This window comes from Meridianimarinicoccus marinus (genome assembly GCF_040689105.1).
Taxonomy (GTDB): Bacteria; Pseudomonadota; Alphaproteobacteria; order Rhodobacterales; family Rhodobacteraceae; genus Meridianimarinicoccus; species Meridianimarinicoccus marinus.
The window spans coordinates 1-102,941 of record NZ_JBFBVU010000014.1 but is presented as its reverse complement, the minus strand read 5'-3'; the positions used below and the strand labels follow the sequence as shown (position 1 = coordinate 102,941).

The 102,941-nt window shown below is 64.0% G+C and carries 90 protein-coding genes and 3 pseudogenes; 43 read left to right on the top strand and 50 right to left on the bottom strand.

Annotated elements, in window-relative coordinates:
• On the top strand, positions 1 to 787 hold a 787-nt coding region (locus tag AB0T83_RS12405; RefSeq protein WP_366193445.1), incomplete at its 5' end, for an IS3 family transposase.
• A gap of 214 nt (positions 788 to 1,001) precedes the next feature.
• Here AB0T83_RS12405 and AB0T83_RS12400 read toward each other — a convergent pair.
• On the bottom strand, positions 1,002 to 1,784 hold the full coding sequence (locus AB0T83_RS12400; RefSeq protein WP_366193443.1) for a DeoR/GlpR family DNA-binding transcription regulator: 783 nt from the start codon (positions 1,782 to 1,784) through the stop codon (positions 1,002 to 1,004).
• A 249-nt stretch (positions 1,785 to 2,033) separates the two neighbouring features.
• Between AB0T83_RS12400 and glpD the strand changes: the two genes are divergently transcribed.
• The 9 genes from glpD (at position 2,034) to AB0T83_RS12355 (ending at position 12,470) form a co-directional block, all read left to right on the top strand.
• Positions 2,034 to 3,638, top strand: coding sequence for a glycerol-3-phosphate dehydrogenase (gene glpD / locus AB0T83_RS12395; RefSeq protein ID WP_366193441.1), 1,605 nt, complete (start codon positions 2,034 to 2,036; stop codon positions 3,636 to 3,638).
• A gap of 13 nt (positions 3,639 to 3,651) precedes the next feature.
• Positions 3,652 to 4,740, top strand: a complete 1,089-nt coding sequence (locus AB0T83_RS12390; RefSeq protein WP_366193439.1) for an ABC transporter ATP-binding protein — start codon at positions 3,652 to 3,654, stop codon at positions 4,738 to 4,740.
• 11 nt (positions 4,741 to 4,751) lie between these two features.
• A complete protein-coding gene (locus AB0T83_RS12385) occupies positions 4,752 to 5,828 on the top strand; it encodes an ABC transporter ATP-binding protein (RefSeq protein ID WP_366193437.1) in 1,077 nt (358 codons plus the stop codon).
• Between the two features lie 94 nt (positions 5,829 to 5,922).
• Positions 5,923 to 6,792 (top strand): carbohydrate ABC transporter permease, encoded by an 870-nt coding sequence (locus AB0T83_RS12380; protein ID WP_366193435.1) that lies wholly within the window; start codon positions 5,923 to 5,925, stop codon positions 6,790 to 6,792.
• 12 nt (positions 6,793 to 6,804) lie between these two features.
• The gene (locus AB0T83_RS12375) at positions 6,805 to 7,647 is read left to right on the top strand and encodes a carbohydrate ABC transporter permease (RefSeq protein ID WP_435891166.1); all 843 of its coding nucleotides are present in this window, start codon (positions 6,805 to 6,807) and stop codon (positions 7,645 to 7,647) included.
• Between the two features lie 22 nt (positions 7,648 to 7,669).
• Positions 7,670 to 7,942, top strand: a complete 273-nt coding sequence (locus tag AB0T83_RS12370) for a DUF2160 domain-containing protein (protein WP_193141373.1) — start codon at positions 7,670 to 7,672, stop codon at positions 7,940 to 7,942.
• Positions 7,943 to 8,024: 82 nt separating this feature from the next.
• Complete coding sequence (locus tag AB0T83_RS12365) at positions 8,025 to 9,734, top strand: ABC transporter substrate-binding protein (RefSeq protein ID WP_366193431.1); 1,710 nt, start codon at positions 8,025 to 8,027, stop codon at positions 9,732 to 9,734.
• A gap of 99 nt (positions 9,735 to 9,833) precedes the next feature.
• Complete coding sequence (glpK, locus tag AB0T83_RS12360; protein ID WP_366193430.1) at positions 9,834 to 11,318, top strand: glycerol kinase GlpK; 1,485 nt, start codon at positions 9,834 to 9,836, stop codon at positions 11,316 to 11,318.
• A 3-nt stretch (positions 11,319 to 11,321) separates the two neighbouring features.
• Positions 11,322 to 12,470 carry an iron-containing alcohol dehydrogenase gene (locus AB0T83_RS12355; RefSeq protein ID WP_366193429.1) on the top strand — a complete coding sequence of 383 codons (1,149 nt, stop codon included), beginning with the start codon at positions 11,322 to 11,324 and terminating at the stop codon, positions 12,468 to 12,470.
• 25 nt (positions 12,471 to 12,495) lie between these two features.
• Here AB0T83_RS12355 and AB0T83_RS12350 read toward each other — a convergent pair whose 3' ends face one another.
• The 19 genes and pseudogenes from AB0T83_RS12350 to AB0T83_RS12260 form a co-directional block, all read right to left on the bottom strand.
• Positions 12,496 to 13,989 carry a serine hydrolase gene (locus AB0T83_RS12350; protein ID WP_366193427.1) on the bottom strand — a complete coding sequence of 498 codons (1,494 nt, stop codon included), beginning with the start codon at positions 13,987 to 13,989 and terminating at the stop codon, positions 12,496 to 12,498.
• A gap of 426 nt (positions 13,990 to 14,415) precedes the next feature.
• Positions 14,416 to 16,296, bottom strand: a complete 1,881-nt coding sequence (locus tag AB0T83_RS12345; RefSeq protein WP_366193426.1) for a DUF2264 domain-containing protein — start codon at positions 16,294 to 16,296, stop codon at positions 14,416 to 14,418.
• Between the two features lie 17 nt (positions 16,297 to 16,313).
• Positions 16,314 to 17,996 (bottom strand): ABC transporter ATP-binding protein, encoded by a 1,683-nt coding sequence (locus AB0T83_RS12340; protein WP_366193425.1) that lies wholly within the window; start codon positions 17,994 to 17,996, stop codon positions 16,314 to 16,316.
• Between the two features lie 10 nt (positions 17,997 to 18,006).
• Positions 18,007 to 19,197, bottom strand: coding sequence for an ABC transporter permease (locus AB0T83_RS12335; protein WP_366193424.1), 1,191 nt, complete (start codon positions 19,195 to 19,197; stop codon positions 18,007 to 18,009).
• Complete coding sequence (locus AB0T83_RS12330) at positions 19,197 to 20,195, bottom strand: ABC transporter permease (RefSeq protein ID WP_193141365.1); 999 nt, start codon at positions 20,193 to 20,195, stop codon at positions 19,197 to 19,199. Before AB0T83_RS12330 ends, AB0T83_RS12335 begins: the two co-directional genes overlap by 1 nt.
• A 66-nt stretch (positions 20,196 to 20,261) precedes the next feature.
• The gene (locus AB0T83_RS12325; RefSeq protein ID WP_366193423.1) at positions 20,262 to 22,151 is read right to left on the bottom strand and encodes an ABC transporter substrate-binding protein; all 1,890 of its coding nucleotides are present in this window, start codon (positions 22,149 to 22,151) and stop codon (positions 20,262 to 20,264) included.
• Between the two features lie 29 nt (positions 22,152 to 22,180).
• Positions 22,181 to 22,966, bottom strand: a complete 786-nt coding sequence (locus AB0T83_RS12320; protein ID WP_366193422.1) for a sugar phosphate isomerase/epimerase family protein — start codon at positions 22,964 to 22,966, stop codon at positions 22,181 to 22,183.
• Positions 22,963 to 23,985: a hydroxyacid dehydrogenase gene (locus AB0T83_RS12315; RefSeq protein ID WP_366193421.1), complete on the bottom strand. Its 1,023-nt coding sequence runs from the start codon at positions 23,983 to 23,985 to the stop codon at positions 22,963 to 22,965. The genes AB0T83_RS12320 and AB0T83_RS12315 overlap by 4 nt, the downstream gene beginning before the upstream one ends.
• A 134-nt stretch (positions 23,986 to 24,119) precedes the next feature.
• The gene (locus AB0T83_RS12310) at positions 24,120 to 24,953 is read right to left on the bottom strand and encodes a LacI family DNA-binding transcriptional regulator (protein WP_366193449.1); all 834 of its coding nucleotides are present in this window, start codon (positions 24,951 to 24,953) and stop codon (positions 24,120 to 24,122) included.
• Positions 24,954 to 25,016: 63 nt separating this feature from the next.
• Positions 25,017 to 25,148: pseudogene (locus tag AB0T83_RS12305) on the bottom strand (LacI family DNA-binding transcriptional regulator); the annotation flags it as partial.
• Between the two features lie 138 nt (positions 25,149 to 25,286).
• Positions 25,287 to 26,111 carry a sugar phosphate isomerase/epimerase family protein gene (locus AB0T83_RS12300; RefSeq protein WP_366193420.1) on the bottom strand — a complete coding sequence of 275 codons (825 nt, stop codon included), beginning with the start codon at positions 26,109 to 26,111 and terminating at the stop codon, positions 25,287 to 25,289.
• Entirely contained in the window at positions 26,108 to 27,262 is a 1,155-nt protein-coding gene (locus tag AB0T83_RS12295) for a dihydrodipicolinate synthase family protein (RefSeq protein ID WP_366193419.1), read from the bottom strand. Before AB0T83_RS12295 ends, AB0T83_RS12300 begins: the two co-directional genes overlap by 4 nt.
• Before the next feature lie 12 nt (positions 27,263 to 27,274).
• Positions 27,275 to 28,426, bottom strand: a complete 1,152-nt coding sequence (locus AB0T83_RS12290; protein ID WP_366193418.1) for a Gfo/Idh/MocA family protein — start codon at positions 28,424 to 28,426, stop codon at positions 27,275 to 27,277.
• A 377-nt stretch (positions 28,427 to 28,803) separates the two neighbouring features.
• Positions 28,804 to 29,466: a TetR/AcrR family transcriptional regulator gene (locus AB0T83_RS12285; protein ID WP_366193416.1), complete on the bottom strand. Its 663-nt coding sequence runs from the start codon at positions 29,464 to 29,466 to the stop codon at positions 28,804 to 28,806.
• Between the two features lie 63 nt (positions 29,467 to 29,529).
• On the bottom strand, positions 29,530 to 30,849 hold the full coding sequence (locus AB0T83_RS12280; RefSeq protein ID WP_366193415.1) for an enolase C-terminal domain-like protein: 1,320 nt from the start codon (positions 30,847 to 30,849) through the stop codon (positions 29,530 to 29,532).
• Complete coding sequence (locus AB0T83_RS12275; protein ID WP_366193413.1) at positions 30,846 to 31,676, bottom strand: sugar phosphate isomerase/epimerase family protein; 831 nt, start codon at positions 31,674 to 31,676, stop codon at positions 30,846 to 30,848. The genes AB0T83_RS12280 and AB0T83_RS12275 overlap by 4 nt, the downstream gene beginning before the upstream one ends.
• Positions 31,669 to 33,192, bottom strand: coding sequence for a tripartite tricarboxylate transporter permease (locus AB0T83_RS12270; protein WP_366193411.1), 1,524 nt, complete (start codon positions 33,190 to 33,192; stop codon positions 31,669 to 31,671). The genes AB0T83_RS12275 and AB0T83_RS12270 overlap by 8 nt, the downstream gene beginning before the upstream one ends.
• Positions 33,189 to 33,641, bottom strand: coding sequence for a tripartite tricarboxylate transporter TctB family protein (locus AB0T83_RS12265; protein ID WP_366193409.1), 453 nt, complete (start codon positions 33,639 to 33,641; stop codon positions 33,189 to 33,191). The genes AB0T83_RS12270 and AB0T83_RS12265 overlap by 4 nt, the downstream gene beginning before the upstream one ends.
• 117 nt (positions 33,642 to 33,758) lie before the next feature.
• Complete coding sequence (locus tag AB0T83_RS12260; RefSeq protein WP_366193407.1) at positions 33,759 to 34,781, bottom strand: Bug family tripartite tricarboxylate transporter substrate binding protein; 1,023 nt, start codon at positions 34,779 to 34,781, stop codon at positions 33,759 to 33,761.
• Positions 34,782 to 35,107: 326 nt separating this feature from the next.
• Between AB0T83_RS12260 and AB0T83_RS12255 the strand changes: the two genes are divergently transcribed.
• From AB0T83_RS12255 to AB0T83_RS12200, 12 genes are all read left to right on the top strand, one after another.
• Positions 35,108 to 35,896, top strand: a complete 789-nt coding sequence (locus tag AB0T83_RS12255; protein WP_366193405.1) for a transporter substrate-binding domain-containing protein — start codon at positions 35,108 to 35,110, stop codon at positions 35,894 to 35,896.
• A gap of 59 nt (positions 35,897 to 35,955) precedes the next feature.
• Positions 35,956 to 36,618, top strand: a complete 663-nt coding sequence (locus AB0T83_RS12250; protein WP_366193403.1) for an amino acid ABC transporter permease — start codon at positions 35,956 to 35,958, stop codon at positions 36,616 to 36,618.
• Between the two features lie 9 nt (positions 36,619 to 36,627).
• Positions 36,628 to 37,290, top strand: coding sequence for an amino acid ABC transporter permease (locus AB0T83_RS12245; RefSeq protein WP_366193401.1), 663 nt, complete (start codon positions 36,628 to 36,630; stop codon positions 37,288 to 37,290).
• Positions 37,287 to 38,009, top strand: coding sequence for an amino acid ABC transporter ATP-binding protein (locus tag AB0T83_RS12240; RefSeq protein WP_366193399.1), 723 nt, complete (start codon positions 37,287 to 37,289; stop codon positions 38,007 to 38,009). The genes AB0T83_RS12245 and AB0T83_RS12240 overlap by 4 nt, the downstream gene beginning before the upstream one ends.
• Before the next feature lie 62 nt (positions 38,010 to 38,071).
• Positions 38,072 to 39,031 carry a dihydrodipicolinate synthase family protein gene (locus AB0T83_RS12235; RefSeq protein ID WP_366193397.1) on the top strand — a complete coding sequence of 320 codons (960 nt, stop codon included), beginning with the start codon at positions 38,072 to 38,074 and terminating at the stop codon, positions 39,029 to 39,031.
• A complete protein-coding gene (locus tag AB0T83_RS12230) occupies positions 39,022 to 39,972 on the top strand; it encodes a 4-hydroxyproline epimerase (RefSeq protein WP_366193395.1) in 951 nt (316 codons plus the stop codon). The genes AB0T83_RS12235 and AB0T83_RS12230 overlap by 10 nt, the downstream gene beginning before the upstream one ends.
• Positions 39,973 to 40,024: 52 nt before the next feature.
• On the top strand, positions 40,025 to 41,080 hold the full coding sequence (gene dctP / locus AB0T83_RS12225; protein ID WP_366193393.1) for a TRAP transporter substrate-binding protein DctP: 1,056 nt from the start codon (positions 40,025 to 40,027) through the stop codon (positions 41,078 to 41,080).
• Between the two features lie 64 nt (positions 41,081 to 41,144).
• Positions 41,145 to 41,693, top strand: a complete 549-nt coding sequence (locus tag AB0T83_RS12220) for a TRAP transporter small permease subunit (RefSeq protein ID WP_366193391.1) — start codon at positions 41,145 to 41,147, stop codon at positions 41,691 to 41,693.
• Between the two features lie 3 nt (positions 41,694 to 41,696).
• A complete protein-coding gene (locus AB0T83_RS12215) occupies positions 41,697 to 43,007 on the top strand; it encodes a TRAP transporter large permease (RefSeq protein WP_366193389.1) in 1,311 nt (436 codons plus the stop codon).
• Between the two features lie 18 nt (positions 43,008 to 43,025).
• Positions 43,026 to 44,270, top strand: a complete 1,245-nt coding sequence (locus AB0T83_RS12210) for an NAD(P)/FAD-dependent oxidoreductase (RefSeq protein WP_366193447.1) — start codon at positions 43,026 to 43,028, stop codon at positions 44,268 to 44,270.
• Between the two features lie 13 nt (positions 44,271 to 44,283).
• Entirely contained in the window at positions 44,284 to 45,387 is a 1,104-nt protein-coding gene (locus AB0T83_RS12205; RefSeq protein ID WP_366193387.1) for a cis-3-hydroxy-L-proline dehydratase, read from the top strand.
• A gap of 11 nt (positions 45,388 to 45,398) precedes the next feature.
• Positions 45,399 to 46,424 (top strand): trans-3-hydroxy-L-proline dehydratase, encoded by a 1,026-nt coding sequence (locus AB0T83_RS12200; protein ID WP_366193385.1) that lies wholly within the window; start codon positions 45,399 to 45,401, stop codon positions 46,422 to 46,424.
• A gap of 47 nt (positions 46,425 to 46,471) precedes the next feature.
• Here AB0T83_RS12200 and AB0T83_RS12195 read toward each other — a convergent pair whose 3' ends face one another.
• Complete coding sequence (locus AB0T83_RS12195; RefSeq protein ID WP_366193383.1) at positions 46,472 to 47,488, bottom strand: Ldh family oxidoreductase; 1,017 nt, start codon at positions 47,486 to 47,488, stop codon at positions 46,472 to 46,474.
• A 157-nt stretch (positions 47,489 to 47,645) separates the two neighbouring features.
• On the opposite strand from AB0T83_RS12195, the gene AB0T83_RS12190 reads away from it, so the two are divergent.
• From AB0T83_RS12190 to AB0T83_RS12155, 8 genes are all read left to right on the top strand, one after another.
• The gene (locus AB0T83_RS12190; protein WP_366193381.1) at positions 47,646 to 48,338 is read left to right on the top strand and encodes a GntR family transcriptional regulator; all 693 of its coding nucleotides are present in this window, start codon (positions 47,646 to 47,648) and stop codon (positions 48,336 to 48,338) included.
• 110 nt (positions 48,339 to 48,448) lie between these two features.
• On the top strand, positions 48,449 to 49,960 hold the full coding sequence (locus tag AB0T83_RS12185) for an aldehyde dehydrogenase (NADP(+)) (protein WP_366193379.1): 1,512 nt from the start codon (positions 48,449 to 48,451) through the stop codon (positions 49,958 to 49,960).
• Positions 49,961 to 50,325: 365 nt separating this feature from the next.
• On the top strand, positions 50,326 to 51,276 hold the full coding sequence (locus AB0T83_RS12180) for a sugar ABC transporter substrate-binding protein (RefSeq protein ID WP_366193377.1): 951 nt from the start codon (positions 50,326 to 50,328) through the stop codon (positions 51,274 to 51,276).
• 75 nt (positions 51,277 to 51,351) lie between these two features.
• A complete protein-coding gene (locus tag AB0T83_RS12175) occupies positions 51,352 to 52,296 on the top strand; it encodes an ABC transporter permease (protein ID WP_366193375.1) in 945 nt (314 codons plus the stop codon).
• The gene (locus AB0T83_RS12170; protein ID WP_366193373.1) at positions 52,293 to 53,813 is read left to right on the top strand and encodes a sugar ABC transporter ATP-binding protein; all 1,521 of its coding nucleotides are present in this window, start codon (positions 52,293 to 52,295) and stop codon (positions 53,811 to 53,813) included. The genes AB0T83_RS12175 and AB0T83_RS12170 overlap by 4 nt, the downstream gene beginning before the upstream one ends.
• The gene (locus AB0T83_RS12165; RefSeq protein WP_366193371.1) at positions 53,806 to 54,807 is read left to right on the top strand and encodes an ABC transporter permease; all 1,002 of its coding nucleotides are present in this window, start codon (positions 53,806 to 53,808) and stop codon (positions 54,805 to 54,807) included. Before AB0T83_RS12170 ends, AB0T83_RS12165 begins: the two co-directional genes overlap by 8 nt.
• A 31-nt stretch (positions 54,808 to 54,838) precedes the next feature.
• A complete protein-coding gene (locus AB0T83_RS12160; RefSeq protein ID WP_366193369.1) occupies positions 54,839 to 56,275 on the top strand; it encodes an aldehyde dehydrogenase family protein in 1,437 nt (478 codons plus the stop codon).
• 44 nt (positions 56,276 to 56,319) lie between these two features.
• A complete protein-coding gene (locus AB0T83_RS12155; RefSeq protein ID WP_366193367.1) occupies positions 56,320 to 56,715 on the top strand; it encodes a cupin domain-containing protein in 396 nt (131 codons plus the stop codon).
• Positions 56,716 to 56,790: 75 nt separating this feature from the next.
• Here the strand turns inward: AB0T83_RS12155 and AB0T83_RS12150 are convergent, their stop codons facing one another.
• From AB0T83_RS12150 to AB0T83_RS12140, 3 genes are read right to left on the bottom strand one after another with little or no spacing between them, the layout of a single operon-like run.
• Complete coding sequence (locus AB0T83_RS12150; protein WP_366193366.1) at positions 56,791 to 57,819, bottom strand: zinc-dependent alcohol dehydrogenase; 1,029 nt, start codon at positions 57,817 to 57,819, stop codon at positions 56,791 to 56,793.
• An 11-nt stretch (positions 57,820 to 57,830) separates the two neighbouring features.
• Positions 57,831 to 58,547, bottom strand: a complete 717-nt coding sequence (locus tag AB0T83_RS12145) for an SDR family NAD(P)-dependent oxidoreductase (protein ID WP_366193365.1) — start codon at positions 58,545 to 58,547, stop codon at positions 57,831 to 57,833.
• On the bottom strand, positions 58,544 to 59,665 hold the full coding sequence (locus tag AB0T83_RS12140) for a hypothetical protein (protein ID WP_366193364.1): 1,122 nt from the start codon (positions 59,663 to 59,665) through the stop codon (positions 58,544 to 58,546). The genes AB0T83_RS12145 and AB0T83_RS12140 overlap by 4 nt, the downstream gene beginning before the upstream one ends.
• Before the next feature lie 164 nt (positions 59,666 to 59,829).
• Between AB0T83_RS12140 and AB0T83_RS12135 the strand changes: the two genes are divergently transcribed.
• From AB0T83_RS12135 to AB0T83_RS12105, 7 genes are all read left to right on the top strand, one after another.
• Positions 59,830 to 60,828, top strand: coding sequence for a C4-dicarboxylate TRAP transporter substrate-binding protein (locus tag AB0T83_RS12135; RefSeq protein WP_366193363.1), 999 nt, complete (start codon positions 59,830 to 59,832; stop codon positions 60,826 to 60,828).
• A gap of 63 nt (positions 60,829 to 60,891) precedes the next feature.
• The gene (locus tag AB0T83_RS12130; RefSeq protein ID WP_366193362.1) at positions 60,892 to 61,386 is read left to right on the top strand and encodes a TRAP transporter small permease; all 495 of its coding nucleotides are present in this window, start codon (positions 60,892 to 60,894) and stop codon (positions 61,384 to 61,386) included.
• On the top strand, positions 61,386 to 62,666 hold the full coding sequence (locus AB0T83_RS12125; RefSeq protein ID WP_366193361.1) for a TRAP transporter large permease: 1,281 nt from the start codon (positions 61,386 to 61,388) through the stop codon (positions 62,664 to 62,666). Before AB0T83_RS12130 ends, AB0T83_RS12125 begins: the two co-directional genes overlap by 1 nt.
• Before the next feature lie 13 nt (positions 62,667 to 62,679).
• Positions 62,680 to 63,426, top strand: coding sequence for an enoyl-CoA hydratase/isomerase family protein (locus AB0T83_RS12120; protein WP_366193359.1), 747 nt, complete (start codon positions 62,680 to 62,682; stop codon positions 63,424 to 63,426).
• A gap of 17 nt (positions 63,427 to 63,443) precedes the next feature.
• Positions 63,444 to 64,244, top strand: coding sequence for an IclR family transcriptional regulator (locus AB0T83_RS12115; protein WP_366193358.1), 801 nt, complete (start codon positions 63,444 to 63,446; stop codon positions 64,242 to 64,244).
• 113 nt (positions 64,245 to 64,357) lie between these two features.
• Positions 64,358 to 65,527, top strand: coding sequence for a CaiB/BaiF CoA transferase family protein (locus AB0T83_RS12110; protein WP_366193357.1), 1,170 nt, complete (start codon positions 64,358 to 64,360; stop codon positions 65,525 to 65,527).
• A 21-nt stretch (positions 65,528 to 65,548) separates the two neighbouring features.
• On the top strand, positions 65,549 to 66,706 hold the full coding sequence (locus AB0T83_RS12105; protein WP_366193356.1) for a CaiB/BaiF CoA transferase family protein: 1,158 nt from the start codon (positions 65,549 to 65,551) through the stop codon (positions 66,704 to 66,706).
• 73 nt (positions 66,707 to 66,779) lie between these two features.
• Here the strand turns inward: AB0T83_RS12105 and AB0T83_RS12100 are convergent, their stop codons facing one another.
• The 8 genes from AB0T83_RS12100 to AB0T83_RS12065 form a co-directional block, all read right to left on the bottom strand.
• Positions 66,780 to 68,282, bottom strand: a complete 1,503-nt coding sequence (locus tag AB0T83_RS12100; RefSeq protein WP_366193355.1) for a sugar ABC transporter ATP-binding protein — start codon at positions 68,280 to 68,282, stop codon at positions 66,780 to 66,782.
• Positions 68,279 to 69,259: an ABC transporter permease gene (locus AB0T83_RS12095; protein WP_366193353.1), complete on the bottom strand. Its 981-nt coding sequence runs from the start codon at positions 69,257 to 69,259 to the stop codon at positions 68,279 to 68,281. Before AB0T83_RS12095 ends, AB0T83_RS12100 begins: the two co-directional genes overlap by 4 nt.
• Before the next feature lie 59 nt (positions 69,260 to 69,318).
• Positions 69,319 to 70,356, bottom strand: coding sequence for a sugar ABC transporter substrate-binding protein (locus tag AB0T83_RS12090; protein ID WP_366193352.1), 1,038 nt, complete (start codon positions 70,354 to 70,356; stop codon positions 69,319 to 69,321).
• Between the two features lie 65 nt (positions 70,357 to 70,421).
• Complete coding sequence (locus AB0T83_RS12085) at positions 70,422 to 71,378, bottom strand: ABC transporter permease (RefSeq protein WP_366193351.1); 957 nt, start codon at positions 71,376 to 71,378, stop codon at positions 70,422 to 70,424.
• Between the two features lie 57 nt (positions 71,379 to 71,435).
• The gene (locus AB0T83_RS12080; protein ID WP_366193350.1) at positions 71,436 to 73,052 is read right to left on the bottom strand and encodes a GMC family oxidoreductase; all 1,617 of its coding nucleotides are present in this window, start codon (positions 73,050 to 73,052) and stop codon (positions 71,436 to 71,438) included.
• A 253-nt stretch (positions 73,053 to 73,305) separates the two neighbouring features.
• Positions 73,306 to 74,076: an SDR family oxidoreductase gene (locus AB0T83_RS12075; RefSeq protein WP_366193349.1), complete on the bottom strand. Its 771-nt coding sequence runs from the start codon at positions 74,074 to 74,076 to the stop codon at positions 73,306 to 73,308.
• 4 nt (positions 74,077 to 74,080) lie between these two features.
• Entirely contained in the window at positions 74,081 to 75,106 is a 1,026-nt protein-coding gene (locus AB0T83_RS12070) for a zinc-dependent alcohol dehydrogenase (RefSeq protein ID WP_366193347.1), read from the bottom strand.
• A gap of 13 nt (positions 75,107 to 75,119) precedes the next feature.
• Positions 75,120 to 76,217 carry a mandelate racemase/muconate lactonizing enzyme family protein gene (locus AB0T83_RS12065; protein WP_366193346.1) on the bottom strand — a complete coding sequence of 366 codons (1,098 nt, stop codon included), beginning with the start codon at positions 76,215 to 76,217 and terminating at the stop codon, positions 75,120 to 75,122.
• Between the two features lie 190 nt (positions 76,218 to 76,407).
• Here AB0T83_RS12065 and AB0T83_RS12060 point away from each other — a divergent pair, with 190 nt between their 5' ends.
• Entirely contained in the window at positions 76,408 to 77,166 is a 759-nt protein-coding gene (locus AB0T83_RS12060) for an FCD domain-containing protein (protein WP_366193345.1), read from the top strand.
• Positions 77,167 to 77,265: 99 nt separating this feature from the next.
• Here the strand turns inward: AB0T83_RS12060 and AB0T83_RS12055 are convergent, their stop codons facing one another.
• The 10 genes from AB0T83_RS12055 to hemA form a co-directional block, all read right to left on the bottom strand.
• Complete coding sequence (locus AB0T83_RS12055) at positions 77,266 to 77,649, bottom strand: c-type cytochrome (RefSeq protein WP_366193343.1); 384 nt, start codon at positions 77,647 to 77,649, stop codon at positions 77,266 to 77,268.
• A gap of 16 nt (positions 77,650 to 77,665) precedes the next feature.
• Positions 77,666 to 78,601, bottom strand: a complete 936-nt coding sequence (locus AB0T83_RS12050) for an FAD:protein FMN transferase (RefSeq protein ID WP_366193341.1) — start codon at positions 78,599 to 78,601, stop codon at positions 77,666 to 77,668.
• Positions 78,598 to 79,116 (bottom strand): nitrous oxide reductase accessory protein NosL, encoded by a 519-nt coding sequence (locus tag AB0T83_RS12045; RefSeq protein WP_366193339.1) that lies wholly within the window; start codon positions 79,114 to 79,116, stop codon positions 78,598 to 78,600. The genes AB0T83_RS12050 and AB0T83_RS12045 overlap by 4 nt, the downstream gene beginning before the upstream one ends.
• Positions 79,113 to 79,937, bottom strand: coding sequence for an ABC transporter permease (locus AB0T83_RS12040; RefSeq protein WP_366193338.1), 825 nt, complete (start codon positions 79,935 to 79,937; stop codon positions 79,113 to 79,115). The genes AB0T83_RS12045 and AB0T83_RS12040 overlap by 4 nt, the downstream gene beginning before the upstream one ends.
• Positions 79,934 to 80,833 carry an ABC transporter ATP-binding protein gene (locus tag AB0T83_RS12035; protein WP_366193336.1) on the bottom strand — a complete coding sequence of 300 codons (900 nt, stop codon included), beginning with the start codon at positions 80,831 to 80,833 and terminating at the stop codon, positions 79,934 to 79,936. Before AB0T83_RS12035 ends, AB0T83_RS12040 begins: the two co-directional genes overlap by 4 nt.
• Complete coding sequence (locus tag AB0T83_RS12030; RefSeq protein WP_366193335.1) at positions 80,823 to 82,082, bottom strand: nitrous oxide reductase family maturation protein NosD; 1,260 nt, start codon at positions 82,080 to 82,082, stop codon at positions 80,823 to 80,825. The genes AB0T83_RS12035 and AB0T83_RS12030 overlap by 11 nt, the downstream gene beginning before the upstream one ends.
• A gap of 3 nt (positions 82,083 to 82,085) precedes the next feature.
• Complete coding sequence (gene nosZ, locus AB0T83_RS12025; protein WP_366193334.1) at positions 82,086 to 83,996, bottom strand: TAT-dependent nitrous-oxide reductase; 1,911 nt, start codon at positions 83,994 to 83,996, stop codon at positions 82,086 to 82,088.
• Positions 83,989 to 86,181 (bottom strand): 4Fe-4S binding protein, encoded by a 2,193-nt coding sequence (locus tag AB0T83_RS12020; protein ID WP_366193332.1) that lies wholly within the window; start codon positions 86,179 to 86,181, stop codon positions 83,989 to 83,991. The genes nosZ and AB0T83_RS12020 overlap by 8 nt, the downstream gene beginning before the upstream one ends.
• On the bottom strand, positions 86,172 to 86,639 hold the full coding sequence (locus AB0T83_RS12015; RefSeq protein ID WP_366193330.1) for a hypothetical protein: 468 nt from the start codon (positions 86,637 to 86,639) through the stop codon (positions 86,172 to 86,174). Before AB0T83_RS12015 ends, AB0T83_RS12020 begins: the two co-directional genes overlap by 10 nt.
• Before the next feature lie 107 nt (positions 86,640 to 86,746).
• Positions 86,747 to 87,970 (bottom strand): 5-aminolevulinate synthase, encoded by a 1,224-nt coding sequence (hemA, locus tag AB0T83_RS12010; RefSeq protein ID WP_366193328.1) that lies wholly within the window; start codon positions 87,968 to 87,970, stop codon positions 86,747 to 86,749.
• Positions 87,971 to 88,154: 184 nt separating this feature from the next.
• On the opposite strand from hemA, the gene AB0T83_RS12005 reads away from it, so the two are divergent.
• Both AB0T83_RS12005 and AB0T83_RS12000 read left to right on the top strand, forming a co-directional pair.
• Positions 88,155 to 88,862 (top strand): Crp/Fnr family transcriptional regulator, encoded by a 708-nt coding sequence (locus tag AB0T83_RS12005; RefSeq protein ID WP_366193327.1) that lies wholly within the window; start codon positions 88,155 to 88,157, stop codon positions 88,860 to 88,862.
• A 45-nt stretch (positions 88,863 to 88,907) separates the two neighbouring features.
• Positions 88,908 to 89,131 (top strand): annotated as a pseudogene (locus tag AB0T83_RS12000) (IS481 family transposase); the annotation flags it as partial.
• Positions 89,132 to 89,159: 28 nt separating this feature from the next.
• Here the strand turns inward: AB0T83_RS12000 and AB0T83_RS11995 are convergent.
• From AB0T83_RS11995 to AB0T83_RS11960, 8 genes and pseudogenes are all read right to left on the bottom strand, one after another.
• Positions 89,160 to 90,023 (bottom strand): annotated as a pseudogene (locus tag AB0T83_RS11995) (IS3 family transposase); the annotation flags it as partial.
• A 63-nt stretch (positions 90,024 to 90,086) separates the two neighbouring features.
• Positions 90,087 to 91,163 (bottom strand): transposase, encoded by a 1,077-nt coding sequence (locus AB0T83_RS11990; protein ID WP_366193325.1) that lies wholly within the window; start codon positions 91,161 to 91,163, stop codon positions 90,087 to 90,089.
• A 180-nt stretch (positions 91,164 to 91,343) separates the two neighbouring features.
• A complete protein-coding gene (locus AB0T83_RS11985) occupies positions 91,344 to 92,036 on the bottom strand; it encodes a FadR/GntR family transcriptional regulator (RefSeq protein ID WP_366193323.1) in 693 nt (230 codons plus the stop codon).
• 213 nt (positions 92,037 to 92,249) lie between these two features.
• Entirely contained in the window at positions 92,250 to 93,776 is a 1,527-nt protein-coding gene (locus AB0T83_RS11980) for a tripartite tricarboxylate transporter permease (protein WP_366193321.1), read from the bottom strand.
• Between the two features lie 3 nt (positions 93,777 to 93,779).
• Entirely contained in the window at positions 93,780 to 94,271 is a 492-nt protein-coding gene (locus AB0T83_RS11975) for a tripartite tricarboxylate transporter TctB family protein (protein ID WP_366193319.1), read from the bottom strand.
• A 179-nt stretch (positions 94,272 to 94,450) separates the two neighbouring features.
• The gene (locus tag AB0T83_RS11970; protein WP_366193318.1) at positions 94,451 to 95,386 is read right to left on the bottom strand and encodes a Bug family tripartite tricarboxylate transporter substrate binding protein; all 936 of its coding nucleotides are present in this window, start codon (positions 95,384 to 95,386) and stop codon (positions 94,451 to 94,453) included.
• 647 nt (positions 95,387 to 96,033) lie between these two features.
• Positions 96,034 to 97,554 carry an aldehyde dehydrogenase (NADP(+)) gene (locus AB0T83_RS11965; RefSeq protein WP_366193317.1) on the bottom strand — a complete coding sequence of 507 codons (1,521 nt, stop codon included), beginning with the start codon at positions 97,552 to 97,554 and terminating at the stop codon, positions 96,034 to 96,036.
• Between the two features lies 1 nt (position 97,555).
• Complete coding sequence (locus AB0T83_RS11960; protein ID WP_366193315.1) at positions 97,556 to 98,281, bottom strand: ribonuclease activity regulator RraA; 726 nt, start codon at positions 98,279 to 98,281, stop codon at positions 97,556 to 97,558.
• A 703-nt stretch (positions 98,282 to 98,984) separates the two neighbouring features.
• Here AB0T83_RS11960 and AB0T83_RS11955 point away from each other — a divergent pair.
• From AB0T83_RS11955 to AB0T83_RS11945, 3 genes are all read left to right on the top strand, one after another.
• Positions 98,985 to 99,965 (top strand): tripartite tricarboxylate transporter substrate binding protein, encoded by a 981-nt coding sequence (locus tag AB0T83_RS11955; RefSeq protein ID WP_366193314.1) that lies wholly within the window; start codon positions 98,985 to 98,987, stop codon positions 99,963 to 99,965.
• 146 nt (positions 99,966 to 100,111) lie between these two features.
• Positions 100,112 to 100,585 (top strand): tripartite tricarboxylate transporter TctB family protein, encoded by a 474-nt coding sequence (locus tag AB0T83_RS11950; RefSeq protein WP_366193312.1) that lies wholly within the window; start codon positions 100,112 to 100,114, stop codon positions 100,583 to 100,585.
• Between the two features lie 18 nt (positions 100,586 to 100,603).
• The gene (locus tag AB0T83_RS11945; protein WP_366193310.1) at positions 100,604 to 102,106 is read left to right on the top strand and encodes a tripartite tricarboxylate transporter permease; all 1,503 of its coding nucleotides are present in this window, start codon (positions 100,604 to 100,606) and stop codon (positions 102,104 to 102,106) included.
• Positions 102,107 to 102,941: the final 835 nt, after the last annotated feature.

The window sequence follows — 102,941 nt, the reverse complement described above, 5'->3', positions numbered from 1 at the left end:
GCGCCTTTCGGATCGCGCCAAGCGTGATGAGGCATTGAAGCCCGAGATTGAGCGTGTCTTCGAGGAAAACCTAAGCGTCTATGGCGTTCGCAAAGTGTGGCATCAAATGCGCCGGGAAGGATTTGATATAGCGCGCTGCACTGTCGCCCGATTGATGAAGGACATCGGCATTGAAGGTGTTGTCCGAGGCAAGAAACCGAAGACCACGATCCCTGATAAGGCGCTTCCGTGTCCATTGGACAAGGTGAACCGCCAGTTCCATGCACCAGCGCCAAACGTGCTGTGGGTGAGCGACTTCACCTATGTCGCGACATGGCAGGGGTTTGTGTATGTGGCGTTCGTCATTGACGTCTTCGCCCGTCGTATCGTTGGCTGGCGTGTCAGTCGCACGGCCACTGCCGGATTTGTCCTCGATGCTTTGGAGCAAGCCATTCATCAACGCAGACCAGTTCAGGGCCAACTGGTGCATCACTCGGATCGCGGGTCGCAATATTTGTCGATCAAGTACACCGAACGACTGGCCGAGGCGAAGATCGCCCCGTCTGTCGGCAGTGTTGGGGATTCCTACGACAATGCCCTGGCGGAAACGATCAACGGCCTGTTCAAAGCAGAGGTCATTCACCGGCGTGGCCCATGGCGCAGCTTCGACGCCGTCGAATACGCCACCTTGGAATGGGTCGATTGGTTCAACAACCGACGCCTGCTGGAGCCTATCGGGAACATCCCACCAGCAGAGGCCGAGGCCAACTTCTACGCTGCACTGCAAAGATCAGACATGGCCGCGTAACTAAGACAAATCAGCCTCCGGCAAACCCGGTGCGGTTCACAAAGCGGCCTGACACAAACCGCCCCGTTACCGAAGTCCAGAGCCTAGTTTTCGCCATGATGCCTCCACGTTGGTTGTCGCATCATTCGCAAAAAAGTGAATCGCAGACAAACGTATGCTGAGGGGATACGCCCCATTTACCGGGGGTGCCGCGCTCCGGCCTGCATCGGCGGTCTTAAAGTCGGTCGGGATCTTCCTGGTCCGCCACCACCACCTCGGTGCGCCAGTCCTTGCAGGAGGCCGTTAGATCCACCGACAAGCGCCGGTCGGTAAAGAAGGCATCCACATCGGCGATCGAGGCGATCCGGGCCGGGGCGCTGCGTGCGAACTTGGTGTGGTCGGCCACCAGGTAGGTCTTGCGCGACTGGCGCAGGATGGTCTTGCTGACGCTGACCTCCTGAATGTCGAAATCCAGAAGATCCCCGTCCTGATCCAGCGCCGAGCAACCGATCACCGCCAGGTCGAACTTGAACTGGCGGATGGTTTCGGCGGCCAGATTGCCGACCAGCCCGCCATCGGCGCGGCGCAGCTGGCCCCCGGTCACCAGGATTTCGCAAGACGGGTTGGCGACCAGCATGTTGGCTACGTTCATGTTGTTGGTCACCACCATCAGGTTTTCATGATGCCGCAATTCCTGCGCCACGGCCTCGGTCGAGGTGCCGATGTTCAGAAACAGGGAAATGCCGTTGGGGATCCGTGCGGCGCAGGCCCGCGCGATGGCCTGTTTGGCGGTCGGGTTGAGCGACCGCCGTTCCTCGTACCCGATGTTGGTGGTGCCCGAGGTCAGAACGGCGCCGCCATGGACACGCTCCAGCCGCCCGTCTTCGGCCAGATCGGTCAGGTCGCGCCGGATGGTTTGCAGGGTGACACCGAAATGCGCCGCCAGACCTTCGACAGTCACCTTGCCTTCGCGACGCGCGATTTCAAGGATTTCCGGATGGCGAAAGGTCTGCGACATGGGTCTGGCGTGGTCCTGAAAGGTGTTCGCATATCTGGTGGCTGCCTCTCATCAGGGAGCACTGCACGCGAAAAAGCAACCAATGGCAGATAGATTTTCGATTTTGTTGTGTTTTGTGGTACAATTTGGGGAGATCAGCCGAGTATTTTCCGTTTAGCCCCGAAAAACGATCAAAAACGAACAATGTTCTTGCTCGAAGTGTCATCGTTTGCGATAACGCCTTCGAAGACGCGCAAGGGGGAGATTCGCGTGACTCAACCGACCGAAGACCAGACAACGGACCTGTTCATCATTGGCGGTGGCATCAATGGCTGTGGCATTGCCCGCGATGCGGCGGGGCGCGGTCTGACGGTGGCTCTGGCGGAAATGAACGATCTGGCTTCGGCCACATCCTCGGCCTCGACCAAGCTGTTTCACGGTGGGCTGCGCTATCTGGAATACTTTGAATTCCGTCTCGTGCGCGAGGCGTTGATCGAGCGCGAAGTGCTGTTGCGCGCCATGCCGCACATCAGCTGGCCCATGCGATTTGTTCTGCCGTATCATGAAGATATGCGTTTCGAATCCGACACGCCCACCTCGAAGCTTCTGGGCATCTTCATGCCGTGGATGAAGGGGCGCCGGCCCGCCTGGCTGATACGGCTTGGGCTGTTCATGTACGACAATCTTGGTGGCCGGAAGATCCTGCCCGGAACCTCGACCGTGGCGCTGACCGGCACGCCCGAAGGCGCCCCGTTACAGGACCGGTTTACAACGGCATATGAATATTCCGATTGCTGGGTCGAGGACTCGCGCCTCGTGGTGTTGAACGCCCGCGACGCCGAGGCGCGCGGCGCCCGCATCATGACCCGCACGCAGGTTGTCAGTGCCGAAAAGGATGGCACCCTGTGGCGGATAAAAACGCGCAATAGCGAAACCGGCGCGGACCACACTCATTTCGCCCGGATGCTGGTCAATGCCGGCGGGCCCTGGGTCGGCGATATCATCCAGACCAAGGTGCGGCTGAACTCGCGCGAAGGTGTGCGGCTGGTGCGCGGCAGTCATATCGTGACCCGCAAACTGTTTGACCACGGCAAATGCTATTTCTTTCAGGGCACCGACGGGCGGATCATCTTCGCCATTCCTTATGAGACCGACTTCACCCTGATCGGCACCACCGATGCCGAACATCCGACCCCCTCGGCCAAGCCCGAATGCACCCCCGAGGAGCAACGCTATCTGCTGAAGTTCGCCAATCAGTACTTCAAGCAGGACCTGGACGACACCGACGTGGTCTGGACCTATTCCGGCGTCCGCCCGCTGTACGACGACGGCGCCAGCAGCGCCACCGCGGCGACGCGAGACTATACGCTGAAGGTGGATACCAGCAGCGGTGTGCCGATGCTGAACATCTTCGGCGGCAAGATCACCACCTATCGCCGTCTGGCCGAAGGCGCCCTGGAAAAGATCGCGCAGCACCTGGGCAGCGATGCCAAGCCCTGGACTGCGGGCGTGCCCCTGCCCGGCGGAGACTTCCCGGTGGACGGGTTTGACGCCCTGGTCGCGGGTCTGCGCCGGGACTTTGCGTTCCTGGATGGCTTCTGGGCGCGCCGCCTTGTGCGCGCCTACGGCACACAAGCGCGTGACATTCTGGGCAATGCAGCCCAGGCTGACGATCTGGGCCGCGACTTCGGTGCCACTCTGACCGAGACCGAGGTCTCCTGGCTGATGGCGCATGAATTTGCCTGCACAGCCGAGGACGTGGTCTGGCGCCGCAACAAGCTGGGCCTGCGTCTGACGCGCGACGAGATTACTGCATTGAACACCTGGATGGCCGAACGCCGCCACGCCACGGCCGACACAACGGCCGCGGGATAAGGAGGAGGACCTGATGACGCTGGAACTGAAAGGCGTATCAAAGATCGTGGACGGGCAAACCCATGTCCATCCCACGGATCTGTCGCTTGAAAACGGCACTATGAACGTGCTTCTCGGCCCAACGCTGTCGGGAAAGACCTCGCTGATGCGCCTGATGGCCGGGCTGGATGCGCCCGCTGCGGGCCAGATCCTGTGGAACGGAGAGGACGTCACCGGCCAGCGCGTGCAGGACCGCAAGGTGGCCATGGTCTATCAGCAGTTCATCAACTACCCGTCGATGAGCGTCTACGACAACATCGCCTCGCCCATGAAATTGCTGGGGATCGACAGCGCCGAGGTGGATCGCCGGGTGCGTGAAACCGCCGAGATGATGCAACTGACACCGATGCTGGACCGCAAACCGCTGGAATTGTCCGGCGGGCAGCAGCAGCGCTGCGCGCTGGCCCGCGCGCTGGTCAAGAACGCCGGTCTGGTGCTCCTGGACGAACCGCTGGCCAACCTGGACTACAAGCTGCGCGAGGAGATGCGCGTCGAGATTCCGAAGATCTTCGAGGCGTCCGGTGCGATCTTTGTCTATGCCACCACGGAGCCCGAAGAGGCGCTGCTGCTGGGCGGCAATACCGTCGCCCTGTGGGAGGGTCGTGTCACCCAGTTCGGGCCGACGCCCAGCGTCTACCGCCAGCCGGTGGATGCCACCACGGCGCGGGTGTTCAGCGATCCGCCGATGAACTTCCTGCAGATCTCGAAAACCGGCGACCGCATCATGTTCGGCGACGGCCAGAGCACTCCGGCGGCCGGCAAGCTGGGCGAACTGGCGGATGGCCGCTATACCGCCGGGTTCCGCCCCAACCATCTGGAAATCGGCAAGCACGTCAGCGACGCGATGGAATTCAAGACCACGCTCAGTGTCACCGAGCTGACCGGCTCCGAGACCTTCATTCACCTCGATCATCACGGCGACCGCTGGGTCGGGCTGGTGCACGGCATCCATGACCTGCCGATCGGCGAGGCGCTGTCGGTCTGGCTGGATCCGCGGCACGTCTACATCTTCGCCGAAGATGGAAAGCTGGTTGCGCCCGCCGCTTATGCGCTGGCGGCCTGAGGGAGAAACAGATGGCCAAGATCACACTCGACAACCTCGCCCATTCCTACCTGCCGAACCCGACCAGCGAGGATGACTACGCGCTGAAAGAGTTGAACCACGACTGGGACGACGGCGCGGCCTATGCCCTGCTGGGGTCGTCCGGTTGCGGCAAGTCTACCCTGCTCAACATCATTTCGGGGCTGTTGCATCCGTCGCAGGGGCGCATCCTGTTCGACGGCAAGGACGTGACCGCCGCCCCCACGGCGGAACGCAACATAGCGCAGGTTTTCCAGTTCCCGGTGGTCTATGACACCATGACGGTGCACGACAACCTGGCCTTCCCGCTGCGCAACCGGGGCCGCGACGAGGCCTATGTGGCCGAGCGCGTGCAGGAAATCGCGCGCATGATCGGCATGGAGGACATGCTGAACAAGAAGGCGCGCGGCCTGACCGCCGATGCCAAGCAGAAGATCAGCCTGGGCCGGGGCATGGTGCGCAAGGACGTCAACGCCCTGCTGTTCGACGAGCCGCTGACCGTCATCGACCCGCACATGAAGTGGGAATTGCGGACCCAGCTGAAGAAGCTGCACCACGATTTCGGACACACGATGATCTATGTGACCCACGACCAGACCGAGGCGCTGACCTTCGCCGATAAGGTGGTGGTGATGTACGACGGTCGCGTGGTGCAGATCGGCACGCCGGACGAATTGTTCGAACGGCCCGAGCACACCTTCGTGGGCTATTTCATCGGCTCGCCGGGCATGAATGTGATCCCGGTGCGGATCGACGGCAACAAGGCCCATCTGAACGGCGCCCATGTGGATCTGGCGCAGGGTTACAAGCCATTGTCGGGCAAGGTCGAGATCGGCGTGCGCCCCGAGTTCGCGCGGCTGTCGCAGACCGAGGGCCTGCCGGTCAAGGTGCGCCGGGTCGAGGACGTGGGCCGCCACAAGATCATCCGGGCCGAGTTCTTCGGCACCGACATCAACATCATCGCCGGCGAGGACGAACACGTCAGCGCCGACATGAACCGCGTCAGCTTCGATGCGGCCCATGTCAACGTCTACGCCAACGACTGGCGCGTGCAGGGAGAGGCCGGATGACGCCGCCGCGCGGCAATCCGGGTCGCGGCTTTGGCCGGGCATCTGCTGTGACAGCGCGCCATGCGGCGCAATCGTCCGAGGAGGGGGCGAGCTAATGGAAAAGACAGTCAACCAAAAGGCATGGTTTCTGGTTCTGCCGGTGCTGCTGCTGGTGGCCTTCTCGGCGGTGATCCCGCTGATGACCGTGGTCAACTATTCCGTGCAGGACACTTTCGGCAACAACCAGTTCTTCTGGGCCGGTCTTGAGTGGTTCGAGGAGATGCTGGACTCCGAACGCATGTGGGACGCGCTGGGGCGTCAGCTGATGTTCTCGGCGATCATTCTGGCGATCGAGGTTCCGCTGGGCGTCTTCGTGGCGCTCAACATGCCGAAATCGGGATTCTGGGCCAGCTTCTGCCTGGTCATGATGTCCCTGCCCCTGCTGATCCCGTGGAACGTGGTGGGCACCATCTGGCAGATTTTCGGACGCGTCGACATCGGCCTTCTGGGCTACACGCTGGATGCACTGGGCATCAACTACAACTACACGCAGGACACGCTCGCGGCCTGGATCACCGTGGTGGTCATGGATGTGTGGCACTGGACCTCGCTGGTGGCGCTGCTGGCCTATGCCGGGCTGAAGTCGATCCCGGATGCCTATTACCAGGCGGCCAAGATCGACCAGGCCTCGCGCTGGAAGGTGTTCCGCTTCATCGAGCTGCCCAAGATCACCGGCGTTCTGATGATCGCGATTCTGCTGCGGTTCATGGACAGCTTCATGATCTACACCGAACCCTTCGTCGTCACCGGCGGTGGCCCCGGCAACGCCACGACCCTGCTGTCGATCGACCTTGTGAAGATGGCGCTGGGACAGTTCGACCTTGGACCCGCGGCGGCGTTCTCGCTGATGTATTTCCTTGTGATCCTTCTGGTCAGCTGGGTGTTCTACACCGTCATGACCAACCTTGAAAAACGGGAGGGCTGAGGCATGGCCGACATGACCGTCAACCAATCGAAGCCCCGCCGCCTGGCGCTGCCCAAGGTCAACAGCCGCGCCGTGGTGATGGGTCTGTACCTGCTGTTCCTGATGCTGCCGATCTACTGGCTGCTGAACATGAGCCTGAAGACCAACACCGAGATCCTGAACGAGTTCACCCTGTTCCCGCGCAACCTGACCTTTGCCAATTACGCCACCATCCTGACCGATCCGGCGTGGTACATGGGCTATGTGAACTCGCTGATCTATGTGGTGATGAACACCGTCATCAGCCTGGCGGTGGCCCTGCCCGCGGCCTATGCCTTCAGCCGCTATTCCTTCATGGGCGACAAGCATCTGTTCTTCTGGCTGCTGACCAACCGGATGGCGCCGCCGGCGGTCTTTGCCCTGCCCTTCTTCCAGCTTTACAGCTCGGTCGGGCTGTTTGACACGCATATCGCGGTGGCGCTGGCGCATTGCCTGTTCAACGTGCCACTGGCGGTCTGGATCCTGGAAGGCTTCATGCGCGGTGTCCCGAAAGAGATCGACGAGACCGCCTATATCGACGGCTACAGCTTCGGGCGGTTCTTCGTGAAGATCTTCATGCCGCTGATCGCATCGGGCATCGGGGTCGCGGCCTTCTTCTGCTTCATGTTTTCATGGGTGGAACTGCTGCTCAGCCGCACGCTGACCACCGTGGATGCCAAACCCATCGCTGCCATCATGACCCGAACGCAGGGCGCCGCCGGTATCGACTGGGGCGTGCTGGCCGCCGCCGGTGTGCTGACCATCGTTCCCGGCGCGCTGGTGATCTGGTTTGTCCGCAACTACATCGCCAAGGGCTTTGCCCTGGGGCGCGTGTAAGACAGAAAAGGGAGGATTCACAATGGCATGGATGGCATGGACCTGGCCGACCGCGATCTTCTTCATGGTTATTGCATCATTGCTGGTGACCTTTACGGTGCTTGCAATCAAGTTCCCGGAATCGCCCCGGACGGGCATTCTGCGGATCGAAACCACGCGGGGCGACCGGCTCTTCATCACTCTTCTGGGCTCGGCCTTCATCAATCTGGCCTGGCTCGGGATCGTCGGGGCGCATCAACCATACGCCCTGATCGTCTGCCTGATCTACGCTGCCGCGGTGTTCCGCTGGGTGTAGGGACAGGCCCCGTGGCCGGGGAAGGAGGAGACCCGGCTGCGCATAAGACATCCTCAACTATGGTTCAAACGGGAGGACTCACATGAACCTCAACCTTAAATCCACCACGGCAGCCTTGCTGGTGCTGGCGGGTCCGGCATTCGCCGACATGAACGCGGCGACCGCGTTCCTGGATGCGGAAATCGGCGATCAGTCGTCGCTGTCCCGCGCCGAGCAGGAAGCCGAGATGCAGTTCTTCGTGGATGCGGCCAAGCCCTATGAAGGGATGGAAATCAAGGTCGTTTCCGAAACCATCGACACCCACAGCTATGAAAGCCAGGTTCTGGCCCCGGCCTTCACCGCCATCACCGGTATCAAAGTCACCCATGACCTGATCGGCGAGGGCGATGTGGTCGAAAAGCTGCAAACCCAGATGCAGTCGGGCGAGAACATCTATGATGCCTACGTCAACGACTCCGACCTGATTGGCACCCATTGGCGCTATCAGCAGGTGCGCAACCTGACAGACTGGATGGCGGGCGAAGGCGCGGATGTAACCAACCCTGGACTGGACCTGGACGATTTCATCGGCACCCAGTTCACGACGGCACCGGATGGCAAGTTGTACCAACTGCCCGACCAGCAGTTCGCCAACCTGTACTGGTTCCGCTATGACTGGTTCAACGATCCCAAGAACCAGGAAGATTTCAAGGCGGCCTTCGGCTATGATCTGGGCGTTCCGGTCAACTGGTCGGCCTATGAGGATATTGCCGAATTCTTCACTGGCCGCGACCTGTCGCACATGGGTATCGAAGGCGACGTCTATGGCAACATGGACTATGGCAAGAAAGATCCCTCGCTGGGCTGGCGTTATACCGACGCGTGGATGTCGATGGCCGGCATGGGCGACGTGGGCGAGCCGAACGGCCTGCCCGTGGACGAATGGGGCGTTCGCGTGAACGAGAACTCGCAGCCCACCGGGTCCTGCGTGGCGCGCGGCGGGGCAACCAATGCGCCGGCGGCGGTCTATGCGGTGACCAAAGCCATTGAATGGTTGCAGAAGTATTCGCCGCCCGCATCCATGGGGATGACCTTCTCCGAGGCGGGCCCGATCCCCGCGCAGGGCCAGATTGCCCAGCAGATGTTCATGTACACCACCTTCGTGCCGCCGCTGGTGGCCTCCGAGACGGTCATGAACGAAGACGGCACGCCGAAATGGCGCCTGGCCCCTTCGCCGCATGGGGTCTATTGGAAGGATGGCCAGAAGGTCGGCTATCAGGACGTGGGTTCCTGGACGCTGATGAAATCGACCCCGGTCGATCGGGCGCAGGCGGCCTGGCTTTATGCCCAGTTCGTGACCTCGAAGACCGTGGACGTGAAGAAATCCCACGTCGGTCTGACTTTCATCCGCGAATCCACCGTGCAGCATGACAGCTTCACCGAACGTGCCGACAAGCTGGGCGGTCTGGTCGAGTTCTACCGCTCGCCGGCCCGGGTTGCCTGGTCGCCGACCGGCACCAACATCCCGGACTATCCGAAGCTGGCGCAGCTGTGGTGGCAGAACATCGGCGACGCCATGTCGGGTGCCAAGACCCCGCAGGAAGCGCTGGATGGGCTGTGCGCCGATCAGGAACGCGTGCTGGAGCGGCTCGAGCGGGCCGGCATCCAAGGCGACATCGGTCCGAAGCTGAACGAGGAGCGTGACGCGGAATACTGGCTCGCCCAGCCCGGTGCACCCTATGCCAAGCTGGAAAACGAGGACGAAGAGCCCCAGACCGTCAGCTATGACGAGCTGATCAAGTCCTGGCAGTAACCTCCCCCCGGCCGGGGCCTTTCGGGGCCTCGGCCATCTGCTTTCAAGACCCGGAGGCGCCGCCAACGCGCCCCGAAGACCCTTTGAGGAGAGGCGGTCATGTCCCATATTCTGGCCATCGATCAGGGCACCACGTCGACCCGCGCGATCCTGTTCGACACCTCGTTGTCGGCGGTCGCCTCGGCGCAGGAGGAATTTGCCCAGCACTACCCGGCCTCCGGTTGGGTCGAACACGATGCGGGCGATCTGTGGTCCACCACCGCCGCCACCTGCCGCGCGGCCATCGACAAAGCCGGCATCGGCGCGGATGGCATCGCCGCCATCGGCATCACCAACCAGCGCGAAACCACGCTGGTCTGGGATCGCAAGACCGGCAAACCAGTTCACAACGCCATCGTCTGGCAGGACCGCCGCACCGCGGCCCAATGCAAGGCGCTGAAGGATGACGGTTTCGAGGCGGCGGTGACCTCCCGCACCGGTCTGCTGCTGGATCCCTATTTCTCGGGTACCAAGCTGGCCTGGCTGCTGGACAACGTCGAAGGCGCCCGTACCCGTGCCGAGGCCGGAGAGTTGATCTTCGGCACCGTCGATACCTGGCTGGTCTGGAACCTGACCGGCGGCAAGGTGCATGTCACCGATGCCACCAATGCCGCCCGCACCATGCTGTACGACATTCGCAAGGGCCGCTGGTCGCAGACGATCTGTGACCGGCTGAACATCCCCATGTCGATGCTGCCCGAGGTGCGCGACTGCGCCGCCGACTTCGGCGAAACCCGCGCCGACCTGTTCGGCCGCCCGATCCCGATCTGCGGCATCGCCGGTGATCAGCAGGCCGCCACCGTGGGTCAGGCCTGTTTCGAACCCGGCATGTTGAAATCCACCTATGGCACCGGCTGTTTCGCGCTTCTGAACACCGGCGATACGCCGGTGACCTCGAACAACCGGCTGCTGACCACCATTGCCTACCAGTTGGACGGCAAACCGACCTATGCGCTGGAAGGCTCGATCTTCATCGCGGGCGCGGTGGTGCAATGGCTGCGCGACGGGCTGAAGATCATCGGCGATGCGGGCGAGACCCAGCCGCTGGCGCAAAGCGCCGATCCCGGACAGGACGTCATCCTGGTGCCTGCCTTCACCGGGCTGGGCGCGCCCTATTGGCGGCCCGATTGCCGGGGTGCGATCTTCGGGCTGACCCGCAACACGGGGCCTGCCGAATTGGCCCGCGCCGCGCTGGAAAGCGTCGGCTACCAGACCCGCGACCTGCTGGAGGCGATGCATGCCGACATGGGCGGGGCGGGCGGCGCCATCCTGCGCGTCGATGGCGGCATGAGCGCCTCAGACTGGGCAATGCAGTTTCTGGCCGACATTCTGGGCGCCCGCGTCGACCGGCCCAAGGTGCTGGAAACCACTGCCATGGGCGCGGCCTGGCTGGCCGGGCAGCGGGCTGGGCTTTATCCGACACAGGCGGAGTTCGCGGCCCAATGGGCGCTGGAACGCAGCTTCGAGCCGGCCATGCCCGACGACACCCGCGAGGCAAAATACGCCGCATGGCGCCGCGCCGTCGACGCGACAACACGGGCCTGAGCCTTGGTCGCCTTTGCGCTCACCGCCCCGGCCCGGACGATCTTTGGTAGAGGCTGCCGGAACCAGACGGTTGCCGAAGTCGGCGCGTTGGGGAGCCGTGTGCTTCTGGTGCGCGGTCGATCCGTGGCCTGGGTGGCCGGGCTGGAAACGGCCCTCGCCACCGCCGGGGTCGCTGTCGAAAGCCTGTTGTCACGGGGCGAGCCGAGCCTGAGCGAGGTGCGGCAAGGGGTCGAAAGGGCGCGGGACTTCCGTGCGGATTGCATCCTGGCAGTCGGCGGCGGCGCGGTCATCGACCTGGGCAAAGCCATCTCGGGCCTGTGTCCCAGCGACGGGGATCCGGCGGATTATCTGGAACTGGGCACAGCCACACCGTGCCGCCTTGCCGATCCCCTGCCCTTCGTCGCGCTGCCCACCACCGCCGGCACCGGGGCCGAGGCCACGCGCAACGCGGTCATCGGCGTACCGGACCGGCAGATGAAGATCAGCCTGCGCGACCCGCGCCTGTTGCCCGATCTGGCCATTGTCGATCCGGCGTTGACGGACGACGCGCCCCCGGCCCTGACCATGGCCACCGGTCTGGATGCGGTCACGCAACTGATCGAAAGCTACCTGTGCATCCGCGCCAACCCGGTCACCGATGCCCTGTGCAGCGCCACCATTCCCGACGCGATCCGGGCCCTGCGCCATCTGGCTGAGGCAGAAGACCCCTCGGCACGGGACACCATGGCGCGGGCCAGTCATCTCAGCGGTCTTGCACTGGCCAATGCGGGTCTGGGCGTGGTGCATGGTCTGGCCTCGGTCATCGGCGGGCGGGGCGGAGCGCATGGCGCCATCTGCGGCCGTTTGCTGGCCGCAGCCCTGCGTGTGAACGCGCGCAAGGCCGGGCAGTTGAACCTGCCGATGCAGCGGTTCGAAGCCGTTGATGCCTGGCTCGCGGACGGACTCGGCGCGGACCGGAGCCAGGGCTTGGCAGCTTTGCAGGCCTTCGTGGGGGCGCAGCAGCTGCCGACGCTGGCGCAGCTGCACGTCCCCGAGGCGGATTTCGATGCGGTTGCGGAACAGGCGCTGACGGCCTCCTCGACCAAGGGCAACCCGGTGCCGCTTTCGGCGCAGGACATCACCGAGATCCTGGCCCAAGCGGCGCAAGGCTGAGATCCCCGGCCGGCATTCGGCGGCGCTAGTCCTGCCGCAGAAACGCGCCCAGCCCGTCGCCGTCCAGATGCTCGACCCACAGGCTCGCCGCCGCGCCCGTGGCATCAATCTGGAACGTCACCTGCGAGATCGATCCCGCCGGCTGGTTCTCTGTTTCGGGAAAGACCACAAAGCTGTCGCCGTCCCAGTGCTGCAGGGCCATCCCCTGCTTGTCCGGGCCAAGCGCCAGAACCAGCCCATCGGCCCCGACCGACACTTCGGCGGGTCCGAAATAGGGGTTGTCGTAGGTGCCCCGATAGGCCGTATCAGGGTGGGCGGGAGCGGGATCGGACGGCGGAGTTGCCCCCAGAAGCCGCCCCACCGGCGCGGACAGCGGCACCATCAGACGGCTGTAGCCTGCGAGCCAATCACGGGTTTCAACGCCCAGTTCCACCCGGTCCAGAAAGGCCGCTGCGAGCGCCTCGGGCGCACCGGTCGGCGGAGCGTTGGTCAGAACCACAATGCCCAGCCCCAAATCGGGAAGCATCGAGATGCTGGTCGATGCCCCAAGGGCGAAGGCGCCGGAATGGCTCAGCTCGACCCGCCCCGATGGCCGGACCCCGACATTGAACCCATAGCCATAGGCGCCGCTGCGGGCCGAGACCTGCATCGGAAGGCCCGGGATCATTTGCGGCGACAGCGCCGGGCGCAGGGCCTCGGGCGCGATCACCGGGGTGCCATCCAGCGTGCCATTGCCCAGCACCATCGCCAGCCAGCGCGCCATGTCGTGAACGCTGGAACTGACCCCGCCCGCCGGGCTTTGCGCGTCGGGCTGGCGCCGATCGGCAATCACATAAGTGCCGCCGTTCGGTACATGGCTGGAGGCGCGATTGTCGCGCGCCATGAAATCGGCGTGGCGCGAACTGGTGGCGGTCATGCCCAGCGGGCGATAGATCGCCTGTTCGGAGAGACTGGCCCAATCCGTTCCCGCGGCGACTGCCACAGCTTCGGCAGCGGCGGTGAGGCCGAAGTTGGTGTAGGCATAGTCCAACCGGAACCGCCCCTTGGGCAGCAACGCAAGCCGGTCCAGCACCTCGCGGCGGTCAAAGCCGAGATCCTCCAGATCGTCGCCCGCGTGATCCAGCAGGCCGGAGCGGTGCGCATAGAGATCGCCGATGGTGACATGCGCGCTGATCCACGGATCGCCCAGATCGAACCACGGCAGATGGCTGCGCACCGGATCGTCCCAGGTCACCCGGCCCGCCGCGACCTGGGCGGCCACCACGGTGGCGCCGACGGGTTTCGATACCGACGCCAGCAGGAACACGGTGTCCGCATCCACCGGCGCCAAATCGCCCACCGCCCGCAGGCCGAAACCGCGCGCATAGACCGTCTGGCCGTCGTGGACCACCGCGACGGCCAGACCGGGCACGTCGGAGCGGTCGAGGATGGACTGGCCAAGTTCATCCAGCGCAGCAATCGCCGCCTCGATCCGCGTCTCGGGCACGGGCAGAAGCATGGTCAGCGGAGGGGCGGGCATCGGGTCTGGCAGGGCGATCCTTGGCAGGTCTGCATCAGCCCGCGCCGTGCCGGGAAGTGACACAAACAGGGCGGTGCACAGACTGGCGGACAAGGCCCCAAGTCGCCGGCGCTGCCGTGTCCTTGGCGCAGAGTCTGAAATGTTTCTCGCAGATGTCATGAAATATCCCTCCGCTATGCGCTGCCGATGAGCGGCCCGCGCCCAAACCTCGTCTGGGTCTGCTTGGGTTCAAGGGTCTCTGCAAAACGGATCAGTTTCAAGTTGCATGACAAGTGTGCGGGACAAGTGTGCGGGCGGCGCTGCCGATCTGCGTTGCGGCCTGTGCCGGGGCTCATGTGGCACGCTCTGCCCGCGCGATGTCAGGAACACCGCGCGCAAATCGTCATTCCCGGCGGGCCGAGGTGTCCTCGAAACACCGGGCACAGGTCATGGCAGGTCCCAGACCCGGATGATTTCCCCGCCCGTGCGCATCTGGTCCAGATCGGCGCTTGTGGGAAGGCTGCGGGCATCGGGCAAGGCTGGCACCGCTCCCACCGTGCGGCCGGCGTAGACCCATGCCCCGAGCGACCAGGTGCCGGAGGCCAGATCGCAGGTCAGTTGCGGCACCCAGGTGCGCGGTGCGATCAGGTTGGTATTGGCTTCGGGCGCGATGACCCGCCCGGCCCGCGCCACGGGGGTGCCGATCGGCGCCTGCACATCGACGACGGTGGTCGTGTCGGTGGCATTGGTCATTCGGGCATAGGCACCGGGGCCTTCGGCGCGAACCACCGGTTGCAGGTCCGGTCCGGGGATTGCATCGGTCTTGCGTATCGCAAAGCCGCCCTCGACCGTTTGCACCCGGCGCTTGGTGCGTATGCTGTGCAGGCGCAGATGCCAGGGCGCATGGGCCAGCAGCCATGTTTCGACCTCGACCTCGGGCATGGGCGACCAGGCCGAGTAGAGCCAGCCGTTCCCGATCCGCGCCATGGTTTCCCCGCTGCGCGGCGCTGAATATTCGCCGGTTTCGGAAAACGTCAGCATGTTGTCCGAGGGCGCGTTGGCAAAGCCGCGCGCTTCGAAGTCGACGCTGAAGCCATAGCGGGTGGAATAGGCGAACTTGTTGTACTTCTCGGCCGAGCGGCCAAGGGCCGGCGGGTGCTGGCCGCCGCACAGGACCGTCACATCGCCCAGATGTTCGAATTTGACCATCCCCGGTTCCGGCAGAGTGACAACCTCGTCGCGGTTCACGGGGGCGGTTTCCCCGGCGGCCCAGAACGGATGGGTGTCCGGCAGTGCCAGCGGCGCGAAGGCCTTCATTGCCCAATAGGGCGAGCCGGGCGAATTGTAGCGTTCGGCCATGTGCAACTGCGGATAGCCGAACCCGATGGTCATCACCCCGCGCGTATCGGTGAACGGCTTGTCCGACCACCAGCGCAGGTTGCGCGCCCAGAGGCCTCGGATCTCGCACCACGGCAATGCCTCTTCCCCGGCCATCGCCAGCGTGCCCCAGAACCCGGCATGGGCGAAGCGATAGGTCAGGGACCGGCCATAGGGCAGTGCCGCGCCATCGGCGGCGTACCAATGGGCGATCTGCGGCGCGAAGGTGCGGGCGCGGTCGCGGAACCGGTCACGGCGCGCGGCATCGGCTTCGGGACCGTATTGCGCGTAGATCAGGCCGTAGAAATGCATGGCAAAGGGAATGTAGTGGTCCGCCTGCCGCTTGCCGCCGTCGCGGTACCAGCCATTGCCCATCTCCCAGCTTTCCAGCCGGTCGAGATCGGCCTCGATGATCGACAGGTCATGCGCGACACCAACGCGGGTCAGGCCCAGCGAGACCAGCACGTGAAAGAAGTGCCAGTTGTTGGCCGCTGGCCTGTGTTGCAGGGAGTTCAACAGCCAGTCGCCGAGGCAATCGCGCCCACGCTGCGTCATGCCATCCCAGAACACCTCGGGCGCCAGCGCCAGCGCATAGCCGATGGCAGCACTTTCCACCATGCGTTGATCGAAGTCGGTCACCGGCCCCCAATATTCCGGATGCTCGGGGTCCGCGCCGTTTTGCAGGCCTTCGACGAACATCTCGATCCCGTCAAAGGTTCCGCCCCCGGCCAGCAGCGGCGCCAGCCCCCAGAACGGGCGCACCAGCCCTTCCAGATGGGCCGCGGCATCGTGGAAATGGGCCGAGGTATCGCCCAGTTTTACCCGCGCGCGGCCCGGCGAAAACCCGTCCTTCAGGGGCGAGATCAGATCCACCACCGCCCGTTGCGCATCGGCGCGGGTCGCAAAGGGGTTCCCGGTGATCGGGGTTTCGGTCAGCAGAACATTGGACATGGGCGTGTGGTCTTTCATCAGGCCACCAGATGCCGTTTGCGCGGATCAGGGATCGGCACGGCGGAAATCAGGCGCTGTGTATAGGGGTCCTGCGGGGCGTCGCAGATCTGGACGGCGGTGCCGGTTTCGACGACCCGGCCCTTGTGCATCACCGCGACCCGGTCGCAGAAATAGCGCACGACGCCGATGTCATGGGCAATGAACAGGATCGACAGATCCAGTTCGGTCCGCAGATCCAGCAGCAGATCAAGGATCTGCGCCCGGATCGATCCGTCCAGCGCGCTGGTTGCCTCGTCGGCGATGATGACGCGCGGGTCCAGTGCGATGGCCCGCGCAATGCCGATCCGCTGACGTTGACCGCCGGAAAAGGCGTGCGGATAGCGCTCCATCGCGCTGGCGGGAAGGCCGACGCGCTCCAGCAATTCGCCCACCCGGTCGCGCAGGGCGGCGCCCTTCAGCAGACCGTTGACCAGCAGCGGCTCGCCGATGATCTGTTGCACGGTCATGCGCGGGTTGAGCGAGCCGTAGGGATCCTGGAAGATCATTCGCATCTCGCGGTAGACCTGCCCGTCGCGAAAGGTGGCGGGATCGGTCAGATCCTTGGCCACGCCATCGCGCGTGTGATAGATCGCCTGGCCGACCTGCGGCCGGAACCGGCCCATCAGAACCCGCGCCAGCGTCGTCTTGCCCGAGCCGGATTCCCCGACGATGCCAAGGATTTCCCCGCGCCGCAGTTCGACCGACACCTCGTCCAGGGCCTGCACGCCGCTGCCGGGCTTTCTGAGAAGCTTTTTCTTCGACGGGAAGGACAGCGACAGGTTGTGGGTTTCGATTAGCACCTCGCCCGAGGCCACGCCGGCGCGGCCGTGCGCGGCTTCGTCCAGCCCCATCGACGCCTTGAGCAGTTTCTTGGTGTAGGCGTGCGCGGGGGCATGAAACACCTGATCCACCTCGCCGGTCTCGACCACCGAGCCGTGTAGCATGACCACCACCTGATCGGCGATTTCGGCCACCACGCCCATGTCATGGGTGATGAACATCACTGCCATGCCGTGGCTTTCCTGCAAGCCTTTCAGAAGCCTGAGGATCTCGGCCTGCGTCGTCACATCCAGTGCCGTGGTCGGCTCGTCGGCGATCAGGATGTCCGGTTCGCAGCCCAGGGCCATGGCGATCATCGCCCGCTGCCGCATGCCGCCGGAGTATTCGAACGGATAGCGGTCGATGGCCTCTTCGGGGTTCTTGATCTGCACGGCCCGCAGCGCCTCGATGGCACGGTCGCGGGCGGTGGCGGTGTCCACGTCCTGATGCAGCAGGATGGCTTCGATGATCTGCTCGCCGATGGTGTGCACCGGGCTGAGCGAGGACATCGGTTCCTGGAAGATCATGGCGATGCGGGCGCCGCGCACAGCACGGATCTCGGCCCCGTCGGGGTTCAGGCCCGACAGTTCGATCCGCTGGCCGGCCTCGACATCCACAAGGTTGATCGCGCCAGCCTTGATCACGGCGGGTTCGACGATGTTCAGAACCGCGCGCGCGGTCACCGATTTGCCCGATCCGGATTCGCCCACGAAGCAGGTGGTCTGGCCCAGTTTCAGGTCGAAGCTGACGTTCGAGATGGCGGTGGTTTCGCCCTTGCGGCCGGGGAAGGCGACGCTGAGGCCGCGCACTTCCAGAACCGTCTTGCCGGTCTGTGCAGTCATGGCTGTGTCCTCACTTGGCATAGGGATCTGCGGCGTCGCGAAGCCCGTCGCCGATGAAGTTCATCGCCAGCACGGCGATCACGATGGCCGCGCCCGGCAGCAGCAGCCAGGGGGCGGTGGCCAGCGTCCGGATGTTCTGCGCCTCTTGCAGCAGCACGCCCCAGGAAATCACCGGTGCCTGCAGCCCCAGCCCAAGGAAGGACAGCGCCGTTTCCGCAAGGATCATGGCCGGCACCGCCAGCGAGGCCGCGGTGATGATGTGGCTGGTGAAGGCGGGCACCATGTGGCGGACGATCACCCGCAGGTGCGAGCAGCCGTCATAGCGGGCCGCGGCCACGTAGTCTTCGCCGTTCAGCGCCAGGAACCGGCCCCGCACCACCCGCGCCAGTTCGGTCCAGCCAAGGAACGACAGGATCAGGGTGATGGCGAAATAGGTCTGCAGCGGTGACCAGTCCGACGGCATCGCGGCGGCCAGCCCCATCCACAGCGGGATGGTGGGCAAAGAGCGCAGGAATTCGATGGCGCGCTGTGTCACCGCATCGAACCAGCCGCCGAAATACCCCGCAGCCCCGCCGATGATGACGCCCAGAACAAGGCTCATGATCACACCGACCAGGCCGACAGACAGCGAGATTTGGGTGCCATAGACCAGCCGCGAGAACATGTCCCGGCCCAGACGGTCGGCGCCGAACAGGTAGAAGGGATCGCGCGACCGCTCGGGTCCGATCAGATGGATGTCGGTGGGGATCAGGCCGAACAGCTTGTACTCCCAGCTGCGCTTGAAGAAGGTCAGATAGATCTTCTTGTCTTCGTCGATGACGAAGGTGCGACGCAGGGCCTCGGGCTCGATCTCGACGGTGTAGCCGTAGACATAGGGGCGGAAGGACCAGCCCTCGTCGGTCTTGTCGATGAAGTGCAGCGCCTGCGGCGGCGCATAGGTGTAGCGCGCCTTGACGTTGCCGGGATCATTGGGGGCCACGAAGCCCGCGAAGATCGCGACGAACACGAAGAGCGACAGGATCCAGAGGCTGACGACCGCCAGCCGATGCTTGGAAAAGCGACGGCGGATCAGCTGCCATTGGCTTTCGGTGCCGTGGGTAAGGTCGATGCGGGGGTCGATCTCGCCCACGGCAACCTCGGGGGTGTCCCGGACCTGGCCGATGCGGGCGTCAGGGGAATTTGCGGGGGTTGTGAGGGTCATCAGGTGGCTCCCACCATGCCAAGCCGGATGCGCGGATCGATCCAGGCCAGCAGTAGATCGGATATCAGGGTGCCGACCAGCGTCAGCAGCCCCATGAACATGATGAGCGCCCCGGCAAGGTACATGTCCTGGCTGAGCAGGGCGCGCAGAAGGATGGGCGACAGGGTCGGCAGGTTTAGCACGATGGCGGTCACGAAGGACGACGAGATCACCGTGGGCAGCACCCAGCCGATCGTCGACACCAGCGGGTTCATCGCCACGCGCACCGGATAGCGCCAGATCAGACGGCGCTTGGTCAGGCCCTTGGCGCGGGCGGTCAGGACATAGGGCTTGTTCAGCTCATCCAGCAGGTTGGCGCGCAGCACCCGGACCAGTTGTGCGGCCCCGGCAGTGGAAATAACAAGGATCGGCGCCCAGACGTGGCTGGCGAAATCCAGGAACCGGTCCACGGACCAGCGTGCGTTCATGTATTCGGCCGAGAACAGGCCGGTGATGGTCACGCCGAACCAGTTGTAGCAGACGTACATCAGGACCAGCGCGAACAGGAAGTTGGGGATCGCAAGTCCAAGGAAGCCAAGAATGGTGGCGATGTAGTCGCCCACCGAATACTGGTTCACGGCGGAATAGATGCCGATGGGGATCGACACGGCCCACATGACGATGACGGCGGTCAGTTCCACGGCCAGCGAGATGCCGATGCGCTGCGAGAAGATCTCGGACACCGGGCGCTGCATCTCGAAGCTGTAGCCGAAATCGCCGCGCAGGATGTCCGACAGCCAGGCCGCGTATTGGACGAGAACCGGGGAATCCAGCTTGTAGCGGTCGCGCAGGGCGATGATCGTTTCCTGATCGACGCTTTCGCCGGCTGCCGAAAGGCTTGCGATGTAGGAGGTGACGAAATCCCCCGGTGGCAGTTGGATCACGACGAAGACGACGACGGACAAGGCCAGAAGCGTCAGGATCATCGTCACCAGTCTGCGGGCCAGATAGTTCAACATGCTCTTTCCCCCGAGTATTGCATGTGGGTGGTCCGGGCGCCGCCAGTTGCCGCGCCCGGCAGAGACTTACTTCTTGTAGTAGAGCTGCGACGTTTCCATCGGGCCAGGCTGCGGGTAGACCCAGGTGTAGACCTGACGCTCCGGCACGTTGCCCAGCTTGTTGTTGGCCACGATGTATCCATCAGCCGGAAGGACCGTGCCCATCACGTAGAACTGGTCTGCCGCGATATCGAGGATTTCGCCAAAGATCTTCTTCTGCTCTTCCTTGTCCGGCGAAGCGATCAGCTGGATGTAAAGGTCCATCTGTTTCTGAACCTCGGCCGGCGGCGCTTCGGCAAGGTTGCTGCCGTTCTTCATGAAGTACTGCGCCCATTTCTCGGCGTAGGCGGACTCCAGGTTGAACGGGAAGTAGAACCGCGGGTCGAGCAGCGCGTCACTCATGCCGCCGTCACCCCACCAGATATGCATGTCGTGGCTGTTGGTCTGGATCCGCTCGTAGACAAGGCTGCGTTCGGCGTTGCGCGCATCCAGATCGATGCCGATTTCTTTCCACTGCTCGACAACAAGCTGCGCGATGTCGTTGAACTCGGTTTGGTCCGAGGGCGAGAACAGCTGGATGCGGATCGGTTCGCCGTCAAAGCCCAGACGGATGCCATCGTCGTTGCGCTCGGTCAGGCCAAGCCCGTCGAGCAGATCGTTGGCGGTGTCCGGATCATATTCGGTAAACTGCTTGGCCAGGGTCTCGTTGTAGAATTGCGACGTGGGTCGCGGCGCGGCCTGATAGGGTTCGCCCTGTCCGGCAAAGACCACGTCGATGATCTCTTCGCGATCCATCGCCATCGACAGCGCCGCGCGGAAGTCCTTTTCGTTGTAGAGCTTGCGCTTCTCGGGATCTTCATGGGTCAGGTTGAGCTGGAAGATCGCGTGGTTCATCCGCGCGTCGGTGGTGGGCTTGAGCGTATAGCCGCCCTGTTCCTGACCATCGTAGATCACCGGCTTGTTGGTGACGGTCGCGAAATGCCGGTTCGAGAAGTCGATCTCGCCGTTGACGACCTTCAGAACGATGTCCTCGACGTTCTCGGTCTGCACCATCTGCACCTTGTCGATATAGGGCAGTTGCTGGCCGTCGGTGTCGACCTTGAAGAAATAGGGGTTGCGTTCCCATTCGATCAGCTGGTTCAGGCCGTCATATGGTGTGACCTGGCGCCAGGCGAAGAGCAGCGGGCGGTCTTCGTCGACGAAGTTGAAAAAGCAGCTTTGCTCCACCGCCTGCGACCAGCTCTCGAAACCCGCGGCCTTGGCGATGTCATTCGCATCGGCGGTCACATCGGGGAAATACTTGCCGCAATAGTGCTTGGCGGCGTTGACGATGAACTGTCCTTCGACCGAGGCCAGGCGCTCCAGAAGCAGGCCGTTGGGCGCCGAGAGGGTGATCTTGAAGGTCAGCGGATCGATGACTTCGCCGGTGATCTTGTCCCATTCGAAGCCGTTCGCCTTGCGGCCGCCATAGGCCGGGCTTTTCATCACATTCAGGGCAAACAGAAGATCTTCGGCAGTGAAGGGTTCTCCGTCCGACCACTTGTGGCCTTCGCGCAGGTGGAAGGTGAATTCGGTCGCGTCCTCGTTGACTTCGAAGCTTTCGGCCACGTTCGGGACGACCTTGGTCCATTCGTAGTCATAGGCCACCAGCGGCTGATAGCCCACGGTGCGGCGGATCCAGCCGGTGTCATAGGTGCCTTTTAGGGCCGACCGCCAGACACCGCCGTAGGTGCCCACCGAGTCCAGCGGGGTGACGACATAGGGGTTGGCCGGCAGACGCTCGTCCAGCGGGGCCAGATCGCCGGCATCGACAGCGGCCTGAAGATCGGGCGCCTGGGTGTAGTCCTGCGCCAGCGCAGGTCCGGCCAGGGCCAGCAAGGCCGCCAGCGAAACGGCCATTGGGTTGCGTTTGAACATTATGGTTTCCTCCCTTGATTGGTTCGCGGTCAGTCCGTGGACGGACCGCACAGAGTTCTCAGGTCGTGCATGTCGTGGTGGTACTGGCCGATCTCGTTGTCGCGGACGAATTCAAGAAAGGCCGTGCGCGGATGCGGCCAGCGTGGCGCGGGGGACCAGGCATCGAACAGGACGCGCCAGTCCGCCAGGCCTTCGGCCAGCGGTCGCCGCCTTTGCCCGTCGTCGGTCATGATCCAGTGGAATACGTGCAGATCGCCCAGATGCGGCGCCAGCATTTCCAGTTCTTCCAGCCAGCGCGCCAGACCGCGCCCCGGAACCGGCTGCCAGTAGCTGTAGAGGTTGTCCTCGGCGGCGGCATCCAACAGGGCCAGGGCGTCCTCGGCCTCTTCGGTCAGGGTGCGGCGGTGGTATTCGACGCTGACGGTGATGTTGTCCTGGGCCGCGCTGCGGGCAAAATGCGCAAGATCGGCGGCGGCGGTATCGAAGACCTGCGCCCCGGCTTCGGCACGCTTCGCCTCACCGGCCCAGACCCGGATATTGCCGGCGCCAAGGACGCGGGCTGTCGCCAGCACGTCGGCAAAGGCGGCGCGGGCGTCGGGGGTGCCCGTCCGGACATATGACCCATAGGAGGCCGGCAGAATGCCCTTGGCAGCACACAGCGCGCGCACCTGCGCGGCAAGGTCCAGGTCGCCGGGCGGAACATGCGTGTCGCCCCCCCATTCGATGACTTGAACGCCCGTTTCGGCCGCAAGGTCGATCAGGGCCGGAACGTCGAGATCGCGAAACGTCACGGAACAGAGGCCGGGACGGATCATGCCACACGCTCCCAGTCCGAGATCACGACCTCGTTCTGCATCGGCTGACCGTTGGAAAAACGCTCGATATCGTCCAGCACCTGTTCGGTCATGTCGCAGACCTCGCAGCCGAAGGAGCCCGCAATATGCGGCGTGATGGTGACATTCTGCATATCCCACAGCGGCGAGTCGTCGTTCAGCGGTTCGGGGTCGGTCACATCCAGCACCGCGAACAGGCGGCCGTCGGCCATGGCGGTCACAAGGGCTGCGGTGTCGATGATCTTGCCGCGCGCCGTGTTGATCAGCAGCGCGCCGTCCCGCATCAGCGCGAATTCGCGGGCGCCGAAGCTGCCCTCGGTCGTGGGCAGAAGCGGCTGGTGCAGGCTGACCACGTCGCTGCGCATCAGAAGATCCGTCATCGAGACCTTCTCGGCCCCCATGGCCGCGGCGGCTTCAGCGCTGACAAACGGATCATGCAGCAGGACCGACACGCGATGGCGACGCAGATCCGCCGCCACCCGGCGACCGATGCGCGATGCCCCGATGATGCCGACTATGCGCCCGGAATTGCCCACCGGCCCGGCAAGCTGAATGTCCCGCGTGGCGATGCGTGACCGCTCCGCATGGTAGACCCTGCGCCATTCGGGCACGCGCTTGAGGTGCAGAAGGATGTGCGCAAGGGTGAATTCGGCGACCGGACGGGCATTGGCGTCGGCGGCGCTGAGCACCACCAGTCCAGAGCCGGCCACCTCCTGCGTCAGCACCCCTTTCACCGTCCCGGCCAGATGCGCGATCATCTTCAGGCGCGGCATCCGTCGGCGCAGGTCGGCGTCGATGGTCTGCGATTTCCAGCCGGTCACCAGGATTTCGACCTGGGGCAGAAGCGCGGCAACACCGTCGCTGCGCAAGTCGGCCACCGGTTCAGGATGCAGAAGATTGGTCAGGGACGTGAGACGGTCCGTATTTCGAGTGCGGCAGCTGGCCGGGAAATGGATGTCGAACTGCGGCCTTGCCAGTTGGATCAGTGAGGAAAGGCGCATTCGGGTCTCCTTGCAGCGTCAGTGCGGCTGCAAGTAACTTTGCACAATTTGCGCTATGCTGCAAGTTTTTCGACACAACGCAAAAAAACTTGCATAAATCGTACTGCCCCATGTAGGTCTCTGAAATTGCTTGTTTAATTCACATCCAGAACGGTTTCGCGTTGTTTCAGGACAACCTGCGTGAGCGATTGTTGCACCGGGCGGTCAGGTTCCAGGCTCCGCAAGGCCAACAGACGAATCGCTTCGGTGCCAAGAAATTCCCAGTCCACGGTCAGGGTGCTGAGCAGCGGTGACGACAGTTCCGCCACCGGCAACCCGTTGAACCCCAGAAGCGAGACCTGACGCGGCACGCTGATCCCGCGCAGGCGCAATTCCTGTAGCGCGGTCAGGGCAACATTGTCGGCCGAGCAGAATACCGCAGTATAGGGAAACTGCCCGTCCTTCAGCAGGTCTTTCAGCGCGATGCTGGCCTGACTTTCGGTGACGTTGGGCAGTTCCACATAGTCGTATTGAACGCCCTTTCCGCTGGCTTCCACGATCCCGTAGCGGAACCCCTCGGTGCGGGCGCGCAGGGTTCCACGACGCTTTGTGCCGAAGTGAAGAATGCGCCGATGGCCCATGTCCACAAGGTGCTGCGCAGCCAATCGACCGCCGTAGAAATTGTTGGGGGCAACCTGATCGTGGATCATGCCCGGATCCAGTCCGTTGACCAGAACCGTCGGAAGCCCCTTGTTTTTCAACTTTCTAGCCAGGCTTTCGGAAGGATCCACCCCGGCGAACAGAATGCCCGTGTCCGACCGGTCGAGGAACTGTTCGGGGATTTCACCGTCTTCGCTTTGCAGCGCCAGTTCGACCGGCAGTCCGATCCGTTGCGCGGCCTTCTGGATGCCGGTCATCACGAAGTGATAGATCGATCCCGACCCGCTGTTGATGCCCACCTGGTTGAGAAACAACAGCGCGCGCTTCATGTTGTGGTTTTGTGCAAGGGGTTGCGCATTTTGCAAGTTCGGTAGCGGGGTGCCAAGGTCCGCCGCGGCCTGAAGAACCTTTTTCGTGGTGGTCGGGCTGATCCCCGGTGCCCCTGACAACACCCGCGACACGGTAGATACCGAGACTCCCACGACGCGCGCGATGTCTTCCTGCCTGACCTTGTGTTGTCTCAAGTCGTCTCTCCCGCCGATGGTGACAAAGCGGGCAAACGCATTTGCCCTCCCCCCTTTTTCGATCAGGAGGGAGGGCAATGCAAGTTTTTTGCACGATCTTGTGCAATTCTGGCGGCGATTGTTGCCTTGCAGATAGGTCTAGATCACTGGCAGCGCCGCGATCATCCTTGCCAGAACTTCATCCGCCGGTTTGGTCCACCAATTGTTGGCCGAGAAGATCTCGACCTCGACCAGCCCGTCGAACCCCTGCGCCTCGACCATCTGGCGGAAGGCGGGAATGTCGATCACGCCCTCGCCCATCATGCCGCGATCGGTCAGCATGTCCTGCGTCGGGTTCATCCAGTCGCAGACGTGGAAGGCGAGCAGGCGGTCCTTGCCGGCGCGGGCGATCTGGTCTGCCACGTCTGGATCCCACCAGATGTGATAGACATCCAGCGCCACGCCGATGCCGTCGCCCAACTGGTCGCAGAGGTCCAGCGCCTGCTTGGTGGTGTTCACGCAAGCCCGGTCGGCGGCATACATCGGATGCAGCGGCTCGATCCCGACCTTCACCCCGGCGCTGCGGGCGTAGTCCAGCGTCTTGCCCAGACCTTCGGTGACGATCTCGCGCGCCCCGACGATGTCTTTCGAGCCTTCGGGCAGGCCACCCACCACCATGACAAGGCAGTCGGCGCCGATGGCGGCGGCCTCGTCCACGGCACGCTTGTTGTCGTCGATGACGGCCTGGGTCAACGCGCCCTCGGCGGTGTACCAGCCGCCCCGGCACAGGCCCGAGACGCCCAGCCCGGCGTCGCGGATCAGCTTGGCGGCGCGATCGACACCGCATTCCTGCAGCCTGTCGCGCCACGGAGAGATGCCGCCGATGCCATGCCGGGCACAGCCGTCGATGCATTCGGCCAGATCCCATTGCTTGGATACGGTGGCGGTGTTCAGCGACAGATCCTGCGCGGTGAGCGTTCTCATACCGACACCCCGCGCGCCTGAAACACCGGTTTGGCGCGTCGTGCGACCTCTTCGGGATCTGTGAACAGTTGCGCGGCATTGGCCAGTCGGATCGCCTCGGCCAGATGCAGGGTCGATCGGGCGCTTTCCTGCCCGGCGACCATGGTGAAGTGATCCTGATGGCCCATCAGATAGGCCAGGAACACCACCCCGGTCTTGTAGAACCGCGTCGGCGCCTTGAAGATATGGCGGCTGAGCGGCACGGTCGGATCGAAGGCCACGCGATAGGCGGCGCGGTCGCCCTCGGCCAGCGAGGTCAGCGCCCGGCAGGCCGCCCCGGCGATGGGATCGAAGATGCCCAGCAGCGCGTGGGAAAAGCCCTGGTCGTCGCCCTCGATCAGATCGGGATAGTTGAAGTCGTCGCCAGTATACATGACCACGTCGTCGGGCAGGCGGCGGCGCATGGCGATTTCCTTTTCCGCCGACAGCAGCGAGATCTTGATGCCATCCACCTTGTCGGCGTTGTCGGCGATCACCGACAGGCAGGTGTCCATTGCCGCCATGTGATCGGCGTCGCCCCAGTATCCGGCCAGGGCCGGGTCGAACATTTCGCCCAGCCAGTGCAGGATCGCCGGCTGCTTCAGCCCCGACAGGACACGGCCATAGACGCGGGCATAATCGTCGGGCGATTTCGCGGCTTTCACCAGCGCGCGGCTGGCCATCAGGATGACGCGGCTGCCGGTGGCTTCGACCGCTTCGCACTGCATTTCATAGGCCGCGATCACATCGTCGATGGTCACATCCGGGCCGGGGACCAGATGATCGGTGCCTGCACCGCTGGCGATCAGCGCGCCGTCGGGCGCGACCTCCATGCTGCGGCGGATCAGGTCCAGCGAGGTGGGCCAGTCAAGACCCATGCCGCGCTGTGCGGTGTCCATCGCCTCGGCCACGCCAAGGCCCAGCGACCACAGGTGATGGCGGAAGGCCAGGGTGCGGTCCCAGTCGACCGAGACGCCCTCGCCCGGGTCCAGATCGGCCAGCGGATCGGCCACCACATGGGCAGCAGCATAGGCGGTGCGGGTCCAGTTGCCGCCCGGTGCGGGCACCGGTCCAGCGGCGAGGGTCACCGTTTCGGTGCCGCCGCCTGTCGTGGGAAGGATCAGGTTTGCCATGTGTCAGCCCCCTCAGATGTCCAGCGCCGGCACGTCCAGCCAGCGGCGTTCTGCCGAGCTCTTGTAGCCCAGTTCGGCCAGTTGCACGCCCTTGGCACCCTCTACCAGCGTGTAGGACCACGGCGCGTCTTCAACCACATGCAGCAGGAACTGCTCCCATTGCACCTTGAAGCCGTTGTCGAACACCTTGTTGTCGGGCACTTCGACCCAGTCCTCGAAGAAGTTCATGGTCTGCTTCTGGTCCGGGTTCCAGACCGGCTTGGGCGTATTGACCCGCGCCTGGGAATAGCAGGTGTGCAGACCGGCAACCGCGCTGCCAAGGGTGCCGTCGATGTGGAAGGTCACCAGATCGTCGCGGCGGACTCGGGTGCACCACGAGCTGTTGAGCTGAGCAATGATGTCGCCTTCCAGCTCGAACGTCGCATAGGCTGCGTCATCGGCGGTGGCGTCATAGGGTTCGCCGTTTTCATCCCAGCGTTCGGGGATATGGGTGACGGCGTTGCAGGACACGGCCTTGACCGGAGCGACAACATTGTCGAGCACATAGCGCCAGTGGCACAGCATGTCGGATACCATGCCGCCGCCGTCCTGCTTGCGATAGTTCCACGACGGGCGCTGTGCTTCCATCCAGTCGCCTTCGAAGACCCAGTAGCCGAACTCGCCGCGCACGCTGAGGATCTTGCCGAAGAAACCGCTGTCGCGCAGGCGCTTGAGCTTGGCGAGGCCGGGCAGGTCCAGCTTGTCATGCACGATGCCGTTCTTGACGCCCTTGGCCTTGGCGTGTTTGGCGATGGCAATGGCCTCGTCCAGACCTTCCGAGACCGGCTTTTCCGAATAGACATGCTTGCCGGCGTCGATGGCCTTGCGCAGCAGTCCCGGACGCATCTGGGTGCTGGCGGCATCGAAGAAGATGGTGTCGTCGGGATTGGCCAGCGCCGCGTCGATGTCGGTGGTATAGCGCTCGACCCCGTGCTTTTTCGCAAGCTCGGCGATCTTCTTCTCGTTGCGTCCGACAATGATCACATCCGGAACCAGAAGGTCCCCGTTCTTCAGGCGCACGCCGCCCTGATCGCGGATCGCCAGAACCGAGCGGATCAGGTGCTGGTTCATCCCCATCCGGCCGGTGACGCCATGCATGATGATGCCGATACGTTGTGTGGTCATTTTGTTTCCATCCTTCGCTTTGGAATTCGTGTCTCGGCACCGGCTCGCAAGCCCGGCGCGGATTGTGATGCGGTCCTATCGGCGCGCAAGCGGCCTGTGGGCTGCGGCAGGATCAGAGGTCAGGGTGGGAAAGCCCCTGCCCGAAAAAGCGATGTCCGTCATGCAACCTCCTCTAATCTACCACTCGGTAGCCCTTAAACTACCAACTAGTAGGTTAACGATTCCAAGTCAAGTCAGAATGACTTCGGCTGTGACGTTTCGAGAGGTTCTAGGGGACGTAACGCCGTCGCGGATCGTTGGAAAACATGCGCGGAACCAAGCCCCTGCGTGAAAAAGCGCCGGAGTCGAAGTGCGTGTAAAAACTTGCGCGATCCGTGTCAGCCGACGGGGGGCACGGCGGTTTTCAGATAGCCCAGGATCATGTCGGCGGCCTGGTCTGCATGGCGTTTCAGCCAAGCCTCACCGATGGGCGCGCGGAACACCACCTTCAGCGTGTGCATGTTCGAGATCGGAAACCAGCAGACCGAGGCGATGAAAATATACAGATCGACCGGGGGAATGGCGCGGTTGAACATGCCGCCCTCCTGCCCGCGTTTCAGGATCTCTTCGACCCGGCGCAACAGCACCGATTGGATCTCGGCCAGATCGTCCAGCCCGCGGATGGTCTCGCCGCCCATCAGGTTTTCGGTGTTCAGCATCCGGATGAACCACGGGTTGTTCCAGAAGTGGTTCATGGTGAAATGTACCAGCGCGCGGATGGCTTCCTCGGGATCGAGCGTGTCCAGTTCCAGCGTCATTTCGCCCTGACGGATCTGGACATAGGCCTCGCGCAGAGCAGCGGCATAAAGCGCGTTCTTGTCGCCGAAATAGTCGTAGATCATCGGCTTGCTGACACCGGCGCGTTCGGCGATCCGATCGACGCGCGCACCGGAATGGCCGACCTCGCTGAATTCCTCCAGCGCGGCATGCAGGATGGCGGCCCGGGTCAGTTCCGGGTTGCGCTTGCGATCCTTGCGGATGGGGGAAACTCGCTTGGCCATTCACCCTCGTCGTATTCAGTCGGGACAAGCCCCTCTCTATCCTCACGCGCGGCGAACCGCACCCTACCAGCCGAAACCGGCCTGTCCCAGTGACCCGATCGCAACTTTGCCGCCCGTGATGCGCAGGGCGATGCCGCCGGAGCCGTCGGTCAGAATGTCGTCGTGGCGGTGCAGCAGCGTGGCGCGTTCTTCGTCCGGGGCACCCTGCAGGCCGCCGGCGAAATGGTGGCCGTTGCGTTCCACATCCCTAACGCCGCAGGCCGCCATCATCGCCGCGTCCTGCAACCAGCAGATCCCCGGCTGACAGGTCAGATCCTCGCCCGACAGAACCGCCCCTGCCGCCTCGGCGCGGGCCTTGTTCAACAGGGCGCGCAGCACGCCCTTGCAGCTTTTGATCGAGGTGCCGGACCAGCCCAGTTTCAACGCGCGGGCAAAGGCATCCTCGCGATCGTCGCTTTCATCGATGATCAGGGGCAGCTTTGCTGTGACCGGTTCACTCAGGGCAATCTCGCGGGCGAAGGGTTGCTCGACGAACCGCACGGTGCCCAGGAACCGGTCCAGGGCTGCATCGCGGGCCATGTTGTCCGACAGGCGACTGAAATTGTCTGGCGTGTATTGCTCGTTGGCGTCCAGCGTCACGACATAGTCGCCGCCCTGATCCAGAAGGGCCGCGATGTCGCGCAACCGGCGCTGGTCGGCCTCGGGATCGCCTTTCAGCTTGATCTTGAAGGCCGCGATGCCGGTCTGGGCGATCACCTCGTCCAGCGAGACGGGCAGGCCATCCTCGGGCGCATCCGCCGCTTTTTCCGACTGCCGCAAGGGGGCGTCGAAGCCGATGGTGTGGCGCAGGACAAGGGCCGTTGGCGCGGTGATGTTGGACAGTGATTGGCGGAGCTGTTCGGCGGTCAGATCCGCAGGGCAGCCCTGGGCCAGACCGAAGGCATCGTCGCGCGCCGCCTGCCAGAACGGCAGGTCAAGCGCCCGGCACAGCGCGTCGATCACCGCCATCTCGACCAGCGACGGGCCAAAGCCCTGGGCCAGCGGTGGCGCATCCGGCAGGGCGCGGGCAACCTTGGCCCGCAGGCTGCGGGTGACCATCAGGGCGGTGCCGCCCTGCCCCGGAGCCGCCGCCACCGCCGCCGCCACGACCTTGCGCAATTCGTCGATGGTGTCGGCATTGCTCAGGTCCGCGCGCTTGTTGAACCAGCGCGGCACCATCAGTTGCGCCGACCGGCCGGTTGCGCGGGCGCCGTTCACCTCGATCTCGACCCGACAAAGGGCTTCGGCGGTTTCGCGCACCTCGGTGCTGCCGAACTGGAACGGCAGGCGCATCGTCACCGGACGTTCGGACCACAAGGCCGAGAGAATTGCGAGTTGGGTCATGCAGCGGCCCTTTCACAGGCTTTCAGGGTGGCGATGCCGGTCGCGGCGGTCACACTGGCGTCGATCAGGGTGCGGAAGGGTTCGACCCCGATGGGCCGGTCCCAGCCGGTCTCGACCAGGGCGGCGACGATCTGGGGGAACGGGTCGTCGCCCATGCCCGGCGCGCCGCGATTGGTGTCATTGGCGTGAATGTGGCCGATCATGCCGCTGGGCACCCAGTGCCGGATCAGGTCGGCCACCGGGGCTTCGGTCTGGCCGGCGGCGCTGATGTCGATCATGGTCCGAAAGGCGGCGCTGCCGATGGCGCAGACAAGGTCCACCCCCTGCCCCACGGTGTTGATCGTCCGGTCCTCGGCCCGCGACAGCGGCTCGATGCAATAGGTCACGCCCCGGCGCTCGGCCGCGGCGGCAATGGGGGCGAAGAATTCGGCCAGATGCGAGATCAGCGCGGCATCGTCCAGGCCCTCGGGCCGCAGCCGCTGCTTTGGCGAACCGTGGACCAGCACCGTGCCGCCGAGCCCCGCGCACAGATCGACCATCCCCAACAGGATGTCACGGGCGCGGTCCTGCCCGGCGGGATCGGTGATCGAGGCACCGGCGTAGCTGCTGAGCAGCCAGTGCAACCCGGTGACACGCACGCCCTCGGCCTCGATCTCGCCCCGGATCCGCGCGATCCGCGCATCGGAAAGGGCATGCGGGGTCTCGCCCAGCGTCGCCGGATCCAGTTCAAGCCCGCAAAAACCCAGCTGTGCCGCGATATGCGCCTGTTCGCCCAGCGACTTGCCTTCGCCTGCCAGCAATTCGTTGCACAGGGTGAAATCAAGCATTCAGCCGCGCTCCGATCCAGCGGAAGGGGGCCAGCGCCAGACGGCGCACCAGGGGGATGTTCATGGCAATGGAGGCCACGATCAGCGCCACGAAGATCGCCGACACCGGCCGCGTGAAGAACGGCGCAAGGTCGCCGTCGCTGAGCGTCAGGCCCCGCCGCAGGCTCTTGTCCAGCAGATCGCCCAGGATGATCCCCAGCACCAGCGGCGCCATCGGGTATTTCATCTGCCGCAGGACAAAGCCGATCAGGCCGAAGGCGACCATGATCCAGATGTCGAACATGCGCTGGCTCAGGGCGAAGGTGCCGATCACGCACAGAACGAAGACCACCGGCATCAACCGGCTGTAGGGCACCCGCAGCACCTGCACGAAGGCCTTGGTCAGGGTCAGCCCGTAAAAGGCCATGAAGACCGTCGCGATCAGGACCATGGCGCTGATCAGGCCGACGAACTGCGGCTGTTCGATCATGATCAGCGGTCCGGGCCGGATGCCATGGATGAACAGCGCCGCGATCAGAACCGCCGAACTGGCCGATCCCGGCACCGCCAGCGTGATGGCGGGGATCAGCGATCCGGGCACGACGGCCGAGTTCCCGGTTTCCGCCGCGATCAGCCCCTCGTGACTGCCGTGGCCGAATTTTTCCTTTTCCTTTGAGGCTTTGCGCGCGGCCGCATAGCTGGCCCAGGCGCCGATATCCTCGCCCACACCGGGGATGATGCCGACGATGGTGCCGATGATGCCTGACCGCGCGATGGTGAACTTGTGGCGCCAGATTTCGCGCATATGCGGGATCGTGCGGTCGCTGGCATCCTTCTTGACGGCAAGCTCTCCGGCCCGGTTCCACATGGCGGTCAGCACCTCGGCAAAGCCGAAGGCGCCGACCATGGCCGGGATCAGGGCGATGCCGGCGTTCAGGTCGGACAGCCCCATGTTGAACCGCACATGCGCATGGATGCCTTCCGAGCCGATCATCGCCACGGCCAGCCCCAGAATCCCGGCGATATAGCCTTTCAGCGGCGTGGTGTCGGCGGTCAGCTGGCCCGAGATCAGGATGCCGAAAACCGCCAGCCAGAAAAACTCGAAACTGCCAAAGTTCAGCGCGGCCTCGGCCAGCGGCGGCGCGATCAGCACCAGCATGATGACCCCGGCGACGGTGCCAAGGGCCGAACCGGCGGTGGCCAGCCCCATGGCATATCCCGCCCGGCCCGCCTTGGCCAAAGGATAGCCGTCCAGCGAGGTTGCCGCGCTGGCCGGGGTGCCGGGAATGTTCAGCAGGATGGCGCTGCGCGAGCCGCCGTAGATCGCGCCGACATACATGCAGATCAGCACGAAGATGGCGGTGGTTGAATCCAGCGAATAGGTCAGCGTGGTCATCAGGGCCACACCCATGGTCGCCGTCAGACCGGGAAGCGAACCGACGACAATACCCAGAAGCGTCGCCCAGGCCGCGTGAAACAGCATACCGGGGGTCAGCAGGGTGCCCAGCCCGGTGATCAGATCGCCCAACCCGCTCATGGCAAGCGCACCAGGAACAGCTTTTCAAACAGCAGCGCGGATCCCAGGGCCACGCCGAAGGCCAGCACCAGCCCCGCCGCGACCGAGATCGCTTGTGCCCGGCGGTCGCCGCCGAGGGGGAAGGAAAACGCCAGTGTGAAGCACAGTGTAAAGATGAAGGTGGCCCAGAAATACGGCAGCCAGCCCACCAGCCCCAGCGCATAGAGGGTGCAGATCACGGCCGTGGTCGCCAGCCGTCCCCACGAGCCGCCGGTAAACACCAGCGCCGCATTGCGTTCCACGTCGGCATAGGATGTCCGGTACAGCAGGATGGCGCAGATCGACAGCAGGACGCCCAGGATCATCGGCACCAGACCGGGGATGGACGCCGGGTGGATCTGCCGGATTTCCAGCCGATCCATGGTATAGCCGCCGACCAGAAGGGCCAGTCCAAGCACAAGAAGAAGCACTGCCGTAAGGCGGTCCGCCTGGGCCATTCGCATCGAAGTCACCTGTCGTTTTGCGGGGCTTGCGCCCGAAAGCCTGCAGTCCGGGCGAGGCCATGCGGCCCCGCCCGGAGGGGGCGGTTATTCCGCGGGGCAGGTGATGCCGATCTCGGACGGATCGACAACGGCCTCGCCACGGGTGACGCGGGCGCAGGCCTCGGCGATCACCACCGGCATGGCCCGGTCATAGGCTTCCTTGCCGTAGCTGGGCGCAAAGACCGCGCCGCGGTCGGTGGCATAGCTTTGCAGGGCTTCGCTGGTCATCACCTTGTCCTGCCAGACCTGGTTGACGGTGTCATAGACCTCTTGCGGAGCGCCCTTCGGGATGAAGACCCCGAAATAGTCGGCGGCGACTTCGAAGTCGGGCATGAACTCGGTGATCGGCGGAACCGGGTCGATGCCTTCCACCACAAGCGGGGTGTCCGACAGGACCGCCAGCGGGCGCAGGCGACCGGCGCGGATCATCTCGGTCTGTTCCACCGCAAGCTGGGTGGTGGCCACGACTTCGCCGCTGGCTGCCGCGATAACGGCAGGGTTGCCGCCGTCATAGGCAATCATGCGCGCCCCTGACAGATCGCCCTCGGCGCTTTCCTTGATCGCTGCAAGGGCCATGCCGCCCGAGGAGTTCACCCCGGCCGTGCCCACGGTGACCGACCCGCTGGCCATGGCTGCAAGAAGTTCCGGGAAATCCTTGTAGGGCGCATCGGCGTTGACGCTGACCAGCGGCACATTGGCCACATGCAGGTAGATCTCGTAGTCGTCGATCGAGGTGTTCTCGATCAGCCCGGTTACAGAATAGGTGGCGTTGTTGGCAATGGCGTTCGCAGTCCAGGTATAGCCGTCACGCGGCGCATCCAGCGCGGCCTGTGTCCCGGTCGAGCCTGATGCGCCCGGCTGGTTGACCACCACGATCTCGGTTCCCAGCGCCTCCTCAAGAATGGGCGCGACCACACGGGTCACCTGATCGGTCGATCCCCCGGCCGACCACGGCACGATGATGTTGATCGGACGGTCCGGTTTCCAGCCGTGGTTGTCTGCCGCGAGCGGCGCTGCAAAAGCTGCCCCGGCTGCCGCGAGCACCGCGATCTTGGTAAGGTGTTTCATGGTATCTCCTCCGCTATCTACCATGTGGTAGGTTATGGAGGCTTTCCGGACCTGTCAAACCCTTTGGCACGGGCGCGGCCCCGGATCTGGATTTTCCTGCCCGTGGCACTGCCGACCCACCCACCGGGTCGACCGCCTTCCAGAAGGTCAGTCTTGGCTGGGGCGGAAGGCGTATACGCCAGATCTGCCCAATATTCGTGCAGGCTCCGCTCGGTTTTACGGCAAAACCGCGGATTCCGTGCGGATTCCAAAATTTGTATGGATTTTGGATACATTATCCCGTATCGAATCAACCACCAACAATGGAGGCAAAAATGCTAAAAACAATGGCCGCCGCAGCGGCGCTCTCGCTGGTGTCGATGGCACCGACCTTCGCGGATACCCTGGATGATGTGGTCGATCGGGGCACGCTGCGCTGCGGGGTGGTTCTGGACTTTCCGCCGATCGGCTACCGCGATTCCAGGAACCAGCCCGCCGGATACGACGTGGACTATTGCAACGATCTTGCCGCAGCGCTTGAGGTCGAGGCCGAGATTCTGCCGGTGACCTGGGCCGAGCGTCTGCCGGTGATCGTGACCGGGCGCGCCGACGTGGTGTTCGGGGCCACCTCCGACAGCCTGGCGCGCGCCCGCACCGTCGGCTTTACCATTCCCTATGCCATCTATTACGCGCAGGGCGTCGTGAACAAAGACAGCGGCATCGAAAGCTTCGAGGACATTCGCGGCAAGCGCGTCGCCGCCGCCGTCGGCACCGTCCCCGAGCAGGAGTGGCTGAAGATCGCCGCCGAATGGGGCGAGGAAGGCAACTATCAGGGCTACCAGTCCGAGAACGAAGTGTTCCTGGCCGTCGCACAGGGCAAGGCTGACATCGGCATCACCACCAACACCGCCGTACTGCCGATCACCCAGCAGTATGACACCATCGACCCCGGCCCGCGGATGCCCTGGACCACCGATTACACCTCGGTCGTGGGCAAGCGCGAGGATGTGACCTGGCTGAACTATCTCAACCTGTTCATCACCCACCAGGTACGCAGCGGCCGCTACCAGGAGCTCTGGGGCAACTACGTCGGGGGCGAGGCACCCGAGCTGCGCATTCCCGGCGTGATGTACTGAGCCTTCCGTGAAACCTTCCCTGTCGGCACAGTCCGGCAGGGGTCCGGAGCACATCCCCCATGTTCGACTACAATTTCCACTGGCGGCCCGTGATGAAGAGCCTGCCGGATCTGCTGGAGGCGGCCTTGCTGACCCTGCAGGTCGCGGTTCTGGCGATGATCCTGGGCATCCTCATTGGCCTGTGCATGGCACTGATCCGGCTGCACATGACGGGTCCGGCGCGCTGGGTCGCGACGTCATGGGTCGAACTGGCCCGCAACACCCCGGCGCTGTTCCAGCTGTTCTTCTTCGGCTTCGGGCTGGGCGCCTTCGGCCTGCACCTGTCGCCCTATCTGATCGTGCTGACCGGGCTGACCTTCAACTGCGCGGGCTATCTGGCGGAAAACTTCCGCGGCGGCTTTCAGGCCGTACCCGACACCCAGGTCCGCGCCGCCCGCAGCCTCGGCATGACGCCCTGGCAGACCTATACGCGGGTGATCATCCCGCAGGTCTTCCGCATCGTCTATCACCCGATCACCAACCAGATGGTCTGGGCCGTGCTGATGTCCTCGCTGGGTATGCTGGTGGGCTTCCGCGAGCTCAGCGGCGAGACCCAGTTCTTCGCCAGCCGCACCTTCCGCATCTTCGAATATTTCGCCGTCACCGCCGTGATCTACTACGTCATCGTCAAGGTGATCCTGCTGGCCTCGCGCCTGCTGGCCACCCGGCTGTTCCGGTACTGAGAGGTCAGGATGGAAACCACGCAATCCTTCTTCAGCGGCTTCACTCCCTACGACCTTCTGTTTCTGGGCGAAGCGGCACTGCGCACGCTCTGGATCTCGGTGCTGTCGATCTCGATCGGCACGGTTCTGGGGGCGATCTTCGGCTGGATCCTCTACGAGGGCCGCTGGATCGCCACGCTGACCATCGCCCCGGTGCTCGACATCTTCCGGTCGGTGCCGCTGATCATCCAGCTGGTGCTGTTCTACAACTTCGCGCCCATCGTGGGGCTGAACCTGGATCCCTTCGCCTCGGGGCTGGTGATCCTGACGATTTACACAGCCGCACTGGTCGCCAATGTCGCCCGCGGCGGGATCGAAGCGGTGGGTCAGCCCATGCGCCGCGCCGCCCGCAGCCTTGGCATGACCTACTGGCAGGACCTGCGCCACGTGGTGCTGCCCATCGGCGGGCGCGCCGTCTTCCCCTCGTGGGTCGGGGTTGCGCTTGGCGTGATGAAGGACAGCGCGCTGGTCTCGGTGCTGGGCTATGTCGAGCTGCTGAAAGCCAGCCAGATCCTCATTACCCGGACCCAGGAACCCTTCCTGATCCTGACCGTCGCGGGCGCGTTCTATTTCGCATTGTCCTATCCGCTGTCCCGTTACGCCACGCATCTTGAAAACAGGTGGGCCCAATGATCTCCATCCGCGACCTTCACAAGTATTTCGGCTCTCTGCACGTTCTCAAGGGGATCAACCTGGACGTGGAAAAGGGCGAGGTGCTGTCCGTCATCGGTGCTTCCGGCTCCGGCAAGTCCACGCTGCTGTACTGCATCAACGGGCTGGAACCGATCCAGGGCGGCAGCGTCACCGTCGACGGCACCGATGTGCATGCCAAAGGCACCGACATCAACAAGCTGCGCCAGAAGCTGGGCATGGTGTTTCAGCAGTGGAACAGCTTTCCGCATCTGACCGCACAGCAGAACGTCGAACTGGCCCTGAAGATCGTCAAGAAGCTGCCACGGGACCAGGCCCGCGAGATCGCATTCCGTCAGCTCAACCACGTCGGTCTGGGCGACAAGCTGGATGTCTATCCCAGTGCCCTGTCCGGCGGCCAGCAGCAGCGTCTGGCGATTGCCCGCGCGCTGGCGATGGAGCCGACCTACATGCTGTTCGACGAGGCCACCTCGGCGCTGGACCCCGAACTTGTGGGCGAGGTGCTGGACACCATGCGCCTGCTGGCTGAGGAGGGCATGACGATGATCTGCGTCACCCACGAGATGGGCTTTGCCCGCGACGTGTCCGACCGGGTGGCCTTCTTCCACAAGGGCGTGATGGAAGAGATCGGGCCGCCCGCGCAGATCTTCGGCGACGCCCAATCGGAACAGACCCGAAAATTCCTCGCCAACGTGCGATGAGTCCTTTTCCTCTCTGACGCCGCCCCCTGGGCGGACTGACCTTCAAGTGAACGGAGCCCAAGATGTCCTCGAATATTTTCACCGGCACGATGCCGGCCCTGATGACCCCCTGCAACGACGACCGCACCCCGAACTTCGACGCCCTTGTGAAGAAAGGCCGCGAGATGATCGACGCGGGCATGTCGGCTGTGGTCTATTGCGGATCCATGGGCGACTGGCCGCTGCTGACCGACGAACAGCGCATGGAGGGCGTCGCCCGCCTGGTCGACGCCGGTCTTCCGGTGGTGGTCGGCACCGGCGCGGTCAACACCAAGTCCGCCGCCGCCCATGCCGCCCATGCCCAGAGCGTCGGTGCGGCTGGCCTGATGGTGATCCCCCGCGTGCTGTCGCGCGGCACCTCGGCCACGGCACAGCGGTTCCACTTCAAGGCCATCCTCGATGCGGCTCCGGACGTGCCGGCGGTGATCTACAACAGCCCCTACTACGGGTTCGCCACCCGCGCCGAGCTGTTCTTCTCGCTGCGGGCCGAGCACAAGAACCTGATCGGCTTCAAGGAATTCGGCGGCAAGGCCGACCTGCGCTACGCGGCGGAACACATCACCAGCCAGGACGATCAGGTGACCCTGATGGTCGGCGTCGATACCGAGGTCTACCACGGCTTCGTCAACTGCGGCGCCACCGGCTCGATCACCGGGATCGGCTGCGCCCTGCCGAAAGAGGCGCTGTTGCTGGCGCGCCTGTCCAAGAAAGCCGCCGAAGGCCACGCCGAGGCGCGCCAGCGCGCGCTGGAGTTGTCCGAAGCGATCCACGTGCTGTCCACCTTCGACGAGGGCCCGGACCTGATCCTCTACTACAAGCACATGCTGGTTCTGAACGGCGAGGACGACTATCGCCTGCATTTCAACGAGACCGACGCGCTGACCGATGCGCAGCGCAACTATTGCGAGCAGCAATATCACCTGTTCCGGACCTGGTTCGCCGATTGGTCCACTCAGGGCGGGATCATCGCCGAATGCATGTAGTCGACAGCCATACAGGGGGTGAGCCGACGCGGGTGATCCTCGATGGCGGCCCGGATCTTGGCACCGGGCCGCTGGCCGAACGGGCGCGGCGGCTGGCCCGCGATCACACCGCCTTCTGCAACGGGGTGATGCGCGAACCGCGCGGTCAGCCGGCCATGGTCGGCGCCCTGCTGGTGCCGCCCACCGATCCCGAATGCGTCACCGGCGTGATCTATTTCGATGCCGATGCGGTGCTGGGCATGTGCGGCCATGGCACCATCGGGCTGACGGTGACGCTGGCCCATCTGGGCCGGATCGCCCCCGGCACCCATCGCATCGAAACCCCCGCCGGGGTGGTCACCGTGACCCTGATCGACGCGCACACGGTGCAGGTCACCAACATCGAAAGCCGACGTGTGAAAAAGGCCGCGCAGGTCGTGGTGCCCGAGGTCGGCATCGTGACCGGCGATGTGGCCTATGGCGGCAACTGGTTCTTCATCGTCGAGCCCAGCCCGCTGCCGGTACGCCCCGACAACATTCGCGCGCTGACCGATCTGGCCGTCGCCATTCGCACGGCGGCCCATGCGCAGGGTGTCGGCGGCGGGCCGGAGACACCCATCGACCACGTGATCTTTCAGGACGAGGTGCCGGGATCGGACGTCCACAGCCGCAACTTCGTGCTGTGCCCAGACGATGCCTATGACCGCTCGCCCTGCGGCACCGGCAGTTCGGCACGCCTGGCCTGCCTGGCCGCCGATGGCCGCCTCGCTCCGGGCGCGGAGATCACCCAGCAAAGCGTCATCGGCTCGACCTACCGGCTGTCGTATCAGCCCGGCCCGACCGGCGGCGTGATCCCCACCCTGACCGGACAGGCCTTCATCATGGCCGAAAGCACGCTGGTCTTCGATCCGGAAGATCCGTTCCGAAACGGCATACCGACGGTGTCCGCCGGAAACGGCTGACACCACCTCCCCCACCATGGTTCCAACTCAAAAAGGTCTGAACATGAACAGGATGTCCACATTTGCAGCGGCGGGGATCACCCTTGCCATGACCGGCAGCGCCTTCGCGGCCGAGGTCGAATGGAAGATGACCGCCGCCGTGGGCGAAGGCTCGTTCCTCTACCAGAACTTCATGGAACGCTTCGCCGGCAACGTCGAAACCCTGACGCAGGGCCGGGTCGAGATCGAACCTTTCGGCGCGGGTGTCATCGTGCCCGCCTTCAAGGCCTATGAATCCGTGCAGGACGGTATTGTCGAGGCCGGCCATTCGACGCCCTCCTACCTGGTCAACCAGGATCCGACCAACGCGATCTTCGCCAGCTTCCCAGGCGGCATGTCCCCCGAGGCGACCCTGCACTGGGTCTATGAAGGCGGCGGTGAGGAACTGCTGCAGGACTTCCGGCGCGAGGACATGGGGCTGCACAGCCTTGTGGTCGGCATCGGCACCTCGGAAATCATGGCCCATTCCAACGTGAAGATCGACACGGTCGAGGCCCTGAAGGGCGTCAAGTACCGCACCTCGGGCGCCTTCGCGGCGGTCATGCAGGAAGACTTCGGCGCCATCCCCACCGTGGTCCCCGGCAACGAGATCTACACCCTGCTGCAACGCAAGGGTGTGGATGCGGTGGAATGGTCCACCCCCGGCGCCAACTTCTCGGAAGGCTTCCACGAGGTCGCGCCATTCCTGATCCTGCCCGGCGTGCACCAGCCGTCGTTCCTGTGGGAGGTGTTCGTCAAGCAGGAGACCTGGGACGCGCTCCCCGCCGACCTGCAGGCCCTGATCACCGCTGCCGCCAAGCTGACCACCTATGAAGGCTATACCCACTTCGGGAATGCCGACATCAAGGCCATGGCCGACTACCGCGATACCAAGGTCGAGATGGTGCTGATGGACCGCGCCGAGTCCGAGAAGATCCGCGAAGCGGGTCGCAACTGGGCCCGCGCCCGCGCCGCTGAGCAGGCCGAGGCCGGAAACCCCCGCACGCAGGAGGTTCTGGACAGCTACCTGGCCTACCAGTCGAACTGGGCCGAGAACTCGGTCTACCTGGTGCGCGACAGCGCCCAGTAAGCCCCTTTCCCCCGCGCAGGCCGGTCCACTCCCGCCGGCCTGCGCATCTCTCCCGGAGGCTGCCATGCAAAGATTCCAAGACGCCGTAGAACGACTGGCCAACGGGCTGGGGATCCTCGGTCAGTTGACCATTCTCGCCATGATCGCCTCGATGCTCTACGAGGTCATCGCCCGCTATGCATTCAACGCGCCCACGCTCTGGGCTTTCGACATTTCCTACATGCTGAACGGCTCCATCGTGTTTCTGGGCGCGGCCTATTCGCTGCGCAAGGAAGCCCATGTGCGCATCGACTTCCTGTCGCAGAAGCTGCCCCTGCGGGCGCAGCAGATCCTGAACGCGGCGGTCTATGCCTTCGTGATGGTGCCGATCACCGGGGCGCTGACCTGGGTGGCGGCAGGCAAGGCGTGGAAAGCCTTCCGGACCGGCGAGGTCGAGAACGTCAGCCCCTGGGCGCCGCTCATGTGGCCCTTCTACACGGTGATCGCCATCGGGCTGCTGGCCTTCTGCCTGCAATTCCTTGCCGAAGCCCTGAAATATGCACACGGCGAAAAACGCCCCGGCGAGACGCTTCCCGATGCGGGACCGGACGCCACTGCCGGACCGGAGTCCTGATCCATGATCCCCCTGTTGATGTTTGCCACGCTGTTCGTGCTGGTCTTTGCCGGGATCCCGGTGGCGTTTTCGATGATGATCGTTTCGGTCATCTTCGGGTACTCGGTCTTCGGCGACCTTCTGTTCCTGCAACTTTACGGCCCGCTGCTGCACACGGCATCGAACTTCGTGCTGGCGGCGATCCCGCTGTTCATCTTCATGGGCGCGGTGCTGGAACGCTCGGGCATTGCCCGGCGGTTGTTCCACGCGCTGCAATTGTGGCTGGGCGGAATGCCCGGCGGTCTGGCGCTGGCCACCATTGCCATGTGCGCGATCTTTGCCGCCGCCTCGGGCGTGGTCGGCGCGGTCGAGATCGTCGTCGGCCTGATGGCCATCCCGGCGATGCGTCGGGTCGGCTATCGCAATGACCTGATCGCGGGCACCATCTGCGCCGGCGGTTCCCTGGGCACGATCATCCCGCCCTCGGTCATCGTGGTGGTCTATGCCTCCATTGCGCAGCTTTCCATCGGCCAGCTGTTTGCCGCCTCGCTGCTGCCCGGCGCACTGATGGTCGCCTTCTTCGTGGGCTATGTGCTGATGCGCAGCCTTCGCCGCCCGCAGGATGCCCCGTCGCTGCCCCCTGAAGAGCGCGCCATGCCCATGGGCCGCAAACTGTGGATCACCGCCACCGCCCTGCTGCCGCCGCTGCTGCTGATCGGCATGGTTCTGGGCTCGCTTCTGGCCGGGGCCGCCTCGGCCACCGAGGCCGCCGCAGTGGGCGCCGCCGGAACACTGGTGCTGACTCTGATGTTCCGGGAACTGAACCTGACCATGCTGCGCGAGGCTCTTGGCGTTACCCTGCGCATCACCTCGATGATCATGCTGATCGTGGCGGGCGGCACCATGTTCACCAGCATCTTCGCGGTGACCGGCGGCAGCGGGCTGGTGCGCGATACGGTGGAGCTGATCGGCTATGGCAACGCCGGGCTGATCGCCTTCCTGCTGCTGGTGGTGTTCTTCGCGGGCTTCGTGCTGGACTGGGTGTCCATCGTGCTGATCTTCGTGCCGATCTTTGCACCATTGGTGCGCAGCGCCGGCATTGACCCGATCTGGTTCGCGATGCTGGTGCTGGTGGTCATCCAGACCTCCTATCTGACCCCGCCGATGGCGCCGTCGATCTTCTATTTGCGGTCGATTGCGCCCAAGGACATGACATATGGGGATATGTATCGCGGCGTGTTGCCTTTCGTGGCGGCGCAGGGGCTGGTGCTGCTGGCCCTGCTGCTGTTCCCCCGGCTGGCGACATGGCTGCCCTCGATCCTCGTTGGACTGTGAGACCCTGACATGACCCCCATGACCGCCCCCCAGGATGTCATTGTCATCGGTGCCGGTATCATCGGCATCTCGACCGCGCTGGAACTGACCCGGCATGGCCGCAGGGTGCGGGTGCTGGACCGCGCCGGTGTCGCGGCGGGGGCGTCGGCGGCCAGCGCCGGGGCCTTCGCCTTCACCGACATCGTGCCACTGGCCACACCCGGCATCATGCGCAAGGCCCCGAAATGGCTGATCGATCCGCAAGGACCCCTGTCGATCCCGCCCGCCTACGCGCTGCGCATCGCGCCGTGGATGCTGCGGTTCTGGCGGGCCAGTTGGCGTAACCGCTATGAGGCCGCGCTGGCGGCCCAGGCCCGCCTGATGACCCACTCCCGCGCCGCACTGGACCGCCAGATCGCCGATGTTCAGGGCGAGCCGCTGATGCAGCGCGACGGCCAGTTGCAGCTGTATGAAGGCGCGCGCGCGTTCGAGGCCAGTCGCGCGGGATGGGAGTTGCGCCGCCGTCACGGCATCGCCTTCGATCTGCTCGACAGCCCCGAGGCCATTGCCGAGATCCAGCCGGGGCTTCACCCAAGGTTCACCCATGCGGCCTTTACCCCGGACTGGCTCAACACCGTCGATCCGAAAACCTGGGCCGAACATCTGGCCGCGACCCTGCGCCAGCGCGGCGGCGCGATCACCCAGGCCGAGGTGCGCGCCCTTCAGCCCGGTCCCGACGGGGTGAAGGTTCAGACCGACACCGGCCCCCTCGTCGCGGCGCAGGTGGTGGTCGCTGCCGGGGCCTGGTCGCATCACCTGGCGCGCACCCTGGGCGACCGCTTCCCGCTGGAAACCGAGCGCGGCTACAACACCACCCTGCCGCCGGGGGCCTTCGATCTGCGCACCCATCTGACCTTCGCGTCCCATGGCTTCGTGGTCACGCGGATCAACGGCGGCGTGCGGGTCGGTGGTGCGGTGGAACTGGGCGGACTGAAGCTGCCGCCGAACTATCGCCGCTCCGAAATCCTGCTGCGCAAGGCCGAGGCCTTCCTGCCGGGACTGCGCACCGAGGGCGGAACCCAATGGATGGGCTTTCGCCCCTCAATGCCCGACAGCCTGCCAGTGATCGACGCCTCGCCACGCGCGCCGGGCGTGTTCTATGCCTTCGGTCACGGCCATCTCGGCCTGACCCAATCCGCCGGAACTGCCGAACTTCTGGCCGCCCTGATGCGCGGCGCGCCGCCGCCGCTGCCCCCGCACCCCTATTCCGCCGCCCGCTTCTGAAAGGAACGCTCCCGTGAAGATCACCAAGCTTAACGTCTACCAGGTGGACCTGCCCCTGAAGGAAGGCCGCTACAACTGGTCGAACGGCAATTTCGTCGAGGTCTTCGACAGCACCGTGCTGGAGATCCAGATCGACGAGGGCCTCTCGGGTTATGCCGAATGCTGTCCGCTGGGCTCGGCCTATCTGCCGTCCTTCGCGCTCGGCGTCCGCGCCGGGCTGGCGGAACTGGCCCCGCATCTGATCGGGCAGGACCCGCTGAACATCGGGCAGATCAACCGCACCATGGATGCTGCCCTGCGTGGCCATCCCTATGCCAAGGCGCCGGTGGATATTGCCTGCTGGGATCTGCTGGGCAAGGCCACCGGCCTGCCGCTGTACGTACTGCTGGGCGGCGCGGCGCAGGAAGATGTGGTGCTGTACCGCGCCATCAGCCAGGAAGACCCCGACACCATGGCGCGCAAGATCGAAGGCTATGCCGCCGAGGGCTATACCAAGTTTCAGCTCAAGGTCGGCGGCGACGCCAATGACGATATCGAGCGTATCCACGCCACCCGCGCCGTGCTGAAACCCAGCGATCTGCTGGTCGCCGATGCCAACACCGGCTGGACCCGGCACGAGGCGGCCCGCGTTGTCGGGGCCATCGCCGGGCTGGATGTCTATGTCGAACAACCCTGCCTGACCTACGAGGAATGCGTCTCGATCCGCCGCCGCACCGCCCTGCCCTTCGTGATGGACGAGGTCATCGACACGCCCAACACGCTGGTGCGCGGCATTGCCGAGGATGCGATGGATGTCATCAACCTGAAGATCAGCAAGGTCGGCGGGTTGAGCCGCGCCCGGCTGATGCGCGATCTTTGCGTCGCCCATGGCATCCCGATGACCATCGAGGACACCTGGGGCGGCGACATCACCACCGCCACCATCGCCCATCTGGCGCGCGCCACCCCGGCGGAGTTCACCTTCTCGGCCACCGATTTCAACAGCTACGGGACCGTGGACATAGCCTCGGGCGCGCCCGAGCGGGTCAATGGCCGGATGACCGCCGCCGACCGTCCGGGTCTGGGCATCACCCCGCTCTTCGACGCGCTTGGCGATCCTGTCGCCAGCTATTCCTGAGGTCCGGCCCCATGCGCAGCAGCAAGACCATCCACGTGATTTCGGCCCATGCCGAGGGCGAGGTCGGCGACGTGATCGTCGGCGGCGTCGCGCCGCCACCCGGTGACACGCTTTGGGCACAGCGCGATTTCATCGCCCGCGACGAAACCCTGCGCAACTTCGTGCTGAACGAACCGCGTGGCGGTGTGTTCCGCCATGTCAACCTGCTGGTCCCGCCGAAGAACCCCGAGGCCGACATGGGCTTCATCATCATGGAGCCGGAATACACCCCGCCGATGTCCGGCTCGAACTCGATCTGCGTGTCGACGGTGCTGCTGGACGGCGGCATCCTGCCGATGACCGAACCCGAAACCCGGCTGACACTGGAAGCGCCGGGCGGGCTGGTGCGGGTGCGCGCCGAATGTCGCAATGGCAAGGCCGAGCGGATCTTCGTGCAGAACGTGCCCAGTTTCGCCGGGCAGATCGGCGCGGCGCTGGAGGTGCCGGGGCTGGGACGGCTAACCGTAGACACCGCCTATGGCGGCGACAGCTTCGTAGTGGTGCAGGCCGTCGATCTGGGGCTGGAGATCACCGAAGCCAACGCCCGCGAGATCGCGCAAACGGGCACCCGCATCCTGGCGGCGGCGAACGAGCAACTGGGCTTCTCGCATCCTGAAAACCCCGATTGGGCGCATATCTCGTTCTGCGCCTTCTGCGGGCCGCTGGAACAGACCGCCACCGGCCTGCGGGGCGGTTCGGCCGTGACGATCCAGCCCGGCAAGGTCGACCGATCGCCCACCGGTACCGCGGTTTCGGCGCGCATGGCACTGATGCTGGCCAAGGGCGAGATGACGGCGGATCAGGAGTTCGAGGCGATCTCGATCATCGGCTCGCGCTTCACCGGGCGGGTGGCGGCGCAGACCAACGTGGGCGGGCGTCCGGCCATCGTGCCCGAGATCAGCGGCCGCGGCTGGATCACCGGCATCCACCAGCACATGCTGGATCCCGACGACCCCTGGCCCGGCGGCTATCGGTTGAGCGACACCTGGGGCGTGTGACCCGCCCCGCACCCCGGCCCGCCAGACGCGGGCCGGGGTGCGGGCGCTCACTCCAGCAGGGTCTGTAGGTCGCGGTGCAGCCCTTCGGAAATTTCCACATAGCCCCGCGCAAGATTGCGGGCGCGGGCGGCATAGCGGCGCTGCGACGGCAGCCGCGCGCCCTGGTCGACGATATCGGCAAACAGACGTTCGGCGCGGGCATCATTGGCGTCGGCCTTCCCGCCCGAAAATTGGTCGGGATCGAAAGCAAGGATGATCTGCCCGTGATAGGGCGCGGTGCCATCGGCGCCTGCGGCGGCCTGGCTCTCCTTGCTGGTCAGATCGTCGATCAGCGGGCCGGCCATCAACTCGATCATGATCGACAGCGCCGATCCCTTGTGCCCGCCGAAGGTCAGCATCGCCCCGTCCAGCGCCGCCTGCGGGTCGCGGGTCGGGTTGCCGTCGCGGTCGATGGCCACCCCTTCGGGCAGTTGCTTTCCGGCCCGCTTGTACAGCTCGATCTCGCCGCGCGCGAAGCCGCTGGTGGCAAAGTCGAAGGTGAAGGGCGTCTTGCCCTGCCGCGGCCAGCTGAAGGCCAGCGGATTGGTCCCCAATGTCCCACGCCGCCCGCCGGCCGGGGCCACCCAGGCATGGCTGGGCACCATCGACAGGCCGGCCAGACCGGCGCCCGCCAGATCCTCGACCTCGGGCCAGAGCGCCGAGAAATGGAAGCAGTTGTTCACCGTCAGCGCCGCCATGCCGTGGACCCGCGCCTTTTCGATCAGCAGCGGCATCCCGGCCTGCACCGCCAGCAAAGACATGCCGCCCCGCGCGTCGGCGCGCACGATGGCAGTGTCCGACGGCGCGATCCGCGGTGCCGCCGCGCCGTCGATCTTGCCATCGCGCATGGTGGCCGCGCACATGAACAGCCGGAACAGACCGTGCGACTGGCAATCGTCCAGCTGGCAGCGATGAAGCATCCCGGCAATGGCCCCGGCATGGGCCGCGTCATAGCCGCTGTGTGTCAATACGTCGGTCGCAAGACCGCGCACCTGGTCCAGGGTCAGTTTGGTTTTCGGCTCCATCCGGGTCTCCGCAGTGATTTCTGTATCCGGGATACAACATACTTGTCGTCGGTTCCATCCCAATCTCCAGACTCCGGCGTCGTTTCCCGCTTGATAAAATTGGGGAAAATTCCTAGTGTATCCAAAATACGGAAAACAGTTCTCCAAGAGGCCCCAAATGGCAGGCACGCGTGCTGTCAAGAAAAGCACCCTTCCGGACATCATCGCGGACGATCTGCGCGAACGTATCCTCAGCGGCGAGCTGGCCGAAGGCGAAACCATCCGGCAGGAAAACCTGGCCGAGGAATACGACGTGTCGCGCATGCCGATCCGCGAGGCGCTGAAGCGGCTGGATGCCGAGGGGCTGGTGCAATTCACCAACAATCGCGGCGCCACCGTGACCAAGCATTCCCTGCGCGAAATCGCCGAGATCTTCGACCTGCGCATGCTGTTGGAAGTCGATCTGTTCCGCCGCGCCATCCCGGCCATGACCGCCACGGATTTCGCCCGCTGCGACGAGATTCTGGTGGCGATGGAATCTTCCTATGATGCCGATGACGTGGGCAAATGGGGGTCGCTGAACCATCTGTACCATTCGGCCCTGTATGCCGCCGCCGACCGGCGCCTGACCAATGAGGTTCTGCAAGGGGTCAGCCTGCATTCCGACCGCTACGTCCGGATGCACCTGAGCGTCATGCAGCAGCGCGAACCCGCCAAGAAGGAGCATCGCGACCTGCTGGCCCTGGCGCAGGCACGCGATATCGACGGCGCCTGCGCGATGCTGACCTGGCACATCACACGCACGAAGGATGCCTTGCTGGCGCTGGTGGCGGAAAACCGCGCGACATCCCCCGAGAACACGACTGCCTGACGACCCCCGCCCGTCCCGGCGGGAAATCCGGTTGCGCCAGCAGCCGGGCCCCACGTATCCAACCTTCAGATCATCGCACTCCACTGCTTACACAAGACAGAGGCCAGACAATGTTTCACCCACACGGAAATCACCTGATTGCAGGCACCTGGGTCGCCGGAGACAATCGCTTCCCGTCCGAGCCCGCCACGGGACCGTCGTTTGACTTTTCGGTTGGCCGGGTGTCGGACGTGGATGCCGCGGCGCAGGCCGCCGAAGCGGCCTTTGCCAGCTATGGCAATTCCAGCCGCGAAAGCCGCGCCGCGTTCCTGAACGCCATCGCCGACGAGATTGAAGCGCGCGCCGACGACATCACCGCCATCGGCAGCGCCGAAACCGGCCTGCCCGAAGCGCGGCTTCAGGGCGAGCGCGGGCGCACCACCGGCCAGCTTCGGCTGTTCGCCGAGCACATCCTGAAGGGCGACTACCTGGATCGCCGCCATGACGCGGCCCTGCCCGATCGCGCGCCCCTGCCCCGCCCCGAGCTGTTTATGATGCAGCGCCCCATCGGCCCGGTCGCGGTCTTCGGCGCCTCGAATTTCCCGCTGGCGTTCTCGACCGCAGGCGGCGACACCGCCGCCGCGCTGGCCGCCGGCTGCCCGGTGGTCGTCAAGGGGCACAGCGCCCATCCCGGCACCGGCGAGATCGTGGCCGAGGCCATACATGCCGCGATCCAGAAATGCGACATGCATCCGGGGGTGTTCAGCCTGATCCAGGGCGGCAACCGCCAGGTCGGCGCGGCGCTGGTGCAGCATCCCAACATCAAGGCCGTGGGCTTCACCGGCTCGTTGGGCGGCGGCCGCGCGCTGTTCGACCTCTGTGCCAGCCGCCCCGAGCCGATCCCCTTCTTCGGCGAGTTGGGGTCGGTCAACCCGATGTTCATCTTCGACGCGGCCCTGTCGGCCCGCGGCGACGAGATCGCCAAGGGCTGGGCGGGATCGCTGACCATGGGCGCCGGACAATTTTGCACAAACCCCGGCATCGCCGTGCTGCGCGCGGGACCCCAGGCCGATGCCTTCATCGCCACCGCGACCGAGGCCCTGAACGCCACCGCGCCGCAGACCATGCTGACCGATGGCATCGCCGACGCCTATCGCGCCGGCCAGCGCCGGGTCGCGGCCACGGCCGGGGTCCGCGAAGTCCTGACCACCAGTTGCGAGGCCCGCACCGCCGCGCCCTACCTGTTCGTCACCGACGCAAAGACCTGGCTGGACAACGAGGTTCTGGCGGAAGAGGTCTTCGGTCCGCTGGGGCTGGTGGTGACCGTCGAGGACGCCGATCAGATGCGCGCCGTCGCCGAGGCGCTGCAAGGCCAATTGACCTGCACCCTGCATGTGGACGCCGCCGACACGGATGTCGCCGCCACCTTCATTCCGGTGCTGGAGCGCAAGGCCGGACGGGTGCTGGCCAACGGCTTCCCCACCGGGGTCGAGGTTTCGGACAGCATGGTGCACGGCGGCCCATATCCCGCCTCCACCAACTTCGGTGCCACGTCGGTCGGCACCCTGTCGATCCGCCGCTTCCTGCGTCCGGTCTGCTACCAGAACCTGCCGGCGGCACTTCTGCCCGAAGATCTGCGCTGATCCGCGCCCCGAACTGATCCAAAATCATTGCAAAGGCCCGGCACCCCCTGCCGGGCCTTTTGCTGTTCTGACCCTGAATAATCTCCCGATTGCGTTTCCAGAGAATCCGTGTATGCTATTTTGGTCCGTCCAAACAGGCTTTAGGGGTTGGCCGAGTTCCAGTTGACTTGCGTATCTTGACTGTTTATCCGGCTCGCTGCAGCTCTTTATGGTCCGTCCAAATATTACTTGCGTATACAGAACCTATTTGCCTATATAAAATCGTACGGCGGTTCAGGCAGCAACCCGGACCGTCAGGCCTGTGCATTCGCCGTGATAAAGCGGTCGGGCGCCGGGCCGGTTCTTTCAAGGGGAGGTATCTTGACATGAAGAAACTACTTGGCGCGCTGGCCACGACAACAGTGCTTGCAACCACCGCCGCATGGGCGGACGACATCAAGATCGGCCTGTCGGTCGATCAGCTGTTCGAAAGCCGCGTGGCAGTGAACGACGGCATCAAGGCCGAGGCCGCCGCGCGCGGGTTCGAGATTGTCGAGGTCGTCGCCGATGGCGATGCCCAGCAGCAGAACGCACAGATCCAGTCGCTGATCACGCAGGAGGTCGATGCGATCCTTGTCTGCGCCGTGGATCAGAACACCATCGAACGCGCCCTGATGGCCGCCAAGAAGGCCAATATCCCGGTTGTGGCCTATGACCGCGACCTGCCCGACAGCCGCGTCGTGCAGGCGTTCGTTGGCCCGGATTCGATCTGGGATGGCCGCCTTGCGGGCGAATACACCGCCAAGGCGCTGGCCGATGTGGACGGCGAAATCACTATTGTCGAGCTGATCGGCGCGCTGAACGACCAGAACGGCATCGACCGCTCCAAAGGGTTCCGCGAAGGTATTTCCAGCCTGCAGAACGTCACGATTCTTGAAGTGCCGACCGATTGGGACAGCGCCCGCGCACTGGCGGGCACCCAGAACGCCTTCCAGGCCAATCCCGACATCGACGCTGTCTTCGCTGCCACCGACACCCATATTCCGGGCGTTGAAACCGTGTTGGCAGATTTGGGCAAGATCGTGCCCGTGGGCGAGCCGGGTCATGTGGTCGTGACCGGGGTCAATGGCTCCAACGATGGCTACCAGGCGGTGGTCAAGGGCGTGGCCGACGGGTTCGTCGTGATGGGAACCGAGGCCACCGGCCGCAAGGCAGTGGAACTGGTGGCCGACATTCTGGACGGCAAGACGGTCGAGCGCATCAACGTGATCCCCGGCGATTTCTACACCACCGAGACGGCCGAGGCGAACAAGGCAACGATCTGGGGTGCCAAGTAACCCCCCGACTTTCCCAGCGGGCGCGCCGGAACCCGGCGCGCCCGCGTCCCTGTCATCTGGGATCCGGACCGACATATGCTGAAAACCACCGTGGCATCGCTGAAAACATATCCCGCGATCCCGATCATCGGGGCGCTGGCGGTCGCGTTTTCGCTGCTGTCTCCGTATTTCATGACCTCGGGCAATATCGAGGCGATGCTGGGCGCCAACGCCGTTGTCCTGATCGCGGCCATCGGCATGACCTTCGTGTTCCTGATCGGCGGCATCGACCTGTCGATCTCGACGGTGATCAGCGCCAGCGCCGTGATTTCGGGGCTGGTGATGGCGAAAACCGGCAGCGTACCGCTGGGCGTTCTGGCGGCCATCGTGGTGGGCGCCGTGTTCGGTGCCGTCAACGGGGTGCTGATCGGATACCTCCGTCTGACCCCGTTCATCACCACCATGGCAACCCAATTGATCGCCCGTGGCATCGCCTTCGTGCTGAGCGCGGGGATCGCGGTGAAGGGCACCCCCTTCTGGGTGATGGATTTCGGGTTCCTGTCGTGGTTTGGCATCCCGGCGGTCACAATTGTCGGGCTGGTGCTGGTGATCGTATCGGTGATCGGGCTGGGCATGACCACCTGGGGCCGGCATGTCATGCTGGTGGGATCGAACCCCGATGCGGCGCGCTATACCGGCATCAACGTGCCGTTCACCGAATTCACGGTCTATCTGGTCTCGGGCGTTCTGGGCGGCGTGGCCGGGTTCATCTCGATCGCCAATCTGGGCAACGCCATTCCGGGCGTCGGCGACACGCTTCTGTTGATCATCATCGGCGCGGTGGTGCTGGGCGGCACCTCGATGACCGGCGGTGAAGGCTCGGTCGAACGCACGGTGCTGGGCGTGCTGCTGCTGGCGATCCTGACCAACGGGCTGAACCTCGTGGGCATCCCCTTCTATGACCAGCTTATCATTCAGGGCATCCTGATCTTCTTCGGCACCTGGCTGGCGATGAAGTTCTCGGGGCAGAGAGAGGCATGATGCTGGACACTGGCGCCACCACCCATCCGGTTCTCTCGGTCCGTCACCTGTCCAAGGCGTTTGCCGGCAAGACCGTGGTCAACGACGTGTCCTTCGACATCTATCCCGGCGAAACCATCGGGCTGGTGGGCGAAAACGGTGCCGGGAAATCCACCACCAAGAACATGCTGTGCGGCCTGTTGCAGCCCACCCAGGGCGAGATTCTGGTCGATGGCCAGGCGGTGCCGCATATCGAGGGCCGCGAGCATGGCATTTCCGCCGTGCATCAGGAGTTGTCGCTGTTCGGCGCCCTGACCGTGGCCGAAAACATGTGCATTACCGATCTGCCCGGCCGCCCGGCGCGCGTGGACTGGGCCCGTGCCGATCAGATCGCCCGCGCACAACTGGCCTTTCTGGGCATCGAGATCGACACGCAGGCGACGGTGGATTCGCTGGGCGCGGGGCAACAGCAGGTGGTCGAGATCGCCAAGGCGCTGTTGCAAGCCGACCGGGTGCTGATCCTTGACGAACCCACGACCTCGCTCACCGCGATCGAGCGCGAGAAGCTGTTTGCCATCATCGACAAGCTGAAGGCGCGCGGTGTGGCGATCATCTTCATCTCGCACTTCATGGAAGAGATCTATCGCGTCTGCGACAAGTATATCGTGCTGCGAGACGGCCAGCAGGTGGGCGGCGGTGCACTGGCCGAGGTGCCGCAGCGAAAGCTGGAAGAAATGATGGTGGGCCGCACGCTGGAGGACTCGCGCGTCGATCTGGCCCCGGCCAGCACCGATGTGGCGCTGCGGGTCGAAGGGCTGACAGCGGTCGATTTTAGGGACGTGAATTTCGCGGTGCATCACGGCGAAATCCTTGGCATCTCGGGACTGATGGGCGCCGGGCGCACCGAGATGGCCGAGGCCCTGTTCGGCCTGCGCCCTGCCAATGGTCGTGTCCAGGTTCATGGCAAACCGGTGACGCCGATCACCGTGGCAACGATGAAGGCCGCAGGCGTGTGCTATGTGCCCGAGGATCGGCGCAGCAACGGGCTGTTCCTGAACCGCCCGGTGCGGGAAAACCTGTCGGCCGCCACGATCCTGAATTTCGTGCGCCGCTCGCTGAAGGGCTTCGGCTTTCGCGGTGAACGGGATCGTGCGCGCGATGAGGTTTCCGCCCGCAACATCTCGGTGCCCAGCATCGAAAACCACGTCAGCGACCTGTCGGGCGGCAACCAGCAGAAGGTACTGCTGGGCCGCTGGCTGTCCATGACGCCGGACATCCTGATCTTCGACGAACCCACCAAGGGCGTCGACATCGGCGCCAAGTTCGACATCCACGCCACGATTGCCGATCTGGCCCGCGCCGGCAAAGCCATCATCATCGTATCGTCCGATCTGCCGGAGCTTCTGCACACGACCCATCGGATGCTGGTCATGCGCAAGGGCCACATCGTCGGAGAATTCCAGCGCGCCGAGTACGACTCGGTTCGGATCATCTCGCTGGCCGCCAGCGCCGCAGACGGAGCCCCCGGCCATGACTGACACCCTGCGCACCCTGTTTCACCGCCAGAAATGGATGGCCATTGCCGTGGCCACCCTGCTGCTGGCCGGGCTGCTGACCACCGTGTCGCCGGTGTTCCTGACGCTTTCGAACGTCCAGTCGATCCTTGTGCAGGCCTCGGTCACCGCGATCATGGCCATCGGCATGACCTTCATCATCCTGACCGCCGGCATCGACATCTCGGTGGGCGCGATCCTGTTCTTCACATCGGCCCTGTTCGCGCAGTTGATGATCGACACCGAAAGCTATGTGCTGGCCTTCACCGCGGCGATGATCTGCGCGACCGGACTGGGGGCGCTGAACGGGCTGCTGGTGGTGAAATTCCGGATCTCGCCGCTGATCACCACGCTGGCCACCTATTCCATCTATCGCGGCGCCGCGATCCACTTGACCGGCGCGCAGAACATCCCGGTCCCGCGCGAGATGGGGTTTCTGGGCAACGGCAAACTGATGGGCGTGCCGGTGCCGATCCTGATCCTCGGGGCGATCTTCGTGCTGGGCGTCTATGCGCTGACCAGCACCCGGTTCGGGGTGTTTACCCGCGCCATCGGAAATTCGGCACGCTCGGCGCGGGAATCCACCTTGCCGGTCAGCAAGGTCACGGTGGCAGTCTACGCGCTGTCGGGCTTCGTCACCGGCATTGCCGCGTTGATCCTGCTGGCACGGGTCGGCGGACTGCAATCGGGCATCGGCATCGGGATCGAGTTCACGGTGATCGCCGCCGTCATCCTTGGCGGCACCAAGCTGACCGGCGGGTCGGGCACGGTGACAGGCTCGGTCATCGGGGCGGTGTTCCTGGTGCTGATCGACAACGGGCTGAACCTGATGAACGCCTCGCCCTACATCTATGACATCGTGCGGGGGTCGGTTCTGCTGGCGGCGGTGGCGGTGGATCGCCTGTCGGCCATCCGCCAGCGCAAATCCGTCGAGGCCGCCCGCGCGGCCCGCATTCACGGGGTCGCCGTCACCGGCTGATCCCATCCCATTTCCGGCACAGGAGGCCATCATGGAAACCTATCGCTGTTTCATCGGCAACCAATGGATCGACAGTTCTTCCGGCGCACGCTTTTCGGTGGAAAACCCCGCCACCGGCGAGGTCTGGGCCGAGATGCCCGATTGCACCGCCGAGGATGCGCAGGCGGCGCTGGAAAGCTCGTACCGGGCACAGCAGTCCTGGGCGCTGCTGCCGGCGCAGACGCGGGCCGAGTACCTCTACAAGATCTGTGATGCGCTGAAGGCCGAGAAAGCCCATTTCGCGCGCCTTCTGGTGCTGGAACAGGGCAAGTCGCTGGCCGCGGCCGCGGCCGAGGTCGATGACACCGTCCGATACATGTCCTATGCCGCCGAGGCCGCGCGGCGGTTGCGCGGTGACATTTTCCCGGCGGACCGGCCCAACGAACAGCTTTTCATCTACCGCGTGCCTTACGGCGTCACCATCGGGTTGTGCGCCTACAACTACCCTCTGGCGCTAATCGGGCGCAAGCTGGGGCCGGCGCTGGTCACCGGCAACACGATGATCCTCAAACCCAACGAGGCCACCCCGGTCACCGCGTCCGAGTTCTGCAAGCTGGTGCTGAAGGCCGGGCTGCCCAAGGGCGTGGTCAACATGCTGTCGGGCACCGGGATCGAGATGCCGTCAAAGCTGGTGACCTCGCCCATGACGCGGTTGGTGTCGATGACCGGCTCCACCCCCGGCGGGCAGGCGATTGCGAAATCGGCGTCCGAGAACCTAGCCGCGCTGGTGCTGGAACTGGGCGGCAATGCGCCTTTCGTGGTGTTGAAGGATGCCGATATCGACGCGGCGGCAGAGGCGGCGGTAACAGCACGCTATGCCAACTGCGGGCAGGTCTGCATCTGCGCCGAGGCGGTGCTGGTGGAAGACAGCGTCGCCGATGAATTCACCGAGAAGGTTCTGGCCCACGCCGCCCGCGTGCAGCCCGGCGATCCGATGACCAACGGCGGCATGGGCCCGCTGACCACCGCTGGCGCCCGCGACCGGACCGAGAAACTGGTGGCGGCTTCGGTCGCCGGCGGCGCCGAGATCGCGCTTGGTGGCAACCGGCCCCAGGGCGAAGCCTTCGAGTCCGGCCATTGGTACGCGCCCACCGTTCTGGTCAACGCCAGGGCCGATACCCCCTGCGTGGCCGAGGAAACCTTCGGCCCGGTGCTGCCCATCGTGAAGATAGACGGCTTCGAAGAGGCGCTGGCGATCACCAACGCCCGCCGCGACGGTCTGTCGGCCTATCTGTGGACCCGCGATCAGGCGATCCAGATGGACGCGATCCAGCGCATGGAAACCGGCACCATCTTCATGAACCAGGGGATCATCGGCTACATCCAAGGCTACCACAACGGCCACAAGCTGTCGGGTCTGGGCGGCGAAGATGGCGTGCACGGGCTGGACTGCTTCCTGCAGAAACGCACGGTCTATATGAAGTACTGATCCGGCCGCCCTGCCCGCATCCGTACACGACGAAAGGAGCCGCCATGTCTGGTGAAACCTATGTTCTGAACGCGGACGCGGGCCGGGTGCTGGCGCCCGAAAAGCAACCCGCGGTCGAAATGGCGCGGGTTGAGGGGATGAATTTCTCCTACGGCGTGCTGGCAGATCTGCCCGACGCAGGCGTGACCTTCGCGCGCGGCGTGGTGCCGCCGGGCAAGGAGGTTCCGGCCCATGCCGGGCCCAACCTCTACGCGCTGCTGGTGCTCTCGGGCACGGGGCGGCTGACGCTTTTTGACGATGCGCAGCGGCCAACCGGCGCGCTGGACTTTGCGCCGGGCACTCTGGTGGTGTTTCCACCCGGCGCGCAGCACGGCTGGATCAACGACAGTGATGCGGATTTCGTCTGGTTCGGTGTTGACCTGCCCGACAGGTCCGGCTGACCGCAACACAACCGAATAAACGCCCAACGCCGGCCCTTCTGGGACCGGCGTTGGTGCACCTTGAGCCAAGCGGGCTCAGGCGTCGGGCTTCAGAAGGATCTTTCCGAAGGCTTTGCCGTCGGCCATGTATTGCAGCGCCTCGGCGGTTTGCGACAGCGCAAAGCGCGCCGCGATCAGCTTGTCGAAATCGGCCTGTTTCGAGGTTACCAGCTCCACCGCTTCGGCGAACTCCTTGTTGAACTGGAACGAGCCGACGACCTGGATCTCTTTCAGCATGATCTTGTGCAGATGGATCGGCGTTTGCGACGGCTGGATGTTCGACAGGATCACCACCTTGCCTTGCCGCTTGACCAGATCCAGCGCCTGGTTGAAGGCGTGCGGGTTGCCGCTGGCCTCGATCACAACGTCAAAGGTGGCCGCCAGTGCGCCGATGTCATCGGTGCCCGCGACATAGCCCTTGGATGCGCCGATCTCGCAGGCAAGCGCCACGACCTCGGCGCGCACATCGGTCACCGCGACTTGCGCCCCTTTCGAGGCCGCTGCGACCACGGCCAGCAGGCCCATCGGCCCGCAGCCGGTGACGCAGACCGTCGTGCCTGCACCAACATCACCCTTGTTGACCGCGTGCATCGAACACGACAGCGGCTCGGCAAAGGTCAGGTGGTCGGGATCGGTGTCGTCGGGCACGGCGTGGCAGCAGAAGGCCGGAAAGTCGAAATACTCGCGGAAGAACCCGTCCAGATGCGGGACCGTGGTGCCCGAGCCGGGGAACTTCTTGGCGGTGCAGAGGTTCACAAGGCCCTTGCCGCAGTTCTTGCATTCGCCGCAGAAGATGATCGGGTTCAGCGCCACCAGCTGGCCCGGCGCCAGATCGGCGCCATTGGCATCGACCACCGTGGCGCAGGCCTCGTGGCCCAGGGTCAGCGCGTTCTGCAACTGGAAACCGGCGTTGGCGAAATGCTTGAAGTAGTGCAGATCGGTGCCGCAGAGGCTGGCGGTGGCCAATTTCAGGCGCACATGCCCTTCGGGCACCTCTGCCGGAAGCTCCATTTCGACCGAGGTCACGGCCTGCGCGGCCGTCAGTTTGCTGGCAAGATAGGTCATGGGATGCCTCCTCAGAAGCCGATGGAAAAGCCGTCGTCGACCGGCAGGGCGACGCCGTTGATATAGGTCGACGCGGGCGAGATCAGGAAATGCACCGCCTCGGCCACGTTGCGGGCGCTGCCGAACTTGCCGGACGGAATGCGGCCTTCGATCTTGGCGCGGCGCGCGGGGTCCTTGGCAAGGATGGCCCGCGTCATGTCGGTTTCGATAAAGCCGGGACAGACCGCGTTGCAGCGAAAGCCGAAGGGCGCCGCATCCACGGCCAGCGACCGGGTGATGCCCAGCACCGCGGTCTTGGCGGTGACATAGGCGGCGGCTGTTTGCAGCGCCATCAGCCCGCCCATGGAGGAGATGTTGACGATCGCCCCGCCGCGGTCCTTTTGCAGCGCCACCAGACGGCCACAGGCCGCGAACATGGCCTTCACGTTGATGTTCAGCACCGTGTCCAGCTCGTCCGGCGCGACCTCCCACATGGGCTTTTTCAGATGCATCCCGGCGTTATTCACCAGCCCGTCGATATGGCCGCAATCGACATGGATCGCGTCCAGCCACCCGGTGTCGGACCAGTTCGCCAGATCGGCCTGATGAAAGACCACATCGCCGTCCACCTGATCCAGATCCCCGCGCGAGCGGGACACCACATGTACCCGGCATCCGGCCTCAAGAAAGCGGCGGACCTGTTCGATTCCCAACCCCTTGTTGCCCCCGGTAATGACGATGTTCTTCATGGCTGGGCCTCCTGGCCAATGTGTTTGCGGTAAAGCGCGTTGATATCGGCAAGCATGTCCTCTTCGGCCCGATCCTTCAGGAAGAAGGCGGGGAAGATCTCGCAGATGTCATCAACGAAATGCAGGAACCAGTCGTCGCGCGGGCGGGTCCAGGCATGGGTGATGGTGTCATAGGCGCCATCGAGGAACCCGGCATAGCGCGGCGTGTGCCGCAACCGGTTCCACGTGCCCAGATGTGCGGGCTGGCCTTCGTTCTCGATATAGACGCTGGACTGGATGGGTTCGGAGGTGACCCATTGCGCAAAGGCGATCGCCTCTTCGGGATGCGCGCAGAAGGCCGACACCCCAATGCCCGCGCCACCCAGAATGCCTCGCGGCATGCCATGGCCGCGAAATCCGGGCAGGTTGTGGTAGGTCAACTGATGCGGACGGAATCCCGGCCGGGCGTAGTTGATATAGCCGAACAGCGCCGGGGAGCCGGCGAAGTCGTTGCTGGTGGACAGAAGCTCCAGCACCCTGATCGGGTTCCAGTCTGTGGCCTCGGACGGTCCCATGCGGAACAGCGCCTTCAGAACCTTCAGGTTGAACAGCCCGTTGGCCTCGCTGCAGAAGGCCTGCGGCGACACTGGCAGATCCGCCTCGCCGCGCGAGGCCAGCATCGACAGCATCAGGTCGAATGCATCCACCGGCAGCAAGGGCGTGACGAGGCTGAATCGCCCGGCATCCTCCAGCACATCTTCCCAATGGGCCGGGAAGGCACCGCCCAGATCGGCGCGCACGACCGCCATCTGGCAGGCCGCGTCGATGGGATAGGACCACGTCTTGCTGTTCCAGATGTAGCTTTCCACCGACCCGCCCAGCGAGGTCGCTGCCGGATCGGGAAAATCCGGAAGCTCCAGCAAACAGCCCGAGGCCGAGATCTGCCCCACATGCGGGTGGTCGAGAATCACCAGATCATAGGCGCGGGCAATCTGTTCGATGGGTTCATCGGCAAAGGCCTGCAGGCTGCGCTTCTTCCAGCTGATCGCCGTGCCGCGTTCGGCCGCGAAGCGCTCCGAGGCCGCCACGAGGCAATCATAGGCGCGGGCATGGTCCCACGTCATTCCGGCAAGCATCATCGCATCCTCCAAGTCTTCTCTGCGCTGCATTTGCGAATATAAAAACTGCTTTGACATTTGCAAGTAGAATGTTACTGCTGTCGGCGTTGCCCGGATCCGCGCATTGGACCCGGCACCGGGGCTGAATTTCCCCGGACAGATTTGGTCAATCGCAGGAGGACGCCATGACCGGAACCACCCCCATCATTCGCCGCGCAATCGCCGCTGCCGCCCTGGCCGGGCTGGCCGCCCTGGCCCCGGCGCAGGCGGCGGACTATGAAATTCGCCTCGGCCATGTGACGTCGGACAAGGAGCCTATCCAGCAGGCGATGGAGCAATTCGTCTCGAAGGTGGCCGAGCGCACCGACGGGCAGGTCGAGATCACCATCTTTCCCAACGCGCAGCTTGGCACCAATTCGGAAGTCTACGAACAGATGCGCGCCGGCGCGCCGATCATGACGATCTCGGACCCCGGCTATCTGTCGGACTTCGTGGCCGATTTCGGTGTGCTGGGCGGGCCCTACCTGATGGCCGACCCGCGCGATTTCACCAAGATCATCGATTCGGATCTTTATGCCGACATGAAGGATCGTCTGCGCGACGAAAGCCAGATCGAGCTTCTGGCCTTGAACTGGCTGTTCGGCTCGCGGCACCTGATCTCGGACAGGCCGATCAGCACGCCCGGCGACATCGCCGGCATGACCTTCCGCACCCCGCCCAACATCATGTGGGTCGAAACCTTCGACGCCATGGGCGCACGGCCGACCCAGCTGGCCTGGGCCGAGGTCTATTCGGGTCTGTCCGCAGGCGTCGTCGAGGGTGCCGAGGCGCCGCTGCCGTCGATCTATGGTGCCAAGCTGCACGAGGTGAAGAAGGTCATCTCGCTGACCGGACATTTCAAGGGGTTCACCGGGCTGGTGATCAATGCCGAGTATTTCGCCAACCTGCCCGAGGACATCCAGACCGTGCTGGTCGAGGAAGCCGTGGCTGCGGGGGTCTTCATGACCGACCTGATGCTGAACTCGGAAGAGGAATGGATCGCCAAGCTTGAGGCCGAAGGCGTCACCTTCAACCGCGATGTCGACATTCCCGCCTTCCAGGAGAAGACGGCCGTGACCTACACCAAGTTCCCCGACTGGTCGCCGGGCCTGTACGACCAGGTTCGTGCGATCCTGGACAACTGAGGCAACCCGCGATCCGGTCCGGCCGATAAGGGCCGGGCCGATCCTGTGCAAAGAGGTCACGCAATGCTGCGGATCAGGAAAGCCATCGATTTCGCCGAAACCCTGGTCACCAACACGGCCATGGCCGTGCTGCTGGGAGCGGTGCTGTGGGGCGTGCTGACACGCTATGTCACCGCCCGCCCGGCGGTCTGGACCACCGAGTTGTCGGGGATCCTGTTCACCTGGGTGGTGTTCATCGGCGCCATGGCCGCCGGGCGCCGCGATCAGCACATCCGCGTTACCCTGCTGGTGGACAAGCTGCCGGGCCGGCTGCAACGGATCGCACGCATTCTGGCGGATCTGGTGGTGCTGGCCTTCGTCGGCTACGCGGCCTGGCTGAGCTATGTCATGATGGGCAAGGGCGCGTCGCGCATGTCACCAGTCATGGACATCCCGTTTTCCTATGTCTACATGGCGCCGCTGATCGGCTTCAGCCTGCTGACCGTCACCGCCCTGCTGCGCCTCGTGCTGCCCGATCTGGTGCCGCCGCGTGATGACGACGCGGTCGAGGTGCTGTGATGGATCTTCTGCCTGTCATCATCCTGCTGGCCACCATCGCCCTTGGCGTGCCCGTGGCCTATGCCATCGGAGCGGCTGGGGTGTCCTTTTTCCTGTTCTCGGGGGCCATGCCGCCCGAGCTGTTCATCCAGCGCATGGTCTCGGTCACCCATTCCTTTCCGCTGCTCGCGGTGCCGCTGTTCGTGATGACCGGGGTGGTGATGAACTATGCCGGCATCACCCGCCGGATGATGGCCTTTGCCGAGGCGATGACCGGCCATTGGGTCGGCGGGCTGGCGCAGGTCAACGTGCTGCTGTCGACGCTGCTGGGCGGGGTGTCCGGCTCGGCCAATGCCGATGCGGCGATGCAGGCCAAGGTTCTGGTGCCCGAGATGTCGCGGCGCGGTTATGACCGCGCGTTTTCCTCGGTGGTAACGGCGTCGTCCTCGATCATCAGTGTCATCATTCCACCGGGAATCGGCCTGATCCTCTATGGCTTCATGGGCGATGTGTCGATCGGGCGGCTGTTCCTGGCCGGGATTGTGCCCGGCATCCTGCTGTGCGCGGCGATGATGGCGTTGGTGGCGGTGATGGCTCGCCGGTTGCGCCTGAAACCGGCGCTGGATGCCCGGATGCCCTGGTCCGACCGTCTTGTCACCCTGCGCGGTGCGGCCCTGGCCCTGATGGTGCCCTTCGGCATCGTCATCGGCATCCGCTTTGGCTTTTTCACCCCGACCGAGGCCGGGGGCATGGCCGTGATGTTCGCCGCCATCGTCGGCGTGATCTATCGCGAGTTGAAGCTGCGCGACCTCTGGCCGATCCTGCAACAGACGACACAGGCCACGGCCATCGTGCTGCTGGTGATCTGTGCCGCCAACGGCTTTGGCTACTACATGACGTGGGAACAGATCCCCACGGCGGTCACCCAGGCGATGTTGGCGCTGACCGAAAACCCGATCCTGCTGCTTTTGATGATCAACCTGCTGCTGGTGATCGTCGGCATGTTCATCGAAGGCTCGGCCGCGCTGATCCTGCTGACGCCGATCCTTGTGCCGGTGATCGCCACGGTCGGCATCGACCCGGTGCATTTCGGCATCGTCATGGTACTGAACCTGACCATCGCCGGGGTGACGCCGCCGCTGGGCACGCTGATGTTCACCACCTGTGCCATCACCGGCGTGTCGATCGCCGATTTCATCAAGGCGGCCCTGCCGTTCTATGCGCTGCTGTTCGCCATGCTGTTGGTGCTGACCTTCATGCCCGGCATATCGCTGTGGCTGCCCAACCTGTCCATGAACTGAAGGAGATCCCCGCATGACGTCTGATGGATGTGTCCGACTGGAAAAACACGGGGCCATTGGCCAGATCATTCTGGACCGCCCCGCCAAGCACAACGCGCTGACCCCGCAGATGTATCGCCAGATCGGCGCGTGCTGCGAGGCGGTGAACACCGATCCCGAGATCAGGGTCGCGATCTTCCGGGGGGCGGGCGAGCGCGCCTTCTGTGCCGGGTCCGACATCACGGCCCTGCAGGAATACGAGGATTTCTGGGCCTGGCGGAACCGCTATGACTATATCCCGCCGATCCGCGCGGTGCGCAAACCGTTGATCGCGGCGGTCAAGGGCTGGGCTTTGGGCGGCGGACTGGAAATCGCCCTGGCCTGCGATCTGCGTGTCGCGGCCACCAGCGCCACCTTCGCCGCGCCCGAGGTCACGCTGGGCTGGAACGGCGCCGGCGGGGCAGCCCAGCACATGGAGCGCCTGTGCGGCTATGGCAATGCCATGCGCTACCTGCTGACCGGCGACCGTTTCTCGGCGCAACAGGCCCACGACATGGGAATGATCGAATGGCTGGTAGACCCCGGCCAGGAAGTGGATACCGCGATGGAGATCGCCAACCGGATCGCCGCGCATTCCACTGTGGCCACCCAAGCGGTGAAATCCGCCGTGCGCAATGCCATGGACAGCACCGTGCAATCGGGGCTTTCCTATGACAACGAACTCATGTCACTGTGCTTTGCCAAGATCGACCGTGACACACCGAAAGACAGCGGGGGATGACATCCTCCGGGAGACGCATGCCCAGCAAGATCGCCAAATCCGCCGCCACCCCGGACACCAAGGAAAAATCGGCAGTGCCCGCCGTCGAAAAGGCGCTGGATGTGCTGGAGGTGCTGGCCGATTCCGCGCAAGGCATGACGATGAACGAGATCGTCGAAACCCTTGGCCGCACCATGGGCGAGTTGTATCGCGTCGTCGTCTATCTGGCCGATCGCGGCTATGTGGAACAGAACCCCGACACCGGGCGCTACGCGCTGACCATGCGGCTGTTCGAACTGTCGCATCGGCACGAGCCGACCGAGCGGCTTGTGCGCAATGCCATTCCCCTGCTGGAACGCATCGCCGACCGGACCGAGCAGTCCTGTCATCTGGGCATCGTCAACCGCTCCAACGTGCTGGTTCTGGCCTCGGTGCGCAGCCCGCGCCCGGCCAGCTATTCGGTGCGGACCGGGGCGATATTTCCCGCGATCAAGACATCGACCGGCAACGTGATCCTGGCGTTTTCAGGCAAGGACACGCAGCGCCGCTATATCGGGCGCCTCTCGCCGGAAGACCGGGCCGGCCTGAAGGAGCGTTTCGACGTCATTTTCCGCAAGGGATACGAGGACTGGCCATCCGAAATCGTCGAAGGGGTGCAGAACCTCTGCGTGCCGGTGTTTGACAAGCTTGGCGTGGTGGCGGCACTGACCATTGGCTTCATCGACCAGTCGAACCCGCCGATGACCCCCGAGGAGGCGCTGACGGAACTGCGCGTCGCCGGTGACGAACTGACCCAGTCGCTGGGCGGCGTGCCATTGTCTCGGCGCGCCGCAGAATAGCCTGCCCTTTCCTGATGCACCTGAATTTTCCGACCGTTTTCCAGACGGTTCCCTTGACATTTTTGGCCCCTGCAAGCTACTTTCAAATAACAAAGTAGCTTTCGGATATGCTCATGACCGCTTCATCCAAGACCCCCGCCGATCTGCCCCTGGACGGGGTTCGCGTGCTGGATTTCGCGCAGTTCCTTGCCGGGCCATACGCGGCGATGCGGCTGGCCGATCTGGGTGCCGACGTCATCAAGGTCGAACGTCCCAAGGGCGGCGACCTGTGCCGCTCGCTGGCGGTCAACGATCAATGGCTGGATGGCGACAGCCTGCTGTTTCACTCCATCAACCGCAACAAGCGCAGCTTTGCCGCCGACCTGAAGAACCCGGAAGATCTGGAGCGGGTGAAGGCGCTGATCGCCACAGCCGACGTGATGATCCACAATTTCCGCCCCGGCGTGATGGAGCGCATCGGGCTGGGCCATGAGGTGGTCGCCGGGCTGAACCCGGGGCTCGTCTATGCCGCAGTCAGTGGTTATGGCACCTCGGGGCCGTGGCGCGAAAAGCCCGGCCAGGATCTGCTGGCGCAATCGCTCAGCGGCATCACTTGGCTGCAGGGCAATGCCGCCGATGGACCGGTGCCGGTGGGCTTCGCGCTGCTGGACATTGCCACCGCGCAGAACCTCGTGCAGGGCATCCTTGCGGCGCTGCTGCGCCGGGGTCGGACCGGCAAGGGTGGCCTGCTGGAAGTGGACCTGATGAGTTCCGGCATGGACCTTCAGTTCGAACAGCTCACCTGCTTTTTCAACGGCGACAAACGCCAGCCCGCGCGCAGCGAGATCTCGAACGCCAATGTCTATGGCGCCGCCCCCTACGGCATCTATGCCACAAGGGACGGGCATCTGGCCGTGGCCATGACCCCGCTGGCGCGCCTGGCCGAGCTGTTCGATCTGCCCGCCCTGCGCGCCTTCGACCAGTCCGAGGCCCTGAAGCGCGCCAATGAAATCAAGCCGCTGTTGCAGGCACGCATCGCCGAGAAGACCACGGCAGACTGGCTGGCGGTGCTGGAACCTACCGATGTCTGGTGCGCCGAGATCCTCGACTGGCCGGCGCTGGCCGACAGCGCCGGCTTTGCCGCGCTCGACATCCTGCAAACCATCCGCAACGCGGCAGGATCCGAGACGGTGATGGTGAAATCGCCGATGCGCTTTGACGGCCAGCGGCCAGCCTCGGCGCGCGGCGCTCCGGCGCTGGGGGCAGACACCGAGACGATCCTGAACGAACTAGGCCTCGGCTGACCGGCGCGGAAGGAGACGTCAATGACGCAGGGCCACCAGCCACTCGACGGGCTTCTTGTCGTCGATCTCAGCCAGTTTCTGGCCGGTCCCTATGCGTCGCTGCGGTTGCAGGACATGGGCGCGCGGGTCATCAAGATCGAACGCCCCGATGGCGGCGACCTGACCCGCAACCTGTATTTCTCGGACACGGTGATCGACGGCGAATCCACCGTGTTTCACGCCATCAACCGGGGTAAGGAAAGTCTTGCGCTGGATCTGAAAGACCCCACCGATTGCGCCCGGCTGAAGACGCTGATCGGCCAGGCGGACGTGGTGTTGCAGAATTTCCGTCCCGGCGTGATCGAACGGCTGGGCTTCGACTATGCCACGCTGAGCGCACAGAACCCCGGCCTCGTCTACGGGTCGGTCTCGGGCTATGGCCCCGACAGCCCGTGGCGCGACAAGCCCGGTCAGGATCTGCTGGCGCAGGCCCGGTCCGGGGTGATGTGGCTGAACGGCAGCGCCGATGACGGCCCGGTGCCCTTCGGGCTGGCGGTGGCCGACATGATGGCAGGCGCGGCGCTGGCACAGGGGGTGCTGGCGGCGCTGGTCGGGCAAGGCCGTACCGGCAGGGGCGCGCATGTGGAAACCAGCTTGCTGGAAGCGATGCTGGACCTGCAGTTCGAGGTTCTGGCCACCCATATGAACGACGGCGGCCGCCCGCCGCAGCGCTCCAGCTTCCGCTCGGCGCATCCGGCCCTGCCCGCGCCCTACGGGGTGTATCCGACGCAGGACGGCTTTCTTGCCGTGGCGATGATGCCGATCCGGCAGTTGGCCGAAGTGCTGGACCTGGACGCGCTTCTGCCCTTTGCCGATGACACCCGGTCTTGGTTCCGCAAGCGTGATGAAATCAAGAGCATCCTCGCTGCGCATCTGGCGCAAGCGCCGACCGCCCATTGGCTGTCGCTGCTGGAGCCGCATGGCATCTGGGTCGCGCAGGTTCACGACTGGCCCGAACTGCTGTCGAACCCGGCTTTCACGCATCTGGACATGGTGCAAAAGGTCCGCGATGCGATGGGTGCGGAAATGCGCCTGATCCGCGCCCCGATCCGCATCAACGGCGAACGCGGCCGGTCCACGCGCGCCGCCCCCGAGATCGGTCGGGACAACGCAAAGCTGATTGCGGAATTCGGTCTTTAAGGGACCGACCGGCGTCAGCGCTGCCGGGCAGTGAAAGGGCGCGCGCCACAGTGGCCCGCGCCCGAACGCCGGATCATCCGGCCTGCTGCGCCCCAGACATATCCGCCAGCATCCGATCCTTGTCGAACCCCGGATAGGAATACTCCGACACGCTCTTGCCGTGGTACATGGTGATGACCCGGTCTGCGAGCATCACCACTTCGTCGATCTCGTAGGACAGGATCAGGATGCCGACGCCGCGCTCGGCCAGATCCTCGATGATCCGGTAGATGTCAGCCTTGGCATGCACGTCGATGCCACGCGTCGGTTCCAGCAGGATCAACAGCTTGAGATCCTCGTCCAGCCAGCGCGAGAAGCATATCTTCTGCTTGTTGCCCCCGGACAGGAAGCGAATCTCCTGGTCGGGAGAGGACGTCTTGGTCGAGGTGTCGGCGATGGCCTTGGTCACGACCTTCTCGATATGCGCGCCGTCCAGAATGCCGCCGCGCACGGCCTTGTCGATATAGGGCAAGGCGATGTTGTCGCGCACCGACAGCGGCGGCAGGATGCCGTTCTTGTCGCGGTTCTCGGTCACCAGCCCCATGCCTTCGCGCACGGCCACCGCAGGCCCACGGCCCGGTTCCACGGTCTGGCCCTGGTATTTGATCGTGCCATTGCAATCCGGGTCCAGCCCGAACACCGCCTTGGCCAGCTCTGGCGCGCCGCAGCCGCGCAGGCCGGTCAGCACCACGATCTCGCCCGGACGCACGTCCAGCGACACATCCTTGTAGACCCCCGGCTTCGACAGGTTCTGCACCGACAGCAGCGGTTCGCCCGAAATCTGCTTGTGCGGCTTTTCGAAGGCCTCCAGCTCGCGCCCGGTCATCGAATGGATGACCGCGTCCTCTGTGGTGTCGTCGGTGCGATCCGACAGGACGATCTTGCCGTCGCGCATCACCGTCACATGCTCGGCGATGGCGAAGATCTCGGGCATGTGATGCGAGATATAGACGATGGCGATGCCTTCGGCCTTCATCCGGCGGATGAATTCGAACAGCCGGTCCTTGTCTTCTTCGGACAGGGCCGAAGTAGGTTCGTCCATGACGATGAGCCAGCTGTCGGACATTAGCGAACGGATGATCTCGACAATCTGCTTCTCGCCCGAGTTCAACTCGCGCACCGGGCGGTTGGGATCCAGATCAAGGCCGAAGCGGTCCAGCTGTTCGCGCACCCGCCGCGCCATCTCGCGCTTGTCCAGGAACGGCGTGTTGCCGCGCTTCAGTTCGCGTCCCAGAAAGATGTTGCCGGCCACGGTCAGCTCGCTGATCAGCGACAACTCCTGATGGATCATCGAGATCCCGGCGGCTTCGGCATCGGCGGGGGTGTCGATGCTGACCTTGCTGCCATTGACCTCGATCCCGCCTTCGTCGGCGGAATAGATCCCGCCCAAGACCTTCATCAGCGTCGATTTCCCGGCCCCGTTCAGGCCGACCAGCGCGTGCACCTCACCGGAAACACATGAAAAGTTGACGTTGTCCAGCGCACGGGTGGCAAAGAAGCTTTTGCCGATCCCCTTCATGTCGAGCCGCTTGCTCATGCGGTTTTCCCCCGCTGTGTGTAGGTGTCCAGCAGCACCACGCCCAGAAGGATCATGCCCTTGATCAGGCTCTGCAGATACGGGTTGGTGCCGGTCAGGACGAGACCGTTGATGATGATGCCATACAGCAGCACACCCAGGATGGTGCCCAACAGCTTGCCGCGCCCGCCGAACAGCGAGGTGCCGCCCAGGATCACCGCCGTGATGGCGTCGAATTCAAGGTAGAGACCGGCCCAGGGCTGGCCCGAGGACACCCGGCCCACAGTGATTATCGCCGACAGGCCCGCCAGAAAGCCCGACAGGACATAGATCCACACCAGGGTGCGTTCGGGTCGTCGGCCCAGCACGAAGGCGGTTTTGACGTTGGCCCCGGCGGCATAGACATCGCGCCCGAACGAGGTGCGGTACAGCAGCACCGACAGCCCGGCGAAGACCAGCCCCACGAAGGGGATCACCACCGGCATATTGCCCCAGCTGACCCCGCCCAGCCACAGGAAGACCGGGTTCGAGACATTGATCGAATTCGCGTCGTAGATGACCAGTGCCAGCCCGCGCGCCAGCGCGAAGGTGGCCAGCGTCACCATGAAGGCCGACAGCTTCAATCGCCCGATGAAGACGCCGTTGACGAACCCGATCAGCATACCGGCCAGCAGGGCGGCGATGAATCCCAGCGGTGCGCTGCCCGTGGCGGTCAGGGTGATGACCCCGACGCCTCCGGAAAACGCGACGTTGGAGCCGACGCTCAGGTCGATGCCGCCGGTCAGCATGATGAAAGTCATGCCCATGGACAGCAGGAACAGCACCGCGATCGACCGCAGCAGGATACCGATGTTGGCCAGCGAGAAGAAATTGTCGTTGGCGATCGAGAACCCGACCGACGCGATGACGATCAGGCCGACGAGAACGAGATAGCGCAGCGTGAGCGAGTCCAGCGACTTGCGCGGCGCGCCGGCGCTGAGGGGGGCGGTGCTTGTCATCATTGATTTTCCCAAAGGTTGGGTGCCGGCGCCGCAAGGGCGCCGGCGGTCTTTTCAGATCACTTGACGGAGTCGGGGCCGAATTCCAGATAACCCTTCTGGGCCACTTCCAGCGCCTGCGGCACGTAGTAGACCTGCACGTCTTCCGGGAAGCCGTTGGCCAGCGCCTTGGCGTGGTTTTCCTCGGTCAGGACCAGCGGCGTGAAGAAGTCATAGACCTTGTCCGGGGTTTCGCCCTGGTGGATGCGATAGGCCATCTGCACGAAGTTCCAGCCCTCGCGGGTGCCCGACAGAAGGATATCGGCCATCACCTGACCGCCCTGCATCTGCTGGATGATCGGAATGTCGCCGTCATAGCCGTAGAACTGGATGTCGGTGTTGCCGTTGTTGGTGGCAATGGCGATCGACGGGTACATATAGGCATCGGTCACGCCCGAGATCGCGTTCAGGTCCGGGAACTGGGTCATCCAGTTTTCGGCGATGGACTGGGCCTTCACGGTGTCCCAGTCGGCGGGCTGTTCGGCCACGACCTCGACGTTGTCACAGGTGGCGATGCCTTTCAGGATGCCTTCGCGGCGCGCTTCGCCCGAGGGGTTGCCGGCCTGGCCCAACATGACGCCGACCTTGAACGGCTCACCGCCCGACAGGGCGCACATGGCCATGCCCTGGTTGGTGCCGTTGACCACATCGCCCAGCGTGAAGCTGTAATCGGCGCTGTCCATCGGCGAGTGCACGGCGATCCAGGTGATGCCCTCGGCCTGCGCCTTGGCCACCAGCGGTTCGAACGCATCGACGTTGATGGCGTTGACGAACATCACGTCGGGCTTTTCGTTGATGGTGACTTCGGTTTGCTGGATCATCTTCTCCAGCGAGCCTTCGGCGGACAGCCAGCGGCCGGAAATCTTCACGTCCGGGAAAGCTTCGTCATAGGCTTTCAGGGCGTCCTCGAAGCCGCTCAGCCAGGCGACATGATAGGGGGCGACATGGCCGTCATTGATGAAAACGACATCCAGCGTGTCGCCGGCGGCAAAAGCCGCGCCAGCACCCAGTCCGGTGGCCAGCGCCAGCGAGGCGGTAAGGTTGATCGTACGTTTCATGGGGTATCCTCCGTGTTGATCCATGAATGAGTCCGGTTGCACCGGTTTCTCGGTGGTGGTTTCGGTCAATGGGCCTCGGCCTGCCGGGACTGCCAGAGCACATAGTTCGCGCCGAGCGCGGCCAGGATCACCGCGCCCTTGAAGACCTGGTGCCAGACGTCCTCGACGTTCAGCAGGTTGAGCGCGTTGTTGATGACGCCGATGAACAGCACGCCCCAGAAGGCACCGCCGATGGTGCCGCGCCCGCCAAGGATCAGCGTGCCGCCGATGATGATGGCCGCGATGCCGTCCAGCAGCAGGCCGTTGCCATCCAGACCGGGCTGAACGAAGCCCATGCGCGACGACAGGATGATGCCGGCAAAGCCGCTGCACAGGGCCGAGAACATGAAGATGCCGGTCTTGACCCGATCCACGTTGATCCCGGCCAGCCGCGCGTTTTCCTCGCTGTTGCCGATGGCGATGACATAGGCGCCCCAGCGGGTGTGGTTGTAGACCACATAGGCCAGCACGAAGAGCGCGACGAGAAACAGGAACGACCAGTACAGGCCCATGAATTTCTCGGCGCCGATGAACTTGAAGAAGCCGCCCATCAGGAAGATCTGCTGGCCGCGCGGAATGATCAGGCCCGACAGGCCCTGCGCCATGAACAGCGTCGACAGGGTGACGATGAAGGCGGGCAGCTTCAGCTTCGCCACCAGTGTGCCGTTGAAATATCCCAGCGCCAGCGACGCCACGATCACCGCCACGATGCCGACCCCGACGCCGCCGGTGATGCCGAAGAACACCCCCAGCACGATGGCAAACAGGACCGAGCCCATGCCCATCGACAGGTCGATGTTGCCCGAGACCACGACAAAGAACTGACCAAGGGCGATCAGCCCGATGGGCACGATCTGCCGCGAAATGGCCGACATGTTGTCGAGGCTCAGAAAGCGCGGGCTGATCAGGTAGAACACCAGACACAGACCCAGCGTCACGAAAATGATGTTCTTCTCCCGCAGGAGCGTTCCAAGGTCAGGCATGGCGGGTTCTCACCTCGTGTTGCAGTCGTTGGGGGCCGGGGACGGGTGCGGGGCGCATCACAGCACGCCCATCACAAGATCGGCACAGCGGTCGCCCAGCATCATTGCCGGGGCATTGGTGTTTCCGGCGGGGATCTCGGGAACCGCCGACATGTCGCAAACGCGCAGGCCGGTGATGCCGCGCACGCGCATCCTTGCGTCCAGCACCGCCATCGGGTCGCCATCGGCGCCCATCTTGGCGGTGCCCACCGGGTGGTAGTTGGTCTTGACCATGCGCTTGCAGTGCTCGGTCAACCCCTCGTCCGACAGGTCCAGCGGCGCCACGATCTCGGCCACCTTGTCGGCCAGAGGGCGGGTTTGCAGGGTCTTGTGGAAATAGCGCAGACCGACCCGCATCGCCTCCATGTCCCTTGGATCCTTCAGGAAATTCGGGTTCACAAGCGGCATGTCCGCCGGGTTGGCTGAAGCCAGACGCACCTCGCCCACCGAATGCGGCTTCAGCAGCACCATCTGGATCGACACGCCGTAGCCGTCGCCAACCTTCTTCAGGGTCTCGTCGTCCAGGTAGAGAACCGGGATGCAATAAGCCTCGTGCGTCGGCGGCGCTTCGGGATCGGTGGGATTGACGAAGCAGGCGGCTTCAAGGCCGGTGGTGGTGATGCGGCCCCGTCCGAACAGCTTGAACTCCAACCCGTTGCGGATCATGTTCCAGCCCCGGTCCTGCTTCCAGTAACCGTAGGGTCCGTTTGCCCGCGCAACCACCGACACATCCGGGTGATCCTTCAGGTTCTGCCCGACGCCGGGCAGGTCCTGCACCACGTCGATCCCGTGTTCGGCCAGATGATCGGCGGGGCCCAGCCCGGACAGCATCAGGATCTTGGGGGTCATCAGCGCGCCCGCCGACAGCACGATCTCGCCTTCGGTGCGCACCTCATGGGTGCCGGTCTTGTCGGTGTAGACGACGCCGACCGCGCGGTTGTTCTCGATCAGGATCCGCTGCACCTGGGCCTCTAGACGCAAGGTCAGGCGCGGGTCCTTCATCAACGGCTCGATGAAAGCATAGGCCGCGGACACCCGCTGGCCCTTGTTGTAGGTAAACTGGAAGAAGCCCGCGCCGCGCTGCGTCTTGCCGTTGAAATCAGGGTTGAACGGCTCGCCCTGCGCTTGCAGCGCCTGCACGAACCAGCGCGCCATGTCGTCGATATAGCCGGGGTCCGAAACCACCAGCTTGCCATCGGCACCATGCAGATCGTCGTTGAATTTCTGGTTGCCTTCCAGCCGCTTGAAATGCGGCAGCACCTGATCCCAGTCCCAGCCGATGGCATCGTTGTTGCCGCGCAGGATCTCGTGCCATTCGTCGTAATCGGCGGGGCGGCCCCGCACATAGGCCTGCCCGTTGACCGAGGATCCGCCGCCCAGAACGTTGCCCTGCGGGATGTCGGCGCGGCGCCCTTTCAGATGCTCCTGCGGCACCGACTGGTGGGTCTTGAAGAACTTCGAGCCGTTCTTCAGCAGCTTGAACACGCCCGGCGGCATGTCGAGCAGCGGATGGCGATGATGATGCCCGGCTTCCAGCAACAGAACCCGCGCACCGCCGTCTTCCACCAGCCGCGAGGCCGCAACGCATCCGGCAGAGCCGCCGCCGATGACGATGTGATCAAAGCTATCAACCATTTCCCCCCCCCTTTGCGTCTGCCCGGTTGCGATCCCGCCGCGGAGCGCGCCTGAAAGGCCGTTCTGCGTTGGTGTTTCCAACTCTGGTCAGACCATCGCAGATTCGCCCATTTGTTTGCAAGTATAAAACTTACTTTACTCTATGAAAGCATGGCCCATTGCGCTTCTGAATTCCATTGTGCCGCCCGTCAGTCTTCGCGAGGGCTTTCTGCCCCGGCGTCCCCGCGCCTCCACGGCGCGGAGCCACAATCGGCTACCGTCCCATCCAGCCGCCATCGACCAGCAGGATCGCGCCGTTCACATAGCTGGCGGCCTCGGATGCCAGGAATACGGCGGGACCGGCAAAATCCTCAGGCGTGCCCCAGCGGCTGGCGGGGATCCGCTCCAGGATGGAGGTCGAGCGTTGCGGATCGTCCTGCAGCGCCTGCGTGTTGTCGGTGGCGATATAGCCCGGTGCGATGGCATTGACGTTGACGCCCTTGCCGGCCCATTCGTTGGCCAGCGCCATGGTCAGCTGACCGATGCCGCCCTTGGATGCGGCATATCCGGGCACGGTGATCCCGCCCTGGAAGGTCAGCAGCGACGCGGTGAAGATGATCTTGCCCGATCCGCGTTCCACCATGCCGCGCCCGATCTCGCGGCTCAGGACGAATTGCGCCGACAGGTTGACCTCGATCACCTCGTCCCACCATTCGTCGGGATGCTCGGCCGCCGGTTTGCGCAGGATGGTGCCCGCGTTGTTGATCAGGATGTCGATGGGCGGGTTTTCCGACTGCACCTTGGCGGCAAACTCGGTCACCGCCTTGCGGTTCGAGAAGTCGCAGGAATAGCCCTTGAAGCTGCGGCCCAGGCCCTCGACCTCGCGGCCCACGTCCGAGCCTTCGGTCTCCAGCGAGGCCGACACGCCGATGATATCGGCCCCGGCCCGCGCCAGCCCCAGCGCCATGCCCTTGCCGATGCCGCGCTTGGCGCCGGTTACAAGGGCGGTTTTGCCCGTCAGGTCGAAATTGCTCAGATCACTCATGTCGTCACCCGTTGATTTGCAGCAGCGATTTCATCGCGTTGGGGTTGGAAGTCAGGGCCGCGAAGGCCTCAGCGATCTCATCCAGCGGACGGATGTCGGTGATCAGCGCGTCGGCGTCGATCTCTCCGGCAGCGATCGAGGCGATGGCCTGGTCATAGTCCTGCGGCTCGTACACGCGCGCGCCGAGCATCCGAATCTCGCGCCAGAAGAAGCGGAACAGGTCGACCTGCGGCTTGGTGGCATGGATGGCGACCATGACGATGCGCGCCCGCGTGGCGGCGGCGGCGGTCATCAGATCGACGCCGGGCTGCACGCCTGACACTTCGAAGATCACATCGGCACCCTTGTCGCCGGTCTTGTTCAGGATCTCGGCAGCGGCATCCACCTGCCGGGGATTGATGGTGTCGAAGCCCAACCGGGAGGCCAGCGCCAGTCGGTTCTCGTTGATCTCGGAAATCGTGACCTTGCCGCCCGCGGCACGGGCCACCATGGCCACCAGCATGCCGATGGGACCACCGCCGATGACCAGCACGTCCTCGCCCGGCTGGACCTCGGCCATGCGCACATCGTGGCTGGCCACGGCCAGCGGCTCGATCAGTGCGGCATCGCGCAGCGACACCCCGTCGGGCAGCCGGTGCAGCGTGTGGGCCGGCACGTTCCACAGCTGTTGCATGGCGCCCTGGCTGTCGAGACCGATGAACTTCAGATTGTGGCAGATGTGCTGATGGCCCCGGTTGCAGGCCGGACAGTCGCCGCAATGGTCCAGAGGCCGCACCACGATGCGGTCGCCCTCGGCCCAGCCTTCAACCCCCTCGCCGACGGATTTGACCACGCCGGACATCTCGTGCCCGAGGATGCGTTCGAAGCCGATGCGCGCGTCCATGTGGCCCAGATAGGCATGCAGGTCGGTGCCGCAGATGCCGCAATAGGCGACCTCGATCTGCACCTGGCCCGCAGACGGGGCCTCGGAGTCGATCTGGGTGACGTCAAATTTCTTGTCGCCGCGATAGAAGGCTGCCGTGATGGTCATGTAGGTGTCCCTTTCAGGCCGCGCCATCGGCGGCGGCGTTCAGTTTGTCCCAGTCGAAGGTGACCCCGATGCCGGGCGTGTCAGGAGCGACGCCCTGGGCGGCCTCCAGCACAACCGGGCGCGTGGTGTAGCGATCGATGGGAAAGGAGTGCAGCTCGACCCAACCCGCGTTGGGCTGCGCCGAAACCAGTGAAATGTGAAGTTCCTGCATGCCGTGGCTGCAGATCGGCACGCCGTGGTGGCGCGACAGGTCTGCCACCTGAAGCCAGCCGGTGATGCCGCCGCAGTTCGAGGCATCGGGTTGCACGAAGGACAGCCGCGCCTGATCGAAAGCGTATTCGAACTCGTGAATCGTGTGCAGGTTCTCGCCCATGGCCAGCGGGATGCCCGTGGCTTCGACAATGCGCCCGAACCCGGCATAGTCGTCGGGGATCGTCGGCTCTTCGAACCACATCAGGTTGTAGGGCGCGAAGGCCCGCGCCGCCTCGATGGCCTGATCGACGGTCATGGAATAATTGGCATCGACCATGAAGGCGCAGTCTGGTCCGATCAGATCGCGGACGGCGGCAACGCGCGCCACGTCTTCAGCCAGGGTCGGCTGGCCGATCTTGATCTTCACGCCATTGGCGCCCTGGGCCAGATAACCGCGGATCGAGTCCAGCAGTTTGGGCAGGGGAAAGTTCAGGTCGATGCCGCCGAAGTAGCAATTGCAGCGGTTCGACGCCCCGCCCGCCATCCGCCACAGGGGCGTGCCCGACCGCTTGCCGCGTGCGTCCCACAGAGCAATGTCCAGCGCCGAGATCGCGAAGGAGGCGATGCCGCCGCGCGCCACATAATGCACATGCCATTGCATCGCATCGTAGAGCGCCTCGACATCAGTGCCATCGCGGCCCAGCAGGAAGGGCTTCAGGTCATGCTCGATCATGGCAAGGATCGCGCGGCCCCCCCGGCCCCCGGTATAGGTATAGCCGGTGCCTTCGCTGCCATCGTCAAACCCGATGGTCACGGTGATCAGCTCGAAGTGCGAATGATCGCCATGCTTGGCATCCGACAGAACTTCGTCCAGCGGCACCGCAAAGCGGCGGGCGTCCAGCGATCTGATGGTGACCATGTTTCACTCCCTCGTCGGCGTCGTCCTGCGCCCGTTCGGTTCGTCATGCCATTTTGGTACGACCAAATCAAGTCCGTGATTGCACCAAACTGAGAATACTGCGCGGATTTTCTGGAAACGCCCCGGATATGTCGCGCTGCTTGTGCTGAAATTGTTGAGGATTACGCCAGAGCAGGGTAGGTTGCCGAGTATGGACAGACCAAATTACTCAGCCGAGACCCGCCCTGCGCCATCGGAAGATCCCGCCCCCGGACCTTCGGGCGGCCGCGCCGCCGATGCCATCGTGCGGCAGATCCAGGGCCGGATTCTCAGCGGAGCACTGCCCGACAAGGCCGCGCTGCCACCCGAACGCAAACTGATGGAAGAATTCTCGGCCAGCCGGACCGTAATCCGCGAAGCCGTCGCAGCACTGGCCAGCCAGGGGCTGGTCGAAGCGCGCCCGCGCCACCGCCCGATTGTTCGGCGGCCTGGTTTCGACACGGCGCTCAGTTCGGTGGGCGGCATCATCTCTATGATGATGCAGCAGAGATCGGGGGTCGAGTCGCTCTACTTCAGCCGTATCTTCATCGAGCGCGGGTTGGTGCGGGACGCCGCCACTTCGGCCGGGCGCGACCATATTGCCGCCCTGAAATCGGCGCTGGCGGACAACAAGGCGGCCATCGAAGATTCCGGGGCCTTCTACGCCACTGATGTGGCCTTTCACGGCGTGCTCTACAGCGTACCCGGCAATCCGATCTTCCCGGCGTTGCACACCGCGTATGTGGACTGGCTGTCGCCGCATTGGAACAAGATGATGAGCCAGCCGGAGCGCAACAAACTGAACTACGCGGCCCATGAAGCCATCTACCGGGCGATCCTGGAACGCGACCCCGATGCCGCCGAGGCGGCTCTGATCCGGCACCTGGATTCGGCCTGGCAGGACGTGCGCAACACCTTCGAACTCGGCTGAGGCCTCGGCAAACATCCGCCGAAACGAAAAGTGCCCGGCTGTTGAGCCGGGCACCTTGCGCAATTCCATTCCGCGAATCGTGCGGATCTTCGGAAATTGTTATTCGAATGTCTGCAGATACGCGATGACGTTCTGAATCTCTTCGTCCTTGCGCAGACCCGCGAAAGACATCTTGGTTTTCGGGATCAGGTCCTTGGGCTTCGCCAGATAGATGGTCAGGGTCGGTTCGTCCCAGGTCAGGCCTTCCGCGGCCAGTTCCAGCAGGTTGTCCGAGTACTTGAAGCCTTCGACCTGACCGGCGGCATTGCCGACGATGCCGTTCAGCTGCGGGCCGACCTTGTTTTTTGCGTCCGCGCCAACCGCGTGGCAGGCTTTGCATTTCTTGAACACCTTTTCACCGGCTTCCGGGTCGCCGTCCGCCATCACGGGCAAGGCAACAGCGGTGGCCAGCGCGGCGACCAGAGAGAATAGTCCTGATTTCATTTCGATTCCTTTCGCTTCAGATCAGGGTCTCAAGGATGGTATCGGGAAAACCTCCGATCACAACCTTGATCAGTTCGGGCTCCAGAAGGCAGCATGCCGTCGAGAGACCATCGGCCAGCGCAGCAGTGCGCGCGCTCACCGATATCAGGGTGCGGCCTTCCACCGAACCGCCTGTACGTGGGTCAATGATATGGCCGATCTGACCCGCGGGGTCCAGAACCGTTCCCAGCGGGGCCGAGGTCGCAAGGGCGCGATCCGAAAGGGTTATCCGGCGCACGATTGTGCCATCGGGCGTCGCGATCCCGGCGGTCCAGGGCGCACCGCCGGCCTTGGTGCCGCGCGCCCGGATCTCGCCCATGTCGATCACGGTATCACTGAACCCGCGTGCCGCCAGCAGCGCCGAAATCCGGTCGGTGATATAGCCCTGCGCGATCCCGTTCAGGGTCAGCGCCATGCCCGGACGGGTGAAACACACCGCATCAGGATCAAAGCGCAGATGCGCCCATCCAGTGCGGGCGCGAGCCGCGTGCAGCGCAGCCGCATCTCTGCCCTGCCCGGTGGCCTGCGCCTCGGCCAGCGCCTGCCAGAGCGACTGCACGGTCGGATCGAAGGCCCCATCGGTGGCGCGATTCAGGCTGGCGCTCAGGCTCAGCACCTCCAACAGGTCGGCGGCCGGGTCGGCCAGCATCCCGTCGCGGTTCAGCCGCGCCAGCGCGCTGTCGTGGCGATACAGGCTGAAAATGCCTTCCAGTCGAGACAACTCCGCCTCGACCTCGGCAAAGATCGCGCGGGCCTGATCTTGCGTCACGCCTTCCAGACGCATCGACGCCGGAGCGCCCAGGGCAATCCCCTGCCAGGTGGCATGGGCACCAGCGGGGGCGGCGGCGGCGGGCAGGGCCACGGCCACGGCGGAAACGGCCAGAAATCGGCGGCGGGACAGAATGGGGGTCATGAGGGGTGCTCCAGAACAGAGTCAAGATCGACCGGGCCGATGGCCGCGTGGTCGGGAATGTCGTCGAGGGAATGAATCTCGCCGCCGTATTGCGCAACGAAGGCTTCGGCGCCGTCGCGCGCGGCGAAGGGCACGATCTCGGGGGCACCCATGCCACCGGCAACCCCGGCATCCACCACGAAGAAGGCGGCATTGGCATCGGTCCAGTTGTTCTCGCCGGGCAACGCCCAACTGGCCGCACGCCCCATGTCGCTGACATAGACGGCGGTGACCCTTGCATCGCGTTCGGGGCTTTTCAGATAGGCCACCAGATCGCGCACCTGCGCGAAGAACAGCGGGCCGGGCATCCCCTCAAGATGAATTTGCCCCTTGGGGCCGCCATGTTCGGCGATATTCATCTGGCAGAAATGGCTCAGCGCGGCGTCGGTCATCGCCACCGGGGGCGGCGCTTCGGCCACCTCCTCGCGGCAGGCGGGCAACAGCAGCAGCAGGGCCAGGATCGGGGCGGCTCTCATGGCTCCAGCCTCCGGAACGCGGCCCAGGCCAGACCGAAGGTGATCCCCAGCCACAGTACGATGGACAGCGGCGCGGCCCAGGCCGGCAGGCTGCCCGCCACCCCGGTCATCCCGGTGGTCATCGCCACCCCCTCCGAAGCCGCAACGTTCCACAGCCGGAAAGCATCCGCCGGGTTGGCCACCATCACCCACGGGAAGAAGGTGGTGGTGAAGACGCCGCCGCTGTCCAGCACCACGGCGCCCAGCAGGCCCAGATCATAGAGCACGACGAACACCAGCCACAGCGCCGCGGCCGCCCCCGCCGCCGCCGCGGGACTGCCCGCAAGTGCGGACAGGAAATGCCCGAAGGCCAGGAACACGCCGCCCAGCAGGATCGAGGTGCCGATCAGCCGCAACAGGGCTGCAAGGCTTTCCGGCGAGGTGCCGCCGGTCAGACCCGCCGCGGCCCCGGCAAGGCCGAACCCCACGGTCAGCGCGAAGGCCAGTGCCGCCAGTTGTGCAAGGTATTTGCCCAGCAGGATCTCGCCGCGCCCAGCGGGATAGGACAGCAGCAGCGCCAGCGTGCCGCGTTCGGAATCCCCGGCGATGGCATCGAAGCTCATCATCAGGGCCAGCAGCGGTGCCAGATACACCGACAGGGTGGTCATCGAGGCCACCGAAACCAGCAGACGATCCGCGCCCAGCGACCCGGTCGGCGCACTGCCCGCAAAGGTCAGGGCCAGCGCGAACAGCACCATGATGAGCGTGGCCAGGAACAGCCAGCGATTGCGCAGCAGGATGGTCATCTCGCTACGGGCCACGGCCAGAACGCGCGCGGTCATTGTTTGCCCTCCTGCGCAAAGTGACGGTACAGGTCTTCCAGTCCCGGCGGTGTCATCTCGATGTCCTCGACCCGGTCCGGCATGCTGGCAAAGCGCCGCAGCGCCTCCATCTTGGTGTCGGGGCCGCATTCCACGTCCACCGAAGCGCCGTTGACGCGGGTGCCGCCGGTTTCGGCGGCCATCTGGTCGGCCAGCCCGCCGCGCACCACGATCCGCAACCGCGTCGGCAGCCCGGCCCGGCGCGACAGATTGCGCAGGGTGTCATTGGCCACCAGTTCGCCCTGCCGCAGGATGGCGATGCGGTCGGTGCGGGCCTCGACCTCGGTCAGCGCGTGGCTGGCGATCAGCACCGCCGTCCCCTGTGCCGCCAGTTCGTCGATGATCGCGTACAGATCCTGGCGCGAGATCGGGTCCAGCCCGCTGGTCGGTTCGTCCAGCAGCGCCACCGCCGGTTTGCCCAGCATCACCTGCGCCAGCCCCAGCCGTTGCCGCATCCCCTTGGAATAAGTGCGGATACGGCGGTCGGCGGCATCCGCCAGCCCGACCCGCTCCAGCAGACCTGCCACCGGGCCGGTGCCGGTGCCCGCCAGACGGGCTAACAGCGACAACTGCTCGCGCCCGGTCAGGGCACCGTGAAAGCTGACGGCTTCGGGCAGAAAGGCGGTGGCCAGTCGCGCGGGCCCGCTGCCCGGTACCGCCCCGGCAACCCGCACGGACCCGCCATCCGGCGACAGAAGCCCCAGCGCGATCTTGATCAACGTGCTTTTGCCAGCGCCGTTGTGGCCCAGCAGCGCCACGCGCTCGCCGGCGGCCACCGACAGCGACACGTCGCGCAGCACCGGGCGGCCGCTGCGCAGCTTGGTGAGGCCGTCGATTTTCAGGACCTCATGGGGCATGGGAAATCTCCTTGCCGTTGGTGGTCAGCGCGGGCGGCTGCATCAACGGATAACTGTCGATCACGCCACCGGGCAGCAGCGCCGGGAAGGCCGATTGCGACCAGCGCACCAGTTGCACCGCAGGCGAGCCCAGCAGCAGCTTTGCCGCTGGCTGCGTCCACAATACATGATCCATGCTGTCGTTGGGACGGAAGGGCACATCTGCGATGCCGTCGGCGTTCAGATCATAGGCGGCCAGATCGCTCCAGAAGTTACCGTGTCCGTCCTCGGACCATTCCACCCAGCGGGACGAGACGTATTTGACCTGCGTCCGGTTGCCGATGAAGGCGTTTCCGACGATGCGGTTGCCGTCCGATCCGGCGGTGAAGTGGATGCCGATGCCGCAGCCCTCGAAGTGGTTGCCGGTGAAGATGTTCTTGTTGGAGTTATACAGAAACGCGCATTTCTCCTTGGTGCCGCGCACGTAGTTGCCGGTGATCTCGCTGTTGTTGGCGTAGTTCATCATCACGCCATGCTCGCGGTCGCCGATCGAGATGTTGTCGGCCACCTTAACACGCTTCGAGAACATCACCGCATAGCCCAGATCATTGCCGATCGAGGTGTTGCCGGTCACTTCGGAGTTGTTGGCGTACATGTAGTGCACCGCGAAGCGCAGGTCGCGGAACAGGTTGTTGCGAAAGGCGTTCTTCTTCGAGGAATTGACAAAGATGCCGTCGCGGCCGAACCGGATGTCATTGCCCTCTACCACGGCCCCCGGCGCGTTCCAGACGTAGACGCCGTTGCCCCGGTCGTTGACGCGGCGATCTTGCCGCCCGACGATCCGGTTGCCCGCGACCATGGCGTCGCGCGCGCCGTGAATGTCGATGCCGTAGAGATTGCCGATCAACGTGTTGTCGCGGATCTCGGCCCCCACCGCGCCTTCGGTCAGCTTGATCCCGGCATCGATGGTTTCGTGGCTGGAGCCGGAGCCTACCACCTTGAGGCCACCGACATAGACGCCGGGCGCGGTCACGGTGATGACGCTGCCCTGCCCCTGCCCGTCGATGACGGTGCCCGCCTGCCCCTCAAGACGGACGGGGCGGTCCAGAACCACAGTTTCGGTGTAGGTGCCGGGCCGCAGGCGCAGCGTGTCGCCCTCGGCGGCCCGGTTCAGTGTTTCGGCAATCGCGCCCGGCTGCACCGGCACATCCCACTCGGCCGCGAAAAGCGGCGTGGCAAGACAGACCAGTGCAATCCAGAGCGCGCGCATGGCTCAGCTCGCCCGCGGTTCGACGAACATCCGGCCGCGCATCTCCATGTGGAGCGCGTGGCAGAACCACTGGCAATAGTACCAGTGCACGCCAGGACGTTCGGCCACGAAGGTGACCGAGGCGGTGGCCTGCGGACCGACTTCCATGGCGACCCCGAAGTTGGCCAGGCAGAAGCCGTGGGTCAGATCGTCGATGTCATCCATGTTGGTCACATAGATGGTCACCTCGTCGCCCTGTTTGACCGTGAATTTCTCCATCGAGAATTCCGGCGCTACCGACGACATGTAGACCCGCACCTTGTTGCCATCGCGGATGATTTCCTCGTGACCCCAGTCCAGATCGACGCCATCGGCCTCCGCCTGCTTGCGGGCGTCTTCCCACATGGGATCGTCGCGCTGCCAGTTGGTGGCCGGGTTCACGATGTCGCGGCGCACGATGATGCTGTCATGCGGCTCGGCGAAGGTCGGGCCGTCGTGCTTCAGCGTCATGCTGCCATCCGAGATGTCGATCAGCTGTTCGTTCTCGGGCTTCAGCGGGCCGACGTTGATGAACCGGTCCTTCGAGAACTTGTTCATCGAGACCAGCCATTTGCCATCGGCATCCTTGGTTTCGCCCATGGAGGTCGAGTTGTGGCCCGGCTGATAGTGCACGTCGATCTTTTCGCGGATCGGGTCCACGTCTTCGCCGGCGTACAGCTTGATCGCGTCCTCGATGTTCCACTTCACGACCTGGCTGTCCAGGAACAGAGTGGTGAAGGCGTTGCCCTGACCGTCATAGGCGGTGTGAAGCGGCCCGAGGCCCAGCTGCGGCTCGGCCACGATGCACGAGCGCGGGTCGGCGTCACCTTCGAACAGCGCGTCCAGCTTGGTCACATCCATCACCGACACGGTCGGCGACAACTTGCCGTTGATACAGACGTGCTTGCCGTCCGGCGCGGTGTTGATGCCGTGCGGCGAGTTCGGGATCGGGATGTAACGGGTGTACTTCTTGTTCTGGCCCTTGCGGCCGTCCAGAACCTTGACGCCGTTCAACTCCTGATAGTCGCCAGCGGCAACCCCGGCTTCGATCTCGGCCAGGTTGAAGACCACCACATGATCCATCTCGTTGGCGGTCATCTCGGCCAGGGTCATGCCCATTTCCGAGTTGTACGAGGTCGAATAGGCGTATTTTCCCTGATAGTCGCAGTCGGTGTTGTCGAGGTTGCCCGACACGATCACCTGCCAGGCGATCTCCATCGTGTCACCGTCGATGGCGGTGAAGATGTTCACATATTCCTCGGGATTGTCGAGGATCTGGCCGTCGTTGACCAGCGGCGCCTCGTGCTCGCCGTTGGCGAAGACATAGCCGGTGCGCGGGTATTTCTGCGGGCGCATGCCGTGGATGTCATGCGCGTTCGGGATCTCGATGATCTTGTCGCATTTCATCACGTCGCAGCGCACGCGCGCCACGCGGGTGTTGGCCTTGTCGTTCATGAACAGATAGCGGCCGTCATAGGTGCCATCGGTGAACGACATGTGCGGGTGGTGCAGGTCGCCGTTGTCATAGGTGACCTTGCCCTGCGCGGCGAGATAGGCCTTGGTGTCCTCGGTCAGCCCCTCGGTCAGCACCTTCAGGCTTTCGTTGGTCTGGCCCCAGCCGGTGGCCGAGCAGCGGTTGAACACCGGCACGCGCATGAATTCGCGCATCGACGGCACGCCCAGAATGCGCAACTCGCCGGTCTGGCCCGAGGACCAGAAGCCGTAATAGTCGTCCAGCTCGCCGGGTGCCAGATGGGCGTTGCCGCCGGCGGCCTTGGCGGGTTTCGCGGTCAGGACCGAGCCGCCGATACCGGTGGTGGCCAGCGCGGCACCGGTGGCCGCGGCCCCCAGCATGCCCCGGCGTGTCATCGCCAGTTGCTTCATTTTCTCAGACATGGGCTTTCCCTCCTTTGGGTTCGTTCTTCTTTGCGTTGGGATGGCCGGCCGGCGGCATGGCAAGCGGCGTGCCAACATTCGCGCGCCGTTTCATCTTCTTGATGACAACGGGGCATTTCTTGTCCGACTGGTACAAAACCTGGCAATGCAGGCAGTTGATGCACTCGTTCGGGTTGATTTCGCCGGTCGGATGGATGGCCTGCACCGGGCATTCGTTGGCGCAGGTCTGGCACGGGCTGCCGCATTCCTTGTAGCGGCGCAGCCAGTTGAACATGCGCACCCGCGCCGGGATCGCCAGGGCGCCGCCCAGCGGGCAGATGTAGCGGCAATAGAACCGCTCGACGAACAGCCCGGCCAGCAGCAGCAGCAGGGCGAAGACCACGAAGGGCCAGTCGCGCATGAATTTCAGGATGATCGCGGTCTTGAACGGCTCGACCTCGGCCAGTTGCTCGGCCATCGGGATCGACGCCAGCGAGACGCCGAACAGCCCCAGGAAGATCATGTATTTGATCGGCCAGAGCCGCTCGTTCAGGCCCCAGGGCAATTCCCATTGCGGCACCTTGAAATAGCGAGCGATCTGGTTGCTCAGCTCTTGCAGCGCGCCGAAGGGGCACAGCCAGCCGCAATAGGCGCCCCGGCCCCAGAACAGCAGGGCGGCGGCGACGGCGAACCACTGGATGAAGACCAGCGGATCCATCAGGAAGGCATCCCAGCTGAACCCGGCGCGCATCTGCCCGGCCAGCGCCATCAGGTTGACCACCGACAGTTGCGCATTGGCGTACCAGCCGATGAAGACCAGCGTCATCGTCAGATAGCCGATGCGGAACCAGTAGAACACGCGCGCGTTCATCGTCGCCTGGAACTGGAAGAAGAAGGTCGCGGTCAGCACCGCCAGCATGACGCCAAGGATGCCAATCTCGACGGCCTTGTCCCGCCAGATCCGTTTCCACAGCGCGGCCTTGGCGGCGGCTTCTTCACCGGCGACTTCCAGCACCGGGGCCGCCTTCTGCGGCAGCAGGAACCGTTCGGGCAGCTTGTAGCCCAGATCGAAGGTCAGAAAGGTCTTTTCCACCGCCCCCACGGCCCGTTGCACCAGCAGTTGCAGGCGGAACGGCTCGGCCGGGTCGAACTCGGCGTCGGCGGGGATCTTGAAGAGGTCCATCTCGGTGAAACTGGGCGCATCCGTCGTGGCCAGATCGCCCAAACGGCGATGCTGTTTGTCGAAGAACCGCACCGAGGTGTCGCCCTGGATCAGCTGGATCCGGTCGAAGATGCCGCCGCGCACATAGCCCGATCCCTTGAAGGAATAGGTGCCGCGCCCCAGCACCAGGATGGCGTGTTCGCCCTCCTCCAGCCAGCCGGTCAGGTTGTTGTATTCATTGTCCCCCAGCAGCGACCGACCGATCGACGGCACCGAGACCAGCGCCATGTTCATGTCGATGAAGGTGTCCTCGGCGGCGCCCTTTTCGGGGCGCTTGATGGCGCGCGCATCGCCGGTGGCCGCAAACGCCGCGTTGACCTGGCCCACGTCCAGCGTCATGCGCCGGATCGATCCATCGCCCGACAGGGTGGTCCAGGAATCGATGCCGGTAATGTCCGGGTCCAGCGCGCGCTTGGGGCCGGTGACTTCCTCGGCCAGCCCGCCCAGCCCCAGCAGCCGCGCGACCTTGATGCCGCCGCGCACGATGGAATCGTCGATCACGATGATCGTCACCGTCGCGCCCGAGATGATGTCCAGGTCATGCGATGACCCGCCCGAGGCCGCTTCGGCCTTCAGGTCCAGCCCGGCATAGGATTGGGTCAGCGCCTTCACCTTGCTGTCGGGAATGCCGATCAGGACGATGGGTTCAGAGTGTTTGACCAGTTGCACGCCGGTCAGCACCGCGTCGGGGTCGATGGCCGCAACCACATGGATGGGTTTGCCGGAATAGCCGGTGGTACCCACGAAATCCGAGGTCAGAAAGGCCCAGGCGACGGTCTCGCCGCCCTTCAGCACCGGCGCGACGGGCACATCGTCCCGGATCGCTCCGAAACCGTCGGCCCCTTCGTAAAGGTCGCCGGGAGCAAGATCCGCCAGGAAGGAGGCAAGCGTGTCAGCCCTAGCCGGGGCAAGCGCCGCAAGGACAAGGCCAATGGCAAGGACAAGGGCCGACAACCAGCGGCCAGGGGTCCGGGTCACGTCCATGACGGCCTCCCGGTTTCGAAAACAGGGGCCGGGGTTCGGACGGGGAACAAACATAGGGTCATCTTGCTATCGCTTGGCGGGCCACGGGTTTCGGGCCACAGATCGGGTGTGGTGCAATGAAGGGAACACGCTGCAGGACGGGGGCCTGCGGTGATCGGGAAATCGGGACGGTCCGGCGCCACCGCCATCCCAAGATCCGCCGACCCCAGGGTCGCGCAGAACCGGCAGGAGTCGCAGCCCGGCGCCCGTGGGCCACCCTGCTCGACGACATTGCCGGCGATGTCGATGCGCACGATGGCGACGCCGGTATCGCTGCAGATTTCTGTCAGTTCTCCGGTGGGGCGGGCGCAGGCAAAGCCTGCCTGAACCAGCACCAGCGCCGCGCACAGCACCACCGCAAGCCAGCGTCGGCTTGGCCATTCTGTCGTGGTGGACTGAAAATCACGCTGGGCCAGCACGGCGCCAAACTCCGATCAAGTGTGGTTGCAGGGCAAGGGGTAGAGCCCGGTCGAAGGTCCGTAATTGATTTATGTCAGGTCCCGGCCCTTCCCTCGCGACACGCCGTCTATTGCGCCGCCATCGGCATCCGCGCCATCTGGCAGCGGTGCCACAACTCTTCCAGCGCGCCGACCAGATGGTCGAGATCGGCTTCGCTGTGCACCGGCGATGGCGTGATGCGCAACCGCTCCGTGCCCCGTGGCACCGTGGGATAGTTGATCGGCTGAATATAGATCCCGAACTCGTCCAGCAGGGTGTCCGAGATGAACTTGCACTTCACCGGATCGCCCACCATGACAGGGATGATGTGGCTTGGGTTGTCCAGATGCGGGATGTCCATCGCATCCAGCCGTGCGCGTAAATCCGCCACCCGGCGTTGTTGCAACTCCCGTTCAGCCGAGGATTCCTTCAGGTGCCGGATCGAGGCCGCGGCCCCCGCCGCCACCGCCGGCGGCAGGGCCGTGGTAAAGATGAAGCCGCTGGCAAAGCTGCGCACGAAATCACACAGCTCGGCCGAGGCGGCGATATAGCCGCCGACCACGCCGAACGCCTTGCCCAGCGTGCCTTCGATCACCGTCAGGCGGTCCATCAGCCCTTCGCGTTCGGCAATGCCGCCGCCGCGCGGGCCGTACAGCCCCACCGCGTGCACCTCGTCCAGATAGGTCATGGCGCCATAGCGGTCGGCCAGGTCGCAGATCTCCTTGATCGGGGCGATGTCGCCATCCATGGAATAAACGCTCTCGAAGGCGATCAGCTTGGGCCGGGACGGATCTGCCGCCGCCAGTTTGGCTTCCAGATCGACCAGATCGTTGTGCTTCCAGATCACCTTTTCGGCGCGCGAATGGCGGATGCCCTCGATCATCGATGCATGGTTCAGCGCGTCGGAAAACACGATGCAGCCGGGAATTTCCGACGCCAGCGTCCCAAGGGCGGCCCAGTTCGACACATAGCCCGAGGTGAACAGCAGCGCCGCTTCCTTGCCATGCAGGTCGGCCAGCTCGACCTCCAGCAGCACATGGTCGTGGGTGGTCCCGGATATGTTGCGCGTGCCGCCGGCCCCGGCACCGCAGCGGTCGATGGCGTCATGCATGGCGGCGACCACCTTGGGATTCTGGCCCATGCCCAGATAGTCGTTGGAACACCAGATCGTCACCTCATCGCGCCGGAGCCCCTTGGTGCGCTGCGCCGAGGGAAATTCCCCGCAACGGCGTTCCAGATCGATGAACACGCGGTAATTGCCTTCGTCCCGCAACGAATCGAGCCGGTCCGCGAAGAATGCCTGATAGTCCATGTCACCCCCACATTCGGATTTTCAGGCAGACTCTGGAACGATCCGGGCGCCGGTTACATGACAATAGTCAAGCCAAGTGCCCCGGTTGCTGGCTTTCAACTGGACCCGACCCCGCCAAATATGCGACGTGAATCCCGGAAACCGGGCTGTCTCTTGCGGCCGACGATGACGGAGGGATGATCCCATGGCGGACGACCGGCGCACGCAAATCGCCCGAAACTCCCTGTTGCTGAAAAGCTTTACCGAACAGCAGACCGACATGCTGCTGTCCATGTCCCATTGGCACAGCTACCAGCGCAACCAGACGCTGTTTCAGCAGGATGAGAAAGCCCGGTCGATCCATATTGTCGTTGATGGCTGGGTCAAGCTCTACCGGATCACACCGAACGGCGGCGAGGCCATCGTGTCGGTCTTCACCAAGGGGCAGAGCTTTGGCGAGGCCGTGGCCCTGCGCGGCACGCCCTACCCGGTCTCGGCCGAGGCGGTGACCGATACCGAGGTGTTGCAGATCCCCGCCGCAGCAGTCACCGAAATGGTGCGCCGTGATCCGGAGGCCGGCGTCGTCATGCTGGCCGCGACCTTCACTCATCTGCACGCGCTGGTGGCGCAGCTGGAACAGCTCAAGGCGCAAACCGGTGCCCAGCGGGTGGCCGAGTTTCTGCTGGAACTGTGCGAGCGCGAGGAGGGCAGTTGCCTTGTCACCCTGCCCTACGACAAGGTCGTGATCGCCGGGCGTCTGGGCATCAAGCCCGAAAGCCTGTCGCGGGCGTTCTCAAAGCTGAAGGAATTCGGCGTGAAAGTGTCCCGCAACAACGCCGCGATCGAGGACATCCAACGCCTGCGCGACTTTTCCGAATCCGACCCGGCGGCTTTCTGGAACAAGCGGCCCTAGGTGTTTGATCCCACGGTTTGATGGTGCGATCCCTTCTCGGAAACGGAAGAGGCCATGATCGTAGCATTCCGACGGCACAGGCTGCTGCCGCGGATGATTGCCTCTATGCCCTTCAGCCGTCGATTCCGCATCTGACGCGGTCGGCGCTTCATCGGTGCCTCAAGCGGCAGGGCATATCGCGCTTGCCGGATGTCGAGGGCGACAAGCCAAAACGACAGCGGTTCAAGCGATACCTTATCGGCCACTTTCATGTCGACATTGGACTTGTCGCGGGATTGTACCGCTCCAGGTTCTCATTTACGCGGCCTGAGCCTCGAAGGCCAAGGGGCTTTTCCAGCCCATTGCTGAGTGCTGTCGGCGCGGATTGTAGAAGCCGTTAACGTATTCGAAGATTGCCATCTCAGCTTGCCGCCTTGTTGCCCATGACCGCCGCCAGATCAGATCGGTCTTGATGGTTTTGAAGAACGTTTCGAAAGACGCATTGTCATGGCAATTACCTTTGCCGCTCATCGAGACCCGGACGTCATGCAGGCGCAGGATCTTCTGATAGTCATGCGAACAGCATTGGCTGCCGCGATCTCTGTGGAAGATGCAGCCCCTCGGCGGGGCCCTGAAGGCAATGGCCATGTTCAAGGCCCGGATTTCCAGGTCGCGCGTCATGCAGTTGCTGACGGCCCAGCCGATCACGCGGCGGGAATGCAGATCCTGGATGACTGCCAGAGAAAACCGCCCCTCTCGGCTCCGGATGCAGCTGATGTCGCCTGCCCATTTCCGGTTCGGCCCGGTTGCATTGAAGTCGCGGTTCAGCAGGTTCGGGGCGATGTTGAACGTGTGATCGCTGTCGGTTGTTGCCTTGAACTTGTGCGTTCTTTCAACGGTGACCCCGTTTTCACGCATCAGTCGCCCAACCCGGCGATGACCCACATCGATGCCGACTTTCTTCAGCTCTTCGGTCATTCGTGGCCTGCCGTAGCTGCCCAGAGAAAGACGGAACCGGTCGCGGATGTGGGCCAGTGACACCATGTCGGTGCGTTGCCGCCAACTGGCAGGACGGGAGCGCCAGGCGCGGTAGCCTCGCGGGCTGACGTCCATACTCCCGCACAAGCGGTTCACCGGGATGTCGTGGCGGTGTTCCTCAACGAAGACAAACCTCATTGTTCGGGCATTCGTTCGGACCGATGGCATTCATGCCCTCACTCTTTCCGCGAAGAAGGCCGGCGCTTCCTAAGAAACAGCCGCTGGCTCCGGTATGGGTGCCAATGCGTAATCCATTGTCTTGGAGCGGCGCTGGAGGTTTGAGAGCACGCGTCGCCGATGTCGTTCGTCGCAAGCCGCCGCCCCCTGATCCTCACAAGTCATGCCATGCCGCAAAGCGTTGTAGAACAAGACAGCGACCTTGCGCGCCGTGGCCGTCACCGCCTTTTGCTTGCCGATCCGCGTCGAGGGACGTCGATAGAACGCACCCAAGGCCGTGTCGCTTCGGCCAATCGTGACAGCAGCCAAACGCAGAAGGGCAGCTGCGCGGCTTGACGATCGGTGTGTCCGTGAAGACAACACTTTGTTGCCGGGGCTCAGGCACAGCCACGACGTGAAGTGTTTGGCACTCTTCCAGGCGCGTAGGTCTGTGCCGCATTCCGCTACCAGCTTGAGTGCCAGAGGGGGTCCGAGGCCGTGGATCTGCGTCAGGTCCGTGCCCAATACTCCGTAAAGCGCAGCGCGCGCATCAAGGGACGGAGCACTGTGCTGCTTGCCCTTGATCCGTGCCTTGGGCAGCGGGGCCAGATCATCGTCTGCTTTGATGGTCAGCGCCCCCAACGCCGCCTCCAGCCTGCGGTCGCACGCCTCGATCTGCGCTTTGTAGAAATCGTATGGCTCCAGCGTCTGTGTCAGATCAAAGAGATGTTCCTCGCGGTCATTGCCGACCAATGCGGCTTTGATCGTGTCCATCGATGACTTGCAGCGGACATCCCGGAACGCGGCAAGAACCTTTGGATCACGCGCGCCAGCAATGATTGCGTGGATGATCCGCATGCCGGTTGCGCCGATGATATCGGTTTTGCGGCCCGCACATTCTTGGCGTAGCGGGCATTCACGAGGAGGACCTCGAAGCCATGCATTCTCGCGCGCGCGCTCACGATCCTCGGACGACACAACATCCGTGTCTTCGTGCGCCCTTACCCATTTGTTCAAGGTCGAAAGCCCAATGCGCAGATCATCGGCAACCTGACGCCGTGTCAGCCCGCTGGTCAATGCAATTCGCACGGCGCCTTGGCGGAATTCTTCGGTCCGTTTCAGTCCCATAGTCAGTCTCCCTTGTTGCAATAAATGCTGTCAAAGGAGCGGCATCCAGCCAGCGACAGGTCCAAAGAGCCGGCGACGAGGACCGAGATGCCCTAGGCCAGGCCCGCGCGCCGCCGCGCTGGTCTGTCAGGGGCAATCGAGATGGAGCGGCGGCGTTTCTCCGAAGGGGTGGCGGCGCGCTTACGAGCCGACAAACATCCGGTCTTTTGCCGCCGTAATGTGGTGGCGCATGGTGGCCGCCGCGACCTCGGGTTGTTCAAGGCGAATGGCTTCCAGAATGGCGCGATGTTCGGCCAGCACCAGTTCCTGCCGCACCGGGACATCCAGAAGCGTCAAGGAGCGCGACAGCTTCACGCCGTAGGCAATCTGTTCGCCAAGGGATTCCAGAACCGACGCGAAGAAGGGGTTCTTCGAGGCCCGCGCCACGGCGAGGTGCAGCATCAGGTCGGCTTCGACACCAAGCGCGTTTTCCTGATAGGTTCGTTCCATCACCCGATAGGCGCGATCCATCGCGGCGATATCCTCGTCATCCCGTCGTCGCGCCGCCCATGCCGCCGCCGCCCCTTCCACATCGATGCGAAATTCATAACAGCGCTGCACGCCCGAGACGGATTCCAGAGGGACAAAGCTGATCAGTTGCCGGTCCGGACGGCGCAGCACATAACTGCCCGAGCCTCGGCGGGAATGGATGATTTCGTCGTCGCGCAGACGCGCAAGCGCCGCGCGCACGACCGGACGGGACACCCCGAAATTCTGGGCCAGAACCTCTTCGGGGGGCAACCGGCTGTTGACCGGGAATTCTTCTTCAAGAATTTTCGCCAGCAATTGATCGTACACCTGATCCGCTAACAAGGGGCGACGGGTCTCTGACAACGTGGGCTCCTCCATTTCCTGTTGGCGGACAGATTACACCAACCAAGCCGTTGATGTACCCGATACGCCGCGAGAGGGCGATCGGAAAGGCCTTGCCGCACTGGCCCTGCGCGACCCGGTGCGGACCTGTTCCATGACACCGCTCCGCCCTGAGGGCCGTCCCCATGGTGCGCAACATGCGACCCAGGGGAACGGCGCCAGGACGGGACTTCGTTATTCGGCCTTCACCGCCTTCGGTTTTGCCACCGGCTTCTTGATCACAAGGAAGTAGACGAAGATCAGGGTCAGCACGACAAAGAACAGGCTGTCGGGGCTGGTGAAGAAGGTCGTCGGATCGCCATTGGACAAGGCCAGGGAGCGGCGCAGGAATTCCTCAAGGTTGGGCCCCAGGATATAGCCCAGCAGCATGGTAATCACCGGGAAGCCGTTGCGCCGCAGGTAAAAGGCCAGAACCCCCATCCCCAAAGCCATGAACATCTGGAAGGTCGAGAAGGTCGAGACATAGCTGCCGACCACGGCCAGAAGCGTGATGACCCCGTAGAGCACATCCTTGCGCACCGACACGATCTTGATGAAGTACGGACCGATGACATACAGCGTCAACGGGATGAGGATCACGGCGCTGAACAGCAGGGCCGCCAGCATCGGCGCGATCAGGCCGGCCTGGTCGCTCATCAGTTGCGGTCCGGGCTGGATGCCGTTGATGACCAGAACGCCGAGCATGATGGCAGTGATCGGGTCGCCGGGAATCCCGAAGGTCAGCATCGGCACCATGGCCCCGCCGCAGACGGCATTGTTGGCACTTTCAGACGCCGCGATGCCCTTGGGGTTGCCCTTGCCGAAGGTTTCCGGCTCGGAGGAGGTCCGCACCGCCTCGGTATAGGCCAGGAAGGACCCCATGGAGCCTCCGGCGCCGGGAAGCGTGCCCACGAAATACCCGATCAGGCAGGACTTGAAGTAGCAGCCGAAGCCGATCTTGCGGATGTCAGACAGCGGCGGCAGAAAGTCCCGGCGGCGGATCTTTACCTTCTCGGCGGCCGCGGTGGCCGCACTGATATCGCGGGTCGAGCTTGCCTGCGTCAGCACCTCGGCGATGGCGAAGGTCCCGATGATGACGGGCATCAGGTCGATCCCGGCAGTCAGGTTGCTGTAGCCATAGGTAAAGCGTGTGATCGGCTCCATCGCATCCAGCCCGATGGTGGCAAGCATGAGACCGATACAGGCGGCCAACCCGGCCTGCGGGATGCGTCCGCGCTGTGCGATCACCACGACGATAATGGCAAAGGCCAGCAAGGAGAATTTGCCCGTCGTTTTGACCAGCAGGGAAAGCTCGGCCACGAAAGGTGCGACCGCGATCAGGAGCAATGCCCCGACCGCCCCGCCGAACATGGAGCCGAGCGCCGCATGTCCCAGCGCCAGGGCACCTTTGCCCTGTTTCTGCATGGGATAGCCGTCCAGCGCTGTCATCATCGAAGACGGCGCGCCCGGAATGTTGATGGTGGTGGCGGTGATGCTGCCGCCGCACATGCCGGCCATGTAGATGCTGGCACAGGCCATCAGTGCAGTTTCGACGCTGAGCGTGTAGGTCATGGGCAGCAGCAAGGCCATGGCCAGCGTCGCTGTCAGACCGGGGATCGCTGCAAAGATGGTGCCGATCACGAAGCCCAGGACCACGTAGGTCAGGTTGATCGGATCCAGCAGCAGGGGAAAGCTGTTAATGACCAGGAGAATGAATTCCATGACTTATCCCCACAGCGCCGGGAGTCGAACCCCGAACATTTGCTGGAACACGATGTAGCCGACCACGACGATTGCCGCAGACATGGCGGCTTTCTGGAGCAGCTTTTCGAAGTTTGAGAACAGCAAGATCAGCGCGAAGACGAAGAGCCCCGACGAGATGAAATATCCCACAGGCTTGAACGCAACGATGTAGACAAAGATGGCCGCGACAACCCACAGATGGGTGTAGGTTCCCGCATCGTCCGCTTGTTCTGCCTCGGGAGCGGCGCGCAGCTTCTGAAGGATGAGAATGCAGGAAAAGATGATTGCGGCGCTTCCCACCACGACGGGGAAGAACGAGGGCGTCAATCGGCTCTCGACGATCGGGGCGCCAAGGCTGAGTGCCGAGATCAGATATCCGATCGACACTGCAAGCGTGACATATAGAAATAACAGGTGTCTGTTTAAGAGCATCGTCTTCTCCCAGGCTGGGTGTGGTGGGGTCGTCAGCGCCAAGCGGCTGTAAGTGCGTCAGGCCCGGAAAATTTTTGCAAAGCCGCGCGAGTGCAGCCGCGTCCTGTTTCGGGGGGACTGCCCGTCGAGGTGGCGGTTCGCGTCACTGCTCCGCGCAGGGCACGGCACGCGCGCAGGGGGATGCCCCCGATCCGGAACCGGGGGCATGGGTGTCTGACTGATTACAGGTTCAGCTCGTCCATGAGCGTGAAGGTCTTGTTCTGAAGCTCACCGATCCAGCCCTGAACCTCGTCCGCGCCAAGCCAGTCGGCGGTCACGCCAACCTGGGCCAGCCAATCCTGGAATTCGGCGCTGTCGTAGGCCGTCTTGAAGGTGGTTTCCAGGGTCGCGACGGCGTCTGCCGGCGTGTCCTTCGGCGCGGCCAGAACGATGAAGCTGCCGGTTTGCAGATCAAAGCCCTTGGACTTGATGGTCGGCACATCGGTGTAGGTCTTGTTCTGCACCGAGCTCAGTTCGACCACACCCTTGGCGTCGCCCGAGGTGATGATGCCGCTGAAATCGCCCAGGCTGGAGATCGCCGCATCAAGTTCACCCGACAGCAGGGCTTCTGCTTCGGCGCTCGACGAGCCGGCATAGGTGATCACGTTGAAATCGACGCCCAGCAGTTCTTCCAACTGGATGACCGACAGATACGGGCCCGAGCCTTTCGGAGCCACACCGACGCGCACCTTGCCGGGATTGGCCTTGGCGGCCTCGACCAGCTCTTCGAAAGTGTTGATGCCCGAGTGCTTGGAGACCACGATCGCATCGGCTTCGCTGGTGATGCGGGCGATGGGGGTCATGTTGTCCAGCGAATAGCCGGGCACCATCTGGCCGCGCGGCAGGGTGATGACACTGTCGTAGGTCAACACGCCAACGGTGTGGCCATCGGGGCGCGAATTGGTCATCTGGATCAGGCCGGTCGCCGTCACGGCCCCGGCAATGTTTTCCACGTAGATGGATTTCGGAAGTTCTTGCTCGGCAATGTTGCTGATCTTGCGCGAAATGGCATCGGCACCGCCGCCTGCGGGCCACGGAACGATCAGTCGAATGTCACGGGTCGGGAAGTCCGCAGCGGCAACCGAAGATCCAATGATACAGGCACCGAGTGCCAACACGAGTTTGCTTTTCAGGCTATTGGGAAACATAGACCTGTTCCTCCTTCACAGATGTCGAAATCCAGACGAATCTGGCAAGTTGAATGAACCGGCTGCCCTGTCACAACAGAGCGTTTCGCCGGTTCGGTTTCACGGTTTTTCCTAGAGGGACTTCAAGGCTTGAGCGTGGTTCCAGGCCTTGTTTTCGCGCCGGGGAAAGACTGGGCGTATCCAGGTTGCCTAGAACCCACTGCGCCTCGTCGACCCATCGCGCCTCTCGAAGCACGGAAAGCCCATGCTTCAATTGCGACTGATACCACCCTCCCTCATCTATCGAGTCGAAGCCCTTGGAAGATGCCTGCCCAGTCAGCGGGATTCTCCAGAAAGCGAGTCTCACTCTACTAGCCTAATTTTTACTAATCAACGTAGAAATTTGCCATTTACCCTCTAAATCGGGCGATCCGATCCAGAATATGTTCAGATTAGCAGCAGAATTGGGCTGATATGTGTTTGTGAGCGCCGACCCCTGAACAACCTGACAAGATTAGTAATGCCCTTCTGCCAGAGCCACGCGCGGGAATCGCGCTGCGCCATCGGCCCATGACCGAGCAATGGCCCGCCGCCACTCCAAGATGCGAAAGCGGGCCGTCGGGCCGATATGCACGACGCTAGAGGGTCGCGAGATCGGCCGGGAGGAGCGCTTCAGGGAGGTTCTGGTAGCACACCGGCCGCAGGAAACGGCGGATGGACAGCGTGCCGACAGAGGTGGCGCCAAAGTTGGTGCTGGCCGGGTACGGCCCGCCGTGAACCATAGAATCGCAGACCTCGACGCCTGTCGGAAAGCCATTGGCCAGAACCCGGCCTGCCATGCGTTCCAGCGTCGGCAGAAGCTCTCGTGCCAGGTCGATGTCGCTGTCATCCATCTGGATCGTTGCCGTCAACTGGCCTTTGAAGCTTGCCGCGATCTGGGCCATCTGCGCCGCATCCGTGACACGGATGACCAATCCCAGCGGGCCGAAAACTTCTTCCGACAGCGCCTCGTCGGTCAACCAGTTGCTGGCCGACACCTCGAACAGATAGGGTGCAGCACTTCGGCCTTCGCAAGCGGTGCTCAGGAGAGATTTCACGCCGGCGCCTTCCGAAACTCGGCGGGCACCATTGCGGTAGGCATCGGCCATTCCATCGGTCAGCATGGTTTGGGCCGAAACGGCCCCGAGTCCTTCGGTCGCGGCTTCCGCGAAAGCATCCGCATCCGGCCCGTCGATCACGATGGCGATGCCCGGATTGGTGCAGAACTGCCCCGCGCCCATGGTCAGGCTTCCGGCCCAACCGGCTCCCAGATCCGCCGCGCGGGACGCCGCGGCCCGCGGCAGGATGAACATTGGATTGACGCTGCCCAATTCCCCGAAGAAGGGGATCGGCTCGGGGCGCGATGCGCAAAGATCGTATAACGCACGGCCACCGCCGAGGCTGCCGGTAAAGCCGACGGCCTTGATCCGCGGATCGGTTACAAGCGCTTCACCCACGGCGCGGTTGCCGCCCTGAACGAGGCTGAACAGGCCCGTATCCATGCCAAGCTTGTCCAGCGCCGCGACGATGGCATCGCCGACGACTTCACTCGTGCCGGGGTGCGCACCGTGTCCCTTGACGACGACCGGGCACCCGGCGGCCAGGGCCGCTGCGGTATCGCCCCCGGCCACCGAGAAGGCGAGCGGGAAGTTGGAGGCACCAAAGACGGCCACGGGACCGACCGGCCGCTGCATCATCCGCAGATCGGGGCGGGGCAGCGGCTGACGGTCAGGCAGGGCCGCGTCATGGCGACGATCGAGGTAGTCTCCGGCCCGAACATGCGCCGCGAACAGGCGCAACTGACCGGTCGTCCGGCCTCGCTCGCCTTGAAGGCGGGCGGCGGGCAGACCGGTTTCCGAAGATCCGATCTCGGTGATCTGTTCCCCGCGGGCGTCGATCTCATCGGCAATGGTGTCCAGAAGCGTCGCGCGCTGCTCGCGGGTGGTGGCGGCTAAACCCGGGAATGCGGCATGGGCCGCGGCACAAGCCTGTGCCACCAGTTCGGGAGATCCGGCCGAGAATTCAAAGGCTCTGCCAGTTGCAGGTGCAGAAGAAAACCGCGTCTCGGAGCCGATCCGTTGGCCAGCAATCAGATGATCGCCATGGGGAGTGAATGTCATGTTATCGGCCCGTCCGTTTGCGCCATGCGTCGTATTTTACAAGGCTTTCTTCGTCTGTTGCAGGGTAGAGGCCGATGATCCCGGCGCCGCTGCTCACTTCTTCCAGCACGAAATCCTCGTATGATTCCATGTTGGTGCATTCCTCGGCGATTTCCTCGGCCAGATGCGCAGGGATCACCATCACGCCGTCGGCGTCGCCCAGCATCACATCGCCGGGAAACACCGGCGCGTCACCGCAGGAAATCGGCACGTTGAGATCGACCGCCTCATGCAGCGTCAGGTTGGTCGGTGCCGAGGAGCAGGCGAAATAGGCCGGAATCCCCAAAGCGGCGATGCCCAGGGCATCACGCACACCGCCGTCCGACACGACACCGGCGACGCCGCGTTTGGCAAGGCGGGTGACCAGGATGGATCCTGCCGTTGCCGCGCGGCTGTCCTTGCGGGCATCCATCACCAGCACGTGACCTTCGGGGCAGGTTTCCACGGCCACGCGTTGCTTGTGGTCACGCGCGCGGAAAACGGTGAGCGGGTTACGGTCTTCGCGGGCCGGGATATAGCGCAATGTGTAGGCTTGGCCGACCATTGTCACCGGCTTGCGCTCAAGCGGCACAACCCCTTGCACGAACTGGTTGCGCAGGCCGCGCTTGTACAGAGCCGTGGCAACCGAAGCCGTGGACACTTTCTTCAGCTTGTCGCGCGTTTCATTGGACAAAATATAGTCGCTCATTCTCTCTTCCTGTCATTTGCCGCCATGGCCGTTGTGTTTCCGGTCGTCCCTTGCCCGGTTTTGGCCAAGGGAGCGGAAGTTGATACAGACCGACGCTTGCCGTCGATCAATGCAATTGCACCCCCGATCGACGTGCTGTCTTGGGAGTTGCTCGCGTCCACCGAAGGGTGGGCGCCCTGTGGAGTTCAAAGAGGCCCCCCGTATCCAAACACCTGAAGGATCCGAGCATCGGCGACTTCGAGTCCCCCCGCCGGTGTTCAGAGGTTCATAGATACCTCCTGATGATGTGTCAATATTTGTAATTTATCTTGTCGAATTTCGGAGAAAACGAGCGGGAATTCAGGGTTATCTGTATAGGCAACTTACTAATCACCGCAGCAACGGTCGCGTGAAGGCCGTCTGGCTGGTGTCAAGGTCTGCTTGTGTCTCTGCGGCCGGCCAAAGATCGCAATGCGCCTGCCGCAACAGTCCAGAACATCGTCCACACCGTTTCATTCTTCTCGACTTCAATCGGCTTTTATTTCAGGGTGCTCGCAATCGGATCACAGAGATCCGAAGAATTCTGTTCCGTCGTCCTTGCTCACGCGTGCGAATGGGCGACGGGCTTTCGCATGATGAAGAGCATTGTTGCTTTATTCACGACCGGTGCTGTGAAGAGGAGCGCCAGCCGGTCAATCACATATGCATGTAAGGGAGGATATTCATGCTTCGTTATCTACTGACCCTCGGCGTCGGCGCGGCTGCACTCGCGGCTGGAACTGTCATGTTTGCCGATGATGCCCGGGCGGAATACCCCGAACGACCGATCACCTGGATCGTTCCCTGGGGCGCGGGCGGCGGCACCGATGCCACCAGCCGCATGCTGGCTGGACTGATGGAAAAGGAACTCGGCGTTCCCGTGACGGTCGTCAACCGCGACGGCGGATCCGGCGTTGTCGGCCATTCGGCCATCGCCCTTGCCAAGCCCGACGGCTACACGATCGGCACGGCAACCGTCGAGATCGCGATGATGCATTTCGCGGGTCTGACCGAGTTGGACTATACCGCCTATACGCCGATCGGGCTGTTCAATGCCGATCCGGCGGCGTTCCACGTTCGGGCGGATTCCGAATTTGACTCGATCACGGCGTTTCTCGAGGCCGCCAAGGCCGCGCCGGGTGAAATGAAATCCTCGGGCACTGGTCAGGGCGGGATCTGGCACCTCGCGATGGCGGGCCTTGTGGTTGAATCGGGTCTCGACTCGAATGCTGTGCCGTGGGTGCCCTCCAAGGGCTCGGCCGCCGGCCTTCAGGATCTGGTTTCGGGCGGCGTCGATATCGTCGCGTGTTCCTATCCCGAAGCGGTTTCGCTGATTTCCGCAGGAAAAGTGAAGTCGCTTGCGGTGATGAGCGCGGAGCCGCTTGCCAGTGTACCGGACCTGCCAACTGTGAAATCCGAGACCGGCGTAGAGCTGTTGGTCGGGTCATGGCGCGGTGTGGTCGGCCCGGCTGGCCTGCCCGACGATGTCGTCACCAAGCTTTCAACGGCGATGGAAACGGCGTGGAACTCTGACGAATTCGCGGCGTTCATGGCGGATCGTGGCTTTGGCATGGTCTGGCTGGGCGGTGCGGATTATGGCCAGTTCATGGCGGATGCCGATGCCGCGAACGGCTCGGTGATGCAGGCGGCCGGCCTCGCGAAATAGCCGGCAGGGCGCCCCGGAGCCTTCGGGGTTCGGGCGCGCCCCCTTGCCCTCGGACGTCGGGCCTGGCCCGCGACCGGGAGTGTTCCGGGGTACGCCCGTGGTTGCGCAGACCATGAGCACCGGCCCCGACGACCACGGGAGAAATCATGAAAATCAGTGACCGCCTGATGGGCTTCTTTCTGCTGGTGTTTTCGGCGGGCATCCTGATTCAAGCCAGCACCTTTCCCTTGATACCGGGGCAATCCGTCGGCTCGGGTCTGCTGCCGACCATTGTGGCCCTGGGCCTGGGCGGCTGCGCGTTGACCCTGATCGCCAAGGATCTCGTCAGCCAGCCGCGGTCGAAACTGGTCGAGCCGGGAGACTGGATCGGCGACCGGCGGCGGCTGATCCGGGTCGGTATCGTGCTTCTGGGCACGGCGAGTTTCATTCCGTTTCTCGACGTGATCGGGTTTCCGGTGCTCAGCATCACGGTGCTGCTGGCCTTCCTTTTGTCCCTGCGGGTCAAGGTGCTGACCGCGATCCTGGTGTCCGTCATCGCCTCGCTGGCCATCCACACGCTGTTCAGCAAGGTCTTTCTGGTGCCCCTGCCCTGGGGCATCCTGCAATCCGTCGCCTGGTAGGCAGGCAAGGGGATCCCCATGAACAATTTCGCCAATGCCATCGTCATGGTCGCCGATCCCTCGGTGCTGGGCGTCATTCTTGCCTCGTCGATCTTCGGCCTGTTCGTCGGCGCCATTCCGGGGCTTTCGGCGACCATGGCCACAGCCTTGCTGGTCCCGCTCACGTTCTTCATGGACCCGCTGCCGGCCATCGCCGCCATTGTCAGCGCGGTCACTATGGCGATCTTTGCCGGCGACATTCCCGGCGCGATGCTGCGCATTCCCGGCACGCCCGCCTCGGCCGCCTATGTGGACGACGCGTACCAGTACACGCTGCGCGGCGAAGCCGAGAAGGCGCTTGGCATCGGTCTTGTCTGTTCGGTCTTCGGCGGCATGGTGGGGGCGATCATCCTTGCCACCGGGGCACCTTTTCTGGCCGAGTTCGCGTTCCAGTTCAGTACCGTCGAATATTTCTGGCTGGCCTGCCTGGGCCTCAGCTGCTCGGTCATCATCTCGCGCGGCTCGCCGATCAAGGGGCTGGTGGCGCTGCTGATCGGCCTCTTCATCTCGACCATCGGCATCGATGTCACCGGCGGCTTTCCGCGCTTCACCTACGGGTCCTACGAGTTGATGGGCGGGGTCAGCTTTATTCCGGCAATGATCGGCATGTTCGCCATGTCGGAAATCCTGAGGTTCTCCATGTCCAAGCGGCATGAGAAGAACGCAATTCCGAATTCAACCTCCACGGTCTATGGCGGCCAGTGGAAGATGATGCGCGACAACAAGGGAAACCTTGTGCGTGGCAGCCTGATCGGCACGGTTGTCGGCATCCTGCCCGGTGCCGGTTCGGATATCGCGGCCTGGGTTTCGTATGCGATAGCCAAGAAATTCTCCCGCACGCCGGAAAAATTCGGCACCGGTCACACCGAAGGCCTTGCCGCGGCCGGGGCGTCCAACAACGCAGCGCTTGGCGGCGTCTGGATCCCGGCACTTGTCTTCGGCATCCCCGGAGATTCCGTGACCGCCATCGCCATCGGTGTCCTGCTGATGAAGGGGATCACCCCCGGCCCGATGGTGTTCATCGACCAGGCCAGCCTGACCTATGCCATTTTCCTGACCTTCTTCATTGCCAATTTCCTGCTTCTGTTTCTGGGATATTTCGCAATCCGCGGATCCAGGTATGTGGTCCAGACCCCGGCGCGACTGCTGATGCCGGTGATCCTGTTGTTCTGCATGGTCGGATCCTTTGCCATCACCAACAGCGTCTATGGTATCGCGGTCATGCTGGTTCTGGGGATCATCGGCTTCCTGATGGAGGAGAACGGATTTCCCATCGCCCCGACGATCCTCGGCATCGTCATCGGCCCGATGCTGGAGGACAATTTCATGGCAACCGTCATCAAGGCGGACGGCGGCATCGTCGGATTTTTCGATCGACCGGTATCCGGGGTTCTGGGGGCTTTCACAATCCTGATCTGGACCATACCCCTGATCGGAATGCTCATGCGGCGCGCTCGAGGCCAATCCGCGTCCACGACATGAAAGACGTCCGGAGGGGCCCACGCCTACCCGCAGAGCCAAACATGGCTTGATCGCCAGATCACGGCTTCCCAAATCGCCATCTCACCCCACGTTGCCGGAACGGGTCTCGGCGCGCGACTGGCGGCTTTGCGGCGGGATGGCGTGTGTCTGCCTTGGCCGCACGCTGGCCACTATTGCGAAGTACAGACGGGACTGTTGCGTTGCTGGCCCCAAGTTCCGATGGTGTCGTGGCCTTCGGCAGCACTGGGGCCTGTCATTCATCGTGATCCGTTCAAGCGCCATCGATATCCACGTGACATCATCCTTCTCGCCGTCCGCTGGTACTGTTGGTTCCCTCTATCTTATGCCGATGTCCGGGATCTGCTTGCTGGGCAAGCGATCGATGTGGACCGGGCGACGGCGCACCGCTGGGTTCACAAGTTCGGTCCAGAGGTAGCCCGGCGCGCCTACAAACATCGCAGCTGGCGCGGCCTGAACTTGCAGGCGGACGAGACCTGCGTCCGGGTCAAAGGAAAATGGCGTATCTGTGGCGCGCGGTAGATCAATATACAGGATCCCGCCAACCCGGCACCCAGGCGGCGTGAATTTCCCGGGCAGCGGCGCACAGAGGGACCGAATATGGCGGCCAAGGCAGGATTCCCCGGTCTCTGTCCGTTCTCTGAAACTCTGAACACCCGCGTTCCGGCCTGCAACGTAGGTGCATCTGCTCTTGTCCCAAAGACCAGCACAGGCCCCATCGTCATTGAAACTGGGGGGTTCGCCCCCGGGCACCATATACCCTTCCGATTGCGGCCAGCACTGTATCCTAATAGACTGAATTCCGTAGATATTCTCG

What these genes read in the sequence shown, in the direction of transcription:
- AB0T83_RS11955 (WP_366193314.1), top strand. Translation starts at nt 98,985, where the DNA reads ATGCTTCGTTATCTACTGACCCTCGGCGTCGGCGCGGCTGCACTCGCG.
- AB0T83_RS11980 (WP_366193321.1), bottom strand. Translation starts at nt 93,776, where the DNA reads ATGGAATTCATTCTCCTGGTCATTAACAGCTTTCCCCTGCTGCTGGAT.
- AB0T83_RS12250 (WP_366193403.1), top strand. Translation starts at nt 35,956, where the DNA reads ATGTTCGACTACAATTTCCACTGGCGGCCCGTGATGAAGAGCCTGCCG.
- AB0T83_RS12130 (WP_366193362.1), top strand. Translation starts at nt 60,892, where the DNA reads ATGCTGCGGATCAGGAAAGCCATCGATTTCGCCGAAACCCTGGTCACC.
- AB0T83_RS12195 (WP_366193383.1), bottom strand. Translation starts at nt 47,488, where the DNA reads ATGGAGCCGAAAACCAAACTGACCCTGGACCAGGTGCGCGGTCTTGCG.
- AB0T83_RS12085 (WP_366193351.1), bottom strand. Translation starts at nt 71,378, where the DNA reads ATGCCTGACCTTGGAACGCTCCTGCGGGAGAAGAACATCATTTTCGTG.
- AB0T83_RS12035 (WP_366193336.1), bottom strand. Translation starts at nt 80,833, where the DNA reads ATGCCCCATGAGGTCCTGAAAATCGACGGCCTCACCAAGCTGCGCAGC.
- AB0T83_RS12285 (WP_366193416.1), bottom strand. Translation starts at nt 29,466, where the DNA reads ATGGCCAAGCGAGTTTCCCCCATCCGCAAGGATCGCAAGCGCAACCCG.
- AB0T83_RS12065 (WP_366193346.1), bottom strand. Translation starts at nt 76,217, where the DNA reads ATGGTCACCATCAGATCGCTGGACGCCCGCCGCTTTGCGGTGCCGCTG.
- AB0T83_RS12255 (WP_366193405.1), top strand. Translation starts at nt 35,108, where the DNA reads ATGGCCGCCGCAGCGGCGCTCTCGCTGGTGTCGATGGCACCGACCTTC.
- AB0T83_RS12210 (WP_366193447.1), top strand. Translation starts at nt 43,026, where the DNA reads ATGACCGCCCCCCAGGATGTCATTGTCATCGGTGCCGGTATCATCGGC.
- AB0T83_RS12045 (WP_366193339.1), bottom strand. Translation starts at nt 79,116, where the DNA reads ATGAGAGCCGCCCCGATCCTGGCCCTGCTGCTGCTGTTGCCCGCCTGC.
- AB0T83_RS12400 (WP_366193443.1), bottom strand. Translation starts at nt 1,784, where the DNA reads ATGTCGCAGACCTTTCGCCATCCGGAAATCCTTGAAATCGCGCGTCGC.
- AB0T83_RS11950 (WP_366193312.1), top strand. Translation starts at nt 100,112, where the DNA reads ATGAAAATCAGTGACCGCCTGATGGGCTTCTTTCTGCTGGTGTTTTCG.
- AB0T83_RS12350 (WP_366193427.1), bottom strand. Translation starts at nt 13,989, where the DNA reads ATGCCCGCCCCTCCGCTGACCATGCTTCTGCCCGTGCCCGAGACGCGG.
- AB0T83_RS12055 (WP_366193343.1), bottom strand. Translation starts at nt 77,649, where the DNA reads ATGAAATCAGGACTATTCTCTCTGGTCGCCGCGCTGGCCACCGCTGTT.
- AB0T83_RS12275 (WP_366193413.1), bottom strand. Translation starts at nt 31,676, where the DNA reads ATGCTTGATTTCACCCTGTGCAACGAATTGCTGGCAGGCGAAGGCAAG.
- AB0T83_RS12080 (WP_366193350.1), bottom strand. Translation starts at nt 73,052, where the DNA reads ATGGTTGATAGCTTTGATCACATCGTCATCGGCGGCGGCTCTGCCGGA.
- AB0T83_RS12375 (WP_435891166.1), top strand. Translation starts at nt 6,805, where the DNA reads ATGACCGTCAACCAATCGAAGCCCCGCCGCCTGGCGCTGCCCAAGGTC.
- AB0T83_RS12365 (WP_366193431.1), top strand. Translation starts at nt 8,025, where the DNA reads ATGAACCTCAACCTTAAATCCACCACGGCAGCCTTGCTGGTGCTGGCG.
- AB0T83_RS11960 (WP_366193315.1), bottom strand. Translation starts at nt 98,281, where the DNA reads ATGAGCGACTATATTTTGTCCAATGAAACGCGCGACAAGCTGAAGAAA.
- AB0T83_RS12145 (WP_366193365.1), bottom strand. Translation starts at nt 58,547, where the DNA reads ATGAAGAACATCGTCATTACCGGGGGCAACAAGGGGTTGGGAATCGAA.
- AB0T83_RS12030 (WP_366193335.1), bottom strand. Translation starts at nt 82,082, where the DNA reads ATGCGCGCGCTCTGGATTGCACTGGTCTGTCTTGCCACGCCGCTTTTC.
- AB0T83_RS12300 (WP_366193420.1), bottom strand. Translation starts at nt 26,111, where the DNA reads ATGAGAACGCTCACCGCGCAGGATCTGTCGCTGAACACCGCCACCGTA.
- glpK (WP_366193430.1), top strand. Translation starts at nt 9,834, where the DNA reads ATGTCCCATATTCTGGCCATCGATCAGGGCACCACGTCGACCCGCGCG.
- AB0T83_RS12180 (WP_366193377.1), top strand. Translation starts at nt 50,326, where the DNA reads ATGAAGAAACTACTTGGCGCGCTGGCCACGACAACAGTGCTTGCAACC.
- AB0T83_RS12335 (WP_366193424.1), bottom strand. Translation starts at nt 19,197, where the DNA reads ATGACCCTCACAACCCCCGCAAATTCCCCTGACGCCCGCATCGGCCAG.
- AB0T83_RS11990 (WP_366193325.1), bottom strand. Translation starts at nt 91,163, where the DNA reads ATGGGACTGAAACGGACCGAAGAATTCCGCCAAGGCGCCGTGCGAATT.
- AB0T83_RS12230 (WP_366193395.1), top strand. Translation starts at nt 39,022, where the DNA reads ATGCATGTAGTCGACAGCCATACAGGGGGTGAGCCGACGCGGGTGATC.
- AB0T83_RS12105 (WP_366193356.1), top strand. Translation starts at nt 65,549, where the DNA reads ATGACGCAGGGCCACCAGCCACTCGACGGGCTTCTTGTCGTCGATCTC.
- AB0T83_RS12070 (WP_366193347.1), bottom strand. Translation starts at nt 75,106, where the DNA reads ATGACCATCACGGCAGCCTTCTATCGCGGCGACAAGAAATTTGACGTC.
- AB0T83_RS12310 (WP_366193449.1), bottom strand. Translation starts at nt 24,953, where the DNA reads ATGAAGCGCGCGCTGTTGTTTCTCAACCAGGTGGGCATCAACAGCGGG.
- AB0T83_RS12380 (WP_366193435.1), top strand. Translation starts at nt 5,923, where the DNA reads ATGGAAAAGACAGTCAACCAAAAGGCATGGTTTCTGGTTCTGCCGGTG.
- AB0T83_RS12290 (WP_366193418.1), bottom strand. Translation starts at nt 28,426, where the DNA reads ATGACCACACAACGTATCGGCATCATCATGCATGGCGTCACCGGCCGG.
- AB0T83_RS12175 (WP_366193375.1), top strand. Translation starts at nt 51,352, where the DNA reads ATGCTGAAAACCACCGTGGCATCGCTGAAAACATATCCCGCGATCCCG.
- AB0T83_RS12150 (WP_366193366.1), bottom strand. Translation starts at nt 57,819, where the DNA reads ATGACCTATCTTGCCAGCAAACTGACGGCCGCGCAGGCCGTGACCTCG.
- AB0T83_RS12155 (WP_366193367.1), top strand. Translation starts at nt 56,320, where the DNA reads ATGTCTGGTGAAACCTATGTTCTGAACGCGGACGCGGGCCGGGTGCTG.
- hemA (WP_366193328.1), bottom strand. Translation starts at nt 87,970, where the DNA reads ATGGACTATCAGGCATTCTTCGCGGACCGGCTCGATTCGTTGCGGGAC.
- AB0T83_RS12185 (WP_366193379.1), top strand. Translation starts at nt 48,449, where the DNA reads ATGTTTCACCCACACGGAAATCACCTGATTGCAGGCACCTGGGTCGCC.
- AB0T83_RS12270 (WP_366193411.1), bottom strand. Translation starts at nt 33,192, where the DNA reads ATGAGCGGGTTGGGCGATCTGATCACCGGGCTGGGCACCCTGCTGACC.
- AB0T83_RS12040 (WP_366193338.1), bottom strand. Translation starts at nt 79,937, where the DNA reads ATGACCGCGCGCGTTCTGGCCGTGGCCCGTAGCGAGATGACCATCCTG.
- AB0T83_RS12050 (WP_366193341.1), bottom strand. Translation starts at nt 78,601, where the DNA reads ATGACCCCCATTCTGTCCCGCCGCCGATTTCTGGCCGTTTCCGCCGTG.
- AB0T83_RS12260 (WP_366193407.1), bottom strand. Translation starts at nt 34,781, where the DNA reads ATGAAACACCTTACCAAGATCGCGGTGCTCGCGGCAGCCGGGGCAGCT.
- AB0T83_RS12165 (WP_366193371.1), top strand. Translation starts at nt 53,806, where the DNA reads ATGACTGACACCCTGCGCACCCTGTTTCACCGCCAGAAATGGATGGCC.
- AB0T83_RS12385 (WP_366193437.1), top strand. Translation starts at nt 4,752, where the DNA reads ATGGCCAAGATCACACTCGACAACCTCGCCCATTCCTACCTGCCGAAC.
- AB0T83_RS12020 (WP_366193332.1), bottom strand. Translation starts at nt 86,181, where the DNA reads ATGGACGTGACCCGGACCCCTGGCCGCTGGTTGTCGGCCCTTGTCCTT.
- AB0T83_RS12135 (WP_366193363.1), top strand. Translation starts at nt 59,830, where the DNA reads ATGACCGGAACCACCCCCATCATTCGCCGCGCAATCGCCGCTGCCGCC.
- AB0T83_RS12090 (WP_366193352.1), bottom strand. Translation starts at nt 70,356, where the DNA reads ATGAAACGTACGATCAACCTTACCGCCTCGCTGGCGCTGGCCACCGGA.
- AB0T83_RS12345 (WP_366193426.1), bottom strand. Translation starts at nt 16,296, where the DNA reads ATGTCCAATGTTCTGCTGACCGAAACCCCGATCACCGGGAACCCCTTT.
- AB0T83_RS12245 (WP_366193401.1), top strand. Translation starts at nt 36,628, where the DNA reads ATGGAAACCACGCAATCCTTCTTCAGCGGCTTCACTCCCTACGACCTT.
- AB0T83_RS12220 (WP_366193391.1), top strand. Translation starts at nt 41,145, where the DNA reads ATGCAAAGATTCCAAGACGCCGTAGAACGACTGGCCAACGGGCTGGGG.
- AB0T83_RS12235 (WP_366193397.1), top strand. Translation starts at nt 38,072, where the DNA reads ATGTCCTCGAATATTTTCACCGGCACGATGCCGGCCCTGATGACCCCC.
- AB0T83_RS12125 (WP_366193361.1), top strand. Translation starts at nt 61,386, where the DNA reads ATGGATCTTCTGCCTGTCATCATCCTGCTGGCCACCATCGCCCTTGGC.
- AB0T83_RS12320 (WP_366193422.1), bottom strand. Translation starts at nt 22,966, where the DNA reads ATGATCCGTCCCGGCCTCTGTTCCGTGACGTTTCGCGATCTCGACGTT.
- AB0T83_RS12315 (WP_366193421.1), bottom strand. Translation starts at nt 23,985, where the DNA reads ATGCGCCTTTCCTCACTGATCCAACTGGCAAGGCCGCAGTTCGACATC.
- AB0T83_RS12110 (WP_366193357.1), top strand. Translation starts at nt 64,358, where the DNA reads ATGACCGCTTCATCCAAGACCCCCGCCGATCTGCCCCTGGACGGGGTT.
- AB0T83_RS12115 (WP_366193358.1), top strand. Translation starts at nt 63,444, where the DNA reads ATGCCCAGCAAGATCGCCAAATCCGCCGCCACCCCGGACACCAAGGAA.
- AB0T83_RS12215 (WP_366193389.1), top strand. Translation starts at nt 41,697, where the DNA reads ATGATCCCCCTGTTGATGTTTGCCACGCTGTTCGTGCTGGTCTTTGCC.
- AB0T83_RS12295 (WP_366193419.1), bottom strand. Translation starts at nt 27,262, where the DNA reads ATGGCAAACCTGATCCTTCCCACGACAGGCGGCGGCACCGAAACGGTG.
- AB0T83_RS12140 (WP_366193364.1), bottom strand. Translation starts at nt 59,665, where the DNA reads ATGATGCTTGCCGGAATGACGTGGGACCATGCCCGCGCCTATGATTGC.
- AB0T83_RS12060 (WP_366193345.1), top strand. Translation starts at nt 76,408, where the DNA reads ATGGACAGACCAAATTACTCAGCCGAGACCCGCCCTGCGCCATCGGAA.
- AB0T83_RS12190 (WP_366193381.1), top strand. Translation starts at nt 47,646, where the DNA reads ATGGCAGGCACGCGTGCTGTCAAGAAAAGCACCCTTCCGGACATCATC.
- AB0T83_RS12280 (WP_366193415.1), bottom strand. Translation starts at nt 30,849, where the DNA reads ATGACCCAACTCGCAATTCTCTCGGCCTTGTGGTCCGAACGTCCGGTG.
- AB0T83_RS11965 (WP_366193317.1), bottom strand. Translation starts at nt 97,554, where the DNA reads ATGACATTCACTCCCCATGGCGATCATCTGATTGCTGGCCAACGGATC.
- AB0T83_RS12170 (WP_366193373.1), top strand. Translation starts at nt 52,293, where the DNA reads ATGATGCTGGACACTGGCGCCACCACCCATCCGGTTCTCTCGGTCCGT.
- AB0T83_RS12325 (WP_366193423.1), bottom strand. Translation starts at nt 22,151, where the DNA reads ATGTTCAAACGCAACCCAATGGCCGTTTCGCTGGCGGCCTTGCTGGCC.
- AB0T83_RS12390 (WP_366193439.1), top strand. Translation starts at nt 3,652, where the DNA reads ATGACGCTGGAACTGAAAGGCGTATCAAAGATCGTGGACGGGCAAACC.
- AB0T83_RS12240 (WP_366193399.1), top strand. Translation starts at nt 37,287, where the DNA reads ATGATCTCCATCCGCGACCTTCACAAGTATTTCGGCTCTCTGCACGTT.
- AB0T83_RS12100 (WP_366193355.1), bottom strand. Translation starts at nt 68,282, where the DNA reads ATGAGCAAGCGGCTCGACATGAAGGGGATCGGCAAAAGCTTCTTTGCC.
- AB0T83_RS12330 (WP_193141365.1), bottom strand. Translation starts at nt 20,195, where the DNA reads ATGTTGAACTATCTGGCCCGCAGACTGGTGACGATGATCCTGACGCTT.
- AB0T83_RS12200 (WP_366193385.1), top strand. Translation starts at nt 45,399, where the DNA reads ATGCGCAGCAGCAAGACCATCCACGTGATTTCGGCCCATGCCGAGGGC.
- AB0T83_RS12005 (WP_366193327.1), top strand. Translation starts at nt 88,155, where the DNA reads ATGGCGGACGACCGGCGCACGCAAATCGCCCGAAACTCCCTGTTGCTG.
- AB0T83_RS12340 (WP_366193425.1), bottom strand. Translation starts at nt 17,996, where the DNA reads ATGACTGCACAGACCGGCAAGACGGTTCTGGAAGTGCGCGGCCTCAGC.
- AB0T83_RS11945 (WP_366193310.1), top strand. Translation starts at nt 100,604, where the DNA reads ATGAACAATTTCGCCAATGCCATCGTCATGGTCGCCGATCCCTCGGTG.
- AB0T83_RS12120 (WP_366193359.1), top strand. Translation starts at nt 62,680, where the DNA reads ATGACGTCTGATGGATGTGTCCGACTGGAAAAACACGGGGCCATTGGC.
- nosZ (WP_366193334.1), bottom strand. Translation starts at nt 83,996, where the DNA reads ATGTCTGAGAAAATGAAGCAACTGGCGATGACACGCCGGGGCATGCTG.
- dctP (WP_366193393.1), top strand. Translation starts at nt 40,025, where the DNA reads ATGTCCACATTTGCAGCGGCGGGGATCACCCTTGCCATGACCGGCAGC.
- AB0T83_RS12095 (WP_366193353.1), bottom strand. Translation starts at nt 69,259, where the DNA reads ATGACAAGCACCGCCCCCCTCAGCGCCGGCGCGCCGCGCAAGTCGCTG.
- AB0T83_RS12370 (WP_193141373.1), top strand. Translation starts at nt 7,670, where the DNA reads ATGGCATGGATGGCATGGACCTGGCCGACCGCGATCTTCTTCATGGTT.
- AB0T83_RS12160 (WP_366193369.1), top strand. Translation starts at nt 54,839, where the DNA reads ATGGAAACCTATCGCTGTTTCATCGGCAACCAATGGATCGACAGTTCT.
- AB0T83_RS12075 (WP_366193349.1), bottom strand. Translation starts at nt 74,076, where the DNA reads ATGAGTGATCTGAGCAATTTCGACCTGACGGGCAAAACCGCCCTTGTA.